Source organism: Pannonibacter carbonis, assembly GCF_003012935.1.
In the GTDB taxonomy this organism is placed as follows: domain Bacteria; phylum Pseudomonadota; class Alphaproteobacteria; order Rhizobiales; family Stappiaceae; genus Pannonibacter; species Pannonibacter carbonis.
In genome coordinates this window covers 1-97,542 of record NZ_PUDR01000015.1, presented here as the reverse complement: position 1 = coordinate 97,542, position 97,542 = coordinate 1, and the positions used below count along the sequence as shown (strand labels likewise).

At 63.5% G+C, this 97,542-nt stretch carries 95 protein-coding genes, 1 tRNA gene and 1 pseudogene; 52 read left to right on the top strand and 45 right to left on the bottom strand.

Annotation, left to right across the window (positions count from 1 at the left end; genetic code table 11):
- Window positions 1–137 precede the first annotated feature (137 nt).
- The 3 genes and pseudogenes from C8348_RS18625 to C8348_RS18620 form a co-directional block, all read right to left on the bottom strand.
- Window positions 138–506 carry a hypothetical protein gene (locus tag C8348_RS18625; protein ID WP_106754796.1) on the bottom strand — a complete coding sequence of 123 codons (369 nt, stop codon included), beginning with the start codon at window positions 504–506 and terminating at the stop codon, window positions 138–140.
- Window positions 507–518: 12 nt separating this feature from the next.
- Window positions 519–659: pseudogene (locus C8348_RS22620) on the bottom strand (DUF6538 domain-containing protein); the annotation flags it as partial.
- Between the two features lie 105 nt (window positions 660–764).
- Window positions 765–840, bottom strand: a tRNA-Ile gene (locus C8348_RS18620).
- 236 nt (window positions 841–1,076) lie between these two features.
- Here C8348_RS18620 and C8348_RS18615 point away from each other — a divergent pair.
- Together C8348_RS18615 and C8348_RS18610 are read left to right on the top strand one after the other, a co-directional pair.
- A complete protein-coding gene (locus C8348_RS18615; RefSeq protein WP_157950462.1) occupies window positions 1,077–2,168 on the top strand; it encodes an AI-2E family transporter in 1,092 nt (363 codons plus the stop codon).
- A 442-nt stretch (window positions 2,169–2,610) separates the two neighbouring features.
- Window positions 2,611–3,354, top strand: a complete 744-nt coding sequence (locus C8348_RS18610) for an SIMPL domain-containing protein (protein ID WP_106754794.1) — start codon at window positions 2,611–2,613, stop codon at window positions 3,352–3,354.
- A gap of 87 nt (window positions 3,355–3,441) precedes the next feature.
- On the opposite strand, the gene C8348_RS18605 is transcribed toward C8348_RS18610, so the two are convergent.
- Window positions 3,442–4,029: a GNAT family N-acetyltransferase gene (locus tag C8348_RS18605; protein WP_106754793.1), complete on the bottom strand. Its 588-nt coding sequence runs from the start codon at window positions 4,027–4,029 to the stop codon at window positions 3,442–3,444.
- A 334-nt stretch (window positions 4,030–4,363) separates the two neighbouring features.
- Here C8348_RS18605 and C8348_RS18600 point away from each other — a divergent pair, with 334 nt between their 5' ends.
- The gene (locus C8348_RS18600) at window positions 4,364–4,864 is read left to right on the top strand and encodes a cytochrome b (protein ID WP_198647132.1); all 501 of its coding nucleotides are present in this window, start codon (window positions 4,364–4,366) and stop codon (window positions 4,862–4,864) included.
- 49 nt (window positions 4,865–4,913) lie between these two features.
- Here the strand turns inward: C8348_RS18600 and C8348_RS18595 are convergent, their stop codons facing one another.
- From C8348_RS18595 to C8348_RS18585, 3 genes are all read right to left on the bottom strand, one after another.
- The gene (locus C8348_RS18595) at window positions 4,914–6,014 is read right to left on the bottom strand and encodes an NAD(P)/FAD-dependent oxidoreductase (RefSeq protein ID WP_106754792.1); all 1,101 of its coding nucleotides are present in this window, start codon (window positions 6,012–6,014) and stop codon (window positions 4,914–4,916) included.
- A gap of 24 nt (window positions 6,015–6,038) precedes the next feature.
- A complete protein-coding gene (locus C8348_RS18590; protein ID WP_106754791.1) occupies window positions 6,039–6,449 on the bottom strand; it encodes a ketosteroid isomerase-related protein in 411 nt (136 codons plus the stop codon).
- 144 nt (window positions 6,450–6,593) lie between these two features.
- Window positions 6,594–7,478: a LysR family transcriptional regulator ArgP gene (locus tag C8348_RS18585; RefSeq protein WP_106754790.1), complete on the bottom strand. Its 885-nt coding sequence runs from the start codon at window positions 7,476–7,478 to the stop codon at window positions 6,594–6,596.
- A 92-nt stretch (window positions 7,479–7,570) separates the two neighbouring features.
- Here C8348_RS18585 and C8348_RS18580 point away from each other — a divergent pair, with 92 nt between their 5' ends.
- From C8348_RS18580 to C8348_RS18570, 3 genes are all read left to right on the top strand, one after another.
- Window positions 7,571–8,170, top strand: coding sequence for a LysE/ArgO family amino acid transporter (locus C8348_RS18580; RefSeq protein WP_106754789.1), 600 nt, complete (start codon window positions 7,571–7,573; stop codon window positions 8,168–8,170).
- Between the two features lie 161 nt (window positions 8,171–8,331).
- Window positions 8,332–9,108, top strand: coding sequence for a coniferyl-alcohol dehydrogenase (locus tag C8348_RS18575; RefSeq protein WP_106754811.1), 777 nt, complete (start codon window positions 8,332–8,334; stop codon window positions 9,106–9,108).
- A gap of 130 nt (window positions 9,109–9,238) precedes the next feature.
- Complete coding sequence (locus C8348_RS18570; RefSeq protein ID WP_106754788.1) at window positions 9,239–10,390, top strand: amidohydrolase; 1,152 nt, start codon at window positions 9,239–9,241, stop codon at window positions 10,388–10,390.
- Between the two features lie 22 nt (window positions 10,391–10,412).
- Here the strand turns inward: C8348_RS18570 and C8348_RS18565 are convergent, their stop codons facing one another.
- From C8348_RS18565 to C8348_RS18545, 5 genes are all read right to left on the bottom strand, one after another.
- On the bottom strand, window positions 10,413–11,906 hold the full coding sequence (locus C8348_RS18565) for an MFS transporter (protein WP_198647131.1): 1,494 nt from the start codon (window positions 11,904–11,906) through the stop codon (window positions 10,413–10,415).
- A gap of 115 nt (window positions 11,907–12,021) precedes the next feature.
- The gene (locus tag C8348_RS18560) at window positions 12,022–13,479 is read right to left on the bottom strand and encodes a DUF930 domain-containing protein (RefSeq protein ID WP_106754787.1); all 1,458 of its coding nucleotides are present in this window, start codon (window positions 13,477–13,479) and stop codon (window positions 12,022–12,024) included.
- Between the two features lie 424 nt (window positions 13,480–13,903).
- Window positions 13,904–15,925 carry an RNA polymerase sigma factor RpoD gene (rpoD, locus tag C8348_RS18555; protein ID WP_106754786.1) on the bottom strand — a complete coding sequence of 674 codons (2,022 nt, stop codon included), beginning with the start codon at window positions 15,923–15,925 and terminating at the stop codon, window positions 13,904–13,906.
- 454 nt (window positions 15,926–16,379) lie between these two features.
- Window positions 16,380–18,383 carry a DNA primase gene (dnaG, locus tag C8348_RS18550; protein ID WP_106754785.1) on the bottom strand — a complete coding sequence of 668 codons (2,004 nt, stop codon included), beginning with the start codon at window positions 18,381–18,383 and terminating at the stop codon, window positions 16,380–16,382.
- A gap of 245 nt (window positions 18,384–18,628) precedes the next feature.
- On the bottom strand, window positions 18,629–19,102 hold the full coding sequence (locus tag C8348_RS18545; RefSeq protein ID WP_106754784.1) for a GatB/YqeY domain-containing protein: 474 nt from the start codon (window positions 19,100–19,102) through the stop codon (window positions 18,629–18,631).
- A gap of 259 nt (window positions 19,103–19,361) precedes the next feature.
- On the opposite strand from C8348_RS18545, the gene carA reads away from it, so the two are divergent.
- Entirely contained in the window at window positions 19,362–20,552 is a 1,191-nt protein-coding gene (carA, locus tag C8348_RS18540; protein ID WP_106754783.1) for a glutamine-hydrolyzing carbamoyl-phosphate synthase small subunit, read from the top strand.
- Between the two features lie 141 nt (window positions 20,553–20,693).
- Here carA and C8348_RS18535 read toward each other — a convergent pair whose 3' ends face one another.
- A complete protein-coding gene (locus C8348_RS18535) occupies window positions 20,694–21,137 on the bottom strand; it encodes a MerR family transcriptional regulator (protein WP_106754782.1) in 444 nt (147 codons plus the stop codon).
- Between the two features lie 692 nt (window positions 21,138–21,829).
- Window positions 21,830–22,891 carry an AraC family transcriptional regulator gene (locus C8348_RS18530; RefSeq protein ID WP_198647130.1) on the bottom strand — a complete coding sequence of 354 codons (1,062 nt, stop codon included), beginning with the start codon at window positions 22,889–22,891 and terminating at the stop codon, window positions 21,830–21,832.
- Window positions 22,892–23,181: 290 nt separating this feature from the next.
- Between C8348_RS18530 and C8348_RS18525 the strand changes: the two genes are divergently transcribed.
- The 4 genes from C8348_RS18525 (at window position 23,182) to C8348_RS18505 (ending at window position 28,334) form a co-directional block, all read left to right on the top strand.
- Window positions 23,182–23,484, top strand: a complete 303-nt coding sequence (locus C8348_RS18525; protein ID WP_244294055.1) for a helix-turn-helix domain-containing protein — start codon at window positions 23,182–23,184, stop codon at window positions 23,482–23,484.
- Window positions 23,485–23,611: 127 nt separating this feature from the next.
- Window positions 23,612–26,974, top strand: a complete 3,363-nt coding sequence (gene carB, locus C8348_RS18520; protein WP_106754780.1) for a carbamoyl-phosphate synthase large subunit — start codon at window positions 23,612–23,614, stop codon at window positions 26,972–26,974.
- Between the two features lie 116 nt (window positions 26,975–27,090).
- On the top strand, window positions 27,091–27,564 hold the full coding sequence (greA, locus tag C8348_RS18515; protein ID WP_106754779.1) for a transcription elongation factor GreA: 474 nt from the start codon (window positions 27,091–27,093) through the stop codon (window positions 27,562–27,564).
- A 407-nt stretch (window positions 27,565–27,971) separates the two neighbouring features.
- Window positions 27,972–28,334 carry a type II toxin-antitoxin system HicB family antitoxin gene (locus C8348_RS18505; protein ID WP_106754778.1) on the top strand — a complete coding sequence of 121 codons (363 nt, stop codon included), beginning with the start codon at window positions 27,972–27,974 and terminating at the stop codon, window positions 28,332–28,334.
- Here the strand turns inward: C8348_RS18505 and C8348_RS18500 are convergent.
- From C8348_RS18500 to C8348_RS18490, 3 genes are all read right to left on the bottom strand, one after another.
- A complete protein-coding gene (locus C8348_RS18500) occupies window positions 28,323–28,622 on the bottom strand; it encodes a type II toxin-antitoxin system RelE/ParE family toxin (RefSeq protein WP_106754777.1) in 300 nt (99 codons plus the stop codon). The genes C8348_RS18505 and C8348_RS18500 overlap by 12 nt on opposite strands.
- Window positions 28,612–28,872, bottom strand: a complete 261-nt coding sequence (locus tag C8348_RS18495) for a type II toxin-antitoxin system ParD family antitoxin (protein WP_106754776.1) — start codon at window positions 28,870–28,872, stop codon at window positions 28,612–28,614. The genes C8348_RS18500 and C8348_RS18495 overlap by 11 nt, the downstream gene beginning before the upstream one ends.
- A gap of 87 nt (window positions 28,873–28,959) precedes the next feature.
- Window positions 28,960–29,430 (bottom strand): Lrp/AsnC family transcriptional regulator, encoded by a 471-nt coding sequence (locus C8348_RS18490; protein ID WP_106754808.1) that lies wholly within the window; start codon window positions 29,428–29,430, stop codon window positions 28,960–28,962.
- Window positions 29,431–29,600: 170 nt separating this feature from the next.
- Here C8348_RS18490 and C8348_RS18485 point away from each other — a divergent pair, with 170 nt between their 5' ends.
- From C8348_RS18485 to C8348_RS18475, 3 genes are all read left to right on the top strand, one after another.
- A complete protein-coding gene (locus tag C8348_RS18485) occupies window positions 29,601–30,623 on the top strand; it encodes a mitochondrial fission ELM1 family protein (RefSeq protein ID WP_106754775.1) in 1,023 nt (340 codons plus the stop codon).
- A 34-nt stretch (window positions 30,624–30,657) separates the two neighbouring features.
- Window positions 30,658–31,614, top strand: coding sequence for a thioredoxin-disulfide reductase (gene trxB, locus C8348_RS18480; protein WP_106754774.1), 957 nt, complete (start codon window positions 30,658–30,660; stop codon window positions 31,612–31,614).
- Window positions 31,615–31,680: 66 nt separating this feature from the next.
- Window positions 31,681–32,577: a LysR family transcriptional regulator gene (locus C8348_RS18475; RefSeq protein ID WP_106754807.1), complete on the top strand. Its 897-nt coding sequence runs from the start codon at window positions 31,681–31,683 to the stop codon at window positions 32,575–32,577.
- 496 nt (window positions 32,578–33,073) lie between these two features.
- On the opposite strand, the gene msrP is transcribed toward C8348_RS18475, so the two are convergent.
- Window positions 33,074–34,039 carry a protein-methionine-sulfoxide reductase catalytic subunit MsrP gene (gene msrP, locus C8348_RS18470; protein WP_106754773.1) on the bottom strand — a complete coding sequence of 322 codons (966 nt, stop codon included), beginning with the start codon at window positions 34,037–34,039 and terminating at the stop codon, window positions 33,074–33,076.
- Window positions 34,040–34,234: 195 nt separating this feature from the next.
- The gene (locus tag C8348_RS18465) at window positions 34,235–36,310 is read right to left on the bottom strand and encodes an elongation factor G (protein WP_106754806.1); all 2,076 of its coding nucleotides are present in this window, start codon (window positions 36,308–36,310) and stop codon (window positions 34,235–34,237) included.
- A gap of 227 nt (window positions 36,311–36,537) precedes the next feature.
- Between C8348_RS18465 and C8348_RS18460 the strand changes: the two genes are divergently transcribed.
- On the top strand, window positions 36,538–36,879 hold the full coding sequence (locus tag C8348_RS18460; RefSeq protein WP_157950461.1) for a hypothetical protein: 342 nt from the start codon (window positions 36,538–36,540) through the stop codon (window positions 36,877–36,879).
- Window positions 36,880–37,216: 337 nt separating this feature from the next.
- On the opposite strand, the gene C8348_RS18455 is transcribed toward C8348_RS18460, so the two are convergent.
- From C8348_RS18455 to C8348_RS18445, 3 genes are all read right to left on the bottom strand, one after another.
- The gene (locus C8348_RS18455; RefSeq protein ID WP_106754771.1) at window positions 37,217–37,699 is read right to left on the bottom strand and encodes a DUF992 domain-containing protein; all 483 of its coding nucleotides are present in this window, start codon (window positions 37,697–37,699) and stop codon (window positions 37,217–37,219) included.
- Between the two features lie 177 nt (window positions 37,700–37,876).
- A complete protein-coding gene (locus C8348_RS18450) occupies window positions 37,877–39,076 on the bottom strand; it encodes a pyridoxal phosphate-dependent aminotransferase (protein ID WP_106754770.1) in 1,200 nt (399 codons plus the stop codon).
- 89 nt (window positions 39,077–39,165) lie between these two features.
- Window positions 39,166–40,227: a PAS domain-containing protein gene (locus tag C8348_RS18445; protein ID WP_106754769.1), complete on the bottom strand. Its 1,062-nt coding sequence runs from the start codon at window positions 40,225–40,227 to the stop codon at window positions 39,166–39,168.
- A 296-nt stretch (window positions 40,228–40,523) separates the two neighbouring features.
- On the opposite strand from C8348_RS18445, the gene C8348_RS18440 reads away from it, so the two are divergent.
- The 5 genes from C8348_RS18440 (at window position 40,524) to C8348_RS18430 (ending at window position 42,838) form a co-directional block, all read left to right on the top strand.
- Window positions 40,524–40,796, top strand: coding sequence for a hypothetical protein (locus tag C8348_RS18440; RefSeq protein ID WP_106754768.1), 273 nt, complete (start codon window positions 40,524–40,526; stop codon window positions 40,794–40,796).
- Window positions 40,797–40,799: 3 nt separating this feature from the next.
- Window positions 40,800–40,967 (top strand): hypothetical protein, encoded by a 168-nt coding sequence (locus C8348_RS22035; RefSeq protein ID WP_157950460.1) that lies wholly within the window; start codon window positions 40,800–40,802, stop codon window positions 40,965–40,967.
- A gap of 75 nt (window positions 40,968–41,042) precedes the next feature.
- Window positions 41,043–41,453: a DUF3775 domain-containing protein gene (locus C8348_RS18435; protein ID WP_106754767.1), complete on the top strand. Its 411-nt coding sequence runs from the start codon at window positions 41,043–41,045 to the stop codon at window positions 41,451–41,453.
- Window positions 41,454–41,721: 268 nt separating this feature from the next.
- Window positions 41,722–41,850, top strand: a complete 129-nt coding sequence (locus C8348_RS22555; protein ID WP_279629401.1) for a hypothetical protein — start codon at window positions 41,722–41,724, stop codon at window positions 41,848–41,850.
- A gap of 19 nt (window positions 41,851–41,869) precedes the next feature.
- A complete protein-coding gene (locus C8348_RS18430) occupies window positions 41,870–42,838 on the top strand; it encodes an acetyltransferase domain-containing protein (protein ID WP_106754766.1) in 969 nt (322 codons plus the stop codon).
- A 36-nt stretch (window positions 42,839–42,874) separates the two neighbouring features.
- On the opposite strand, the gene C8348_RS18425 is transcribed toward C8348_RS18430, so the two are convergent.
- Entirely contained in the window at window positions 42,875–43,813 is a 939-nt protein-coding gene (locus C8348_RS18425) for a phosphotransferase (protein WP_106754765.1), read from the bottom strand.
- A 230-nt stretch (window positions 43,814–44,043) separates the two neighbouring features.
- Between C8348_RS18425 and C8348_RS18420 the strand changes: the two genes are divergently transcribed.
- Window positions 44,044–44,349 carry an Rdx family protein gene (locus C8348_RS18420; protein WP_106754805.1) on the top strand — a complete coding sequence of 102 codons (306 nt, stop codon included), beginning with the start codon at window positions 44,044–44,046 and terminating at the stop codon, window positions 44,347–44,349.
- On the opposite strand, the gene C8348_RS18415 is transcribed toward C8348_RS18420, so the two are convergent.
- Entirely contained in the window at window positions 44,339–44,785 is a 447-nt protein-coding gene (locus C8348_RS18415) for a MarR family winged helix-turn-helix transcriptional regulator (RefSeq protein ID WP_106754764.1), read from the bottom strand. The genes C8348_RS18420 and C8348_RS18415 overlap by 11 nt on opposite strands.
- A 130-nt stretch (window positions 44,786–44,915) precedes the next feature.
- Here C8348_RS18415 and C8348_RS18410 point away from each other — a divergent pair, with 130 nt between their 5' ends.
- From C8348_RS18410 to uvrB, 3 genes are all read left to right on the top strand, one after another.
- Window positions 44,916–45,401 carry a DUF1579 domain-containing protein gene (locus tag C8348_RS18410; protein ID WP_106754763.1) on the top strand — a complete coding sequence of 162 codons (486 nt, stop codon included), beginning with the start codon at window positions 44,916–44,918 and terminating at the stop codon, window positions 45,399–45,401.
- A 36-nt stretch (window positions 45,402–45,437) separates the two neighbouring features.
- On the top strand, window positions 45,438–46,214 hold the full coding sequence (locus C8348_RS18405; RefSeq protein WP_106754762.1) for a VOC family protein: 777 nt from the start codon (window positions 45,438–45,440) through the stop codon (window positions 46,212–46,214).
- Window positions 46,215–46,384: 170 nt separating this feature from the next.
- Complete coding sequence (uvrB, locus tag C8348_RS18400; protein ID WP_106754761.1) at window positions 46,385–49,288, top strand: excinuclease ABC subunit UvrB; 2,904 nt, start codon at window positions 46,385–46,387, stop codon at window positions 49,286–49,288.
- A gap of 360 nt (window positions 49,289–49,648) precedes the next feature.
- Here uvrB and C8348_RS22550 read toward each other — a convergent pair whose 3' ends face one another.
- The 5 genes from C8348_RS22550 to C8348_RS18380 all read right to left on the bottom strand — a co-directional run bounded on the left by C8348_RS22550 (window position 49,649) and on the right by C8348_RS18380 (window position 53,018).
- A complete protein-coding gene (locus tag C8348_RS22550; RefSeq protein ID WP_279629400.1) occupies window positions 49,649–49,774 on the bottom strand; it encodes a hypothetical protein in 126 nt (41 codons plus the stop codon).
- A gap of 63 nt (window positions 49,775–49,837) precedes the next feature.
- On the bottom strand, window positions 49,838–50,242 hold the full coding sequence (locus C8348_RS18395) for a MarR family winged helix-turn-helix transcriptional regulator (protein WP_106754760.1): 405 nt from the start codon (window positions 50,240–50,242) through the stop codon (window positions 49,838–49,840).
- A gap of 147 nt (window positions 50,243–50,389) precedes the next feature.
- Window positions 50,390–50,773 carry a DMT family transporter gene (locus tag C8348_RS18390; RefSeq protein WP_106754759.1) on the bottom strand — a complete coding sequence of 128 codons (384 nt, stop codon included), beginning with the start codon at window positions 50,771–50,773 and terminating at the stop codon, window positions 50,390–50,392.
- A gap of 49 nt (window positions 50,774–50,822) precedes the next feature.
- Window positions 50,823–51,143 (bottom strand): DMT family transporter, encoded by a 321-nt coding sequence (locus C8348_RS18385; RefSeq protein WP_106754758.1) that lies wholly within the window; start codon window positions 51,141–51,143, stop codon window positions 50,823–50,825.
- A gap of 654 nt (window positions 51,144–51,797) precedes the next feature.
- Window positions 51,798–53,018 carry an MFS transporter gene (locus C8348_RS18380; protein ID WP_106754757.1) on the bottom strand — a complete coding sequence of 407 codons (1,221 nt, stop codon included), beginning with the start codon at window positions 53,016–53,018 and terminating at the stop codon, window positions 51,798–51,800.
- 369 nt (window positions 53,019–53,387) lie between these two features.
- Between C8348_RS18380 and nadA the strand changes: the two genes are divergently transcribed.
- The 3 genes from nadA (at window position 53,388) to nadC (ending at window position 57,127) form a co-directional block, all read left to right on the top strand.
- Window positions 53,388–54,473 (top strand): quinolinate synthase NadA, encoded by a 1,086-nt coding sequence (gene nadA / locus C8348_RS18375; RefSeq protein ID WP_106754756.1) that lies wholly within the window; start codon window positions 53,388–53,390, stop codon window positions 54,471–54,473.
- A 132-nt stretch (window positions 54,474–54,605) separates the two neighbouring features.
- On the top strand, window positions 54,606–56,258 hold the full coding sequence (locus C8348_RS18370) for an L-aspartate oxidase (protein ID WP_106754755.1): 1,653 nt from the start codon (window positions 54,606–54,608) through the stop codon (window positions 56,256–56,258).
- Window positions 56,255–57,127 carry a carboxylating nicotinate-nucleotide diphosphorylase gene (gene nadC / locus C8348_RS18365; RefSeq protein ID WP_106754754.1) on the top strand — a complete coding sequence of 291 codons (873 nt, stop codon included), beginning with the start codon at window positions 56,255–56,257 and terminating at the stop codon, window positions 57,125–57,127. The genes C8348_RS18370 and nadC overlap by 4 nt, the downstream gene beginning before the upstream one ends.
- 94 nt (window positions 57,128–57,221) lie before the next feature.
- Here nadC and C8348_RS18360 read toward each other — a convergent pair whose 3' ends face one another.
- The 4 genes from C8348_RS18360 to C8348_RS18345 form a co-directional block, all read right to left on the bottom strand.
- On the bottom strand, window positions 57,222–57,815 hold the full coding sequence (locus C8348_RS18360) for a HupE/UreJ family protein (protein WP_106754804.1): 594 nt from the start codon (window positions 57,813–57,815) through the stop codon (window positions 57,222–57,224).
- Between the two features lie 212 nt (window positions 57,816–58,027).
- Entirely contained in the window at window positions 58,028–59,476 is a 1,449-nt protein-coding gene (locus C8348_RS18355) for a DEAD/DEAH box helicase (RefSeq protein ID WP_106754753.1), read from the bottom strand.
- Between the two features lie 483 nt (window positions 59,477–59,959).
- Entirely contained in the window at window positions 59,960–60,310 is a 351-nt protein-coding gene (locus C8348_RS18350; protein WP_244294054.1) for a chorismate mutase, read from the bottom strand.
- A 97-nt stretch (window positions 60,311–60,407) separates the two neighbouring features.
- Window positions 60,408–61,532: a PA0069 family radical SAM protein gene (locus C8348_RS18345; protein ID WP_106754752.1), complete on the bottom strand. Its 1,125-nt coding sequence runs from the start codon at window positions 61,530–61,532 to the stop codon at window positions 60,408–60,410.
- 112 nt (window positions 61,533–61,644) lie between these two features.
- Here C8348_RS18345 and C8348_RS18340 point away from each other — a divergent pair, with 112 nt between their 5' ends.
- The gene (locus tag C8348_RS18340) at window positions 61,645–62,322 is read left to right on the top strand and encodes a glycosyltransferase (RefSeq protein WP_106754751.1); all 678 of its coding nucleotides are present in this window, start codon (window positions 61,645–61,647) and stop codon (window positions 62,320–62,322) included.
- A 9-nt stretch (window positions 62,323–62,331) separates the two neighbouring features.
- Here the strand turns inward: C8348_RS18340 and C8348_RS18335 are convergent, their stop codons facing one another.
- The gene (locus tag C8348_RS18335; protein WP_198647128.1) at window positions 62,332–63,342 is read right to left on the bottom strand and encodes an AraC family transcriptional regulator; all 1,011 of its coding nucleotides are present in this window, start codon (window positions 63,340–63,342) and stop codon (window positions 62,332–62,334) included.
- 306 nt (window positions 63,343–63,648) lie between these two features.
- Here C8348_RS18335 and C8348_RS18330 point away from each other — a divergent pair, with 306 nt between their 5' ends.
- From C8348_RS18330 to C8348_RS18305, 6 genes are all read left to right on the top strand, one after another.
- A complete protein-coding gene (locus tag C8348_RS18330) occupies window positions 63,649–64,149 on the top strand; it encodes a cupin domain-containing protein (protein ID WP_106754749.1) in 501 nt (166 codons plus the stop codon).
- 188 nt (window positions 64,150–64,337) lie between these two features.
- Entirely contained in the window at window positions 64,338–65,828 is a 1,491-nt protein-coding gene (locus tag C8348_RS18325) for a flavin-containing monooxygenase (protein ID WP_106754748.1), read from the top strand.
- Window positions 65,829–66,209: 381 nt separating this feature from the next.
- Window positions 66,210–66,923: a substrate-binding periplasmic protein gene (locus tag C8348_RS18320; RefSeq protein ID WP_106754747.1), complete on the top strand. Its 714-nt coding sequence runs from the start codon at window positions 66,210–66,212 to the stop codon at window positions 66,921–66,923.
- Window positions 66,924–67,036: 113 nt separating this feature from the next.
- Window positions 67,037–67,591, top strand: a complete 555-nt coding sequence (locus tag C8348_RS18315) for a chalcone isomerase family protein (RefSeq protein ID WP_106754746.1) — start codon at window positions 67,037–67,039, stop codon at window positions 67,589–67,591.
- The gene (locus C8348_RS18310) at window positions 67,588–68,907 is read left to right on the top strand and encodes an MFS transporter (protein WP_208983811.1); all 1,320 of its coding nucleotides are present in this window, start codon (window positions 67,588–67,590) and stop codon (window positions 68,905–68,907) included. Before C8348_RS18315 ends, C8348_RS18310 begins: the two co-directional genes overlap by 4 nt.
- 189 nt (window positions 68,908–69,096) lie before the next feature.
- Window positions 69,097–70,092 (top strand): DUF1402 family protein, encoded by a 996-nt coding sequence (locus C8348_RS18305; RefSeq protein WP_106754745.1) that lies wholly within the window; start codon window positions 69,097–69,099, stop codon window positions 70,090–70,092.
- Window positions 70,093–70,105: 13 nt separating this feature from the next.
- On the opposite strand, the gene C8348_RS18300 is transcribed toward C8348_RS18305, so the two are convergent.
- On the bottom strand, window positions 70,106–70,774 hold the full coding sequence (locus C8348_RS18300; RefSeq protein ID WP_106754744.1) for an MBL fold metallo-hydrolase: 669 nt from the start codon (window positions 70,772–70,774) through the stop codon (window positions 70,106–70,108).
- Window positions 70,775–71,406: 632 nt separating this feature from the next.
- On the opposite strand from C8348_RS18300, the gene C8348_RS22545 reads away from it, so the two are divergent.
- From C8348_RS22545 to C8348_RS18275, 5 genes are all read left to right on the top strand, one after another.
- Window positions 71,407–72,252 (top strand): cold-shock protein, encoded by an 846-nt coding sequence (locus tag C8348_RS22545; protein WP_106754743.1) that lies wholly within the window; start codon window positions 71,407–71,409, stop codon window positions 72,250–72,252.
- A gap of 107 nt (window positions 72,253–72,359) precedes the next feature.
- Window positions 72,360–72,848, top strand: coding sequence for a GNAT family N-acetyltransferase (locus C8348_RS18290; protein ID WP_106754742.1), 489 nt, complete (start codon window positions 72,360–72,362; stop codon window positions 72,846–72,848).
- Window positions 72,845–73,693 carry a 23S rRNA (adenine(2030)-N(6))-methyltransferase RlmJ gene (locus C8348_RS18285; protein WP_106754741.1) on the top strand — a complete coding sequence of 283 codons (849 nt, stop codon included), beginning with the start codon at window positions 72,845–72,847 and terminating at the stop codon, window positions 73,691–73,693. Before C8348_RS18290 ends, C8348_RS18285 begins: the two co-directional genes overlap by 4 nt.
- A gap of 153 nt (window positions 73,694–73,846) precedes the next feature.
- Window positions 73,847–74,296 (top strand): hypothetical protein, encoded by a 450-nt coding sequence (locus C8348_RS22315; RefSeq protein ID WP_208983810.1) that lies wholly within the window; start codon window positions 73,847–73,849, stop codon window positions 74,294–74,296.
- Window positions 74,297–74,334: 38 nt separating this feature from the next.
- Window positions 74,335–75,018 (top strand): ribonuclease T2 family protein, encoded by a 684-nt coding sequence (locus C8348_RS18275; protein ID WP_106754740.1) that lies wholly within the window; start codon window positions 74,335–74,337, stop codon window positions 75,016–75,018.
- Between the two features lie 106 nt (window positions 75,019–75,124).
- Here the strand turns inward: C8348_RS18275 and C8348_RS18270 are convergent, their stop codons facing one another.
- Complete coding sequence (locus C8348_RS18270; RefSeq protein WP_157950459.1) at window positions 75,125–75,337, bottom strand: hypothetical protein; 213 nt, start codon at window positions 75,335–75,337, stop codon at window positions 75,125–75,127.
- A 301-nt stretch (window positions 75,338–75,638) separates the two neighbouring features.
- Here C8348_RS18270 and C8348_RS18265 point away from each other — a divergent pair, with 301 nt between their 5' ends.
- Complete coding sequence (locus tag C8348_RS18265) at window positions 75,639–76,259, top strand: glutathione S-transferase family protein (RefSeq protein ID WP_106754738.1); 621 nt, start codon at window positions 75,639–75,641, stop codon at window positions 76,257–76,259.
- Window positions 76,260–76,301: 42 nt separating this feature from the next.
- Here the strand turns inward: C8348_RS18265 and C8348_RS18260 are convergent, their stop codons facing one another.
- From C8348_RS18260 to C8348_RS18250, 3 genes are all read right to left on the bottom strand, one after another.
- Complete coding sequence (locus tag C8348_RS18260) at window positions 76,302–79,505, bottom strand: efflux RND transporter permease subunit (protein ID WP_106754737.1); 3,204 nt, start codon at window positions 79,503–79,505, stop codon at window positions 76,302–76,304.
- Window positions 79,506–79,508: 3 nt separating this feature from the next.
- Window positions 79,509–80,996, bottom strand: a complete 1,488-nt coding sequence (locus tag C8348_RS18255) for an efflux RND transporter periplasmic adaptor subunit (protein ID WP_106754736.1) — start codon at window positions 80,994–80,996, stop codon at window positions 79,509–79,511.
- 165 nt (window positions 80,997–81,161) lie between these two features.
- The gene (locus C8348_RS18250; RefSeq protein WP_106754800.1) at window positions 81,162–81,836 is read right to left on the bottom strand and encodes an outer membrane protein; all 675 of its coding nucleotides are present in this window, start codon (window positions 81,834–81,836) and stop codon (window positions 81,162–81,164) included.
- Between the two features lie 357 nt (window positions 81,837–82,193).
- Between C8348_RS18250 and C8348_RS18245 the strand changes: the two genes are divergently transcribed.
- From C8348_RS18245 to C8348_RS18225, 5 genes are all read left to right on the top strand, one after another.
- On the top strand, window positions 82,194–82,961 hold the full coding sequence (locus tag C8348_RS18245) for an SDR family oxidoreductase (RefSeq protein WP_106754735.1): 768 nt from the start codon (window positions 82,194–82,196) through the stop codon (window positions 82,959–82,961).
- A gap of 119 nt (window positions 82,962–83,080) precedes the next feature.
- Complete coding sequence (uvrC, locus tag C8348_RS18240) at window positions 83,081–85,123, top strand: excinuclease ABC subunit UvrC (RefSeq protein ID WP_106754734.1); 2,043 nt, start codon at window positions 83,081–83,083, stop codon at window positions 85,121–85,123.
- A 70-nt stretch (window positions 85,124–85,193) separates the two neighbouring features.
- Window positions 85,194–86,306, top strand: coding sequence for an endonuclease/exonuclease/phosphatase family protein (locus C8348_RS18235; protein WP_106754733.1), 1,113 nt, complete (start codon window positions 85,194–85,196; stop codon window positions 86,304–86,306).
- Window positions 86,307–86,444: 138 nt separating this feature from the next.
- Window positions 86,445–87,044, top strand: coding sequence for a thymidine kinase (locus C8348_RS18230; RefSeq protein ID WP_106754732.1), 600 nt, complete (start codon window positions 86,445–86,447; stop codon window positions 87,042–87,044).
- Window positions 87,045–87,068: 24 nt separating this feature from the next.
- Complete coding sequence (locus tag C8348_RS18225) at window positions 87,069–87,356, top strand: HlyU family transcriptional regulator (protein ID WP_106754731.1); 288 nt, start codon at window positions 87,069–87,071, stop codon at window positions 87,354–87,356.
- Window positions 87,357–87,364: 8 nt separating this feature from the next.
- Here C8348_RS18225 and C8348_RS18220 read toward each other — a convergent pair whose 3' ends face one another.
- On the bottom strand, window positions 87,365–88,069 hold the full coding sequence (locus tag C8348_RS18220) for a GNAT family N-acetyltransferase (RefSeq protein ID WP_106754730.1): 705 nt from the start codon (window positions 88,067–88,069) through the stop codon (window positions 87,365–87,367).
- Between the two features lie 191 nt (window positions 88,070–88,260).
- On the opposite strand from C8348_RS18220, the gene pgsA reads away from it, so the two are divergent.
- The 7 genes from pgsA (at window position 88,261) to C8348_RS18185 (ending at window position 93,943) form a co-directional block, all read left to right on the top strand.
- Window positions 88,261–88,833, top strand: coding sequence for a CDP-diacylglycerol--glycerol-3-phosphate 3-phosphatidyltransferase (gene pgsA / locus C8348_RS18215; RefSeq protein WP_106754729.1), 573 nt, complete (start codon window positions 88,261–88,263; stop codon window positions 88,831–88,833).
- 31 nt (window positions 88,834–88,864) lie between these two features.
- A complete protein-coding gene (moaD, locus tag C8348_RS18210) occupies window positions 88,865–89,116 on the top strand; it encodes a molybdopterin converting factor subunit 1 (protein ID WP_106754728.1) in 252 nt (83 codons plus the stop codon).
- A gap of 1 nt (window position 89,117) precedes the next feature.
- Window positions 89,118–89,576, top strand: a complete 459-nt coding sequence (locus C8348_RS18205) for a molybdenum cofactor biosynthesis protein MoaE (RefSeq protein ID WP_106754727.1) — start codon at window positions 89,118–89,120, stop codon at window positions 89,574–89,576.
- Between the two features lie 125 nt (window positions 89,577–89,701).
- Window positions 89,702–90,961, top strand: coding sequence for a multidrug effflux MFS transporter (locus C8348_RS18200; protein ID WP_106754726.1), 1,260 nt, complete (start codon window positions 89,702–89,704; stop codon window positions 90,959–90,961).
- A gap of 254 nt (window positions 90,962–91,215) precedes the next feature.
- Window positions 91,216–91,830 (top strand): MarR family winged helix-turn-helix transcriptional regulator, encoded by a 615-nt coding sequence (locus tag C8348_RS18195; RefSeq protein ID WP_208983809.1) that lies wholly within the window; start codon window positions 91,216–91,218, stop codon window positions 91,828–91,830.
- 3 nt (window positions 91,831–91,833) lie between these two features.
- Window positions 91,834–92,529 (top strand): response regulator, encoded by a 696-nt coding sequence (locus tag C8348_RS18190; protein WP_106754725.1) that lies wholly within the window; start codon window positions 91,834–91,836, stop codon window positions 92,527–92,529.
- Between the two features lie 121 nt (window positions 92,530–92,650).
- Window positions 92,651–93,943: an ATP-binding protein gene (locus tag C8348_RS18185; protein ID WP_106754798.1), complete on the top strand. Its 1,293-nt coding sequence runs from the start codon at window positions 92,651–92,653 to the stop codon at window positions 93,941–93,943.
- A gap of 29 nt (window positions 93,944–93,972) precedes the next feature.
- Here C8348_RS18185 and C8348_RS18180 read toward each other — a convergent pair whose 3' ends face one another.
- The 5 genes from C8348_RS18180 to C8348_RS18160 all read right to left on the bottom strand — a co-directional run bounded on the left by C8348_RS18180 (window position 93,973) and on the right by C8348_RS18160 (window position 97,186).
- Window positions 93,973–94,335: a tRNA-binding protein gene (locus C8348_RS18180; protein WP_106754797.1), complete on the bottom strand. Its 363-nt coding sequence runs from the start codon at window positions 94,333–94,335 to the stop codon at window positions 93,973–93,975.
- Between the two features lie 75 nt (window positions 94,336–94,410).
- Window positions 94,411–95,142, bottom strand: a complete 732-nt coding sequence (locus tag C8348_RS18175; RefSeq protein WP_106754724.1) for a TetR family transcriptional regulator — start codon at window positions 95,140–95,142, stop codon at window positions 94,411–94,413.
- 188 nt (window positions 95,143–95,330) lie between these two features.
- Window positions 95,331–96,149, bottom strand: coding sequence for a pyrroline-5-carboxylate reductase (proC, locus tag C8348_RS18170; protein ID WP_106754723.1), 819 nt, complete (start codon window positions 96,147–96,149; stop codon window positions 95,331–95,333).
- On the bottom strand, window positions 96,146–96,646 hold the full coding sequence (locus C8348_RS18165; RefSeq protein WP_106754722.1) for a type III secretion system chaperone family protein: 501 nt from the start codon (window positions 96,644–96,646) through the stop codon (window positions 96,146–96,148). Before C8348_RS18165 ends, proC begins: the two co-directional genes overlap by 4 nt.
- A gap of 249 nt (window positions 96,647–96,895) precedes the next feature.
- Window positions 96,896–97,186: an accessory factor UbiK family protein gene (locus C8348_RS18160; protein ID WP_106754721.1), complete on the bottom strand. Its 291-nt coding sequence runs from the start codon at window positions 97,184–97,186 to the stop codon at window positions 96,896–96,898.
- Window positions 97,187–97,542: the final 356 nt, after the last annotated feature.

Sequence of the window (97,542 nt, the reverse complement as noted above, 5' to 3'; positions counted from 1 at the left end):
ACGGCCTCCAGCGCCACGCGGGCCTTGAACCCAGCATCATGGTTCCTGCGTTTCTTCATGTCCTGATCTCCTCGTTCTTGGAGACCAGCAGACGTCAGATCGTAGCTTCCGTCACTGTCCGATTTTCCGGGGGTAGCTTAGATAGATCCGAGCGCGCGAACCACAGATTCATACGTCTCACGCTCAGACTGCCATGCGATCGTGTCCTTAGCCAAAGCCTCCGACACACGATCAAGCCTTTGCCGGAGCGATGTTAACTGCGAATGCGTCTGAAGCGATTGCCTGTAGCGGTCGGGAACTGGATCTAACGGAAACTGCTCCCAATCAGCGCGCCGCTCCGGGTGTTTGTCGTACAAGTCCGAGCGTTTTGCCAGATCAAGAGTGCTCAGTTTCGGATGCAGCATCGCCGCCTCCTTCCTGATGTCACCGAGTTCCGTCGCAAGCGTTCTTAACGTCGAAGAAAGAATTTCTCGCGTCATGGTCGGCTCCTCGATCTTCTCGGTCATCACCCCCGCCAGAATCCTAGCACGACGACGTGCTTCCTCTGCGGCAATCGGGCCGAGACTGATTCTGATGGGAGACGACCCAAATTTTTGCCGAAACTTAACCGGGACCCGTTGCTGGAAGGTGAATCCCGAAGACCGTCGCCAAAGATACATAACGAACCCTTTCAGTGGGCCGCGATGTGTACGGTCGTGTGTACTCTGAGGTGTACACTGGAAAATGGGTACCTAAAAAATACTGAAATCCAGATTTCAGGATGGTGGTGGGCCCGGAGGGACTCGAACCCCCAACCAATCCGTTATGAGCGGACGGCTCTAACCATTGAGCTACAGGCCCTGCGCCGAAGGCGGAGCCTTCTGGTACACCAGGCTTGCCGTGTCGGGCAAGAGGTGAGCGGCGGGGTTGTGCGGGATGGTCCGGGCCGCAAAGCGGTGGCTGCCCTGCAGCCTTTGCGCTGCCGGGCGCTGTGGACTTGCCGTCCGTCCCGGCCTGACGGCTGCATGCCCCCCTTGCAAGCCGGTGCCCGTCGCGTGCAGGGTGGCGCAAGAACGAAGATGCAAGCGCGGGCCCTGATGCGAAACTCCCTGCTCAATATCACGCTCGCCCTTGTCCTGGTCTGCCTCGTCGGCTGGCTGCTGGTCGTCGGGCGGGCGCTGCTGCTGCCTTTCGTGACGGCGCTGATCGTCTGGTATCTGATCAATGCGCTGGCGAGCGGCCTGCGCGCCGTGCCGCTCGGCCACTTGCGGCTGCCAGCCCTGCCGGCGCTGCTGATCGCACTGGTGATCATCTTTGCCGCTGCCATGTTCGTGTTCGATCTGGTCGCCGCCAACCTGACGCAGCTGGCGCGCGATGCGCCGGGCTATCAGGCGCGGCTGGACCAGGTTTTTGCCAACCTGTCGGAGATGGCGGGCCTCCGCGAACCCTTGCAGACCCGCGACCTGTTCCCGCAGACCTCGCTGACCCAGCTGGTCACCCAGGCGGCCAGCTTCATCACAACAATGGCCGGTTCCGCCTCGCTGGTGTTCATCTATGTGCTGTTCCTCCTGATCGAGCAGTCGACTTTCAACAGCAAATACGCCGCCCTGTTCGAAACCCCGGAACGCGCCGAGGCGGCCTTTGCCATCCGCGCGGAGATCAACCGCCGGGTGCTGCATTACTTCGGCATCAAGACAGGCGTGAGCCTCGCCACCGGCCTGCTGACAACCGCGCTGCTGACGCTGCTTGGCCTTCCCTATGCGGCGCTGTTCGGCTTTATTGCCTTTCTGCTCAACTACATACCCACCTTCGGTTCGCTGATCAGCGTCATCTTCCCGAGCCTGCTGGCGCTGGTGTTCTTCGACACCTACGGCCCCTTCCTCGTCATCTCCATCGGTCTCGGCCTGATCCAGTTTCTGCTCGGCAATCTGGTTGAGCCGCGCCTGATGGGGGCGAGCCTCAACCTCTCCGGCCTCGTCATCCTGTTGTCGCTGGCCTTCTGGGGCGCGATCTGGGGCGTTACGGGCATGGTGCTCTGCGTGCCGCTGACGGTGGTGATCCTGATCATCTGCGCCCAGATCCCGCAGACGCGGCCGATTGCCGTGCTCCTGTCCGCCGATGGCAATGTCGGCCTGCCGTTGCAGCATGTCGAGGCCAACGGGGAGAAAGCGGCATCCGTGCGCGACTGAGGCAGTGCTGAGGTGAGCGGGGCCTGCATCCACCGGTCTCGATACGCCCACGGATGTCACCCCGGCCAAGCGAAGCGCCGAGCCGGGGTCTACTCGCTTGCAGAGCGATGCGATGCGTGCAGCAGCGCTGCGGCAGGCATCGCGCGACCTCTCCGCAGCCTGTGGTGCGACCCTGCCAGTCTCTGCTGCTCTGCGAACGAGTAGGCCCCGGGTCTGCGCTGCGCTCCGCCCGGGGTGACACGGAGCAAGGTGCATTCACCACGCGACGGCATATGCCGCATATGAGCAACACCTCTTCGTGTCACCTTGGGCTCGCGCTGCGCTCCGCCCGGGGGGACGCCGAGAAGGACGGGACGGACGGAAAGGCGCAAACGCGCCTTTGACTTGCCGCATTCCGGGGCGAGGGTTCTCATGCCCCTCGTGAGCATAAGGATTTTTTACGATGAATTTGCCTCTGACCCGTTCTGTCCGCCGTCCGCTCCGGGCCATGGTGATCGCCCTGCCGCTGGCGCTCAGCGCTGCCTTCGCTACCACGGCCGCCCAAGCCGACGACGCCAAGCGTGACCTTTTCATCACCGTGCAGGGCATCGGCAACATCGCCGTTGCCCCCGACCAGGCGATGATTTCCGGTGGCGTGATCAGCGAGGCTGCGACGGCTGCCGAGGCGCTGGCGGCCAATTCCAAGGCGCTGGCCGGCGTGGTGGAAAAGCTCAAGGCAGCCGGTGTCGCCGAAAAAGACATGCAGACCAACGGCTTCTCTGTTCAGCCGAAGTACACGGACTATGGCAGGACCGACAAGGCACCGGTGATCGACGGCTACCGGGTCAGCAACAGCATCAGCATCAAGGTGCGCGACATGGCCAAGCTGGGCGCATTGCTCGACGCCATGGTGGCCAGCGGCTCGAACGCGATCAACGGCGTCAGCTTCATCGTTTCGGATGCCGACAAGCGTTCGGATGATGCGCGCAAGGCGGCCGTTGCCGATGCCCGCCGCAAGGCCGAACTCTATGCCGCAGCCGCCGGTGTGAAGCTTGGCAAGGTGCTGTCGATGAGCGAGGGCGGCGCGGCCGTGCCGCAGCCGATGTACAGGATGGCCGCGATGTCCGCCGAAGCCATGCCGCCGATGCTGTCCGGCGAGGAAACGCTGAGCGCCAGCGTCACCATCGTCTACGAACTGGCTGACTGAGCCGGAATGTCCTCAGGGCGGGGATGCGCCTTGCCCTGAGGCCTCAGCCATGCAGGATCGGTGGCCTGCCGGATCGGGAGGAGAGGGTCAGAGATCCTTGATCCAGACCTGCATCGGCTTTTCGGTCTCTTCCGTCTCGCCAACGTCCTTCCAGGGGAAATAGACAACAGCCCCTTCGAGCGGGGTGTAGCCGCGCTTGCGCCAGAAATCGGTGAGCGGCACATAAGCCGCCGGCCGGGCCGGGTGATCATCCGGCCGCTGCACGGCGCAGAAGGTGGCGCGGTTGAAGCCCAGCGCCCGGGCATGCGCCTCGCGCGCATCATAGAACTGATGGCCCAGCCCCTGGCCCCGGTATTCGGGCACCAGCACCGATTCGGCGAGATAGAAGATCTGGTCGAGATCGAAGCCCCGCTCCTCGAAGGGCTCGCGGAACTGGATGACTTCCTTGGCCAGTGGCTCGCCTGTCGCGGCCCCCACCAGCCGGTCCCCGTCATAAGCTCCCACGATCACTGCCCCCGGCGTCTGCGCATAGCGGGCGAGATACCGCGTCTCGTAGTCCATGCTACCGTCGTAGAGATATGGCCACGCCCGGAACACTTCGATGCGCAGGCGCGCCAGATCCTCAAGGGCATCCTGCAGCGTCTGATGTGTGAGAAGCTTGATCTGAACCGGCATAGTCTCTCCCTGCTGTGTTTCTTTTTCCGTACGATGCCCGTGTTGCCACAAAAAAGACAAGAGGTGATTTGCTGCCCGCCGGGAATGCAGAGCAGCCATGCAGCCGCTGCAGGGCAGTCAACCGAAAACAGGTTCGCGACAACGAAGAAGCAAAGCCGGCTTTGGGCGAACAGGTTCTTGCGTTACATTTGGCGACAACTTGATCCTCGCCTTGGCCTTATCTTCCGTTAACATTGACTTCTGCATCGGCCGGCTGCTCTTCAAAGCAAGCATGATCCTGGCCGACAGCACCGTCTTGCCGGTTACAAGCCGGCCAACAGCCAGGAGTGAAACCGTGTCACGCCAAGCCACAGCAGGTTACAGCCCCACCCAGATCGGCCTGCATTGGGTCATCGCCGCGCTCGTCCTGTTCCAGATCATTTTCGGCGACGGTATCAAGGATCTCGGCCGCGCGCTCAAACGCGGCACCGAGCCGGACACAGCAACCGTCATTCTCGGCAACCTGCATATCTGGTTCGGCGCCGCAATCCTCGCGCTGACGCTGTGGCGGCTGGCCCTTCGGATCACACGCGGCGCGCCGGCACCCGCCGGTGGCAACACCATCACCCTCGGCCTGATGAAAGCGGCGCACGGGCTGTTCTATGCCCTGCTGCTGGCCATGCCGGTGACCGGCCTGGTGGCCTGGTATCTCGGCGTGCATGACGCCGGCGAGATCCACGAGGCGATGAAGCCGGTGTTCGTGCTGCTCATCGCGCTGCATGTGCTGGCTGTCGTCTGGCACCGTGCCGTGCTGAAGGACGACACGATGGCCCGGATGCTGCGTCCCGGCCGCTGATGAACACCTGCAAGATGGATCCGGATGGGCCAGCCATCCGGATCGGGTTTCAGTCTCGCGCTTCCAGCCAGATGCGTGCGGTCTTGACGTCACCGGAGAGAACGCCCGCCGCAATCTTCTGGCCGACGACAGCGCCGAACTTGTAGCCGTGGCCGGAACAGGCGGAGACGAAGACGGCCTTGCCGTCCTCCTCGACAAAGAAGTGCTCGTCTGATGTGAAGGTGTAGGCGCAGGTGACCACATCCGTCACCTTGTACTCCGCGATCCGGCCAAAGGGCGGGGCGAAATGATTGCGCAGCGTCTCGCCTTCGCCCGGCATCGGAACGCGGTTGGCGTTGGCATCGGCGTTCTTGTACTTGTGGATCCCTGCGCCGAATTTCAGCCCGGTGCCGGGCACCGGCGGCAGCACGTAGCCGTCAACCTTGCCCCCCACATCAAGGATCACCGGCGCAGCTTCCCAGGCAGCCTTCAGATCGGACGGCGGATCGAGATAGACCACGGCCGTGCGGTACGGCGTCAGGTGGCGGGCGAGATCTGGCGCCAGTTGCACCACCCAGGCCCCTGCCGTCACGACCACGCGGTCGGCGGTGAGCACCGTGCCATCTTCGAGCGAAACAGACCCGGCCGCCCGGTCAATCGCCGTGACCCTCGTGTTTTCGCGCAGGTCAATGCCCCGGGCGATGAACCAGTCCCTGAGTCCGGCTGCAATCTTCTGGCACAGCAGCACACCGCCTTCTGCATTGAAGGCAGCAAACCGCAGGGTCTTGCCATCGAGGAACGGGTAGCGGGCTTCGGCTTCCGCGCCGGTCATGTCGTCAAGCGCATAGCCGCCGTCGATCATGCCCTGGCGATAGCGCTCGCCCTCGTCGCCCGGTTCCTGCGACAAAAGCAGGAAGCCGGTGTCCACGAGGTGCTTGGCCCCAAGATCCGACCACATCTCGTCCCACGCCGCGTAGGCATCTGAAATCCGGCGCTGGTATCCGCCCTGACCGCCATAGGCGCGGCGGATGATGCGGTGCTGGTCGCCCGAGGCGGACAGCGGATTGGGAACCGGCCCCTGTTCCAGCAGCGTGACCTCTGCCCCGCGCTTGGCGAGCGCCCAGGCGGTGGAGAGCCCGGAAATGCCGGCGCCGACAACGATGACTTTCATGGCAATGGTCTCCCGGTGGCAGGATCAGGCGCTGACCTGAGCAATCCAGTCTTCCAGATTGTAATAGGTGGTGATGCGGGCAATCTGGCCATCGCGGATGTCGAAAAAGGTGCCGGCGGGCAGGCGGTAGGTCTGGCCCTTCGCCTCGGGCAGCCCCTCGTCCGAGGCGAGATACGTGCCATTGACGATGAATTCGGCCGCGCCCCGTGTTCCGTCCTCGCTGACAAAGACGACGATGTCAGTCAGCGTCTCCTTGTAGCAGCGGGTCATGTGGGCGTTGAACTCGGTGAACAGCGCCTTGCCAGTGCGCCGGCCACCCTGGTTGACGTCATGGGCGACATCATCGGTGACAAGCGCGACCATGGTGGTCGTGTCGCCGGCATTGAAGGCGGCATAGTAGCGGTTGAGGAGCGCAAGGGACTGGGCGTTTGGCATGGGGAATCCGGATGCTGCACAAGCGAAAGGATCCGCATTGAGCCCGCTCCCGGTCCCTATGGCAAGCCATGATCGCGGCCTTCAGTTCGCCAAATGCGAAGTACTGAGCATGCGGCTTGCACTCCCCTTGACCATCAGCCTTGCCTATCCGGCCAGCCTGTCGGACGCTGCCTGCCGAACGGCGCGGGTCAACGCGGCAAGCGAGGACGCTGTCGACCGGCTGACGTGCCAGTAGAGAGGGACAGACAGGCGGGTCCCTGGGCGGAGTTCAACCAGCCGGCCAGCGGCCAGATGCTCGCGCACCAGGAGGTCCGGGTTCATGCCCCAGCCAAGGCCGGCAAGGGCTGCCTCGACAAAGGCATTGGTCGAGGCGAACCAGTGGGTTGGCGGAGACAGGGCAACGCCGAAGGTGGTTTCGATCCACCGGGTCTGCAGCCTGTCCTTGGCGTTGTAGGTCATGGCCGGTGCGACGCCGAGACCGTCGGCCGTGACGCCCTCAGCGAACCAGCGGCGCATGAAATCCGGGCTGGCCGTGGCAACATAGGTGAGCGATCCGAGAAAGAAGCAGTCGCAGCCCTGGACCGGATTGGCGTCGGAACTCACGGCGGCCCGCACCTCGCCCCGGCGCAGCCAGTCGGCGCTGTGGTCCTGATCATCGATCTTCAGGTCAAACAGCAATCCATCTCGCGCGCCCTGCGCCATGGCCGGAATGAACCATGTGGCAAGGCTGTCGGCATTCACCGCAAGGCGAAGCGACGCCTGCCCGACACCTGCAAGCTGGAGATCGCGCGCAAGGGCGTCTTCCAGCAGAGCCACTTCCTCGGCATGGCGCAGCAGCCGCTCGCCGGCTTCCGTCGCGGTGGCCGGCTGGCCCCGCACCACAAGCACGGCACCGACGCGATCCTCCAGTGCCTTCAGCCGCTGGGAAATGGCAGAGGGCGTCACATTGAGATGACGTGAAGCCCGATCAAGGCTGCCGCTGCGCAGGATCGCCGCCAGGGCGGCCAGATGGGATGGATCAAAGTGCATTAGCGAGTCTAATCTCAGATGAGATTTATTAGCTAGTCTAATTCCGTGACCCACCTTAGGTGGTCCGGGCAATGCCTGCCCCGGAGCCCCGCATGTTGACTGCCGCCCTGTCCGGCCTGTTTCTCGGTCTGTCGCTCATCATCGCCATCGGCGCGCAGAACGCCTTCGTGCTGCGGCAGGGTCTGCGACGGGAGCATGTCTTTGTTGTGTGCCTGACCTGCGCGCTCAGTGACGCGTTGCTGATTTCACTCGGCGTATTCGCCCTAGGCACGGTGACGGACCTGATTCCCGGCATCGAACCGGCCTTGCGCTATGGCGGGGCGGCTTTTCTGCTGGCCTATGGGCTGCGCAGCGCCAGATCCGCGATGACCGGCAGCAGCGCCCTGACCTCGGGCGATGGCGCGCGCCAAGGGCTAGGCGCAACGCTGGCCACCGCCCTCGCCTTCACCTTCCTCAACCCGCATGTCTATCTCGACACGGTGCTGCTGATCGGCTCGATCGCCAGCCAGTATCCCGGCCGGGAAGCGGCCTTCGGCGCGGGAGCCGTGACCGGGTCGCTCCTGTTCTTCTTTTCGCTGGGCTATGGCGCCCGCCTGCTCGCTCCCGTCTTCGCCCGGCCCAATGCCTGGCGGGTGCTGGATGGGGTCATCGCGGTGGTGATGATCGGGCTGGCGATCAAGCTGATCCTCTGACGCTGCGTGGTTTCGCATCGCCGGGACAACGTGTGACTGGCCGTGCAGTTCAGCTTGGTTGGCCGCGCAATAAAGCCGAGCAAGGTTCAGCGCGTCTTTCAATGCCCCCCCACACCACGGCCATGCTTGCCATCCCGCAGACAGGCAGCAGGGCCAAGACCATGACCAGACGCACCATCGTTGTAACAGGAGCGGCATCCGGGATCGGGGCGGCCATCTGCGAGGCGCTGACACGCGAGGGCGCCCGGGTGATCGCCGTCGACCGGAACCCGGTCGCTTGTGCCGAGGAAAGCCTCCAGGCCGATCTGACCCGCCCGGACGAGGTCGCCGCGCTGATCAAGGCTCTGCCGGAAGGTCTGGACGGTCTTGCCAACAGCGCTGGCCTGCCGCCAACGGCCGCAGCAGAAGCCGTGCTGCGTGTCAATCTGATCGGCCTGAAGCAGCTGACGCTGGGACTGATCCCGAAGCTTGCCGAAGGCGCCTCGATCGTCAACCTCGCCTCGCTTGCCGGCGTTGGCTGGCCGGAGCACCTGCCACAGGTGAGGCGCACGCTGGCCCTGCAGCCGGAGGATGACATCGCAGGTTTCTGCGCTGCGGAAGGACTGAACCTGCCGGACGGGAGATCCTACTTTCTCAGCAAGGAAGCGTTGATCGTCTGGACCCTTCAGAACCGCTGGACCTGGCGGTCGCGCAACATCACCATGACCTGTGTGTCGCCAGGACCGGTCGAAACGCCGATCCTGAAGGATTTCGTGGCAACGCTGGGTGCGCGCGTCGAGGAAGACATGCGGGTCATGGACCGGCCCGGCCGGCCGGAGGATATCGCTCCCGTCGTCTGTTTCCTGTTGTCGAAGGCGGCCAAATGGCTGCGAGGCACAAACATCGAGACCGATGGCGGCATGAACCGGCATATCCTCAGCCAGCAGCACGGGCTCTGAACACCAGCAGCTGCCGTCGTCGTTCATGTTACCCGGGAGATTGACCGGATCACCAAACTTGTCGCTTGAGCAGGACGCGCCGTTCGGATCAGATCGGCATCAACACCGCCGATCCCGTGAAGAGGCCAGCATGTCCCTGTTCGTCTATGATTATCCGCGTCTCGTTGCCCTGCGTCACGATCTTCACCGTCATCCGGAGGTGTCCGGCGAGGGACGCGAAACGGCGAACCGGGTTGCGGCGTTCCTGCAGCTGAATGCCCGGCCGGACGCACTGGTGACCGGTCTCGGCGGGCATGGTCTGGCCGCAGTCTACGAAAGCGGACAGCCAGGACCAACGCTGCTGCTGCGGTCGGAACTGGATGCCCTGCCGATCGAGGAAAAGACCGGCCTGCCCTATGGCTCCTCCATTCCCGGCAAAGCGCATCTATGCGGCCATGACGGCCATACGACGATCCTGACAGCCGTCGCGATGGGGCTGGCGCGCAGCCGGCCGGCGCGCGGACGCGTGGTGCTGCTGTTCCAGCCTGCGGAAGAGGACGGCTCCGGCGCGGCCGCCGTGATAGCCGATCCGGCCTTTGCAGAACTGCGCCCCGATCTCGCCCTCTCGCTGCACAACATCCCCGGTCTTGCCATCGGCAAGGCTGAGTTGAAAGCCGGGCCGGTCAATTGCGCCTCCCGTGGTCTTCGCCTTCGGTTTGCCGGCAAGACGGCGCATGCCTCGCAGCCGGAAACCGGAACTTCGCCCATGCCGGCGCTGGCGGAGCTGATGCCGGCCCTGTCGCGCCTCTCCCGGGGGGCGCAGAGCGATCCCGACTTCCGGCTTGTCACGGTGACGCATGCCTGGCTGGGCGAGAAAGCCTTCGGCATTGCCCCCGGCGATGGCGAGATCTGGGCCACGCTGCGCACGCAGACGGATGCCGGCATGGCCGCGCTGTGCCATGACGCGGAACAATTGGCACAAGACGCCGCCAACCGCTTCGGGCTCGGCCTCAGCTTCAGCTATCACGACATCTTCCACCACTGCGAGAACGCACCCGACGCTGTCGCAGCGCTTGGCGCGGCGCTGGATGCCGAGGGGATCGCCTGGTCGGCAGGATCCCTGCCCTTGCGTCCCTCGGAAGACTTTGGCCGCTTCCGTGCCCTTTGCCCCTCCGCGATGGTGTTCCTGGGCGCGGGCGAGACGCGTCCGGCGCTGCACAATCCCGACTATGATTTCCCCGATGACCTGATCGAGCTTGGCGCAAGGCTGTTCCTGCGGGCCATCCGCCAGCAGCTCGGCTGAGCCGCCCCTGGCCTTGTTGAGATCAGGTCCTGTCCTCATCGGCGTCGAGCGTTTCGAGTGACACGCCGTTGGTCTCGATCCGGAAGGCAAAGGTGACCCAGGCGCCGAGCAGCGAGGCGGCGATCAGACCGAACAGCAGCGGGTCCTTTCCGACCGTTGCAAGCAGTGTCGGGAACAGGAACGCCGTCAGCACCGCGCCAATCTTGGCAACGGAGGCAGCAAAGCCGGCTCCAACCGCCCTGTATCGGGTCGGGAACACCTCGCCGGCGATAAGGTAAGTCTGCGCATTGGGCCCGAGATTGGTCATGAAATTGAAGATCATGAAGCCAGCGACAATCATCGGCACCTGCATCGACGGGCTGACATTGTCGCTGAGCGTCGCGATGAAGAGCCCGACCGCACAACCGAGGAACCCGACAACCTGCAACTTGATCCGGCCGAAGCGGTCGGCCAGCAGCACGGCAAACAGGATGCCGACGATCAGCAGCGCATCGATCAGTGCGGCACCTTCTGCTGCCAGCAAGTCATCCTGCAGCAGGTCCGCGAGATTGGCCGCATGACCGGGCGCATGCCCCAGCGCGGTTGCGAGGATCACGGGAGTGAAAATGCCGATGCCATAGGTGCCAAGATCCTGCAGGAACCAGGGCACCGAAGCCAGAATGGTGGCGCGCCGCGCCTTGCGATTTGAAAACAGCGCCCACAGGACCTTGCTGCCTTTCTTGGCGTCTTGTGCCAGCTCCGCTGCCTTGCCGAGCAGCGGTGTCGCCCTCGGATAGGCCGGATCGCGTTTCAGCAGACGGCGCAGCGCCTGCTCGGCCTCTTGCAGACGGTTCTTTTCCAGCAGCCAGTGCGGGCTCTCGGGAATGAAGAACCGCCCGATGACAACGACGGTCGCCGGCAGGATGACGAGGCCATACATCCAGCGCCAGGCATCAACCTGCGGGTGATAGGTCAGGACGAAATAGGCAAGGGCTGTGCCGCACAATGCGCCGACAGCCTGAAAGGCAAAGGCAGCCAGCACCATCCGCCCGCGTGCCTCCGACGAAATGCTCTCTGAAATGATGAGATGCGCTGTCGGATAATCACAGCCGAGCGCGATACCAAGGCCAAACAGGGCGATCAGCACGATGACGAAATTCGGCGCGCCGGCCAAAAGGGCCAGAAAGCCGATGAACAGCAGCATCTCGACGATGAACAGACGGCGGCGACCAAAGAGGTCCGACAACCCGCCCAGTAGGGTTGCCCCGATCAGGATGCCGAAAAGCGTGGCGGCGCTGACCAGGCCGTAGCCGGTGGCGTCAAGGCTGAACTCCCTGGCCATCAGTGGCAGGGCAACGCCGGTCATGAAGACGACCAGCCCCTCGAAGAACTTGCCGGCCGCCGCCAGCCCCCAGATCCGCCATTGCATCGCGGTCATGACCGCTGCCCTGACCGGCGTGCCATCAGCCCACACGGGCGCCTCATCGATATAGCCCTGCACGGAGCGGGGCTTGGCGGTGGCCTCAATGCTGCCCATGGGAGCCTCCTGATTCGGCCATCTGCGGCCTAACACGCTCGAAACATACCGCTTTCTTGTATCAGGAGAATGTTGCTACAAAACGCGCCGACCCAGGCCGGAACGCCGGATCCGCCTAGAAACTCGGGAAGCCGCGGGCGGCCCATTCGCCGGGTGGCACGGCGCCGCGCACCTCGAAGGCGAAGGACTTCACCTTGGTGATGTCCTCGTCCAGCTCGCAGCGGAAGGCGACGTTGTACCAGTAGCCGCCGGCGCGGAACCCGGCCCGGTCTGTCGCCAGCACATTCCCGGTCTTCAGGCGGAAAGTTGGCAGCACTTCCGGCCGGTAGGCCGGTGAGGCATCGGTCAGCTGGGCGCGAAGCTCCGTCATGCACAGGACGTCGGCCCGCATCTCGCGCGGCATGCCGCGCATGGCGGTCTTGGCGCGGGAATCCCCCGACAGGGTGTTCGAGAACAGCCGCCGGCTGGGCTTCAGATTGCCCAAGGTTGATGACCCGCTGCCAGGCCCGGAACCATCGCCGGTTCCGGTGCCCGTGCCCTTGCCGCGCCCTGGACGAATTGCGCCGGGCGGAGCTTCAGGTTCGACCTTTGCCAGCTGCTGCGGCTTGGGACGCGGCGGTGCCTTGGCCACCAGCGGGCCGGTGAGGACGGAGGCTGGCAGGTCGGCATTGGCATCCGTTTCCGCCGGAGCGGCCAGCTCAGGCTCACCGGGGGCCGGCGGGGCGACTTCCGGCGTGTCGCCCGCCGTGGCCACCAGCGCTGCGATGTCAGACGCCTGCGGCGCAGCGGCCGGCACCTCGGCCGGCGCTTCCGCCGCGACTGCAGCGGCCGGTTCGGCCGGCGGCACCGGATCGGCCACCTCAGGGACAGCCGCGCTGGCAGGCTCCGTCGCATCCGCGGTCTGTTCTTGCCCGGACGGCGCGTTGTCCTGCGTGCCGCCGTCGCCAGCACCGCCACCGGCCGGAGCCTCGGCCTCTGCGGGCGCGCTGGTGTCGGCGGTCACCTCCGCCTTCTCCGTGGCGCTGCCGTCCGCCGCCGCCTCAGGTCCGCTGTCCTCCTCGCCAAACTCGACGACGGGAACAAGCACGGGCAAGGGCTGCGGCGGCTGATCCTGTGCCGCAGCAGGCGGGGAAGCCGGGGCCGGCTCAGGTGCTTTTTCTGGCTCGGGTGCGGGTTCCGGTTCTGGCTCTGGCGCTGGTTCTGGTTCTGGTTCTGGTTCTGGTTCCGGCGGCGGGGGAGCAGGCTGGGGCTCAGGCGCCGCGGCCTCCGGTGTAGGCGGCGGTGGCGGAGTGGCTGGCTGCTCAGCTTCGAGCTTCAGGTCCAGCTCCGGCTTGGCGAGCAGCTCGGCCAGGTCCAGCTTCTGTTCCGGCTTTTCAGGCTCTGGCTTGGGTTCGGGCTTCGTTTCGGGCGCGGGCGGCTCGACGAGCGTCACCTCGACCACCGGCTCCCGGCTCGGCGGCAGCACATCGGGCGCACCGGCCAGGATGACACCGACGATCGCGACATGCAGCAGCACGGACAGCCCGATAGCTCCCCCAAACCGCGCAACACCAGTGACCCGCTCCTGTTCCATGCGCTGATGCATACTGACAAATGCGGCGAAATGGGAGCGGGAATGGTGATGGCCACGCGGGTGCGAGTTATCCACTGGGGGGGTATCGGCAGGGTTTGTGGCTGACCGCACATGCCTGCGCAACGGGGGGATGGAATGACGGCTGAAGGGACTTGGGGATGCCACCGTGCTCTCGTCGCTCCTGCGCAGGCAGGAGCCCAGTAACCACCAGACACTGTTTTGCTATGCAGCGCCTCGACTAGCCAATGCGCGCCCCGATTACTGGGCTCCTGCCTGCGCAGGAGCGACGAGGGGCCGGAGGCTGCATGGATCCCCGCACGAGGGGAGATGACCTTGGAGAGGGCTTGTTAAGTGCCGACGTCGATCAACAAAAAAGGCCGGTCGCGAGGACCGGCCTTCCAAGATATCGCGCTTGCGACCCGCCTCAGCTGTCCAGGAAGCTCCGCAGCTTGCGCGACCGGCTCGGGTGCTTGAGCTTGCGCAGGGCCTTGGCTTCGATCTGGCGGATACGTTCGCGGGTGACCGAGAACTGCTGACCGACTTCTTCCAGCGTGTGGTCGGTGTTCATGCCGATGCCGAAACGCATGCGCAGCACGCGCTCTTCACGCGGGGTGAGGGAGGCGAGGACGCGGGTGGTCGTCTCGCGCAGGTTCGACTGGATCGCCGCATCGATGGGCAGGACCGCGTTCTTGTCCTCGATGAAGTCGCCGAGGTGAGAATCTTCCTCGTCGCCGATCGGGGTTTCGAGCGAGATCGGCTCCTTGGCGATCTTCAGGACCTTGCGGACCTTTTCCAGCGGCATCTGCAGCTTTTCGGCCAGTTCTTCCGGGGTCGGCTCGCGGCCAATCTCGTGCAGCATCTGGCGCGAGGTGCGGACGATCTTGTTGATCGTCTCGATCATGTGCACCGGGATGCGGATGGTGCGGGCCTGGTCGGCGATCGAACGAGTGATCGCCTGCCGGATCCACCAGGTGGCGTAGGTCGAGAACTTGTAGCCGCGGCGGTACTCGAACTTGTCCACGGCCTTCATCAGGCCGATGTTGCCTTCCTGGATGAGATCGAGGAACTGCAGGCCGCGGTTCGTGTACTTCTTGGCGATGGAGATCACGAGGCGCAGGTTCGCTTCCACCATTTCCTTCTTGGCGATGCGCGCCTCGCGCTCGCCCTTCTGGACCATGGAGACGATCTTGCGGAACTCAATGATCTCGAGACCGGTCTCGGTTGCCAGCGTCTGGATCTCCTGCCGCAGCTCGCGGATGGTGTCCTTCTCCTTGCCGACAAAGTTCTTCCAGCCACGGGTCGCAAGGTTCGCTACCTTGCGCAGCCAGTTCGGGTCGAGTTCGGCGCCCTGATACTGCTTGAGGAAGTCGGTGCGATCGACGCCGTAGCTGTCGGCGAGGCGCAGCAGGCGGCCTTCGTAGCCCATCAGGCGCTTGTTGATGTCATAGAGCTGCTCGACCAGCGCATCGATGCGGTTCTGGTTCAGCGACAGGCTCTTGACGTCAGCAACCAGCTCTTCCTGGATTTTCTTGTAGCGGCGCTCCTGGCTCGGCGACAGGGTCTTGTTGGCCAGCTTGTTTTCCACCAGCTGGTCCTGCAGCCGGCGCAGTTTCTTGTAGCTGTCGGCAACCCGGTCGAAGGTTTCCAGAACCTGTGGCTTCAGCTCGGCTTCCATGGCGGACAGGGAAACGTTGGACTCGAACTCGTCCTCTTCCTCCTCGCCTTCCTCGGCCGGACGCTCGCCCTCCGCGCCGGAGCGCGGCGCTTCCTCGCCGGCCGGCGCGCGCTTCGGAGCGCCGTCGTCGTCGAGTTCAGCCTCTTCTTCCTCGCCTTCGCCGACCACAGGGCCACCGCGGCCATCGGGGCCGGCATAGGTTGCCTCAAGGTCGATGATGTCGCGCAGCAGAACCTTGCCTTCATTCAGTTCATCGCGCCAGATGATGATGGCCTGGAACGTCAGCGGGCTTTCGCACAGACCGGCGATCATCGCCTCGCGGCCGGCCTCGATGCGCTTGGCGATGGCGATTTCGCCTTCGCGCGACAAAAGCTCGACGGAGCCCATCTCGCGCAGATACATGCGCACCGGGTCATCGGTGCGGTCGGTCGGCTCGCGGGTGGAGCTTGCCTTCGCCAGCGCCGTCGGTGCGGCGGGAACCAGTTCGCCGCCTTCTTCGGCGTCGTCGACCTGGGCTTCCTCGACCTCGTCACTGTCGATCACGTTGATGCCCATGTCGGAGAGCATGGACATCGTGTCCTCGATCTGCTCCGAAGACACCTGCTCTGACGGCAACACTTCATTCAGTTCGTCGTAGGTGACATAGCCGCGTTTTTTCGCGACCTTGATCATGCGCTTGACGGCGGCATCGGAAAGGTCGAGCAGCGGGCCGTCTTGCCCCTCTGCTGCCGTTTCCTGTGCTTCTTCCGTCTGTGTTGCCTTAGCTACCATTGTCTGCTCCAGAACCGCCGCAGTGCCACGGCGTCGCGCCCGCATGTCCGAACTCGATCCGCCTCGCTGCCGCGAAATCCGCCAGGCGCGCTGCCGCTGGCGCAGCGCCCGGGGACCGGTTGATGATTCGGGTTGTAATGCCTGTCCCTTAAGTCCCACTTAACCGTAAGGTCTGGTTGCCGAATTCCGCTCCCTGGCGTCCGGCTGACCAAACCCGTTCCCGCAAGGCCGCCGGTCAGACGGCCCGCCGGGCCAAACATCGAGATATCGCAGCTACGTCTCGCTGAGCTGTCCGTGGTCGCATGCCATTCGGAGCCGGGTGAGCTGACTGATTCTCCCTATTTAGCTCGACGCATGTGATTCGCAAGTGTGATTCGCCGCCAGTCAATGCGATTTGCAATAAAACACCCTGTTTCGTAAACGCTGATCGCCCCTATTCAGGCATATGGCGCCCCTAATGCGAGCCGGCAACCGCCATCGCTGGCGCACTGCGCAGTTTCTTTGCCCGCTCAGCGAGTTCTGCCTCGTCGCGCGCACACTCCTCGCGCCGCCGTGCCAGATCCTGCGTCAGGCCCCGGATCCGGTTCCACGCGCCCTCATCCAGTTCGACTTCCGCATGGTCCAGTTCCAGCTTCAGTTCCCGCTCCAGCGCGATCAGTTCCAGACTGTCGAGAAAATGCAGGAACACCGCTTCGATAAAGTCATCCGGCGGATCCTTGCGCAGCAACGGGAACCGCTGGGCCAGTTCGGAGAAGCTGCCAAGACCAGTGCCGCCACCGCGCTCGCCGTCCGGGGCCCCGTCGCGCATCACCTCGCCCAGGATCTGGTAGAACGTGTCGTCCAGGCTCTCATAGAAATCAGCCACGGACAGCTTGTCGAAATCCGTGGCGACACGGCAGATCTCGTTACGGAAGCGGGCATGCAGCGCATCGGAGAAGCCGAGCCGGGCCACCCGTTCGATATGCCGGTCGAGAAGATGGGGATAGCGCACACACAAGCCACAGATCAGCCGTTCGGTGCCGAACATCGTGCCTTTCGGCGCAGCGATGACACGACCGCCCGGATCGGTGGAGATGAGGCCGTTCGATGTCCCCGCCCCGCTGCCTGCGTTGCCGAAACCGGCTCCGCCGCCCTGACCGCCATTTGCGCCGGCAAAGCGCTTGCGCCGCGCCTGCTCGAAAAACAGGTTCGACAGCTTCAGGCGCAGGTCGAGCTGGTACCGGCGACGGACGCGCTCGTCGCGGATGCCGCCGATCAGGTCCTCGAAGCGCTTCTCCAGCGCCGCCTTGCGCTCGGGCGTGTCGAGGTTCGCGGCGGAAACTTCCCGTTCCCAGATCGCCTCCGACAAAGGTTGCGCCTTGGCGACTTCCTCAAGAAAGCCATCCAGCCCCCGCGCCTTGACCAGATCGTCGGGATCCTGTCCGTCCGGCAGGAAGCAGAACTGGAAAGAGTAGCCGGACTTGAGCACCGGAAAGATGCGATCAATCGCACGGTGCGCGGCTGCGATCCCCGCAGCGTCGCCGTCAAAACAAACCACCGGCTCTGGCGCCAGTTTCCACAGCCGCATCACCTGCTCTTCGGTGAAGGCAGTGCCGAGGGTCGCAACCACATGGCGAATACCCGCCTGCCACAGGGCGATGGCATCGAGATAGCCTTCGACCACCACCGCCTGGCCGGACTTGTAGGCCGGCTCGCGCGCCCGGTGCACGTTGAACAGCATGTTTCCCTTGTGGAACAGCGGTGTCTCCGGGGAATTGAGATACTTCGGCTGCCCGTCCGGATCGAGCGTGCGGCCGCCAAAGGCCACCACCCGGCCCCGGTCGTCATGGATCGGGATCATCAGGCGGCCCCGGAACCGGTCATAAGACGGACGGCCATCTTCGGGCTTGATCGCCAGGCCAGCCTCGATCATCAGCGGCTCGTCGACGCCCTGCGCCGTGAGGAATTTCTTCAGGGCATCGCGGCTGTCGGGTGCAAATCCGAAGCGGAATTCCGACAAGGTGACGGGCGCCAGCTTGCGCTTTTGCACATAGGCGCGCGCAGCCTCACCGCGTGGACCGGCAAACTCCATCTGGAAGAAGCGCGCGGCCATCTCGCAGACTTCGGCAAGACCGGCCCGCTTCGTCTCCTGTCGTGCCGCATGCGGATCGGGAGCTGGCAACGCGACCCCGGCCTGATCGGCGAGACGCTCGACGGCTTCGGGAAAGCTCAGCCCCTCGGTATCCGTCAAGAAGCGGAAATGATCGCCCGAGGCTCCACAGCCAAAACACTTGTAGCGCCCGCGCCGGTCATCGACGTGAAAGCTGGGGCTCTTTTCCTGGTGGAAGGGACAGCAGGCCCAGAAATCTCCCTTGCCGGGCTGGGTCTTGCGCCGGTCCCAGGACACCCGCCGTCCGACAATGTCCGACAGGGACAGACGGGCCTTGATTTCATCGAGCAAGCGAGTGTCGAAGCGCATCGGTCTGCCTACCGCTCACGGCCATAGCGCCACTGCGGATGTTGTTTGTAAAAATCACAGATATGGCGGCCGCACGGCACCGGAAGCCGGCACAGCTCACAGTCCGCATCATGTGACAGTGTAACATAGGAAGTGGCAGGGTCTTACAGCAAGAGATCCCAGCCGTCCAATATGCCATGAACCTCCGATCCCCGAAGGCCGACCGCATGGCAGCCGGAACTCTCCGGCTCTGGATCAGGCGCGGATCACGTCTCCTGATCGGGCACAGGGCTGCGCAGCAGGTCTTTCACCAGGCATGAGGCCTGCACGAAATCCATCTGGCCGGGATAGCGCTCCTTCAGCGCCGCCATGCACCGCCCCATGTCGCGCAGGCCAGCCGCATCGATCGCCTCGATGGTCTCGGCGCAGATCCGCCGCATGTCATCGTCATCCATCTGCGGCGGCAGGAACTCGCGAATGATGTCGCTTTCGTCTTCCTCCTGCTGCGCAAGATCGATCTGGCCGGCCTCCTCGAAGGCCCGGCGAGACTCCTGGCGCTGCGCCAGCATGCGGCGCAGGAAGTCGTGAACCTCCTCGTCCGGCACCCCGTCGCGCCCCGTTTCACGCGCAGCAGCTTCCCGATCCTTGATCGCCGCAAGGATCAGGCGCAGCGTTGCTGCACGGCGCTTGTCGCCGTTTTCAAGCGCCTCCTTCAACGAGGCGCTGATGTGTTCCCGCATGACAAGTCCCCACCACGACCTGACCCCAAGCCGAAGCCAAAATAGCCAGATTGCCGCCATAAAGCAATGACGCCACTACCAAGCAGTTGATTTCACTGATTTTTATAAGCGGAAAGCACAGTTGACCGAGGCCGGTCCTTGGCCTACATTCCCGCTCTTGAAGCATGAGGGCTCCCGCTGGCCCCGGCTGCGCTCGCAAGGCGTGCTGACGGGCCTGCTGTGCCCGATGATGTCATCAACAACACCGAGAAAGCAAGACATGACGACCGCAGACGCGTGGGCCATTCCGCCTGCCACGGCGCTTCTGGTGCTGGCCGATGGGACAGTGATCGAAGGACAGGGCCTTGGCGCCACCGGCGAGGCCGTTGCCGAGGTGTGCTTCAACACAGCCATCACCGGCTACCAGGAAATCCTGACCGATCCATCCTACGCCGGGCAGATCGTGACTTTCACCTTCCCGCATGTCGGCAATGTCGGCGTCAACGAGGAAGACATCGAAACCATCAATATGGCCTCCGCCTCCGGCGTGCGTGGCGCCGTGCTGAAGGCGGACGTGACCAACCCGTCCAACTATCGCTCGGCCCGCCGCTTTGACGACTGGCTGAAGGCGCGCGGCATCATCGGCATCTCGGGTATCGACACCCGGGCGCTGACAGCCCGCATCCGCGATCTCGGCGTGCCGAACGCGGTGATTGCCCACCATCCGGAAGGCAAGTTCGACGTCGACGCGCTGAAGGCACAGGCCGCGGCCTGGCCCGGTCTCGAAGGCATGGATCTGGCCAAGGACGTGACCAGCGGCCAGAGCCAGTCCTGGACCCAGACCGCCTGGGTCTGGAACGAAGGCTACGGCGAACGGGGTTCGACCGAGGCCGAGTTCAAGGTTGTTGCCATCGATTATGGCGTCAAGCGCAACATCCTGCGCCTCTTGGCAGAAGCCGGCTGCGCGGTGACGCTGGTGCCCGCCAGCACGTCGGCAGACGACATCCTCGCCCTCAAGCCGGATGGTGTGTTCCTGTCAAACGGCCCCGGCGATCCGGCAGCAACCGGCGACTACGCGGTGCCCGCGATCCGCAAGCTGGTCGACAGCGGCCTGCCTGTCTTCGGCATTTGCCTCGGCCACCAGATGCTCGCCCTCGCCCTTGGCGGCAAGACGGTGAAGATGCACCAGGGCCACCACGGCGCCAACCACCCGGTGCATGATCACACCACAGGCAAGGTCGAGATCACCTCGATGAACCACGGCTTTGCTGTTGACCGCGACAGCCTGCCAGCCGACGTGGAAGAAACGCATGTCTCGCTGTTCGACGGGTCGAACTGCGGCATCCGGCTAAAGGACAAGCCGGTGTTCTCGGTGCAGTACCATCCGGAAGCCTCGCCCGGTCCGCGCGACAGCCATTACCTGTTCCAGCGCTTCACCGACCTGATGCGCGCCCGCAAGGCGGCGCATTGAGGCAGCGTCTTCAACTGACAAACGAAAGCCCGGCCAAGTGCCGGGCTTTTTGTTCGCATTCCCACCAGTACAGGTGATCTGCCGCCAACAAAAAAGCCCGGACCATAGGCCGGGCTTCCTTGTCATGTCGCGTTGCCGGCGTCAGGAGACGGGGATCAGCTTGTCGAGCGAGTTGAGCACGTGGTCAACTTCCGCGACCTGCTCCTGCAGCAGGGCATGCTGTTCTTTCAGCATCTCCTGCTGGGCACCACAGATGGTGCGCAGCTCTTCAAGTTGCTGCCGACGCGGCACAGTGCCCTCGACCAACTTGATGACCCGGCGGATCTCGGTCAGGGTCAGGCCGATCTTCTTGGCTTGCAGAATGACACGCATCCGGCCGACGTCACGGCGGGAATAGAAACGGCGTGCCCCCTTGCGGACGGGGTTGATCAACCCCTTTTCCTCATAGAAGCGCAGCGTGCGCAGGGTCACGGAAAACAGCTCCGACATCTCGGAGATGGCAAGAAGCTTGGTGTCGTTTTCATCGTCGATGACCGGCCCTGCGATATCAGGGACGACAACGATGTTTGTCGCTAAACTGTTCATGGTCGAGTCTTGCCCGGTGGTTGAAGCGAAGATGAACCACGAGCCATATGTGTATCCGCTGGGTCGGTCTCCCACCTATTCCGACCCGGCGGCACTAACACGCACATATGTTACCCCCACCCGACATTCGACTCGAGAACGCTAGATGCGTTTTCAGTCGCGTGGATGCGGGGGCTCGATTTGTTCAACAACCGTACTATTACACCAGTTTTTGTATTTTTCTTCTCACTTCGCGCCATTTTTTGCGCTTCACGCACAGATTTTCAAGTCGCGAAATGTTATTTCGTGTTGATGCGTCGCTTTAACCAACATCACCAACCGGCTTTCCGTTGCAGTTTTCGCTATTCCGCCAGAAGGAACAAGGGAATATATGATCCAATAGCTTTTATCGATAATTAAATAACTTTGAATACAGAACGCTTCACAGAACTTACGGAAGGTTTGTCGAAAGTAGGCCCTAAGAAAAAATGGTATACATATCTGTAGGACCACCTATGCATTTGCTGAACAGCTATCGGTGGAACTTCTGGAAAGGAAATGGAAACAATCAGAAACACAAGTGAGATCGTTTTCATCGCCAATCATTTGACAAAATATCCGGCAACATGTCGTTTTTGCGACAGCGCCGCAAGCCTAGGGGCGGATAACCGCATCGCTTTGCCCGAGGCCAAGTTGGACTGAGCCCGTAGTGCCTACCCTTTTTCCTGGCGCCACTGGCTGGGTGCTGCGCCGAACCACCGCTTCGCCGCCCTCGTAAAATTGCCGACCGCTGCAAATCCGAGCCGGAAGGCGATTTCGGAGATCGGCAGGCCGGTGTTGCGCAGGAGATCAGTCGCCGCCTCCTTGCGGACCAGATCATAAAGATCCTGGAAGGTCTCGCCTTGCTCCGACAGGCGGCGCTGCAGGACCCGCGGGCTCATGCCAAGCGTCCGCGCCACCGTATCCAGGGTAAGATCCGACTTGGCGAGGTTTGCTGCGATTTCCTCGCAAACCAGTCCGGCAACCCCGGTCACGGCTTGCCGGTCGGCAATCCGGCGCTGCGCCAGTTCGACGAGCGCTGCAAACAGGGCCGGTTCATGTTTTGGCAGGGCGCGTTCGGCCAGTTCCACCGGCAAGCTCACGCCGTTCTCGTCCGCGTCGAAAAGGATCGACGAGCCAAACACCTGACGATGAAGCTTCATATCCGCAGGACGCGGCCGAGCCAGTTGGAACTCGACCTGGCGCATGATCTCAGGACCAAGCACGTTGCCAAGAAGGATAGCCAGAGCTCCGGAAATCCGGTCGACCAATTGATCCTGCAGCACAATGCGTGGTGACATACGCCAGACGAGCTCCATCTTGCGCGGCCCGATCCGAGTCGCGCAATCCGTCAGATCGATCAGGGAGCGATGATGCTCCGCGATGACCTCAAGCGCGATGCGCGGCGTTGGCGCATAGCCGATAGCCAGCATCAGCGGATGGACAGGCCCGCTGTCGGTCAGCCCTCCAAATCGCAGGCCGATGTAGTCGTCATTGAGCAGCTTCGCGGATTGTTCAAGCAGATGCGCAAAGTCACCGAGCGCAAAAAAGCGGGAAAAGATCACCGCTGTCGGCGGCAGGGTGACCCCGGCTTTCCGGCTGACATCCTCAAGCGACAGGCTATGGCGGTGCAGGTGCAGCGCCAGCGCCTTCAGCACGCTGCCATAGATCTGCGCGCTGTCGCCGATCTGTTCGCCGCTTTTGCGGGCACGCTCGCCGTCTGCTCCGTCCGCCACCATCCAGTCCTGCAACTTGGTTGGAATGTTCCCGCAGCAACCGCCACACACTCCATGATGGCAGTTTCTATATCGGCTTTCGCGAAGCCGGGCGATGGTAAATGAACCTTTGAAACGGCAGCCTTTCGGGATCGTTAACGGATTTGCTCAAACTGTCTGCATACGCCGCCGCAACATCGCCCCGCCGCCGCCAATCCAATAGCTGGCAAATAATTGGGGGTTTGGTTCGTCATCTCAGCAATGCTAAGAAGAGCCAGCCAGTGCCAGGGGCACCCGCAGGACAGATGACGATGGCCGACCTCAAGAAGACACCTCGCCCACCCATGATGACACCGGACCAGTTCCGCGACTGGCGCCGGGCGCTGGGGTTGAAACAAAAGGAAGCGGCAGAACGGCTCGGCCTCAAGAAGCGCATGATCCAGTATTACGAGAAGGGCCATCGTGACGGCAGGCCGGTGGAAATCCCGAAATCAGTGCGCCTCGCCTGCTATGCCCTGTCCCAGGGTGTGGGAGACTTCGATGGCATCAGCACCCGCCAGGCCCTGCTGCCCGCGCCGCCGCTGGACGGTCAATTGCCTGCGGATCTGGATTGATGGCAATCCGGGGTTCCATCCCGGCGTTCTATTGCCTATAAGGCGCACTCAGCCACCAATGTAATCCTCTTGGACGAGCCCTCACGCCCGCGCTTCAAGGCGCGGCGGCGGGACGATGCGAGCCACGATGCCCAGACGCACAGACATTTCCTCCATCCTGATCATCGGCGCCGGCCCGATTGTCATCGGCCAGGCCTGCGAGTTCGACTACTCGGGCACACAGGCGTGCAAGGCCCTGCGTGAGGAAGGGTATCGAATCATCCTCGTGAACTCCAATCCGGCGACGATCATGACGGACCCGGATCTGGCAGATGCGACCTATATCGAGCCGATCACCCCGGAAGTCGTCGCACGCATCATCGAGAAGGAGCGGCCGGACGCGCTGCTGCCGACCATGGGCGGCCAGACCGCGCTGAATTGCGCGCTCGATCTGGAGCGCGACGGCGTGCTGGAGAAGTTTGGCGTCGAGATGATCGGTGCCCGCGCCGACGTGATCGAAAAGGCTGAAGACCGCGAGAAATTCCGTGCGGCGATGGATGCCATCGGTCTGGAAAACCCGCGCGCGTCGATCGCTTCGTCCCCTGCGATCCGCGATGCCAATGGCAAGATCACCGGCTATGACCGCAACGCCGGCTTCATGGAAGCCATGAAGGCCCTCGACGAGATCGGCCTGCCGGCCATCATCCGTCCGGCCTACACGCTTGGCGGCACCGGCGGCGGCGTGGCCTACAACCGCGAGGAATTCGAGACCATCGCGCGCTCCGGCATCGATGCCTCTCCTGTCGGCCAGATCCTGATCGACGAAAGCCTGCTTGGCTGGAAGGAGTATGAGATGGAAGTGGTCCGCGACAAGGCGGACAACTGCATCATCATCTGCTCCATCGAGAACATCGATCCGATGGGCGTGCATACGGGGGACTCCATCACGGTCGCGCCGGCGCTGACGCTGACCGATAAGGAATACCAGATCATGCGCGACGCCTCGATTGCGGTGCTGCGCGAGATCGGCGTCGAAACCGGTGGCTCGAACGTGCAATTTGCTGTCAGCCCCGAGACCGGCCGCCTGGTCGTCATCGAGATGAATCCGCGCGTGTCGCGTTCGTCTGCGCTCGCCTCCAAGGCAACCGGCTTCCCGATTGCCAAGATCGCCGCCAAGCTTGCGGTCGGCTATACGCTGGATGAACTGGAGAATGACATCACCGGCGGCGCGACGCCGGCGTCCTTCGAGCCGACCATTGACTATGTCGTCACCAAGATCCCGCGTTTCGCCTTCGAAAAGTTCCCGGGCTCCGAGCCGACGCTGACCACGGCGATGAAGTCGGTTGGTGAAGTGATGGCCATCGGCCGCACCTTCCAGGAAAGCCTTCAGAAAGCCCTGCGCGGCCTCGAGACCGGCCTGACCGGCCTTGATGAAGTCGAGATCCCCGGGCTCGGCCAGGGCGATGACCAGAACGCGATCCGCGCGGCCATCTCCACGCCGACCCCGACCCGGCTGCTGAACGTGGCGCAGGCGATGCGGATGGGTCTGTCGATCGAGCAGATCAACGCCATCTGCGGGATCGATCCCTGGTTCCTGGAGCAGATCGCCGGCATCATCGACACCGAAGCGAAGGTGCGCGCACACGGCCTGCCGCAGACCGCCGAAATGCTGCGCAGCCTGAAGGCGATGGGCTTCTCCGACGCCCGCCTCGGCTCGCTGGCCGGCCTTGATGCCGACGCGGTTGCCAAGCGCCGCGCCGAGCTGAATGTGCATCCGGTCTACAAGCGCATCGACACCTGCGCGGCCGAGTTCGCCTCGCCGACCGCCTACATGTACTCGACCTACGAGACCCCGTTCGCGGGCGCTCCGGTCAGTGAGGCCATGCCGTCGGATCGCAAGAAGGTCGTGATCCTGGGTGGTGGCCCGAACCGCATCGGCCAGGGAATCGAGTTCGACTATTGCTGCTGCCACGCCGCCTTTGCGCTGGAAGAGGCCGGCTATGAGTCGATCATGGTCAACTGCAACCCGGAGACCGTCTCGACCGACTACGACACGTCGGACCGGCTGTACTTCGAGCCGCTGACCCCGGAAGACGTGCTGGAAATCATGCGCGTCGAACAGTCCAACGGCACGCTGCATGGCGTGATCGTGCAGTTCGGTGGCCAGACGCCGCTGAAGCTGGCGCAGGCGCTGGTCAAGGCCGACGTGCCGATCCTCGGCACCTCGCCGGACATGATCGACCTGGCCGAAGACCGCGACCGCTTCCAGCGCCTCCTGACCAAGATCGGCCTGAAGCAGCCGCAGAACGGCATCGCCTACTCGGTCGAACAGGGCCGCCTGATCGCCGCGCAGCTTGGCCTGCCGCTCGTGGTGCGCCCGTCCTACGTGCTGGGTGGCCGCGCCATGCAGATCATCCGGGACGAGGAAGCGCTGAACTCCTATCTGCTCGGCACGCTGCCGGAGCTGGTGCCGGGCGAAATCCGCGCCAAGTATCCGAACGACAAGACCGGCCAGATCAACACGCTGCTGGGCACCAACCCGCTACTGTTCGACCGCTATCTGGATGGCGCCATCGAAGTTGACGTCGACGCCCTGTCCGACGGCAAGGATGTCTTTGTCTGCGGCATCATGGAACACATTGAGGAAGCCGGCATCCACTCCGGCGACAGCGCCTGCTCTCTGCCGCCCTACTCGCTCTCGGCCGAGCTGATCGACGAACTGAAGCGCCAGACCGTGGCCCTTGCCAAGGCGCTGGAAGTCGGCGGCCTGATGAACGTCCAGTACGCGATCCGCGACGGCGAGATCTTCGTGCTGGAGGTGAACCCGCGTGCGTCGCGCACCGTGCCATTCGTCGCCAAGACCATCGGCGTGCCGGTGGCCAAGATCGCCAGCCGCGTCATGGCAGGCGAGAGCCTTGCGTCCTTTGGTCTCACCGAGAAGGTTCTGGAGCACGTCGCTGTAAAGGAGGCCGTGTTCCCCTTCGCCCGTTTCCCGGGCGTCGACACGATCCTCGGCCCCGAAATGCGCTCGACGGGCGAAGTCATGGGCCTGAACGGTTCGTTTGCCTCGGCCTTCGCCAAGTCTCAGATCGGCGCAGGCACCGGCGTCCCCCTGGAAGGCACCGTGTTCGTGTCCATGCGTGACCAGGACAAGGCCGGGGTTCTGGATGCGGTTCGCCGTCTCGAAGGGCTTGGCTTCCGCATTATTGCGACCAGTGGCACCCAGCGCTACCTTGTCGAGCACGGAATTGCCTGCACAAAGGTCAACAAGGTGCTTGAAGGCCGCCCGCACATCGTTGATGCTGTGAAGAATGGAGAGGTCCAACTCGTCTTCAACACGACCGAAGGCGCGCAGGCCCTCTCCGACAGCCGTTCGATGCGTCGCGCTGCCCTGTTGCACAAGGTGCCCTACTACACGACCCTCGCCGGGGCTGTAGCGGCCGCCAAGGGTATCGAGGCGTATAAAACCGGCGGCCTTGAAGTTAGACCCCTGCAGTCCTACTTCGGCTAAGGCTCAATTCATCCGCACTTCAGCCGGACCTTGAAACGTCCGGCTGGATTGTGTTTTTATGTTCTTTAGGCCCGCGCCCTCCGGTGCGGGCCATGGTACGTGAAGGTCCAGGACCAATGGAAAAGATCCCGATGACGGCTGCGGGCTATGCCATGCTGCAGACGGAACTGAAGGAGCGCACGTCGGTCGAGCGGCCCCGGATCGTTGAGGCGATTTCCGAGGCCCGTGCGCACGGCGACCTGTCGGAAAATGCTGAATATCACGCGGCAAAAGAAGCCCAGAGCCACAACGAGGGCCGTATCGCGGAACTCGAGGACAAGCTTGGCCGCGCCGAGATCATTGATGTCTCCAAGCTCTCCGGGACCACGGTCAAGTTCGGCGCAACCGTGACGCTGATCGATGAGGACACCGAGGAAGCCAAGAAATACATGATCGTCGGCGACGTCGAGGCCGACGTGAAGCAGGGCCGGATCTCGATTTCCTCGCCCATCGCCCGCGCGCTGATCGGCAAGACCGTTGGCGACAGCGTCGAGGTTTCCGCACCTGGCGGCTCGCGCTCCTACGAGATCGAGGCCGTCAGCTTCCTCTGATCCCGTTTTGTTTGGCGAACATGCCTGATGAAAATGCCCGCAGCTTGTGCGGGCATTTTTGTTTACAGCAAACGGCTCACCCATAATTCGCAACTGAAATCAGTTGCAGAAAGCAACAATCAAGCTATCCTCTTCCAAATGTTGGAAGGGCATCGCATGACCCGACGCGACAAGCTGGTCGAACGACTAAGGCGACGTCCACGCGATTTCACCTGGGACGAACTGGTCCGGCTGCTTGAAAACCTCGGGTACCGGGAAGCTGCGACCGGCTAGACAGGCGGCTCACGCCGTCGGTTTGTCCACGAAACGGCACCCGCCATCTTGCTGCACAAGCCGCATCCAGATCCGGTTGTGAAGCTCTATGTGATCGACGCTGTCCTGAACGTTCTGAAGGAGGACGGTCTGATATGAGCCAATTGCTGGAGTACAAGGGCTACCTCGGCTCAATCGAGTTCAGCCCGGAAGATGAAGTCCTGCATGGACGGCTGGAGTTCATCCGCGATCTGGTGACCTACGAAGCCGACGACGCGCGCGGGCTGAAGATCGCATTCCAAGAGGCTGTTGATGACTATCTCGCGCTGTGCGCATCAGAGAATCGCAAGCCGGACGAACCGCTGAAGGGCAGCTTCAACATTCGTCCAGGGCGTGAGCTGCATCGTCAGGCAATGCTCTATGCCCGCCGACACGGCATCAATCTCAATTCTGTCGTTACTGAAGCCCTGCGAGCCTATCTGACCGGGACAAGAAGCCCTCACCGTCTATTCCCCTGATGGGTTCTGCTTCCAGTCCTCACGCCCGTGGCGCACACGAATGATCAGCATATCACTGCGGTCATCTACGACATAAATGACCAGATGAGAGTGGGCCGGAAAAACTCGGACAGGCGGATCTATCTCATGGCGTTCACGCGCTAGATACGGATTGGCTGCAATCAGTTCGAAGGCGCTTTCCAGCAGGCCATGATAGCGGGCAGCCTGCGCGTCGCCAAACTGCACAGTCCCCTCGATCAAAATCCCCGTGACATCGCCCGCTGCCTTGCGGGTGAGCTTATAGGCCATCCGAAGACGGGTCAGTCTGGAGGCGATGACGAACAGACTTCAGGATATCGGCCATGGATTGGTCACTGACGCCGCTTTCCAGACCTTCTGTAACCAGCATCTGCATATGAGCAATCTTGCCGCAACGCTCCTGGTCGCGCCGGATCAGATCACGCACGTAGTCACTCGCGTTGCTATAACGCCCCGAGACCGTCTGAGCCTCAACCCAATCCTTCATGGCATCCGGAAGCGATACATTCATCGTCGCCATGGCCAACCTCTTTCAATCACACCCGCAGACTTTGGCAGCGACTGGCAAAGATTGTCAATTTGCAGCGGCAGCGTTGTTTTGCGACACCTACCGCGCAATCGGCACCATCGGTTCGTCCTTGGTCCGGCGAATGGTAAGGGCGGTGCGCACGCTGTCCACATTGGGCGTTGCGGTCAGCTCGCGGATAATGAAGGTCTGGAAGGTCTGAAGGTCGGGGGCGACGCATTTCAACAGGAAATCCACCTCGCCCGACAGCATGTAGCACTCGCGCACAATCGGCCAGCCGTTGACGGTCTGTTCGAACGCAATCAGGTCGTTCTCCGTCTGGCTGTGCAGGCCGACCATGGCAAAGGCGGTCACCTCATAGCCCAGTTGCTTCTCGTCCAGCAGCGTCCGGTAGCCGCGAATGAGACCAGCTTCTTCCAGCGCCCGAACGCGGCGCAGGCAAGGAGGAGCGGAAATCCCGACACGGCGCGCCAGCTCCACGTTGGTCATGCGACCGTCCTGCTGCAGTTCTTTCAGGATGTGCCAATCAATGGCATCAAGCCGTGCTTTCAAGAAACTCTCCATAGCGATAAGAGCGGGCAGCGCTCCGGACCTGAACCGGTCGGCAAAGTGCCAACCTTGTCCAGCGGCTGAAGACCTTGCGACTCTCCGGCTTACCCGCGTACATGTGGCTGGAAGTAAAATTTTTTTTGCGGTTCTGCAAGACTATAACAAAAACCGAGATGAATAAGAAAGAACCTGAAACTGCCATTTCGTCGGCAGCGGCTCCCGTCTGGATCCTGACGGACGGCAAGGCCGGCGACGAGGCGCAGTGCATCGGCGTGGCCGAGGCCCTCGGGCTTGCCTATGAGCGCCGCATCGTACGGCCTCGCGCGCCTTTTTCCTGGGCCATGCCACACGGCCCGATTGATCCGCGCGAGAGCGAACTGAAACCCGGCAGCCCCCTTGCCCCGCCGTTTCCCCGCCTCGCCATCGCCTCGGGGCGACGCGCGGTGCCCTACCTCAAGCGGCTGAAGCGCATCAGCGAAGGCTACACCTTCACCGTTTTCCTCAAAGATCCACGCACCGGCTGCAACGCGGCGGATTTCATCTGGGTGAGCGAGCACGACAAGCTGCGCGGCCCCAATGTCATGGTCACGCTGACCGCCCCGCATCGCTTGAGCGCCGCCCGGCTTGCCCGTGCCAGCGCCACCCCCGATGCAAGGCTGGACGCTGTCGGTCACCCTCGCGTCGCCGTTCTCGTGGGCGGCAACAGCCGCCACCATCGCTTCACCGATGATGACATTCGCCGCTTCATCGCCGGGCTCGAGGCCTGGGCCAGGATCGGCGCGCGCCTGATGATAACGACATCCCGGCGTACACCGGCAGCGCTTGCGCGCGCCCTGACCGACATGGCCGAGACTGGCGGCCATTTCTTCTGGGACGGAACTGGAGACAACCCGCTTGCCGCGATGCTCGGCCGGGCGGAGGCGGTCGTGGTCAGCGCCGACAGCACCAACATGATCGGTGAGGCTGCGGCGACCGGCCGCGCCGTGCATGTGTTCCATCCCGGCGGTGGTCACGCCAAGATTGGAATGTTTTTGTCTGGACTGGCGGAAATGGGCATTGTTCACCCCTTCCCCGGGCCCTTGAAAACCACTACCTACGAGCCGCTGAACAGCACGCCAGAGATTGCCGCAGCCATTCGCACCGCCATGCGGCAGCGCGAGGCCACAGGCCAGACCAACAGCGACCACCAGCCATGACAGGCCCGGTGGCGATGACAGAAAGTGGATCGCCATGACCACCGAACACGTAAAGCTCCTCATCATCGGCTCCGGCCCGGCCGGCTATACCGCTGCGATCTACGCGGCTCGCGCGATGCTGGAGCCCGTGCTCGTGGCCGGCATCCAGCCTGGCGGCCAGTTGACCATCACGACCGATGTCGAGAACTACCCTGGCTTTGCCGAGCCGATCCAGGGCCCCTGGCTGATGGAGCAGATGCGGCTGCAGGCCGAGCACGTCGGCACCCGGCTCATTCATGACACCATCACCGAAGTCGATCTCTCCAAGCGTCCGTTCCGCGCCGTTGCCGACAGCGGCACGGTGTTCCTGGCCGATGTGCTGGTGATTGCCACCGGCGCGCAGGCGCGCTGGCTCGGCCTTCCGTCGGAACAGGAGTTCATGGGTGCCGGCGTTTCGGCCTGCGCGACCTGTGACGGGTTCTTCTACCGGGGCCGCGAGGTCGTCGTTGTCGGCGGCGGCAACAGCGCCGTCGAGGAGGCGCTCTACCTCGCTAACCTCGCCTCCAAGGTCACTGTGGTGCATCGCCGCGACAGCTTCCGCGCCGAACGCATCCTGCAGGAGCGCCTGTTCAAGCACCCGAAGATCGAGGTGGTCTGGGATCACGCCGTGGACGAGATCCTCGGCGGCGGCATGCCCAAGGGAGTAACCGGCGTCCGGCTGAAAAACACCAAGACCGACGAAACCCGTGAACTGGCCACAGACGGTGTCTTCGTCGCCATCGGCCACGCCCCGTCGGTTGACCTGTTCCGTGGCCAGCTGCAGCTCAAGCCGAACAACTACATCTTCACCGAGGCAGATTCGACCCGGACCTCGGTCCCCGGCGTCTTCGCAGCGGGCGATGTCACCGATGACATCTACCGACAGGCTGTGACAGCAGCCGGCATGGGCTGCATGGCGGCGCTTGAAGCAGAAAAATTTCTGGCCGAACATGGATCGGACACACAGGTCTGACACACAGGCCTGACAGATTCGCCCGGCCGCATCAGGCGTAAGCGGGCGCGAGCGGAGGCTCACATGATGGACTGGGATAAACTGCGCATCTTCCACGCTGCGGCGCAGGCGGGCAGTTTCACCCATGCGGGCGACAGCCTCAACATGAGCCAGTCCGCGGTCAGCCGCCAGGTCAGCGCTCTGGAGGCTGATCTCGGTGTGCCGCTGTTTCATCGCCACGCCCGCGGCCTGCTGCTGACCGAGCAAGGCGAATTGCTCTACCGCACCGCCCGGGATGTCCTGATGCAGCTGGAAGCCGTGCAGACGCGGCTCACCGACAGCCGCGAAAAGCCGACGGGCGTGCTAAGGGTGACAACCACAGTAGGCCTTGGCTCAACCTGGCTGACCCAGCGCATCCACGAGTTCATCGACCTTTATCCCGACATGGACCTGCGGCTGCTGGTGGATGACGCCGAACTCGACCTGTCGATGCGCGAGGCCGACATCGCCATCCGCCTGCGCCAGCCAACCCAGCCAGACCTGATACAGCGCAAGCTGTTCACCGTGCATTTCCACGTCTATGCCGCACCGTCCTACCTGAAGCGCTACGGCACGCCGAATTCGATTGCGGATCTGGACAACCACCGCCTGGTCACCTTCGGCGAGCATGCCCCGGCCTACCTGCGCGACATGAACTGGCTCGAGATTGCCGGCCGCGATGTGGACAACCCGCGCCGTGTGGTCCTGCGCGTCAACAACGTTGTCGCCATCAAGCGCGCTGTCCAGAAAGGCATCGGCGTCGCCATCCTGCCGGACTATCTGGTCGAAAACGATTCCTCGCTGGTGCAGATCCTGACCGAGGTCGAGGACATGATCCCGAGCTTTGACACCTATTTTGTCTACCCGTCCGAGCTGAAAAACACCGCCCGCATCACTGCCTTTCGCGATTTCCTTCTCGCCAAGGCCGAACGCTGGGCCTACTGAGCGCCGGTTTCCCTGTTCGCATCCGCAAATGCGTCAGCCGTGTGACGCTCCCCTGCAATTGCCATGCGCGAGCAATGCCTTCGCCTTGAGCAGTGCCGGCATGACAACCCATTTCAAGGCTCACGGCATATTCTGAAAAGCGCTTGTTTCAGAGGCACTTGCACAAGCGGGCGGCAAGTTTTGTGCGCTGCAACCAGATCCGCACGACAAATGCATGACGATTTTGCCAGCTACCCTGGAAACGCATAGCAGATCTGCGCATGTGCCACTTGTTTCGGCAGCTTGTGCACTGCATATAAGCATCACTGTTGGTTCTGCGGCGTCGCACTCTCCTCCCAGCGACGCCAATTCAGCCAGCTGTTCCCCTCTGGAAGGTGATCTTTCACCGCTGTGAGAGATCAAAAAAACAACTGCCGGGTCTTTTGACCCGGCTTTTTTTTGCCCTGAGTTCGGAAGGCGCTGCGCTGGCACCAGATGAGGCCAGCGCCGGAATGCCTCACATGTAAAGCTGCTCGTCCTCCAGCCCGGCATAAAGCCCGGCGACCTGCTCGCCATAGCCGTTGAACAGGAGCGTCGGACGGCGCTCGCCGGTGCCCAGCAGTTCCTCGCTGGCCTGGCTCCAGCGTGGATGCGGCACGTCCGGGTTCACATTGGCCCAGAAGCCATATTCGGAGGCTGCGATCTCCTCCCAGAACGACACGGGCCGCGTCTCGGTGAAGCTGATCCGCACCACCGACTTGATCGACTTGAAACCGTATTTCCACGGCAGCGCGAGGCGCAGTGGCGCGCCACTCTGCTTCGGCAGCGGCTTGCCATAGACGCCGGTGGCCATGAAGGCGAGCTCGTTGGTTGCCTCGGCCAGGGTCATTCCCTCCACATAGGGCCAGGGATACCAAGTCTGCTTCTGACCGGTGGCGACACTCGGGTTCTGGAAGGTTTCCATCCGCACGTATTTGGCCCCCGCCTGCGGGCTCGCCAGCTTGACCAGTTCCGCCAGAGCAAAGCCGGACCACGGCACCGCCATTGACCAGGCCTCGACACAGCGGTGGCGGTACAGCCTTTCTTCCAGCGGCATCTTCTTCAGCAGGTCGTCGATGCCGATTTCCTGCGGATTGTCGCAAAGCCCGTCAATCTTCAGCACCCAGGGGCGGATCGGCAGCTTCTGCGCCGCAGCAGAGATGCGCTTGTGCGAGCCGAACTCGTAGAAATTGTTGTAGGTCTCGACAAAGGCCGGGTTCGTCAGGTCCCGGTCGAGCGTATAGGCGGCATTGCGGCCAACCGGATACAGCCCGGCACTCGGGTCCTCTTCCGCGCGCAGGGGCGACGGCAGCAGGCTGCCCGCAATCCCTCCTGCGAGACCGAGGCCCAGCCCGGTCAAAGCCTGTCGCCGGCTGAAGAACAGGTGTTCAGGCGTTGTCAGATGCTCCGCCATCTCCCACGCTCGTTTGCCGATGATATTCATGCCAAGCTCCCTCAGATCGCTGGCCGGTGCGATCCCGGCCTGTCATCCCTCTAGAAGGACCGGGATTGAGCCCTCCTGACAAGTCACGCTGCAGTGAGCCAGGGAGGAGAACCGTCACCCTTGCGTGAAGCCTCACCAGCATCATTCAAAGGCCGGGCAGCCTGCCGCCCGGCCGCGAGTGTGTGCTGGCAGAGATCAGGCCGCGCGGGCGGACGCCCTCTGCACCACCTGGTCCGCCGCCTTGCCCACCAGTTCGGCGAGATGATCAAAGCGGTGGGTGAAGCTGCCGACGCCGGACGTTGCCGACCTGAGTTCGATGATCAGGTCGGTGATATCCGACTCAGGCATCAAGGCCCGCACCTCATCCCATCCAGGCCAGCCGGGGCGCGCATCAAAGCCCAGAAGCTGTCCCCGCCGTCCCGATATGATCGCATTGATCCGCGATGTCGCCTCGCTTGGACAGAACACCTTGACCTGATGCACCGGCTCCAGCAGCACGGGCGCGCATTGCGGCAGTCCCTCGCGCATGGCAAGGATCGCCGCCATCTTGAAGGCCTGATCCGAACTGTCGACAGAGTGATAGGAACCGTCCGTCAAGGTGACGGCAAGGTCGACGAGCGGAAAGCCGAGCGGACCGGTGCCGAGCGCTTCGGCAACGCCCTCCCCGACCGCTGGAATATACTGCTTTGGCACCACACCGCCCGTGATCCGATCGGCAAAGACAAAGCCCTCACCGCGTCCCTGCGGCCGGATCTCCAGCGCCACATCGCCAAACTGGCCGTGTCCGCCAGACTGCTTCTTGTGCCGTCCACGCACAGACGTGCTGGAACGGATGGTCTCGCGATAGGCCACTTTCGGTGCATGCACATCAATCGCAAGGCCGTATTTGCCACGCAGCCGCTCCTGCGCCACCCGCAGGTGCATTTCGCCCTGCCCCTGCAACAAGGTCTCGCCGGAATGCCCCGACTGCGACACCTTGAGCCCCGGGTCTTCCTCGACCAGCTTGGCCAAGGCTGACGACAGCTTGACCTCATCCTTGCGCTCGGCAGCCGACAGGGCAACGCTGAGCACCGGTTCAGGCACCCAGGACCGCGCCACCTGCGGCACGACACCTTGCAGCCCAAGCGTTTCACCTGTGATGACGCCTTCGAGCTTGCCCAGCGCCACTGTCTCGCCAGCTTCCGCCGGCCCCCGCTTGCTGGTCTGCTGGCCATAGAGCGTGGCAATGCCGCTGACCCGCACTTCAGAACCATCCGGACGAACGAGCGTGGCCGCCTCGCCTACCCGCCCTGCCAGCACGCGCACCAGCGACAGCTTGCCGCCATGCGAGGTATGCAGCGTCTTGAGCACCTGCACCGCCTCGCACTCCTTCGGCAGGTCCAGCCTGCGCTGCGTGAACAGGATCCCCGGTGCTTCGTGCCGCAGCGCCTTCATCAGCCGCTGGATACCGTTGCCATGGTCGGCAGAGCCGATGAACACAGGGCAGATCAGGCCTTGGCGCATCTCCTCGCCAAGATCGGTGAAGATCCGCTCGCGTCCGGGGGCGATGTCCTCCAGCAGCGCCTCCATCAGCACATCATCATGATCCGCCAGCCGCTCCAGCATGGAGAACCGCGCCTCGACCTCACGCTGATGCTCGTCGGTCGGCATCTCGATCACCAGGCTCTCGGCGTGTTCCCGGTAGACAAAGGCGCGCTCGAGCGCGAGATCGATGAAGCCCATGGCGATGCCGTTCTTCCAGATCGGGATCTGGCGCAGCACCAGCGGCACGCTTGACGCCGGCTGCAGGGCCGCCAGCACCTCGCGAACCCGTCGCTCCGTCCGATCGATCTTGTTGAGGAAGAGAACGCGCGGAATGCCGCGATCCTCCAGCGTCTTCAGGATCAGTTGCAGCGCCGGGATCTTCTTGTCATCGGCCTCGGCCACCACGACGGCGAGGTCGACACCGCCGAGCACGCCCTGGGCTTCGCTGAGAAACTCCACCGATCCGGGACAATCCAGAAACGTGTAGCGATCGCCGAGATATTCGGTCTCGGCCACATTCACCTCGACGCTCATGCTGTGCGCGCGGGCTTCCGGACTGCCGTCGCCGACGCTGGAGCCAGCCGTCACGCTGCCTTGCCGCGTCAATGCCCCGGTGCGGGCGAGAATGGCCTCCAGCAGGGTCGTCTTGCCACTGGCAAAGGGCCCAACCAGCGCGATGCACCGGGGCCCTGCGTGTCTGCCGTCTGTCGCTGCCTTCCCGCTTGTCTGCGTGTGATCTTGTGTCATGCCGCCGCCTCCCGTTGGCTGGGGTGCCAGCGCGGTTTGCGACAGGATGGACGCCGCAAGGCCGCGCCACCGCCCGCCTTGGGGCGGTCCGCCATGCTCGCGCCGTTTTGTAAGCCGACGCAAGGAAAACATGTGCGGCACTGCAACATCGAACCAGGCCTTGCCAGCGGCCGGACCATGACGCATTGCTGGACCCGCCCTGTCCGCGGCTCACCCACGAGAACACCATGCCAATGCGACTGCCCGGGATTGATCTGCCGCACACTCTCGCGGCGCTGTGCCTTGGCGCAATGGCACTCGCCGTCCAGACATCACCATTGACCGCCCAGACCTCGGCGCTCGGCGGCTTCCACGACAATGGCACAGCAGGCGGGCGCGCTGCCCGGGCCCAAAACCCGGCAAGGCTGCTGGACCGAGCCCGCGCCCGTCAGCTCGGCACGCTGGACAGCCAGACGCTGCAGCTTGAGCAGCAGCGCAAGGACCGCAATCACAAGCTGACCGAGCCATGCCCGTCGACCAGCAACCCGGCCTGCCGCGAGATCAACAAGGACAGCGACGAGCGGAAGTGAAGGGGGGCCGGGGGCGGTACGGAGGACGATTGAAAACCCCACGGCCATGATCAACTCGGGTTGCGAGGTTACCGGCCCAACCCGGTGAATCGGATTCCGCCGTGGTCCGGACGGGCTCGCGGTTTTTCTCCCTGCGAAGACGCTCTCACAGGAGTCATCCCCGCCTTGTGCGGGGATCCAGAAATCGGGCTCAGGCCCATCAAAGAACAGCCATCATGACAGCATGGATCCCCGCACAAGGCGGGGATGACCGCTTTGGGGCCGTTAACAAAAAAGAGGGCAGCCGAAGCCGCCCTCCTGTCGATTTGAACCGGGCTGGAACCAGCCGGATTGCGGATTACTCGACCGCTTCCAGCGACAGCTTGGCGACGCCAAGGGTGATGTTGGCGCCGGTGTTGCTTTCAAGGCTCAGCGGGTTGAGTGCGATGGAGCGATCCAGGCCACCGATCAGGGCATTGGCCTCAAGCCCGGCGCCCAGCGTTACGCCGGCCGTCACGCCAGCATAGGTGCCGGCCAGAGCACCTGGCTTCATGTCAGCACTCGGCGCCAGCACGCCCCAGACCAGATTGGCATTGGAGGTGGAGCCGATGTCAACGCCGTAATCCGTGATCTTGCCCTTGTAGGTCTCGACCGGTGCATCGATGGCCGGCTTGTAGGCGCAGGACAGCGAATGGCTGGAACCGACAATAAAGTTGCTTTCGCCCGTGACAACGCAGGTCAAGACGCCAATCTGCAAGCCCGGGGCCTGGTTCTGCGCCAGCGCCGGCGTTGCAATGGAAGCGACAGCCAGGGCGGCAGCAAAGAGCGTGGAACGAATCATCAGAAGTCTCCGTGGACGAGATCGAGAAGGCAAGGTGCCGCTGCGGTCATAGGGACCTGAACGAAAAACCCGGCCCGGCAGTGACGCCAAGCGCCGTGCCGAACCGGGTTCATTGTGACAATACAATGTGGCGCGGGCGCGACCGGACGACCCGCTCTGCGCCCTAACGCCTTAATTTTACTTAAGGTTTCCGCAGAAGCGCTGGATGCGCATGCAGGCCTCTTCAAGCGCCTCGGTCGACGTCGCATAGGAAATGCGGAAGTTCGGGCCAAGGCCGAAAGCCGAACCATGCACCACGGCGACGCCTTCGGTCTCCAGAAGCTCGGTGACGAAGTCCTCGTCCGTCTCGATGACCTTGCCGGACGGCGCGGTCTTGCCGATGGTGCCGGCGCAGGACGGGAACACGTAGAACGCGCCTTCCGGGACCGGGCAAACCAGACCCTTGGCCTGGTTCAGCATGGACACCACGAGGTCGCGGCGCGCCTTGAAGATCTCGTTGTTCTTCGGGATGAAGTCCTGCGGGCCGTTGAGTGCCTCGACCGCCGCATACTGCGCAATCGAGCTGGGGTTCGAAGTCGACTGCGACTGGATCGTCGCCATCGCCTTGATCAACGAAACAGGACCTGCCGCATAGCCGATGCGCCAGCCGGTCATGGCATAGGCCTTGGAGACGCCGTTGACGGTCAGCGTGCGGTCATAGAGCGTCGGCTCGACTTCCGCTGGCGTCGCAAACTTGAAGCCGTCGTAGGTCAGGTGCTCGTACATGTCGTCGCTCATCACCCAGACATGGGGATGCTTGACGAGCACATCGGTGAGCGCCTTCAGTTCGGCGTGGCTGTAGGCAGCGCCGGACGGGTTGGACGGCGAGTTGAAGATGAACCACTTGGTCTTCGGCGTGATCGCGGCTTCCAGCGCCTCTGCGGTGATCTTGAAGGTGGACTTGTCCGCCTCGACGATCACCGGCGTGCCGCCGGCCAGTTCCACCATGTCCGGGTAGCTGACCCAGTACGGCGTCGGGATGATGACTTCATCGCCCGGATTCACGGTCGCCATCAGGGCGTTGTAGAGCACCTGCTTGCCGCCGGTGCCAACGGTCACCTGGGCCGGCGTGTAGGTCAGGCCGTTCTCGCGCTTGAACTTTGCGACAATGGCGTCCTTCAGCTCGGGAATGCCGTCGACGGCGGTATATTTGGTCTTGCCCTCGGTGATGGCCTTGATCGCCGCTGCCTTGATGTTTTCCGGGGTGTCGAAGTCCGGTTCACCGGCACCGAGACCAATCACGTCCCGGCCAGCCGCTTTCAGCTCACGCGCCTTGTTGGTAACCGCGATGGTCGCGGACGGTTTCACGCGCGCAAGAGCGTCGGCAATAAAGCCCATAGTTTCCTCCGTGGGAGACTGCAAAAACAAGCGCGCGGACCCTAGTGCCAGAAGCTTGCCACCGCAAGGGTTCAAAGCGTGTTTTCGCGTCAGGCCTTGCCCTCAAGCATCAGGCGCGGCGGCGCATCATCGGCTTCGATGAGCATGGCGCGCAGGCGCTTGTTCTTGGAAACACCGTCCATCGAATTGATCACGACCGACTGCGGCGCGACGACGCCTTTGCGTGCGGCTTCGAGCAGCGCAGTGAAGGACTTGGGGTGCAGCAGCGTCTCGGTGATCGGCGTGTCGTCAATGATCTGCTGCGTCAGCGCATAGATCTTGCGCGCGACCTTGTTGGCGCTGAGGATCTTGCGGGTCTTGCTGTCGATCACCAGCACCGGCGCGGTCAACGCGTCAAACACCCGGCCGATATCAACCCGGCCGTTTTCCCCCGGTTCCGCCGAAAACAGCACGCCTCCCACCGTTTCGCTGACACGGAAGAACACCGCCGAATAGTTCAGCAGGATGCTGTCGCCGCTTGGCAACTGGAACCGGCCGCGACCCGATGCGCCGGCTCTCCGGGTCAGCGCCGTAAGCGTGAGCAGCGCCAGCGTCTTGCCGACGCGCTTGGGAATATGGGCAATGTTACGGCCAAGGCAGAGTGCAGGATCCGTGATGCCGAATGTCTGCATAAAGGCTGGACTGGCGTAACGAATATAGCCGTAATTATCGACGGTCAGCACGATCTTGGTCGAGTTCTCGACAAAGTGTTTCAGGATCGGCGCCAGGCCACGCACCACGGCGCCGCCCTCGTTCTCCGGAATTCCGCCCACTGGATGGCAGATGATAAAAGGCTGGCCACCTTCGGTATCATAGCGCAGCCCGTACAGCGTCACACCGCTCAGCCCGGTGTCCGCGTCTCCGCCGATCTCGGTCGGCCCCGCCTTGCCCTTGCGCAGCACAGTCTGGATAAACCCGAGCAGGTTTTTCTGCGTCTGCGGCGGCAGCATGCGCATGGCGTCGGAAAAGCTGGCCTCAAGCAACCGGCCGCCTTGCCCCTCGAAGGTTTGCGAACTGCTTTCCTGCCAGACAAGCCGCATGGCGGAGAGATCTGCAATCAAATACAGCAGGCCCGACAGACGAAGCACCGGGCCAGCGACGGTATCGCTCACCGGAGTCCCTGGCTGTTCCCTTGCGTCCCCTGGTCGATCTGCGACAGCGAGGGCGTTTGCCTGCACATTCTTCTCCTGCATCCGTTCTTCCGGACCTGACCGACCAACCACCAGAGTATTGCAGCGCACTCTCGCAGCATTTCCCCAAAAAGAAGTGAATCAGAAAATGACAAGGCTAACGACCTTGCCCTGAAATGGCCGCAAAATCTGTCGCACTGCGTCATGATCCAAGCGGGAACGCGTCGCAATCACCGATCATTGTCCCTTCATCGGAATTCCGAAGGAAAGGACACATCGTGACCGGATCTTTCTTCCATCAGCATGACCCGCGAGCCGACCACAACCGCCTACCCGGCATCCTGCCTGTGACCGCGATTGCCTGCATTGCGGCTGCCGGGCTCTATGCGGTCTTCGGCGAAGCGGCCACGGTGGATGGTGCGATCCTGCTGCTGCTCGGTGTATTTCTTGCCATGAGCGCCGTCACCCTGGCCCTGTGGCATCGCCTGGAACGCAGCCTATCCGCCTCGCCGGCCTATGCGCGCCACCTGGCCACCTCCTGGAGACACTGACACATGCCCCGCCAGTCCCGTGACCCAGAGGAAGCGAGCCTGCGTCCCCTCGGCATTGCCATCGCTCTTGGCCTGATCCTCGCCGTGATCATCTCCCTGACCGGACCGGACAGTGCTGCATCCGCCCGCCCAGACCGCCAATTGCCACCGCCGCAAGCTGGCAGCCACTAGCCCTTCCGGCCTTGGCCAGTTGTCAAGACTTGCAAGCCGGTGGATAGTGTGGGGACATGATCGCGGAGGCTAGCCATGGCCATCGAACTCACCTTGTCCCCCGACACCATTCGCATGCTGGCGCAGAAGGCACGGGCTGCATCGACCGCCCTGGATGATGCCTACGAGAACCGTGGTGAGGCGGAGGTCGAATTCGACCCGGATCTGCTCACAGACAGCCACCATCACAACGGCCTGGCGGAGGAAGAGAGCGAAGATCTCAGCGAGGAGGAACTCCGCGAGTTAATCGATGACCTCAACATTGACGAGGCCGCCGAACTCGTCGCCCTCGTCTGGCTGGGCCGGGGGGACTTTGATGCCTCCGACTATGCACAGGCCGTTGACGAAGCACGCGACCGCGCCTTCTCCGCCACCTCCACCTATCTGCTGCGCATGCCGATGCTTGCCGACCATCTGGAAGGCGGGCTGGAAGCCCTGGGCTTGTGACCTGAGGCCTGCACAGCTTCCGAGGTAAGCTATTGAATGTGAAACACTTTTCCTGACTCCTCGTCCGGAACCTCGGGTGCGGCCACCGCCACGTGTTTCAGCGCATCGGGGACAGCTCCGCCCGCCACCGGCGCAGCAAGCGCCAACCGGGCACTCGCCCCCTTAACCTTTCATTAACCATATCTGTCGTTCCCTGTGGCTCCTTTGTCCGGTCATCTGCCGGGCGCGTTTGCGAACCTGTATCTCCGAAGCCGCAGAAAGGTCAGCGATGAGCCTCCAGGACCGTTTCGACATGGACAGCACGGCCGCGACCAGCCCCTCCCCCTGGCCCCTGGTGGCCGCGACCATTGTGCTCGGCGGCTTTGCCAGCCTGCTGCTGTCTGCTTTCCTTGGCTGATGCGCGGCAAGAGCCGCTGATGACCCCGGCTCGCCTTCCGGTCCTTGACGTCCTGCGCGGTCTGGCGCTGTTTGCAATGGGCGTCTATCACCTGTCCTGGGACCTGTTCTGGTTTGGCGTTGTCGACTGGCCCGTCGATACGGCCCCGGGCTGGCGCGCCTTTGCCGCCGCCATTGCCGGCAGCTTCCTGTTTCTGGCCGGCGTCAGCCTCACGCTGGCGCATGGGACCGGCATTCGCTGGCGCGCCTTCCTGCGCCGCGAGGCCATGATCCTCGCGGCAGCGGCCCTTGTAAGCCTTGGCACCTGGTTTGCCCTGGGCGAGGGGCTGGTCCGCTTCGGCATCCTGCATGCCATTGCCGCCGCGAGCCTGATCGCCCTGCCCTTTGCCCGCCTGCCGGCGCTGGCCGGCGCCCCTCTCGCCCTTGTTGCCGGCGGGTTGATCCTCGCCCTGCCCTATGTGCCGGGCGTTCCAGCCCTGGATGGTCCCTGGTGGCTGTGGACCGGCCTTGGCGATCCGGGCGTCTCCAGCGTCGACTATGTTCCGCTTGCGCCCTGGGCCGGCTTGACCCTGATCGGTATTGCCGCCGGCCATCTCCTGCGCCAGCCAAAGGCAACCCTGCGTGCGGCCGCGTGGCAACCGAGCGGCCCCGGCAGCAGGCTCGCCAGTTTCGCGGGCCGCCATTCCCTGGCTGTCTACCTTCTGCATCAACCGGTGCTGTTCGGCGCGCTTTGGCTTCTGGCTGCCGTGCATCTCATCCCAGACCGGGCCTCGACTGACTTTGTCGACAACTGCAGCTTCACCTGTGCTCTGGGCGGTGTGGACGAGGCCGCCTGCCGCAAGATCTGCGCCTGCACGCTAACGTCCCTGATATCTGACGATCTTTGGGACAATCTGCTGCGCGATCCCGAAAACATGTCGCTTCGCGACGACATGAACAACCGGCACCAGGTCTGCGTGCTCGCCTTCGACCCGACCGGCGCCCGCTAGACAATTGGGCAGCCGCTGTGCATTCGGGCTAAGGGCCTATGCCCCGGACCGATCAAGCGCAGTTCGCGCCCGTGCCAGCCGCGCTTCGGCATAGGCCGTGAAGTCCGTTGCCGGATTGCCGGCTTCCGCCTGATCCAGCGCCCACAGTGCCGACACGACGTCACATACCGGTCGCATCTCCCCTACCCGCAGGGCCAGTTTTGCTGCCGCCGGAAAATCCCCGGCGCAATAGCCGGTCAACAGTGCCATGCGCGCAGCCGCGCCATATCCCGCCTCAAGTCCGGCATAGGCGAGGTCCCAGGCCGGGTCGGCCAGCGCTGCATACTCGAAGTCGATCAGCCACAACCGCCCGCCGGACAGCAGCACATTCTGCGGCACCGGATCGCAGTGACTGGGTACCGGATGGACAGGGTCCGCGCCCAGTTCCCGCGCGGCAGCCATCGCCGCTTCCACCACCTGCGTTTGCAGGGCAGACAACCGTGCGGCCGGCACCCTTGCCCGCAGCCCGGCAATCAGTTCCTCGGGGTGCAAGGGGCTGGCAACAAGCCCCTCCGCCTGGTGCAGTTTGCGCAAGGCAACGCCAAGCAGGACTGCCTCACCCGGGTCGGCCCTGTCACCGCTTGCAAGCGGACGCGCCTCCGGCAGCGCCTGCAACAGCATCACGCCGCGTTCCGGGTCGGCCAGCACGACACTTGGCCCAAGCCCCAGATCCGCCGCCCGCCTGGCAAAAGCTGCCTCGGCACGCCGGTCAACCCGCCCACGCAAGCTGGCCCGTTCAAGCCGCAGGACAAATTCCCCCCGGCTGCCATCGATGCGGAAGACCTCGTTGCTGAGCCCGTCCTGCCGTGAAATCGCAGACAGGTCGCCGATGGCCGCCGCAAGTCCGGGAACATCGGCCAGCACGGCATCAAGCCGGCCGCAGGCAGCCGCCTCGATCGACACTCTGCGGCTCTTGTCGGGGCTGTCCTGGCTCATCGCATCACCGGCTCGGGATATCCTGCCGTCACAGGTAGCCCGGCTGCAACCACAGCTCAACAACCACCCTTGCGAGGCAGGAAAGATCCATGCAGTGATCGCAAGTCATCCCAGCCCGCCGGCACCTCTTGCTTCCGGCCAGCCAGCCCGCATGTCCCGCGCCAAAGGCCATCCGAATGTCGAAGCTCACAGATCCAGACCCGAAGGCCGAACCCGCCGCCCAGGCCCCGATGCCAGCCAAGCCGTCGATCAGCATCACCTATTGCCGCCAGTGCGGCTGGATGTTGCGGGCTGCCTGGATGGCGCAGGAACTGCTCTCGACCTTCTCCGAAGACATTGGCGCGGTGACGCTCATACCGGGAACGGGCGGTGTTTTTCTCATCACCTGTGATGGCACCCAGATCTGGGAGCGCAAGGCGGATGGCGGCTTCCCGGAAGCCAAGATCCTGAAGCAGAAGGTGCGCGATCTGGTCTGGCCCGAGCGCGATCTCGGGCATTCGGACGGGCATTCCAAGGGCGACGCGCCTAGCCGCTGATCTCGGCAAGCCCGTTGCGCAGCAGCTGCGGATCTGTAGCCATTCCGGCCTCCAGCGCACCGTGCACGTCGTCCCACACCGGCACAGCCGCCTCTAGAACAGCGGTTCCGGCTTCTGTCAAAGCCAGGCGCTTGCCGCGCTTGTCTTTTGGATCCGGCCGCACCTCAACCCAGCCGCTGCGCGTCAGCGGCTTAAGCGCCGCTGTCAGCGTAGTCCGGTCCATGCCAAGCAACCGCGCGACCTGCCCCAGCGACGGCGGCTCGGGCCGGTTCAGCGACATCATCAACGAGAACTGCTGATTGGTCAGGCCGAGAGGCTTCAGCGCCATATCGAACCGCCGCGCCAGAACGCGTGCGGCACGCTGGGCAAAGAGGCAAAGGCAGGTGTCCTTGACCTGCAGTGTCTTGGAATAGGGGATCACAGGCGTGTTTGACATGGGCTAATTATGTTGATATCAACTCATCTCGTCAATTGAGACTATTGCCGGGATACGGCGGACCTCCCGGGCCCGCAAGACTTATCCCCCGTCAACGCAACGGTTCAACCCACAGCACCAGGGGACGTTCATGCAACCCTCCCAAGCGACGGAACATCACAAGGTCCTGCAACGGCTGGCCGGCAGCTGGCGCATGATCTCGAGCACGGGTCATCCGGACTACGACCCCAACGATCCGGCAAAGCTCTGGACCGAGACGGGCCGGATGCTTGGGGAGCTCTGGGTGGTGATCGAAAGCCAGGGCCCGATGCCGGACGGAACGCCGGCCCGGATGATCATGACCATCGGCTACGACCCGGCGCTCGGCTGCTACACCGGCACATGGATCGGATCGATGATGGACCGTCTGTGGATCTACCGCGGCTGGCTGGAAGACGGCGGCGAGACGCTGGTGCTGGAAGCCCAGGGACCGGATTTCAACGCCCCCGACAAAATCGTCAATTATCGCGATGTCATCCGCTTCAGGTCTGATGGCAGCCGCAGCTTCACGGGCAGCGTCGAGCAGGCGGACGGGAGCTTTCATGAATTCATGACCCATGTGGTCACTCCGGCCTGACGCCGGGGAGCAACGTTTCAAAAAGGGAGGATTGCAATGATCGGCAAGTTCATCTGGTACGAACTGATGACGACGGACACCAAGGCAGCGGCGGCGTTCTACGCCGAGGTTGCCGGATGGACGGCATCGGACGCCGGGATGCCCGGCTTCGACTACACGCTGATGACCATTCCCGGTCAGCCCATGCCCAGCGCCGGCATCATGGCCCTGCCTGAAGAACTGACCGGCATGGGCGTTCCTCCGCACTGGCTGGGGTATGTCGGGGTCGCCGACGTCGACGCCAAGGCCGCAGAGTTCGCGGCCCATGGCGGCAAGATCATGAAGCCTGCGGAAGACATCCCGCAGATCGGACGCTTCGCCGTGGTTGCTGACCCGCATGGCGCGGTGATCTGCCTGTTCAAGCCGGACATGCCCGACGGTCCGCTGCCGCCGGAACCGGCCATGGGCCATCCGGGCACCTTCGGCTGGAACGAGCTTTACGCCGGAGACGGCCCGGAGGCGGTCGAGTTCTACGGCAAGGTGTTCGGCTGGCAGAAGGATATGGCCGTCGACATGGGGCCGATGGGCATCTACCAGTGCTTCGCGCTGGACGGCATTGGCCTTGGCGGCATCATGACCAGGCTGCCCGACATGCCGGAGCCTTTCTGGAACTACTACATCAATGTCGATGGCCTCGACGCGGCTGTCGGCCGTGCCACGGCAGCTGGCGCAAGGATCGTCCACGGGCCGCAGCAAGTGCCCGGCGGCTCGTGGATCGTCAACGCCCTCGACCCGCAAGGCGCGATGTTCTCGCTGGTGTCGATGAAGCGCTGAGTTCGGCGTAGATGCCTGCACTGGCCAACGCCCCGCCGCAGGCGATGGTCCAGTCACGACAAACCTCCTGACATCATCCTGTCAGGAGGTTTGTCCTGTCCACACCGCGTCCGGAACAAAGCCGAAACGCGCCCTTTCCTCCTGACCGGACTCGGCCCATATTGCGGGGCATGAGCAAGAAGCCGATTTCCCCGACCGAACCCTCGTCCGAAACCGCCGATGGCTTTGGCGAAGCCCCGCAGGCCGCGTTTGCCGGCGCGCCGCTTTCGGGCTCGATTTCAGACTGGGCGCAGGAAATCGCCGACGCATCCGAAAAGCTGCCTGATCCGGCCAAGACCGAGACACCGGCAACGCCCGCGCGCAAGCCAGCAAAGCCGAAGGCCAAGTCCGACACCGGGTCGCGCTCCTCGCGCGGCACGTCCATCGGCAAGGCGGAGAGCGCGCGCGAGCGCGCGGCGGGCGGGCTCAACCCGGTGGCCGGGCTCGACATCTCGCTGGAAGAGGCGGAGAAGCTCGAGCAGCATCTGAAGGAGAACCGCAAGAAAAAGGGCCGCAACGCCCTTCCGGAACTCTCCGGCGATGGTGGCGCAACCGCCACTGTCGCGGCGCTTTCTGCCCTGATCGAGAGCGGCAACCCGCTGCACAAGAACGGCGAGCTGTGGGTGCCGCACCGGCCGGAACGCCCGACCAAGTCCGAAGGCGGCGTGCCCATTGTACTGAAGTCGGCTTATGAGCCGAAGGGCGACCAGCCAACCGCCATTGCCGAGCTGGTGTCAGGCCTGGAAAGCGGCGAGCAGACGCAGGTGCTTTTGGGCGTTACCGGCTCGGGCAAGACCTACACGATGGCGCAGGTCATCTCCCGCACCCAGCGCCCCGCCCTGATCCTCGCCCCGAACAAGACCCTGGCGGCGCAGCTTTACGGCGAGTTCAAGAGCTTCTTCCCCGACAACGCGGTGGAGTATTTCGTCTCCTATTACGACTACTACCAGCCGGAAGCCTATGTGCCCCGGACGGACACCTACATCGAGAAGGAATCCTCGATCAACGAGCAGATCGACCGGATGCGCCACTCGGCCACCCGTGCGCTGCTGGAGCGGGACGATGTCATCATCGTCGCCTCGGTGTCCTGCATTTACGGTATCGGTTCGGTCGAGACCTACACCGCCATGACCTTCGCACTGGAGGTGGGCGAGCGCATCGACCAGCGCCAGCTGCTCGCCGACCTGGTGGCCTTGCAATACAAGCGCAACGACGCCGCCTTCCAGCGCGGCGCCTTCCGCGTCCGCGGCGACACGATCGAACTGTTCCCCGCCCACTACGAGGACCGCGCCTGGCGCATCTCTCTGTTCGGCGACGAGGTGGAATCGATCACCGAGTTCGATCCCCTGACAGGCCAGAAATCCGGCGAGCTGAGGAGCGTCAAGATCTACGCCAACTCGCACTATGTGACGCCGAAGCCGACGCTGCAGCAGGCGGCCAAGTCGATCAAGGCGGAACTGAAACAGCGGCTGGAGGAGCTGAACGCCCATGGCCGCCTGCTGGAAGCACAGCGGCTGGAGCAGCGCACCCTGTTCGACCTGGAAATGCTGGAGGCCACCGGCTCCTGCGCCGGCATCGAGAACTACTCGCGCTATCTGACCGGCCGCGCGCCGGGCGAGCCGCCCCCGACCCTGTTCGAATACCTGCCCGACAACGCCCTCGTCTTCGCCGACGAGAGCCACGTCACCATTCCGCAGATCGGCGCCATGTACCGGGGTGACTTTCGCCGCAAGGCGACGCTGGCCGAATATGGCTTCCGCCTGCCGTCCTGCATGGACAACCGTCCCTTACGCTTCGAGGAATGGAACGCCATGCGGCCGCAGACGGTGGCCGTGTCGGCAACACCGGGCAGCTGGGAGATGGACCAGTCCGGCGGCGTCTTCGCCGAGCAGGTCATCCGCCCGACCGGCCTGATCGACCCGCCCGTGCTCATCCGCCCGGCGACCTCGCAGGTCGATGACCTGCTGGGCGAGGTGCGCGAGACGGCGGCCAAGGGCTACCGCACGCTGGTCACCACCCTGACCAAGCGCATGGCCGAGGACCTGACCGAATACCTGCATGAAAACGGCATCCGCGTGCGCTACATGCATTCGGACATCGACACGCTGGAGCGCATCGAGATCATCCGTGACCTGCGTCTTGGTGCCTTCGACGTGCTCGTCGGCATCAACCTCCTGCGCGAAGGCCTCGACATTCCCGAATGCGCGCTGGTCGCCATTCTGGACGCGGACAAGGAAGGCTTCCTGCGTTCGGAAACCTCGCTGATCCAGACCATCGGCCGCGCCGCACGCAACGTCGACGGCAAGGTAATTCTCTACGCCGACCGCATGACCGGCTCGATGGACCGCGCCATCGCCGAGACCAACCGCCGCCGGGAAAAGCAGATCGCCTACAACACCGAACACGGCATCACGCCGGAAAGCGTCAAGCGCTCCATCGGCGACATTCTCGAAAGCGTCTACGAACAGGACCACGTCACGGTCGACGCGGGCTTTGCCGAGACCGGCAATCTGGTCGGCCACAATTTCAAGGCCCATCTGGAGAGCCTGGAAAAGCAGATGCGCACCGCAGCCGCCGATCTCGACTTCGAGACCGCCGCCCGGCTGCGCGACGAGATCCGCCGGCTGCAGGCCACCGAGCTGGCCCTGTCCGACGACCCGATGGCACGCCAGTCCGACGTGGAGGAGCGCGGCGGCGCGTATCAGGGCGAGCGGCTGTTCGGCGCCGGCGGGGCCAAGGAAGGCGCCAGCGGCAAGAAGAAGGAAACCGCCGCCGACCGGGCGCGAGCCGCCAAGGGGTCTGCCCTGCCCGCCCCCAGCTCAAAAGTGCGCAAGAACAGTCTCGACGAAATGACCGTCGGCCGGACGGAAGTTCCCCTGCACAGCGGCACCCTGCCGAAAAAGCCCGTCATCCAGGCAGAAGACGCTCCGCACCACACCCCACGCGGCAAGATCGGCGTCGGCTCCTATGAGGACCCGTCCGAAGACGCAAGGCGCAAGGGTCGGTCGAAGAAGACGGGACGGCCGGGGCGGTGAGTCGTGACGGTGCCCAAGGCAAAGCCGTAGCTGTGGAGGCGAAACGGCATGGATCACCGGATCAAGTCCGGTGATGACGGCAGTGAGTAGGGCAAGGCCTCGCGTCCTCCCTCGTCCAGAAGGGCGATTCACCCGCTGACGTCGGCAGGAGTGAAGCCATCCATGTGACAGTCATTTCCGACGTTGCTGTCTCTCCGACAGTGCATCGCCGCATTCGTCATGCCATGGCTCCACCATGGCATCCATGCCGTAACGGTGCCTCAGGCAAAGCCGCAGCTGTGGAGGCAAAACGGCGTGGATCACCGGATCAGGTCCGGTGATGACGGCAGTGGGGGGAAGGCACAAGGCCCCCCCTCCCCGTCACTCCGGAAACCAGAGCTTCGCGGCTACCGCGCCGCGCTCGATGACGACGTGGTCGTTGGCGAAGAAGCGGGTGGAGTGGCTCCATTCGCCGTCCGATTGATCCGCTGAACTGCGGCGTCCCAAGGCGGGGATCTGCACTGCCGCTCACCCACGCAACGAACCCGTGGCACCCAGCCGGTCCGCGCCTCACGGCAGCGGCTGTAGCAGGCCGGTGAAAGCGCCCGGGCGCTCGGCCAATTGGGCTTGAAGCGTTGTCTGATAGGTGACTTCGGACTGGGCCAGAAGGGTTCGGCCGGCATCGGTCAGCACGGTATAGACACCGCGCTTGTCATCCGCGCAGACGTCGCGGACGGTCAGCTTGGTACGCTCGAGCCTTTCGACCATGCGCGAGACCGAGCTCTGATTGAGCTTGAGATGGCTTGCGAGGTCCTGCATGCGCAGCTCGCTGTTCTTTGCCTCGGCCAGAGCCTGCAATGCGCGGAAATCCGACAGGCCAAGGCCATGCCGCGCTTGCAGAGCTTTAGCCAGCTCGGCCTCGACCGCAGCCACGTCCTGAATCAGTTGAAACCAGGCTTGATTGAGATGCGACATCAGACGGCCTTGGTACCCGGATGGCAGATATGCTGAGCTTGTATGCTCATGCAATTGGTTCGGCAACCTCCTGCCTTCGGGTCGGCCCGCACGCGGCAATGGCCGGCTCTGCTGCGGGCAAGTCCGCTGCTGAGCCGGCCAGATGTGTCAACCGGGCTGTGCTGTTGCGTCCGTCTGCGGCCGGTCCGCCAGTTTCAGCCAGATGACGCCAGCGATGATGACCGCAAGCCAGAACAGCTGAACGCCGCTCACCGCCTGCTGCAACAGCAGCGCGCCAAACACGACCGCGCCGACGGCACCGATCCCGGCCCAGACCGCATAGCCGACGCTCACCGGAATGGTGCGCAGCGCCGCGCTGAGGAAATACAGCGTCAGCAGGAAGAAGACGGCGGCGGCGGCGGACCACAGCGGCACGGTGAAGGCCTCACTGGCGCCCACGGACAGCGCGTAGCCGATCTCGAACAGGCCGGCGAGCAGCAGCTGCGCCCAGGCGCCGGTGCGCCGGGTGGCGGGTGACTGAACTGATGTCATGACGAAAAAATCCTCAGGAGGAGAAAGGGGAACAGACTGGCCGGGACGCTCACGCCACGCCGCTCAGGCGAAGGCCGACAACACCGCCGATGATCAGCGTGATGCCGGCGATCTTCTGCAGTGTCAGGCGCTGACCGAGGAACACCGCGCCGATCAACGCGATGCCGACACCGGCGATCGAGGTCCACAGCGCGTAGCCGACACCGACATCAAATGTCAGCAGGGCCAGGCTCAGGAACACCGTAGCCACTGCGCCACTGGCCAGCGTGGCGGCCGTCCAGCCGAACCGGGTGAAGCCGCGCGACTGTCCTGCCGAAAAGGCGACCGCGATCTCGAAGATCACCGCCGCGCCGAGATAAAGCCAATGCATGTCATGTCTCCTTGGTGTGCCCCCGACCAGTAGTCCTGCCCTCCCCCGTTTGCGGGTCGGTCGGGACGACAAACGCTACCGTCCTGCGGGATGGGTCTGACGTGGGAGCCTGCAAAATATTTGCATGCGCATACATATTAGGGATCAAAACCCGAGTCAATTTATTTGTTTGCGCATGCATTTTTTTAATTCTGGGATCCACGTTGGGTTCCGCACGCATAGGGAAGGTGATGGTTTCTGGGAGGGGCCTTTCCCGCGTTCGTCATGCCATGGCTCGACCATGGCATCCACGCCGTGACGGTGCCCAAGGCATGGCCGTAGCTGTGGAGGCGAAACGGCATGGATCACCGGATCAAGTCCGGTGATGACGGCGGTGGGTGGGGCAAGGCCTCGCGTCCTCTTTTGCCCAGGATGACGATTCACCCGCTGACGTTGGCAGGGGGGACGTCATCCGCGCGACGGACATTTCTGACGTTGCGATCCATCAGGCAGTGCATCGCCAACCTTCGTCCTGCCATGGCTCGACCATGGCATCCATGCCGTGACAGCGCCCCAGGCAAGGCCGTAGCTGTGGAGGCGAAACGGCGTGGATCACCGGATCAAGTCCGGTGATGACGGCAGCGGGGGAGGCAAGGCACACGGTCGGGCCCCGCCCTACTCCGCCGCCTGCAGCCGGGCGACCGGCTGTTCCTTGATCGGCCAATGAATGACGGCGGCGAAGAGGCCGAGGGCGATGCCCATCCACCAGATGGCGTCATAGGAGCCGGTCTGGTCATAGAGCCGGCCGCCGAGCCAGACGCCGAGGAACGAGCCGATCTGGTGCGACAGGAAAACAAAGCCGAACAGGGTCGCCATGTAGCGCGGCCCGAACATCACCGCGACCAGTCCTGACGTCGGCGGCACCGTCGACAGCCAGAGCAGCCCCATCACGCCGGCAAAGATCATCGCCGACAACGGCGAGGCCGGCACCATCAGGAACACCGCAATGGCAATCGCCCGGCCGAGATAGATCAGCGACAGGAAATGCGGCTTGGACCAGCGTCCACCGATGTAGCCCGAGGCGAGCGAGCCGGCGATGTTGCACAGGCCGATCAGCCCGATGGCATAGGCGCCCCAGCGCGCATCCAGCCCGAGATCGGCCAGATAGGGCGGCAGATGCACGGTGATGAAGGCGACATGGAAGCCGCAGACGAAGAAGCCCAGCGTCAGCAGGATATAGCCGCGCGTGTTGAAGGCCTCCGCGATGGCGGCGCCCAGCTTCTGGTCCGCAGTGGTGCCGGCATAAGCGCTTGCATCTGCCTTGCCGCGCAACGGGATCGCCAGCAGCGGCACCAGCGCCATCAACCCGGCAAAGACCAGCAGCGTCGAATGCCAGCCCACGGTCTCGATGAGGCCTAGGCCGAGCGGCGCAAACAGGAACTGACCGAGCGAGCCGGACGCGGTGCCGACGCCAAAGGCGAGCGAGCGCTGCGCCGGCGACACCGAGCGGGCAAAGGCGGCGAGGATCAGCGAGAAACTGGAAAAGGCGATGCCAAGCCCGATCAGCACCCCGCCCGTGACATGCAGCATCACCGGGGCCTCGGCTTCCGCCATCAGCACCAGCCCGAGCGCATAGAGCACCGCGCCCGTGACAAGCGTCTTCCAGGTGCCGAACCGGTCGGCCATCATGCCGGCAATCGGCTGGCCTGCGCCCCACAGCAGGTTCTGAATCGCAATCGCCAGCGCGAAGATCTCGCGGCTCCAGTCCCGCGCTTCGGTCATGGGCTGGAAGAACAGCCCCATCGCCGAACGGGGCCCAAAGGACAACAGCGCGATGGCGCAGCCGCAAACGATGATCAGCGGGATGTTCGGCCGGGCGGCGGTCGCGGTCGTCATTCTGTCGGTCTCTCCAGGGATGCCAGGGCGCTTGGCCGCCGAACTATGGCTGCAGCGGGCAGCCGGTCAAAATGAAAGTTTGTGAAGCTCCGATGAGCAACGTTGATGGGCCGGCTACCTGCGGCAGGCATTGCTTTGCCGGCGCAGCACTGCAACGTTATCTTTCGTTTCAACCCATTGAAAAGACGTGACCTTTCAAATTATGACAAACTGGCACGAGAAACAGTGGATTTGCCCGTAGAAATACCCTATATAAACTCACGTTGAGCAAAAGCAGATGAAGGGACCGATAAGTCCCGTTTTCTTTTGCCTCCTTTATGCTCAAAATGAGCATAAAAAGCTTGCCGGTCCAGCAGGGAGTTAGGTCCGATGGCTACCACGTTGATTTCGACCAGTTCCGCCTGCCAGGTGAAGCCCGCCGCCGACCTTGCGATCGACCGTCATGGTTCGGTCTCCCGTCCCGAGCTTGCCTATACCGAAGAAGTCGCCCGCGCGACGGCGCCGATCTATGAGAAGGTCAAGCACATCATCCCGGCCATCGAATGGCCGGCGCTGGCCCCGACGATCCACGCGATCAACGTGCTCAAAAAGCAGCGCAACGCGGTCATCCTTGCCCACAACTACATGACGCCGGACATCTTCCACGGCGTTGCCGACGTCGTCGGCGACAGCCTGCAGCTGGCGATCGAGGCAACCCGCACGGATGCGGACGTGATCGTGCAGTGCGGCGTGCATTTCATGGCCGAGACGTCGAAGATCCTGAACCCGACCAAGACCGTGCTGATCCCCGACATGCGTGCGGGCTGCTCGCTGGCGGAATCGGTGACGGCGGCGGATGTGCGCGCCCTGCGCGAGCGCAACCCCGGCATTCCGATCATCACCTATGTCAACACGTCCGCCGCCGTGAAGGCCGAGTGCGACATCTGCTGCACCTCGTCCAACGCGGTTCAGGTCGTGGAAAGCCTCGGCGTGCCCAAGGTGTTCCTGATCCCGGACAAGTATCTTGCCGCCAATGTCGGCCGCCAGACCGACGTCGAGGTCCTGACCTGGGATGGTGCCTGTGAGGTCCACGAGCGCTTCACGGCGCAGGAGCTGCGCGACTACCGCAAGATCGACCCGGGCGTGAAGATCATTGCCCATCCGGAATGCCCGCCGGAAGTGGTGGACGAAGCCGATTTCGCCGGTTCGACCAAACACATGATCGACTGGGTCAAGGCCAACAAGCCGGCCAAGGTGATGATGATCACCGAGTGCTCCATGGCGGACAACGTGGCCAGCGAGACGCCGGACGTGGATTTCATCCGCCCCTGCAACCTGTGCCCGCACATGAAGCGCATCACGCTGGCCAAGATCCTCGACGCCCTCGTCGAGATGAAGGAAGAGGTGACGGTCGACCCGGCGGTTGCCGCCCGCGCCCGTCTGGCCGTCGAGCGCATGATTAATCTGAAGATGTGACAGTCCCGACGGGCGAGGCCGCAAGCCTCGCCCGTTCTGCTTTCCCCTCCCGGCTGACCTGGCGCGCGCATTGCCCCGCCCAGCCTGAGCGGCTAGGCTTTGCCTCCGCAGTCCAGAAACGAAAGCCCTCCCATGGCAGTACGCAGCGACCAGTTTGTCCCGGCCCAATCGGCCCGAGGCGTCGATGATGTTGTGATTCTTGGCGGCGGCCTCGCCGGCCTGTTCTGCGCGCTGAAACTGGCGCCGCGGCCGGTCACCATCATCTCTAACGCCCCGATCGGCGAAGGCGCGTCCTCCGCCTGGGCCCAGGGTGGCATCGCCGCGGCCGTCTCCGAAGGCGATACCACAGACGCCCACATGGCCGACACCATCGCGGTGGGCGGTGGCATCTGCCAGGACAAGATCGTTGCCATGATGACGGCGGAAGCGCCGCGCCGGGTGCGCGATCTCCTGAGCTATGGCGTGCCCTTCGACAAGGATCTGGAGGGACACCTCGCCGTCTCCCGCGAGGCAGCCCATTCCGCCAGCCGCGTCGTGCGCGTGCGCGGTGACATGGCCGGACGCGCCATCATGGATGCCCTGGTCGCCGCCGTGCGCCAGACCCCGTCCATCCGGGTCATCGAGGGTTTTCTGGGCGAGAGCCTGATCACCGAGGGCAAGTTCGTCACCGGCGTCATGGCGCGCCGGCGAGGCGGACTGGAGCGGCTCGCCTTCCAGGCGGCGGCTGTCGTGCTTGCCTCCGGTGGCATCGGCCATCTCTATGCGGTCACCACCAACCCGGGTGAAGCGAACGGCCATGGCATCGGCATGGCCGCCCGCGCCGGTGCCGTGATTGCCGACGCCGAGTTCGTGCAGTTCCATCCGACCGCGCTGGATGTGGGCCGTGATCCGGCACCGCTTGCGACGGAAGCCCTGCGCGGCGAAGGCGCGACCCTAATCAACTCTGCCGGCGTCCGTTTCATGGAAGCGGTGCATCCGCTGATGGAACTCGCGCCGCGTGACATTGTCGCCCGTGCCATTTTCCGCGAGCGTGCTGCCGGCCGCGGCGCGTTTCTGGATTGCCGCACGGCCATCGGCACCAAGTTTGCCGAGCACTTCCCGACCGTCCATGCGGCCTGCATTGCCGCCGGGATCGACCCGGCCACCGATCCGATCCCGATCGCGCCGGCCGAGCACTATCACATGGGCGGCGTGCTGACAGACGCCAACGGCCGCACCTCGCTGGACGGCCTTTGGGCTGCCGGTGAAGTCGCCTGCACCGGTGCGCATGGCGCGAACCGGCTGGCTTCGAACTCCTTGCTGGAAGCCGTCGTCTTCGCCGCACGCATTGCCGAGGACATCCAGGGCCTGATGCCGACCCCGCGCACCGCCTATTGGGAAGCACTGGATGACGAACCGGGCCTGCCCAGCCAGCGCAACCAGGAGGAACGCGCCGCGATCTCCATCCTGCGTCAGACCATGAGCGATCTGGTTGGCGTCGAGCGCGACGCCGACGGCCTCACCAAGGCACTTGCCCGCATTGCCGCCGCCGAGACGCGCGTGCAGCGCACCTCGATCCGCAACATGATGATCGCCGGCAAGATCGTGGCCGCCGCTGCCCTTCAGCGCAAGGAAAGCCGCGGCGCGCACTATCGCACAGACGCGAAGGAGACCGATCCCGCCCAGGCCCAGCGCAGCTATCTGACGCTTGATCAGGTCAATGCTGCCGCCGAGAAGGCCACGGCAGCGCATCCGAGTGCATTGCAGGGCGTCACCAGCGCCGCAACGGCGGGAGAAACCCAATGACCGCCCCCCTGCCCGAGCTGCCGCAGCTGATGATCGATGACGCGGTTCACGCCGCCCTGCTGGAAGACTGGGGCCGCGCCGGCGACATCACGAGCCAGGCAACCATCGGTGCCGGCGTCACCGCGCGAGCCGTGATTGCCGCGCGCAAGCCCGGCGCACTGGCCGGGATCCGGCTTGCCGAAACCGCCTTCCGTCTTACATCACCCGATCTGAAGGTGGAGGTGCTGAAGACAGACGGCGCGCGCCTCTCTGCGAAAGATATTGTCGCGCGGATTGAGGGACCGGCGCGGGCGCTGCTGTCCGCCGAACGTGTCGCGCTGAACTATCTGGGCCATCTGTCCGGCATCGCCAGCGCGACCGCGCGCTTTGCCGAGGCGATTGCCCACACAAAGGCGAAGATCGTCTGCACCCGCAAGACGACACCGGGCCTGCGCGCCTTCGAGAAATATGCCGTGCGCTGCGGCGGCGGCATGAACCACCGTTTCGGCCTCGATGATGCAATCCTGATCAAGGACAATCACATCGCCGTTGCGGGCGGGGTCACGGCCGCCATCAACGCGGCCAAGGCCTTTGCCGGGCATCTGGTGAAGATCGAGGTGGAGGTCGACACGCTTGATCAGCTGCGCGAGGCCATTCCCGCCGCCCCTGATGTGATCATGCTCGACAACATGAGCCCGGACCGCCTCGCGGAGGCCGTTGCCATCGTCCGGGCGGCTGTTGGCGACCGCATCCGGCTGGAAGCCTCCGGCGGCATCGAGCTGGACACCGTCCGCGCGGTGGCGGAAACGGGCGTTGACCTCATTTCCTCAGGCTGGATCACCCACTCCGCCCCGGTCCTCGACCTCGGCCTCGACATCGAAATCGGCTGACGCCGCCAAACGCGGTGACACGTCCCTGCGCTCACAAGAGCAGGCCGTTCCTGCGGGCAGCTAGCGACCGCCAGCCGCCCGCAGCACCGCATTCTTACCCGGCCAGAATGCCGATACCGGCCAGGGCGACAACCGCGCCGAGGGTTCTCGACACAAGAGCGCCGGTGCGGCTTTCGGTTCCCAGTACGGCCCCGATGGCCCAGCCAAGCGCCAGGCCACTGGCATGCAGCAGCGCGGTGGCGAGCACAAAGCCGAGCGCATAGCCGAGTTCCCCGGCCGATCCGATCTCCCCGCCATGGGCATGACCGTGGAAGAAGGCGAAAACCGCAACAATGGCGGCGCTGGGAACGACCGGCAGACGCACGGCCATCGCCACGATCAGACCGAGAGCCACGACCGAGGCGGCGATCACCGGCTCAACGAAAGGCAGCGGCATGCCAATCACGGCGGCGGCAAAGCCCAGCACCATGGTGCCTACAAAAGCGGCAGGAATGATCCAGATCGCCCGGCCGCCACTGCTGAAGGCCCAGAGGCCAACCGCAACCATCACCAGCACATGATCGAGCCCGAAGACCGGATGGGTGAAGCCGGCGGCAAACGAGCCATGCGCCAGCGGATCAAGGTGAGCGTGAGCTGGAAGGCTCAAGGCAAGCAGGGCAAAGGCGGACATCGCAAGGCGCGGAAACATCATTCAATCCCTCATCTGACGGCAGCGGCGGCAAAGCGCGCATGTCGGGATTGTTTCCGCTTCGGCCATCAAGGCCAAGCCCAAAGCGTTCGCAGGTTTCGACCCTGAGCGCATAAAATGCAGGCGACAGGTCGATCTATCCAACTACCGAGGCCATCAGGACAGCTAACCGCCGGGGATGCTTGCGCGGCCCCGGCGGATAGAAAGATCGATCAGCCGTTGCGGCGACCGGATCCATCGCGATGCGAACGCGACTGAACCTCGGCAGCCATCTGGGCCGGACCACCCGACTGCGGCTTGCGGCCCGGCTGGCCGGCGCGGGCCGGACGCTTGTCGCCATGGGCAGGCTGACCGCCACGGGCATGCGGCTGCGGGCGACCCTGGCCACCTTCGCTGCGACCGCCTTCAAAGCGGCCTTCACCACTGCGGCCACCGGGCTTGCCCTGGCCATTGCGACCCTGGCTCTGGCCCTGACGCGGACCGGCGCTCTGGCGGCCACGCGCCGGGCGAGGCGCGGCATAGCGGCCTTCCGGCGGTGTTTCACCGCTGGCGACCGGGATCTTCTGGCCGGTCAGCTTTTCGATGTCGCGCAGCAGCGAGATTTCGTCCGGAGCGCAGAAGGCGATGGCATCCCCATCGGCGCCAGCACGTGCCGTCCGGCCGATGCGGTGTACGTAGCTTTCCGGCACATCCGGCAGGTCGAGATTGTAGACGTGGCTGACACCGGGAATGTCGATGCCGCGCGCGGCAACATCGGTCGCAACCAGGATACGGGTCTGGCCGGTCTTCAGTTCCTTGATCGCCCGATCGCGCTGATTCTGGCTCTTGTTGCCATGAATGGCATTGGCCTTGAGACCGGCAGCTTCGATACGGCGCACGACCTTGTCAGCGCCGTGCTTGGTGCGGGAAAACACCAGCGACAGATCCTGCGGACGCTCGCTCAGGCAAGCAATCAGCTTGTCGATCTTCTCGCCCTGCGACACGAAGTGAACGCACTGGGTCACCTTGTCAGCCGTACGGCCGGCAGGGGCAACTTCGACGCGGATCGGATCATTGAGATAGGAGCGCGACAGTTCCTCGATCTGCTTCGGCATGGTTGCCGAAAACAGCAGCGTCTGGCGCTTCTTCGGGATCAGCGTGGCGATCCGGCGCAGCGCATGGATGAAGCCAAGGTCAAGCATCTGGTCGGCTTCGTCGAGCACGAGATACTCGACCCCATCCAGACGCAGGGCATTGCGCTCGATCAGGTCGATCAGGCGGCCCGGTGTGGCGACGAGAACGTCGCAGCCGCGCGCCATGCGCTTGATCTGCGGCCCCATCGAGACGCCACCCATGATGGTGGTGACCTGCAGCGAGGAGCCCTTGACGAAGGTGATGAGGTTCTGTGCGATCTGGTTCACCAGCTCGCGGGTCGGCGCCAGGATCAGCGCGCGGGTGCCGCGCGGGGCAGCCGGAATGGGACGCGCCAGCAGCCGCTCGATCAGCGGCAGGCCGAAGGCAGCGGTCTTGCCGGTGCCGGTCTGGGCAAGACCCATCAGGTCATTGCCGGCCAGCACGTGCGGGATAGCCGCCTGCTGGATCGGGGTCGGGGTGGTGTAGCCGGCAGCGGCAACGGACTTCAGAAGAGCGGACGAAAGCCCGAGGGTAGCAAATTCAGTCAAGAAATGTCCTTCACATGCGCCGCAGCAACAGGGCCGCGCACGACGGGAGCCGGCGGCGAGACAATCTCGCACCAGCCCGAATGCGGTAGCGGTTCAAGGTCTAGGGGCGGACCTCATTGTCCGCCGGTCCTCAGAACCGTCAGAACCCCGCGTGACATGGGAACTTTTGAAGAAGCGCCGGGACAGGACGTCCGTCGGCGAGCGGTGGTCCTCATTGCGTTCCGTCTCCGTCGCCGGCGCGGGGATCGCCGGTCCCTCATGGTGAGGGGCAAGGGCGACCAGGCCGGTTTCAGCCCTGACGCGGCGAGAGGGCCGCGATGCCCCGACAAAACCCGGGGCGGGCGCATGGAGATCGGCTCGGGTCGCTCACGCGGCGACCGGACCACATCCAGCCCTGTGTATCTGCCTTGTGCGCTGCAATGTCAAGCTCAGCTAGCGCGGGCTGTCCGGGCGATCAGGACGTTTCAGAAGCCGGCAACGTATTTAGTCGAGGGAAACAGCCGTCAGCGCCAGCCCGGTCCGTGCGGAAATGGTGCGTTGTTCATAGGCGACATTCCAGTCGATCAGCACCTGCCAGACCGCCTCGGCCTGGTCCGGCTCAAGCCCGAGGATTTCCGCCCGTGCCCGCAACTCGGCCAGCATCGTTTCGATTCGGTGCTGGTCATAGGCCTCATCCGGGTGCTGCTTGATCTCGGCCATCCGGCGCACATAGGTTTGCCGCTCGGCAAACAGCACCAGCAGAGCCCGGTCGAGCCGGTCGATCTCGTGCCGGATATGCGCCTTCTCCGTACAATCCGCTGCCACGCGCAGCCGCCTGTCCGCTTCGTCCGTCACACCATCGCCTCGCCGTTCATTGCGGTCCCGGCTGCGGTAAAGGCATGGGGTGTGCCGGTCAAGCGCCGCATCGTCGCAATGCGGCGCAGCGATAACATCAGAACAGCGACAGCTGCACGCCACCGGTCTGGGGCGCCGAGAACAGCTCGGTCGTCAGCTTGCGCCGGCGCTGGTTGAGACCGAAACGGCGGGCCGCAAGCGAAAAGCGCTGGCCGATCTGCTGCGCGTAAGGTCCCTGCCCCTTCATCCGCTGGCCCCATTCGGCGTCGTAATCCTTGCCGCCACGCATCGACCGCAGGATGTTCATGACATGCCGGTAGCGGTCGGGCCGGTTGCGCAGCAGCCAGTCACGGAACAGTTCCGACACTTCCAGCGGCAGGCGCAGCAGCACATAGCCGGCCTCGCTTGCCCCGTGTTCGGCGGCCGTTCCGAGGATCGTTTCGATCTCGCTGTCGGTCAGCGCCGGAATGATCGGCGCCATCATCACCGAGACCGGGATGCCGGCTTCGGACAGGCCCTTGATGGCGGCAAGGCGCCGGTGCGGCGCGCTGGCGCGCGGCTCCAGTGTCCGGGCAATCTCCTTGTCGAGCGAGGTGATCGACAACGCCACCTTGGCCAGCCCCTTTTCCGCCATCCGCGAGAGGATATCGACATCGCGCAGCACCAGGGCCGACTTGGTCACGATGCCGACCGGATGATTGGTCTTCTCCAGCACCTCGAGGATCTCGCGCATCAACCGGTAACGCCGCTCGATCGGCTGGTAGGGGTCTGTATTGGTGCCAATGGCGATGGTGCGCGGCTGATATCCCGGACGCCCCAGCTCCCGCTCCAGAAGTTCCGCCGCATTCGGTTTCGCAAACAGCTTTGTCTCGAAATCAAGGCCCGGCGACAGCCCGACATAGGCATGCGTTGGCCGCGCAAAGCAATAGACACAGCCATGCTCGCAGCCACGATAGGGATTGATCGAGCGGTCGAAAGAAATATCGGGCGAGGAATTGCGCGTGATGATCGTCCGCGCCTTCTCCTCCTGCACCGTGGTCTTCAGCAGCGGCAGCTCGTCGAGCGTTTCCCAGCCGTCGTCAAAGACCTCGCGCTGGTCCTTCTCGAAGCGGCCGGAGCGGTTCAACCCAGCCCCGCGACCCCGGCGCAGGTCTTCCGCAACACGCGCGCCAGCAAGCGCCGTTTCGCTGTTCACCTGATCAATCAGCGTGATCGCTGCCATGGGTCCGTCCACTCGACTCGAAATGAGAACATTACGGGAACATTATCCGAAATCGCAGACGCGGCAAGGGCCTCCCTCGCCTTGCCCCGGGAAAGACGCTAGAACGGGGCTCATGATCAGCGTTGTCATTTCCACCCTCGACAGCGAGGAAGCCCTCGCCCACTGCCTGACCGCCCTTGTCCCGGCCGCCGCCGAGGGCATCGTGCGTGAAGTCGTCGTGATGGATGGCGGCTCGCGCGACGCAACCCGCACGGTTGCCGACGCCGCAGGCTGCGAGATGCATGTGGTCAAGGGCAGCGAGGGCGCCCGGTTTGCCGCGGGCTCAAAGGTGGCGCTGAAATCGCCTTGGCTGATGTTCCTGCCGGCCGGTTCGATGCTGGAACCGGGCTGGCACGTGGATGCTTCAAACTTTGTCGAGCGCGCCGAACGCAGTGGCCAGGCGGAACGTTGCGCCGCCGCCTTCCGCCTCAAGCGCGATGCATTTGGCTGGGGTGCCCGCACCGGGGAAGCCTTGTCCAACCTGTCGACACAACTGCTTGGCATGGCGTCGAGCGAACAGGGCCTTCTGATCTCGCGGCGGCTCTATACATCGGTCGGCGGACATCGCGATCTGGGAACGCTGTCCGATTTTGATCTGATCAACCGGATCGGTCGCAGCCGCCTCGTTCTGTTGCGCAGTGCTGCTGTCGCGCCGCAGGACGCGCCGCGTCCGGCTCGCCAGAAACTGGCACGCTTTGCAGTTTCCGCGCTGCGCCTGCCGCCGCGCCTGCTGGCGGGCCTCAAAGGCTAGACCAACGGCTCACGCCTTGCCCGAACGCCCCTTGCGCAGTGTTTCCGCGGGCGTCTCGCCAAAAAGCTCCCGATACGCTCCCGCCGCGCGCCCCGCATGCACCAACCCGCAGGTCTGCATCAAGGCAGTTACATTGGCTTTGCCCCCGGCCGCCAGAAGATGCTGGCGCAGCAGGCTGAGGCGGCGTTCCTGCACCGCCTGTGAAATCGTCTGGCCGCGCTCGGCCTGGAAAGCCAGCTGCAGCGATCGCAGGCTGTAGCCGCAGGCCCGGGCGAGTTCAGCAAAATCAATCGGCTCGGCGAGGTGTGCGTCGACAAAGTCCAGCGCGCGCGACACCTTCCGCCGCGCTCCCCCCGTCTCCTGCGGCGCGGCCAGCAAAAGGTCTCGGGCGCTGCCGGCATGGGTCCACAGCAGCGCATGCGCAACAGACCACCCAAGGCTGTTGAGCGCCTCGTCCCGACCCGGTTCACCGGGCACGCCCGCATCGGCCATCCGGGCCAGTGCCAGGATCTGCGCGCCGAGCGTCCGGCCCGGTTCGCTGTCCAGACGCAGCTGCGGCTCAAAGACGATCTCGCCGGTCTCCCGGCCGCTCAGGGCCGCAAGCAGATCCTCGACGGCCCGCCGCTCCAGTTTCAGGATCACCTGACCGCAGTTTGCCTGCCAGCGCATCAGGCTCGGCCGCGTGGGCGACAGGACGGACGCAGCCCGGCCGGGCGCGGTGGTCACCATCTTGCTGCCGATCCGGATCTGCGTGCCGCCGCTCAGCGGCACCTGAACCAGGAAAAACCGCTCCAGGCAGCCCGGATCAATCTCCACATCGCCGCCATAGGCGACATAATTGATCGACCCGCCTGAAAACAGCCGGCTGTTGTGACAGGCAAAGAAATCGCGGCCATGGTCATGCGGCGACAGGCGGTGCGAACAGAAGATCCGCCCGACCTCCTCCGCGGCCTGGTCCACGTCCCGCGTCGCCACCCGGGCATGGCCCGACAGAGGCATCTGCGTGGCTTGCATCTGCATGGCTTGCACCAGCTTGCTCCCCCGGCCCGTCCCCTCGGCTTTTTTGCTCATTGTCGGACCAGTTATCCGTAACGCTACCATCGGCAAGCCGGCGAAGCAAAGCCGCAAGCTGCCGATTTTCGTTCAGCGCATGCAGGCTTTCGCGCAGCGGATAGACCGGGGATTGGAGAAGAGGTCTCGTAGGGTCAGGACGGAGACAGGCGCACGGCCCCTGCACGCCAGGCCCTTGCTCCCCAGGCAAAGGCCACAAAGCGCCGCCCGTCCGATGGGAACAGCATGCCCGAACGGGCCTGAAGGAGAACCAGCATGAAAACCGCCATAGCAAACATGGTGCAGGTGAACACCGACCCCGGTATCACCTCCGCCGGCACCGGCCAGCACGACGTCGAATGGAGCATTCTCGGCCATACCTACTGGATGAAGACCGAGGGCGAGACCTGCTTCTCCTTCGAAACGCTTGATCCCCCGGGCACTTTTGTTCCCCCGCATATCCATCCGACGCAGGACGAGTTCATCTATGTCCTCGAAGGCCGCTTCGATCTCTATCTGGGCGGCGAGCATCACGTGGCGCAGAAAGGTGACCTGGTGCGCATGCCAATGGGCATTGCACATGGCTACTACAACCTGACCGACAAGCCGAACCGCGCCCTGTTCTGGGTCTCGCCGGCCCGGCGTCTGCGCGAACTTTTCGACAATCTCCATAACCTCGGCGACCCGATGGAAGTCGTGCGCCAGTCGGCGCTGCGCGAGGTCAATTTCCTGCGCCCGGACGAGATGACCTTCGACCCGCTGGCGCTGAAGATCTGACGCGGCGAGACCACAGCGCACAAGACGAGAACCGGCAGCGCGGGCGGGCCCGCCTGCCGGACAGGTTCGGCGCGGGCAGAATTCCGACCGGTCAACCCTCTGGGCGCCCCATCCGCCTCCCTGTCTGACCGGCAGCCTCCCCTGCCCGCGCCGTCCGTCCTTCTTGCGCGGCAATGGAGACAACGATCATGACACATCACAAGACAGTCTGCGTCATCGGCGCGGGCGTGAGCGGGCTTGCCGCCGCCCATGCCTTCAAGGAGCAGGGCCACACAGTCACCGTTCTGGAGCGCAGCCATGAGCTGGGCGGCGTCTGGGCACCGCACCGGTCCTATCCTGGCATCCGCACCCAGAGCCCGAAGGACCTCTACCGCTACACCGATGCCGCCATGCCGGAAAGCTATCCGGAATGGCCCTCCGGGGCTCAGGTGCACGGTTATCTCGACGACTACGCCCGCCAGAAAGGCCTGGTGTCGCTGATCCGCTTCAACACCGCCGTCACCGGGCTTTCCCGGCGCGAGGGCGGCGGCTGGTGGGTCGAGACAACGCAGGACAATACTCCAAGCCGCACGGGCTATGATTTTGTCGTCGTCGCCAGCGGCGTCTTCAGCGACCGCAACGAGTTGACCCATCCCGGCATGGACACTTTCCGCGAAGCCGGCGGCCAGATCCTGCATTCCAGCGAATACACGGATCCGGCGCAGGTGAAGGGCCGCAAGGTCGTCATCCTCGGCTTCTCCAAGTCCGCCACCGATGTCGCCGTCAACGCGGTCCAGCAGGGCGCTGCATCCGTGACCATCGTCTATCTCGAGCCGGTCTGGCGGGTGCCCTATCACTTCGGCGGTCTGATCAATTTCAAGCGCATTCTTTACTGTCGTGCCTCGGAGGCGATGTTCCCCGGTTGGGAAATGTCCTGGGGCGAGAAACTGCGCCATGCGCTCACCAAGCCCCTCGTCTGGGCCAACTGGCGAGCGCTGGAAAGCCTGCTGACGATGCAGTTCGGGCTGAAAAAGCTTGGCATGCGGCCAAACCAGCCAATCGAAAACGGCATCTCCTGCGGTCTGTCTCTCGCCACTGAAGGCTTTTATCCGATGCTGAAGGACGGCCGGATCAAGGCGATCCAGGGTACGATCTCAGGATATGAACCGGGCAAGGTCCTGCTGTCGACCGGCGACAAACTGGACGCGGACGTCGCCATTCTTGCCGTCGGCTGGAAGATGGGCGTGCCGTTCCTGCCGGAGGACGTGAAGCAGAAGCTGATGGAACCGGATGGCCAGTACCGGCTTTACCGGCTGGCGGTGAACCCGGATGTGCCGGACCTCGGGTTCGTCGGCTTCAACTCATCCTTCGCGACAGTTCTGACCAGTGATGTGGCCGCCCGCTGGCTGGTTCGCTACGCCGACGGCAAGCTCGCAAATCAGCCGGACAAGGCGGCCATGCACAGCTGGATCGACCGGCATCTTGCCTGGCGCCGGAATGTGCGCCCCGCCGCCAAGGTCTATGGCGGGCTCTGTTCGGCGCCGTATCACTTCCGTTATCTTGACGATCTCATCGCCGACATGGGCGCTGCCCGCCGTAAGCGTGGCAATCCGCTGGCAGAAACCTTCCTGCCACCGGACGCCGACGCCTATCGCAGCTATCTGGCCAGCGTGCCGTCTTACCAACTTGCCAGAACCTGACAAAAAGCGCCTGCTCCAGATAGCTGGAAATGAACTCGAGCCCCCGATCAACCAAACTGATCAACCAGACTGATCGGGGGCAGAGTGCGTTTGCGGCTTTCCAGGACAAAAGGCATCTTCACCAGGATCCTCTTGAGAGACAAGCGAACACCAAACAAACAACATCTCTTCAGCAACCTGGCACTTAGCCAGACAACAACTCCGGTTGAACCTTCCCGCCTTCCCGAAACTCAAGGAGATTTGATCGCTTTTATTTTCTACTCCTTAACAGGAAAGCCGTAGTCTTGCTGCACCGCGGACCGCCTGCGTCCAGTGCAATCCGACATGTCATTGCAGCACCGCGGCCGATCGAGACACCGATCTGACCTAGGGGACGAATATATGCCGACGACTTTCTTCAAGACCGGACTGGCTGCGGCGCTTCTCATGACTGTGGCTTCGCCTGTTCTCGCCGACGCATTCAAGCTGACCACGCTGGAATGGCCGCCCTACGTGATGTCCGATGCCAGCGGCACCAGCACTGATGCCGTCAAGGCAGCGTTTGCCAAGGCCGGGCATACCGCAGAAGTTGCGGTTTTCCCATGGAACCGCGCCGTCAAGATGGCGGCGGAAGATCCGGCCTGGATTGGCGTGTATCCCGAATACTATGCAGCAGACTCCGACGCGGAAAAGGGCGGCTCGCGCTGCCTGTTCTCCAGGTCCTTCGGCGTCAGCCCGGTTGGCTTCGTCCAACTGGCGGACAAGCCGATCACCTGGAAAACCCTCGACGATCTGAAAGCTCACAAGATCGGCGTGGTCCGCGGCTACAACAACGAAGAACAGTTCGACGCCATGGTCGCCAAAGGCGAGATCAAGGTCGATGAAGCTGAAAGCGACAGCCAGAACATCCTGAAGGCTGCCGGTGGCCGCACGGCCGCAGCCGTGGTCGACAAGCTGGTCTTCGAGCATCTTGCCAAGACCGACCCGCAGGTTGCCGCCGTTGCCGGTAAGCTGACCTTCAACGAAGTTCTGCTGAAGGAGCACGGCCTGCACGTCTGCTTCAAGAACTCCGACGCGGGCCGCGCGGCCCGCGACGCATTCAACAGCGGGCTCTGATCGCCTTCCGGAGTGACAGCACCGCTGTCACTCCGCAGCACCTGCGATCCGATACCCAGAATCCCTCGTAGATCTCCTGATACGGTATCCCGTCGGAGCCTTCAGGAGATCTCATGACATTCGTCTCCCGCCTCTTGCCGCGCCAAATGGCCATGGCCTTTCTCGCCTGCGCGACCCTTATCCTGACGCCGCTGGCCGCAAAGGCCGATCTCGGGCCCGCCAGTCGGCTGGTGCCCTCTGCAGAACTTGTCGGCAAGGGACGGCTCACCTTCTTCGGCTTTCGTATCTTTGATGCCGAGCTTTATGCGCCGGATGGGGTCTATGCCACCGGCAAGCCCTTCGCGCTCAAGCTGACCTACCTTCGCCGGTTTAGCGGAGAAGCCATCGCCGACCGGTCCATCGACGAGATCCGACGCCAGGGATATGGCAATGAGGCCAAGCTGTCGGCCTGGTCGGATGCAATGCGCGACATCTTTCCCGATGTTACCCCCGGCCAATCCATCACGGGTGTTCGCGACGCCTCGGGCCGAACGGTGTTCTATAGCGGCAATCGGCGTCTGGGCACGATTGCGGACCCTGAGTTCACGCGCCGGTTCTTTGCCATCTGGCTTGGCAACAACACCCAGGACCCGGACCTGCGCGCGCGCCTGACAGGCATCGTTCGGTGATCCCGGATCGCACCTCCGGCACGACAATCCCGGCCTTGGCCATGGCGCGGTATGGGGCGATGGCTCTGCCCCTCGCCTTCGCCGGCCTGCCGGTCTATCTGCATGCCCCGGACTTCTACGCGACCGATCTCGGCGTCAGCCTCACCGGCCTTGGCATCGTGCTGCTGGTGCTGCGCCTGATCGATGCCTTGCAGGATCCGCTGATCGGCAGCTATTCCGACCGCTGGTCGGACTATCGCTCCGCTATCCTCAGCTTCGGTGCCGTCTTGCTGGGCGGTGGCTTCTGGATGGTGTTTTCCCCTGCTGGATCCTTGCCGCTGTTGTGGTTCGCAGCCGCAGTGCTTCTGTGCACCACCGGCTTTTCGATTGTCTCGATCAACCTTCAGGCGCTCGGAGGACTGTGGCACGCCCAAGACGCCGACCGCACCCGGATCGCCGGCTGGCGCGAGGGGCTCGGGTTGCTGGGCCTGCTGCTCGCTGCCATGGCGCCGACACTGCTCGCCGGTGGCGAGGATCGCGCAACAGCCTTTGGCCGACTTGCACTTCTCTATCTGCCACTGCTTGCCGTCGGGCTCTGGCTGTTGCTCGGCTGGTTGCGCCAGGCACAACTGGACCGTCCGGTCGCTGACAAGCCTGCCATCGCCTGGCGCGCCGTGTTGGCAGACCCCTGGCGGCACCAGTTCTTCGGTCTCTATCTCCTCAACACCATCGCCGGCAGCATCCCGGCAGTGCTGGTGATGTTCTTCATCCGCGACCGGATTGGCGCAGAAGATATGACCGGCTTGTTCCTGCTGGCCTATTTCCTGTCCGGCGCCGTCTCCATGGCGATCTGGCCAAGGATATCCAACCGGTTCGGCAAGGTGCGGACCTGGGCGGCCTCAATGGCGCTCGCCATCCTCACATTCGTCTGGGCCGCCCTCCTCGGCCCCGGTGACATTGCCGCCTATGCGGCAGTCTGCGTCCTCTCTGGCCTGGCACTTGGTGCCGACCTCGCCCTGCCTGCAGCCATCCTCGCCGATCACATCGCCCGGCGCCGGATGCAGGACGCTGCGTCCCGGCTCTATTCCATCATGACATTTGTCTCAAAGGCGGCCCTTGCCCTGGCGACGGGACTTACCCTGCCGGCGCTTGGCCTGCTCGGCTACACGCCTGGCAGTCAGCTGACCGGAAACACTGCCGGCCTGCTCAGCCTTGCCTATGCAGTCGTGCCGTGCCTCCTGAAGGCAGCTACCCTCACCTGGCTTCTCGCCGTGCTTCCCAGGATCGAGACCGAACACGCCCCGGACGGGAACAGCCTTGCAGCGGAAAATATCTGAAGGGAAGCTTTTTGGCGTCTTGCATATGAAGACCGGGCAATGGTGTTGTCTCGCCATCCGGCGTGTGATTCGTTTTGGCGGGATTTGTCGCCCGATGACCGGGATTTGTCCGTAAAAATCCGCGTTTTCGTCTTGCGCTGGAAGTGATGGCCCGTGTAATTGCTCGCGGTGGGGGCCTGGAGTCAGGCGATGAAATTGACAGGACGAAAGCGCCCGGCACGGCGCCTCTCTCTGGCCATTCTGGGTCTTGCGGCAGCGCTTGGCCTCGGCTTGCCTTGCCTTGCCCCCAGCCCGGTGAGCGCGCAAGGGGTGCGCGCGGTTCCCGACGGCAACCGCAACGCCCAGCAGCCGTCGATCCCCTTTGCCTCGGCCCGGCGAACCGCGGCCCTCAAGTCAACCTATGATGCGAAATTCGAGCGCGTTCTCGCCGTCCTGCGGCGCGACACCGCCCTGATCGCCGATATCAAACGGGTGTCCGCACGCTATGATATCGATCCTGTTCACATGATCGGGGCCATTGTCGGCGAGCACACCTACAATTACGACTCCCTCGACAGCGCCCAGAGCTACTACGTCAAGGCCCTCGCCTATGCCGGCGTGACCCTGCGCTTCCAGCATGCCGGCGTCGATGTAGGCGATTTCGTCATGCGGCCGGAGTTTGCCCGCTGCAACACCGAAGACCGGCAGGACAACAGCAACGCCCTGTGGACCTGCTACGAGGCTGTTTGGGAAGGCACCTTTCGCGGACAGTCTGTCGGCGGCGTCCGCTATCCGCGCAAGAACCTGAACGAAACCTTCTTCCAGCCACTTTTCGCTGGACAGAGCTTCGGCCTAGGCCAGTTGAACCCCTTGACTGTCCTCAAGATGACGGACCGCGTCGCCCGGGTCAGCCGGTTCTCGAAGCTCACCGCCCGCGATGCCAACGAGATCTATCAGGCAACAATGGATCCGAATATCTCGCTGCACTACATGGCCGCGATCATTCAGGACGCCATCGAAGCCTACAGGAAGGCTGGCGGCGTCGATATTTCCGGCAATCCGGGCATTACTGCAACGCTCTACAATCTCGGCAATCCATGGGGCCGGGCCGCAGAGTTCCGGCGCTCAGGCAATGCCTGGCCCCAGGAGAACTACTATGGCTGGCTGGTCAATGACCGTCTCAAGGACTTGAAAAGCCTGCTGTAATTTCCGTTCCCGCTCAGCGCAGGAACGGATTGGTCAGACGCTCCTGTCCGATCGTCGAGGCAGGCCCATGCCCCGGCAGGAATGTGACATCATCCCCGAGCGGCAGCAGTTTGTCGCGGATCGAGGCAATGAGGGTTGCATGGTCACCGCCAGGGAGATCCGTCCGCCCGACGGATCCAGCAAACAGCACGTCGCCTGAGATGGCAAAGCGCAGTTCCGCATCGAAGAACACGACATGTCCGGGCGCATGACCCGGGCAATGCAGCACGGCAAAGTCCCGATCCGCAATCCGGACGGTCTCTCCTTCGACCAGCCAGCGGTCCGGCGTGACGCTCTTCAGCCCCGCAACCCCGAATTTGACGGCCTGTTCCTCGACACGTGCCAGCAGCGGGCGATCCGCCTCATGTGGCCCCTCGACCGGAACATTGAGCGCCAGGGCGAGTTCGGCGGCTCCGCCCACGTGATCCAGATGCCCATGGGTGAGCAGGATCCGCTCAACCTGGACCTTGTAGGCCGCCACCGTCTCCAGAATGATCTCGACATCGCCGCCCGGATCAACCACGACACCATGACCCGTCGCCGGGTTCCAGATCAGCGAGCAGTTCTGCTGAAAGCTGGTGACCGGAATGATCGCGACCTGGATCGGCGGAAGGCCGCTTTCGGCATCTTCAGGACTGGACATGGCTTTGCTCCGGCGAAGGGTTGATCCGGCCTGACTACCCGCCAGACCATCGCCAATCAAGCTTTGGCTTGTTGGATGTGGCAAACACTGCAGATCCCGCCAGGGCACCTTGATCACTTTGCGGTGCACCGCAGCAGAGCCGCCGCATTGCACAACCACAGTTCCGGTCGGCCATCGCAACAAGGCCAGAAATATTGCGCTGAAGCTGCAACCAATAGTAGAAATCAATGCGAAACAATTGCGCTCCACCCAACAGTTGCATCGCATACAGAATGGCTTTCAGTCAGCATCCCAGACCCGCAGGCCACAGGGGACGCCCCCTCCGCCATCTGCTGCATCGCTGTCCGGCAACAAGTCGGTATTTCCGTTGCGACAGCCCATCGAAAACTAGCCAACGTCTCAAGATTTGAAGACAAAAGAGTGAGAAGGATTCGCTTGCCCGAAGGCCTTGAGCGAAGGTAAGATATCAGTTGCAGAGGTCTGGGTCGGGTTGCAGCTATGATGTTCCACCCGAACACCATGCCGATTGCAGGTGCTGTCCTGTGGCCGGCACAAAGCCCGCATCAGTGATGCGGATATCGAGGAATGGGTCGGTGCCGTCAAAGGCGGCACGAAATGAAGGTGATTCAGCAATGCACGATGGCGATTCGGACCGGCGAGCGCGCGGACGGCGCGGCGGCAAGCGCGAGTTCGGCGGTCCGCAGGACTTCGGCAGCGATTTCGGCGGCGGCGGCAGCAGTGATTTCGGCGGCGGCGGTGGTTACAATAGCGGTGGCGGCGGCGGCTACAACAGCGGCGGCGGTTACAACAATGGCGGCGGCTACGGCGGCGGCCGTGAAGGCGGCGGCGGCTACGGCGGTGGCGGCGGCACCTATGGTGCGGGTCGCGACGGCGGCGGTTATGGCGGCGGCAGCCGTGATGGCGGCGGCGGCGGTTACGGCGGTGGTCGCAGCGGTGGCGGCGGTTACGGCGGCGGCGGCGGTCGTGACGGCGGCGGCGGTGGCTACGGCGGTGGTCGCAGCGGCGGCGGCGGTGGATACGGCGGCGGTGGCGGTGGCTACGGCGGCGGTGGACGCAGCGGTGGCGGTGGCTACGGCGGCGGTGGCGGCGGCGGTGGTCGCTTCGGCGGCGGCGGTGAAGGCGATGGTGACGGCTTCCGTCCGCGTCGCCCGCGTCCCGAGTTCGACGCTCCGGTCGAGCGCGGTCCGCGTCAGCCGGGAACTGTGAAGTTCTTCAAGGCCGACAAGGGCTTTGGCTTCATTACCCCGGACAACGGCGAAGCCGATGTGTTCGTTCACATCTCCGCCGTTGAGCGTTCGGGCTTCCAGGCACTCGACAGCGGCCAGCGCGTCTCGTTCGAGACCGAGCCGGACCGTCGTGGCAAGGGACCGAAGGCTGTCGACCTGCAGTTGCTCGAAGGCGATGCTGGCGGTGACGCCGGTCATGCCGACAACGACAGCGACGGTTACGACGACTGATCGTCACCCCGACGAGAATGAAATTCGGCGGCCCCTTTCGGGGCCGTCGTCTTTTTCAGCCCCGCATCACTTTGCGCCCCTGCTCAAGCCCCGGTGATATCGTTGCCATGATCCGTCCCGTGCGATCCGAAGATCTTCCGGTCCTGCTCGCTATCAACAATGCCTGTACACCTGGCGTCGGCGAACTGGACATGCCACGGCTTCAGCACCTGGTTGAGCAAGCCGCTCATGTGCTGGTGGCCGAGATCGAATCCGCCCCGGCCGGCTTTCTCTTGTGCCTGCATGAAGGGGCCGCGTATGACAGTGCGAACTATCGCTGGCTGAGCAATCGCTTTTCCCGCATGGCCTATGTGGATCGGATAGCGGTGGCCGATAGGCATCGCGGGCTTGGTCTTGGAGACCGCCTGTACAAGGCGCTTAAGGATGCCGAGGCTGGATCTGGCCGACCGATCACCTGTGAGGTCAACGAAAGGCCGGCCAACCCGGGCTCGCTTCGGTTTCACACCCGGCTGGGATTCCGGCCCGTCGGCCACCTCGACCATGGCGACAAGGCCGTGGTGTTTCTCGCACGTCCGGCAGAGGAAGCCACCGCATGAACTACCGCCACGCCTATCACGCCGGCAACATCGGCGACGTCCTGAAACACGCCGTGCTCGCCAGTTGCCTGGTCTACATGCAGCGCAAGGCGGCGCCCTTCCGGATACTCGATACACATGCCGGCATCGGCAACTATCCTCTGTCGCTTGAAGAAATGCAGAAAACCGGCGAATGGGAACGCGGCATCGGCCGGGTGCTGGCAGAAGCTTGCCCGGAGCCGGTCGCCAGGGTCCTTTCCCCGTGGCTGGATGCAGTCAAGGCCGCCAATCCGTCCGGCACCCTCGACGTCTATCCCGGATCACCCGCTCTTACCCGAGCTTTGCTGCGCCCGCAGGACCGGATGACCCTGACCGAACTGCATCCGGCAGACTATGAAACGTTGTCACAGCGCTTCGCAGGCGATCATCAGGTCAAGGTTATTCACCTCGACGGCTGGCTGGCCCTCGGCAGCTTCGTTCCGCCCAAGGAAAAGCGGGGCCTGGTGCTGATCGATCCCGCCTTCGAGGTCACCGACGAGTTCGAGCGCATGGCCGATGGCCTCATCAAGGCCTGGAAGCGCTGGCCGGGCGGGATGTATCTCCTTTGGTATCCCATGAAGGACTGGCGCGCGGTCAAGCAGTTCCATACCGCACTGGAAGATGCGGGGCTGCGCGATATCCTGGCCCTGGAACTCAGCATCGGCCGCAGCGATCCGGACAGTCCCATGCGGGGCTCCGGCATGACGCTGGTCAATCCGCCCTTCACTCTTGCCGAAGACATGCGCATCGCCTTGCCTTGGTTGCGGGACATTCTCGCCGAAGGCCCCGGCGCTGCCGCGCATGTCCATCAGGTCGTGCCCGAGTAGATCTCGCGAGTAGAGGACAGGTCAGCCCTCCACCGGCGCTCACCCTTCCGGTCTGGCAGGCCCTCGACCCGACACGGCTTTCACCTTGACGCTGACAGAGCGCTGCGCCAAGGTCGGCGCGTGGCGCGAGACTTGCCGTCGGGGATTTCACACATGTTCAACACACTTCGGATGTCCCACCTGTGCATTGTGGCCACTCTTCTGGCCATCGCTTCGGCACTGGCCTTGCCCGTCCAGGCACAGGAGCAAGTCTATTTCTCGAGCACGGCCGAGCCGCGCCTGCCCGCCTGTGACAGTCCGGCCGTCCAGAGCGCTGTTGCGGGGCGCGTGGCCTCGGCGGACGCGCTTTACTACGCTGGGCGCACCATTACGGTCATCGACCGGATTGCCGAGGTTGCCTACAAGGCCAATGGCATCAGCCCGCTGGCCCGCCGCTTCTGCACCGGCATCGCGACATTGTCCGATGGCAGCCGGCACACTGTCCACTACGCCCTTGTTGAGCACGGCAGCTTCGTTGGCATGTCCTGGGGTGTCGATGCCTGCCTGAACGGCCTAGACCGTTGGCATGTGCGCGATGCCTCCTGCCGCACGGTTCGCCCGTGATTGCGGCACGCAAGATGTCACTCTGACGGGAGCGAGCAATGTTTCGATCTGGAGCCCGGCGTCTTGCTGCCGCGCTTGCCGGGCTTGCCGCGTTTGCCGGCATTGTTGCCCTGGGTACGACTTTTACCGCGGCCAACGAAGACCGGGCGGGTGATTTCGACTTCTATGTCCTCGCTCTGTCCTGGTCGCCGACCTATTGTTCGGAAGCCGGATCGCGAGCCGACCCGCAGCAATGCCGGGCCTCGCGGCCGTTCCGGTTCATCGTGCACGGCCTGTGGCCGCAGAAGGAGAGGGCCTGGCCGGACTTCTGCCCGCTCCCGCGCGACATTCAGCCCAGTTCCGAGGTCATGACCGGCATGTTCGACATCATGCCAAGCCGCAGTCTACTGCAACATCAGTGGCGCAAGCATGGCAGTTGCAGCGGGCTCAGTCCTACAGACTATTTCGACCTGACACGCGCAGCCTATGAGAAGATCAAGATCCCGGCTGCGTTCCAGAACCTGCGCAACGGCGGTCGTATTGGGCCGGATGCCGTGGAAATGGCCTTCCGCTTGTCAAACCCGGGCCTGCGCGACACCGCCGTCGCAGTGACCTGTACCAACGGCAAGCTGCAAGAAGTCAGGGTATGTTTCGACAAGGACCTGAATTTCCGGTCCTGTCCTGGGGTTGACCGTGCGGGCTGCCGCGCGCGTGTTGTCGACGTTCCCCCACCCAGGCAATAGGGAGACGCCTGACGCAGGCAGGGCGGGACCAGAGCGACGAAGAGCTGTATCTTTTTTCCAGGTCGTTCTGAACGAAAAAATCGCCATCAGCTTTACTGGAATTGCCTTATCGGGGCAGTTCGAGCCTCAGCTTGTCGTCAATGTACTGGCGGCGCATCCGTTCGATACGCAGGGTCATCACCTGTACGGGACCGCTGTCAAAGGCAAACATCACGTCCTTGGCCGCTTCGTGCACCGCCATGCGATAGTCATGCAAGGGCTTTTCCGCGAATGCCGGGCGCATGTGCTCGAAGGAGGGGCCGGATAAAACATAGAACATGCAGGCAAGAAGCCCCGTCTCCATGAGACAACGGGCAATCCAGTATCTGCTCCAGAGCTGTGCAACCGCCAAAACCAAGGCTCCATCCATTCGCGCCTCGGACAAGCTAGCCGCATTCCTTTAAAAAACCTTAAGACAATCCGGTAGAGTTTAGCTCAAAGATCCCAGCGATTTCAGTGTATTTGGCTCTTGATGACCGGGTCGCGCCATGCACAGTTGGGGTTCCGCCTTCCGGTTGATCGCCTTTCCCAAGCCGAGGTGAAGGGCCTTCGGACCATAGCCCCTGTGGAGTAGCCTGCCCATGCTGATCCTTCGCTCGTCCCCCGCCTCCCCCTTCGGCCGCAAGGTCAAGATCGCTGCCAGTGTCCTTGGCCTGAGCGACCGCATCTCCATCGACATGGCGGACACGACCAATCCGGAAGACACCATCCGGGTGCAGAACCCGCTGGGCAAGATCCCTGCGCTGATCCTGGAAGACGGCACCGTGCTCTATGACAGCCGTGTCATTGTCGAATATCTGGACTTTGTCGCCGGCGGTGGCCGGATCATTCCCGCCGACATTTCCCGGTTCGAAATCCTGCGCCTGCAGGCGATGGCCGACGGCATGAATGATGCCAGCATCCTGCAGGTCTATGAAAAGCGCGTCAGGCCGGAAGAGCGGCGCCATCCCGACTGGGTCGCCTATCAGGCCGACAAGGTCGCACGGGCCTTGTCCGCGCTGGAGGCCGCCCCGCCACGCATGGTTTCAGGCCTGGATGTCAATATCGGCGAGATCGCGCTGGCCTGCGCCCTTGGCTACCTAGACCTGCGCTTCAAGGGCACCTGGCGCAGCACCAGCCCGCATCTGGAAGCATGGCTGGACAGCTTCGAGGCGCATGTGCCGATGTTCGCCAAGACCCGCATAGAACCAGTGGAGTGGTAAGTCCGATGGCGCGGGCGGGCCAGACGGCCCGCCTTGCGCGTTTTACCCCTGCCGCGGCCCGGCAGGGGTTCGCCGACCGCCGAGCGCCCGGTCACCAAGCAACTGCAAGGCCCGGCGGCCCGACCGCAAGGCCATGCCCGCGTCGTGCTGGATCGCCAGCAGAGACGGGGTCAGCAGCAGCACGAGCAGCAGACCAAAGCCGAGGCCATACGCCAGCGTGATCACGGTCGGCAGCAGGAACTGCGCTGCCCGGCTCGCCTCGAACAGCAGCGGCGCAAGGCCAAAGACGGTCGTCGCCGTCGTCAGGATCACCGCGCGCAGGCGATCGCAAACCCCGTCAATGATCGCCTGACGGAACGGCTTCATCGCACGATGCTCATCGATCGTGGTCACCAGCACGATGGAATCGTTGATGATGATGCCCGCCATGCCGATGAAGCCGATGATGGAGAACATCGACAGTGGCAGGCCATGCAGATAGTGCCCCCAGATCATGCCGATAGCCCCAAACGGAATCACCAGCATGATGATCAGGGGGCGGGTCCAGGATTCGAAGATCCACGCCAGCGTCAGATAGATCCCCGCCAGACACAGGGACAGGCCAAGCAAGGCATCGCGCAGGAAATCACTCTCCTGCTCCGCCAGTCCGCCCAACTCGGTTTCGATGCCATAGGCGCTGGTAATCTCGGGCAGGATCCGCCCCTTCAGCGTATCCATCACCTCGACCGCCGCCGATGCATCATCTTCGGAGATATCGCCCGTCACCCGCAAGGTCCGCAATCCAGCCTCGCGCCGCACGGACGAGAAGCCATAGTCCGCCGTAACGGTAACGACTTCGTTCAGGGCCACATATGTTCCAGCAGGCGACCTGACCCGGGTTTCATAGAGGAATGCGGCATTGGTCTCCTCGTCCGGCATGTTCACCTTGATCGTCACCGTACGCCGGTCGAGCGGAAACTCGACCACCTCGATGCCCTCCAGGCGGTCGCGCAGTTCCTTGGCGATCTGCTCGGACCGGAAGCCGAGCGCCTCGCCTTTGGGCGTCAGGCGCACGGTGAGTTCGGTCTTGTCAAAGGCCATGGTGTCTTCAAGCGCCCCGACACCTGGCAGGGCCGAAAGCTGCCGTTTCAGGTCTTCGGCGGCCGTTTTGAGCGTATCAGCCGACCCACCACGCAGCCGCACGTCAATTGCCTGACCGCCCGGGCCGGAGCGTCCACCGCGCAGCGACATCGTCTCCAGCAACGGGGTCGCTTTCACTTCCTTCTCCCAATCGGAGAGGAACCGGTTTGCTGAATAGGGCCGCAGATCCGGGTCAATCAGTTCGATGTCGATGCTGCCAAGCTGATCCGGATCTTTCGTCTCCCCGGCCCTGAAGCCCCAGCCGGAACTGCCACCGACCTGGGTGAGGGAAAACAGAACCGGCGCCGCGCCATATTCCGCGCGATAGCGTTCGTTCACGGTTGCCAGCGCCCGTTCCATCTCCCTCAGCATCGCCTTTGTGTCATCGCGGGCGGCTCCCGGCATCATCGCCACGTTTGCGGACACCACTGCCCGCTCCGGCGAATTGAAGAACCGCCAGGGCACGGTGCCGTCGACATAAAGACTGAAGGTCAGCAGCAGGACCATGATACCGCCGCCGAGTACCGGGTAGCGCAGCTTCAGCACCAGCGCGGCGAACGGCCGGAACGCCCGGTCGACGAACCATTCAAAGCCCCGGTTGAACACCCGGTTCGGCCAGTCGAACCAGGACTGCTTCTGGTTCGCTGCGGCAATCGCATGTTTCATATGGGCCGGAAGGATCAGGAACGACTCAATAAGGCTGGCGGCTAGTACAATGCCGACTGTGACCGGAATGTCCTGGATCAGTGATCCGAACCGGCCGCCGACGATGGCAAGGCCGGAAAAGGCGATCATGGTCGTCAGCGACGCCGCAATCACCGGTGCCGTCATCCGCCGGGCGGCAAGGGATGCGGCATCCGTCGGTGAGTACCCCCGCTTGGCCAGTTGATCCGCATGCTCGCCGACGACGATGGCATCATCAACCACAATGCCAAGACAGATGATGAGCGCAAACAGCGACATCATGTTCAGCGTCATGCCAAAGGCATACATCATCCCAAGCGTGGCTGCCATAGCGACAGGAATGCCCGCCGCGACCCAGAAGGCTGTGCGGGCAGAGAGGAACAGAAACAGGAACAGAAGAACCAGCAGGAGACCGACAATGCCGTTCTCGACCAGAATGTTAAGCCGGTCGACAATCTCCTGTGTCCGCGTTTCCGTCAGGACGATCTGGACGCCGGCGGGAAGCGTCTGCCGCAGATCGGCGACTGTCTTCTCGACCTGAGACTGAATCTTGATCGTATCGCCCTGCGCGTTGCGGTCGATACGCAGCAAGACAGCCGGCTGTCCTTCATGGAAATAGGCGATGCCCCGTTCCGCGCCCTCGGTCGCAATGTTGGCAACCGCCCGCAGCACCAGCGCTTCGCCGCCGGCGGGTGCCCGGATCCGGATATCGCCCAGATCCGTCTCGCTGCGCCGGTCAGCCCCGGTGCGCAGCCGGGCAGCCCCGTTGGCGATGTTTCCGGCAGGCGCTGCTTCTGCTTCAGCGCCGATCGCGGTGGCTACATCCTGCAGTGTCAGATCGTGCCGGATCAGATCCACCTCGCGCAAGCTGACCCGGATGATCGGATCTGCGACGCCGCGCACAGTGACCTTTGTAACGCCGACGCGGAACAGCCGGCTCTGCAGGTCATCGGCGAGACGTCCGATCTGCTCGACACCAACCGGCCCGTAGATGACCACATTGGTCACCCGGTCCCGGAACCCGCCCCGCGCCACTTCGGGCTGTTCGGCGCCAGCCGGCAGGTTGGCCCGGGTCTGGTCGACAGCAGACTTCACCTCCTCGGAGGCGCGCGCCATGTCCCAGTTGGCCTCAAAAGTGAGGGTAAAGGTCGCAACGCCCTGCCGGGCGACTGTCTGGGCCTCCTCGACGCCTTCCACCGCCAGCAACGGCGGCGCCAGCACCTCGACGACACCCCGGTCCATGTCCTCGGGCCCTGCCCCGGCCCAGCGCACGGTGACCGTCATGGTCTCGTTGACCACGTCCGGGAAATACTGCGTCCGGATCTGCAGGGCGGCAAAGATGCCGCCAAGCACCATCACCATCAGCAAGAGGTTCGCGGCTGTCCGGTGCCGGACCATGTAATCGAGAAAGGAACTGAACCTTGCGCCGCCGGGTGTCCGCATGGCCTAGCCCCTCCGGCCGGCGCGAGCCTCGATGCGCTCGACCAGCGCCTTCGAGACTTCCGGCTGTTGCAGGGCTTCGATCAGGCGTGCCTTGCGGTCCTGCGGCATCTGGCTCGCCTCAAGCTGCGCCAGAAGGGCCGCGCGCCGCTCCGGATCGAGTGTCACCACATCGGACGGCGACGCTAGCGGGGCAGTAGAAACGATAGCGGGTGGAGTTCCAGTCGTGGGGGCCGGACGTTCCTGGATCCGGATCCCGGCGCCAAGCTGCGGCAGCCGCTCGCGTACATAGTCGCGACCGAACGGAACGTCAGCGACAATCAGTTCATCCCCCCGCCGCCGCAGGATGCGGGCCTGAAGCTCCTCCAGCCGGTCATTTTCGCCGACAACAAGGATCCGACCATCCTCCGTCGCAGCGCTGACCGGCAGAAGGGCCACGCCGGACAACGCCGGCTCTTCGACCTCGACGGTCACGAAGTCGCCCGGCCGAAACACCGTATCGGCGGTGACATCAAGGCTGGCAAACAGCGTTCGCCCGGCCTCGCCCTCTCCGACCACGGCAGCGACCCGTTCCAGCAAGCCGCTGGCTTCGATCTTGCGTTCACCTAGTGAGAGAACCACGCGAACGGGTTGCGGCAACAGCCGCCCGTCATCCCCCAGCAGGCGCGAGAACTGTTCAGTCGATACAGAGAACCGCACTTCGAGCGCAGTCGGATCAATCAGGTTCGCCAGTGCTTCATTCGGCGACACGCGCCGGCCAAGGGTCACGCCGACGGTATCGAGAATCCCGTCAAAGGGCGCCGTCACCGTGGTCTCCGACAGGACGCGCTCGGCGTCCTGAACCGCGACCTCGCCGCGCTTGACGGCAAAATCCGTCCGCTCGATCCGCTTGCGGGCCGAAACGACCGACTGCAGGCGATTGTTGAGGGACTGGTCGATCGAGGCCACAGCGAGTTGCTCTTGCTCGACCAGTGCCATTGTCGAATACCCTTTTTCCATCAACTGCTTCTGGCGATCGAGCGCCTGCTTGCGCAATTCGACCTGCTGCCGGGTGGCCTCAAGCTCCCGTTCTGCGGCACCGATCGCTTCTTCAGCTTCTGCCTTGTCGGACTGGGCATCGGCCAGGTTGGCCTGGGCATCCAGCAACCGCGACGTCGCTTCCGCCGGGTCGATCCGCAGGAGCATGTCCCCGGCCTTCACCCGCGCGCCGTCACGAAAAGCATCGGACATCTCGACCAGACGGCCATCCGAGGAGGCGCGCAGTTGAAGCGTCTTCCAGCTGCGGATCTGGCCATAGGCCGTGATCTGCGGTGCAACGGTGACGGCCTCGAGTGTCGCGGTGTTGGCCATGAAGCTGCGCTCTGAGGGCGGCTGCAACCGTGCCTCGCGCGGTGTCGTCATGGCGCTGTAGAACCGGTAGCTGCCAAAGCCGATGGCGCCCAGCATCACGGCAAACAGAAACAGCCCCATGATGCTACGCAGAACAAACCGCATGCCGCCTCTCCCTCATGGCTGCCTTCAGATCCGTGGTCGACATCATATACAGCGAACATTGCCCAAACGAGGGCGGAAAGCCTTTGAGCCGGGACAACTTATTGCGAAAACAAAAAGGCCCGGTGACAAGCACCGGGCCTTGCGCTGCTGAAAGGGCAGCTTGTCTTAGAACTTGTAGCTCACGCCGGCGCGAATGGTCGACGTCTGGGTCTCGGTACGGTAACGAACCGGACCGAGGTTGAAGCTGTCACGGCCATAGTCGGCGTAGATGTACTCGAGGCGAGCGGTGACATTGTTGGTCACAGCGCCTTCAACACCGGCACCGACGGTCCAGCCCAGCTGGGTGGCGTCATGCTTGCCGGTCGGAGCACGGACGGTCAGGTCGGCGATGGCGAGACCACCGGTACCGTAGATCATGAAGCGATCAAAGGTCACGCCAAGACGGCCGCGCAGGCTGCCGTTCCAGTTGGAGCTGGCGCGAACGTTGATGCCGTTGGATACGCGGCTCTTGGTGTAGTCTGTGTACTGCAGGTCAGCTTCGACACCGGCGATGAAGTTCGGGAAGATCTCATGGTTATAGCCACCATGGATGCCGAGTCCCACGCCATGGGTATCGGCATTGAACTTGCCCGTCGGGGTCGACTGGGTACGGAACTGGGCCCAGCCCCACCCGAGGTTGCCACCGAAGTAGAACCCGGACCAGTTGAAACGGGAATTGTCGACCGGCGCACTGTAGTCAGTTGCCGGATAGGACGACTGCGGAAGGTCGGCCGCAAACGCCTGGCCGGAAACGGCGGCGAGAACGGCGAGGGAGACGCCGGCTGCTGCAAGACGCTTCATGATCATGCTCCACACATTACTGTTACGAACAAACAATGGTCACCTGAAGAAGGGACCGCGCCGAAACATGTGTATGGCGGCAATCCCCAACCTCACCCGCATTCAGGTATGGGCTCGATTTGTGTCCGAAAAATTAGCGGATTGAGGAGAAACCGTGGCGCAAGCAGGGTAACTTTCAGCATGGTTAGGGCATGGTTAATGCCCGGGAGCCCGAGGATCGGCGCCGTCTCGATGGTCACCGGAACATGGCCCGGTGACCTTGAAGACCGGATCCAACTTCTGATCCGGCAACCGACTGCACAGCGTATGGGCATATATATACAAGCCAAAGCGCTGGACCTGCGAGAAAGAAGCCTCATGACCTCATCAGCCGGAACCGCCCTGATCACCGGGGCGTCGAGCCGCATTGGCACTGCGATTGCTCAAGATCTTGCCGCCCACGGCTGGGCTCTTGTCCTGCACGCCCATACCGGTCTTGCCCGGATCGAGGAACTGGCACAGGCAATTCGCTCCGGCGGCGGCACTTGCGCGACCATTGCCGCCGACCTGACCCGGTCAAATGGCGCTGAGGGTCTGATGCGAGAGGTCGCCAGCCTGCCTTTTGGCCCGGTGACCTGCCTCGTCAACAACGCCTCCATCTTCCAGCCGGACGAAATCGGTGCGCTGGACGAGATACTGTTTGACCAGCATTTTGCGATCCATGTGAAGGCACCGCTGTTTCTGACTGACGCGTTCGCCCGGCAGTTGCCGGAGGGCGCGGACGGTCTTGTCGTCAACCTCATCGACCAGCGCGTCTGGAAGCCGACACCAAAGTTCATGTCCTATGCGCTGTCGAAAAGCGCCCTGTGGGAACAGACCCGGATGGCTGCACAGGCCCTTGCGCCGCGCATCCGCGTCAATGCCATCGGGCCGGGACCAAGCTTCCGCAACGAACGGCAAAGCGAGGACGATTTCCGGCGGCAGCAGGACGCCGTTCCGCTCCGCCGTGGCCCGGCTCCCGAGGACTTCGGCGCGACCGTGCGCTATTTCTGGTCGGCACGATCCGTCACCGGCCAGATGCTCGCGCTGGATGGCGGGCAGCACCTCGCCTGGGAAACAGCCGACGTTGTGGGCGTGGGCGAATAGGCCGACCGGGACCCAGAACCGCCAGCGTCTTCGGCTTTCGCCCGATCCGGTATAGTCTCGCGCTTCTGCCCTCAAGATTCGCGGCGGCCACTGGCCGGCCGGCGCAAGCGATTGAAGTGATGTCCAGCAGCCGTTCCCGATCCGACACGCCTGAAGAGGCCGAGGAAATCGTTGAAGCCGTCCAGCCCGCCGTCACCTTCCTGCCGGCGGACACGGAGAGCGCGACCGGCCTCGTCGGTGTCGAGGTCATTGCCGATGTGGTGAAACGTCTGCCGATGGGGCCGGGCGTCTATCGCATGCTCGATGTGAATGGCGACGTTCTTTACGTCGGCAAGGCGCGCAGCCTGAAGAAACGCGTGACCAACTACACACGGCTGCAAGGGCAATCGAACCGGATCATGCGGATGATCATGGCAACGGCCGCCATGGAGTTCGTGCTGACACGCACGGAAACCGAGGCGCTGCTGCTCGAAGCCAACCTGATCAAGCGACTGCGCCCGCGCTTCAACGTGCTGTTGCGCGACGACAAGTCGTTCCCCTACATCCTGATCACGGGCGATCATGCTTCCCCGGCCATCGTCAAGCATCGCGGCGCCCGGCGGCGCAAGGGCGATTACTTCGGCCCCTTTGCCTCGGCAACGGCGGTTGGCCGGACGATCAACGCGCTGCAGAAGGCGTTCCTGATCCGTAACTGCACCGACAGCTATTACGAGAACCGTTCCCGTCCCTGCCTGCTGTATCAAATCAAGCGCTGTGCAGGTCCCTGCACCGGCGAGATTTCATCGCAAGGCTATGCCGATCTCGTCGGCGAAGCGAAGGCGTTCCTGTCCGGTAAGAGCCAGCTGGTGAAGCAGCAACTGGCGGCCCATATGGAAGCCGCCTCACAGCAGCTCGATTTTGAGCACGCGGCCGTCTACCGCGACCGCCTCGCCGCGCTGTCGCATATCCAGTCCCACCAGGGCATCAATCCGCAGACCGTCGACGAGGCGGACGTGGTCGCGATCCATCAGGAGGGCGGCCAGACCTGCGTTCAGGTGTTCTTCTTCCGCACTGGCCAGAACTGGGGCAACCGGGCTTACTTCCCCAAGGCTGACAAGTCGCTGGAAGAGGCCGCCGTTCTGGAGAGCTTCCTTGCCCAGTTCTACGACGACAAGCCGGCGCCCCGTCTGATCCTGCTGTCGCACGAGATTGAGGAACAGGAGCTGCTGGCGGCCGCGCTGAGCGAAAAGGCCGAGCACAAGGTCGAGATCGCCGTGCCCAAGCGCGGCGAGAAAAAGGATCTGGTCGACCATGCGATGACCAACGCCCGCGAGGCGCTCGGACGGAGGCTGGCGGAAACGTCGAGCCAGACCCGCCTGCTGGAAGGCGTCGCCGGGGTGTTCAGCCTCTCCGCCACGCCGCGCCGCATCGAGGTCTATGACAACTCGCACATCATGGGCACCAATGCGGTCGGCTGCATGATCGTCGCGGGACCGGAAGGCTTCGCCAAGGGCCAGTATCGCAAGTTCAACATCAAGTCCGAGACCATCACCCCGGGTGACGACTTCGGCATGATGCGCGAAATGCTGACCCGGCGCTTCAGCCGGCTGCTCAAGGATCACGCCAGAACGCCGGTCGAGAGCGAACAGACCGCGGGCGAGCCACCTGCCGTTCTTGAGGCTGCGATCGGTGGCGACACCGAGGAAAACGACGGGCTTCCCCAGGCGGACATGCCGGCCTGGCCGGATCTGGTGTTCATCGACGGTGGCCTCGGTCAGCTCAATGCGGTGCGCGAGATCCTGACCGGCCTCGGCATCACGGATGTGCCCCTCATCGGCATTGCCAAGGGACCGGACCGCGATGCCGGCCGGGAGAAATTCTTCATGGAAGGTCGGCCGTCCTTCATGCTGCCGGAACGCGATCCGGTGCTCTATTTCGTCCAGCGTCTGCGGGACGAGGCGCACCGCTTCGCCATCGGCACGCACCGGGCCAAGCGGTCGAAGGAGATCGCGAAAAACCCGCTGGACGACATCGCCGGCATCGGCCCGACGCGCAAGCGCGCCCTGCTGCGCCACTTCGGCACGGCCAAGGCTGTCTCAAAGGCAGGCATCGAAGACCTGATGGCGGTCTCGGGCATTTCCGAAACCGTGGCCCGTCTCGTCTACGATCATTTCCACGACTGACCTTACATGTTAAACGGACCTGGGGAGCGCGCTGCAGCGCAGCATGAAACAGGCCGGAGACTGATCACCCATGAACACAGCACCGGTTCGCCCGTCCCGCCTGCGCCGCGCCGTCAAAGCGATGTTCCGGCTAGCGGCCTGGAGTGGTTTGCTGCTCGCCCTTGCAATGGCATTCCTCTCGGTTCTGCCCTTTGTCGCACCTGATTTCTGGTTCGCCGACAATATGAGCTTCTTCCTGCCGCAGCTTCTCACGGGCGGGACGCTGGCCATCTGCGGTGCTTTTGTCTGCCGTCTGATTGCGCGCCGCCGGCTGAAGGGAAGTGTCTTTGCAGCCTTTGCGCTGATCGTGGTCCTTGGTCTGGTTGCGGGCACGGCACTGACCAGCCTGCGCACCGCAAGCGTTCTGGCGCTTGGGCGGAGCGGGCCGGCCATTGCAAACGGTGAGCACGGCACACCGTTCCGCGTCGTCTCGATCAACCTGGAAATGCGCTACCTCGGCGACACAGATTTCATGGATTACCTGGAGAATCTGAACGCCGACGTGCTGGTGTTCCAGGAAACCAACTGGCGCCAGCAATTGCGTTACAGGGAGAAGGTCAGGAAAGAGACTGGCCCGTTGCCGGGCACTGGCCCGTATCCAGCCACCTTTCATGTCGGTGACCTCGGTAGCGTGGTCGTCTTCTCCCACCATCCAGTCCTCTCAAGCGAGAACATCCGGGTCGACGGCGTCTGCGGCGATGGCCAATGGGGCCAGCGCGAGATCCTGCGCATGAGGCTGGACGTCGCCGGTAAGCCCGTCACCTTCATCGCTCTGCACCCTGAAAGCCCGCGCACCCCCTGCCGCTTCGAGGCACGTCAGGTCTATTACGCGGCACTTGGGCTGGAACTGGCACGGCTCCGCCGCGAAAGCACTGACCCGGTCATCCTCGCCGGAGACTGGAACATGTCACCCTGGTCGGCGCATTTCAGCCAGTTGCTGCAGGCAGGCGATCTGAAGACCCTTTTCCCGTCCTCCATCCCGGTGATCACCCGCTTCTTCTTCGACTACCGCCTGAGCTGGTTCCTGGGGGCCGCAGTGGACCACATTGCAGTCTCTCCAAGCATTGAAATCAGTGCCGTGGCCGTCGGCCCTGATGTCGGCTCCGATCACGTGCCGCTGATCGCCGATCTTGTTCTGCCCTGAAACAGGTGCCTCGCGATCCACAGCAAAGTCAGGCAAGGGCACAAGACGCGTTGAGCCGACCGGCCCGAGCGGCAAGAGTGACATCCGACAGGTATGCGATTCTTCGCCGCCTCTGGAAAAACCTTTGCCGGAAAGCCAATGGCCAAGCTCTATTTCAACTATTCGTCGATGAACGCCGGCAAGTCGACGGTGCTGCTGCAAGCCTCCTACAACTACGTCGAACGCGGCATGAACACGCTGCTGATGACAGCGGCGGTCGATGATCGTGCTGGCGTTGGCCGTATTTCATCGCGCATTGGCCTCACAGCTGAAGCGGATATCTTCCAGCTGGAGGATGACCTCTACGAGCATATCCGCAAGGCACATGAAGCCCGGCCGGTCGATGCCGTCTTCGTCGATGAAGCGCAATTCCTGAGCGAGGCCCAGGTCTGGCAACTCGCCCATGCCTCGGATCGGCTCGGCATGCCGGTGATGTGTTTCGGTCTCAGGACCGATTTCCAGGGGCAGCTGTTTCCCGGCAGCAAGGCGCTGCTCGCCCTTGCCGACAGCCTGAAGGAAATCAAGACGATCTGCTGGTGCGGCCGCAAGGCGACCATGGTCGCCCGGCTTGACGGCGCGGGCCGGATCGTCGAGGAAGGAGAGCAGGTGGTCATCGGCGGCGAGGATGCCTATGTCTCGCTGTGCCGCCGCCACTGGGTGGACAAGGATCTGGGACAGGGACCGGGGGAACCGGCCTGACCCGTCAGCAAGGATTAAGGGACCATGCTCGGCAAACTGTTCGGATCGCTGTTCAAGTCGGGCGAGCCCAAGGCTCCGGAAAGCCCGGTGGCGCAGGAAGACTACAAGGGCTTCCTGATCCTCGCCGAGCCGCGCCAGGTCGGCGGCCAGTGGCAGATCGCCGGCCGCATCCTGCAGGAAAAGGACGGCGAGGCGCGCGAACATGTCTTCATCCGCGCCGATCAGTTGCCGACCCGCGACGAGGCAGCGGAATACATGCTGCGCAAGGCGCGCAGTATGATCGACCAGCAGGGCGACGGCATCTTCCGCTGAACCGGGCCTCAACCGGCGCGGCACGCTTCCAGCCTGCGCACCTGCCGGCCTTCAGCGTCAAAGTTCGACGGATCGAGCCAGGCCTCAAATGCCGATTTCAGCTTCAGCCACTCTGTCTCAAGGATCGAGAACCAGGCCGTGTCCCGGTTCCGCCCCTTGTAGACCACTGCCTGCCGGAATGTGCCCTCATAGGTGAACCCCAGACGTGTCGCAGCGCCGCGCGAAGCTGCATTCTGGTCGTCGCATTTCCATTCATAGCGCCGGTTGCCAAGGTCCTCGAAGGCATGGCGCATCATCAGATACATCGCCTCGCTGGCATGCGGCTTGCGCTGCAGCGCCGGGCTGTAACTGATGTGGCCGACTTCGATGCTGCCATTGGCCGGATCGATCCGCAGAAAACTGGCAACCCCGACCGCCTTGCCGCTCGACCTGTCGAGGATTGCATAGAACATTGGATCCTGCTTCGCCGCCATCGGACCATAAAAGGCCTCGAAGGCGACAGGATCGGCAAAGGGACCATAGGCAAGATAGGTCCAGTTCCGGCCATCCGCATCCGCCTGATAAGCCTCGAAAAGGTCCGCCCCGTGCCGGGACAGATCCAGCCGCTCCAGCCGGCAAAAGCGGCCCTCCAGCACCCGCCCGTCAGGAGCAAGGGCGCCGGCCCAGTTGGCAACGGGATTGCCGATGGGCAGGCCGAGATCGGACAATGGCATGACACACTCCTGTGATTTCCTTTGAGTTACATAGCGCCCGAACCGGCCCTGCAAAAGAACCGCGCCCTCTCAAAGCAGGGAACCAGTTTCCACCAGGCGCGTCGATGCCGGACCTGGGCGCGTTGACACCCGCGCCCTGCACATGCTTGTGTCGCCCGGATCACCCTGCCCTCACAGTGACTGAGCCCTTCATGGCCCGAAACGTTGTCCTCAGCCTGCCGAACATCCTGACCTACGCGCGGATTCTGGCGATCCCTGCCGTGGTTGCCTGCTTCTATTTCGACGGCAACACCCCGCGCTGGGTCGCCCTTGCCATCTTCATCGCAGCTGCCGTGACCGACTTCTTCGATGGCTATCTCGCCCGCGCCTGGCAGCAGCAGTCGGCCCTTGGCCGTATGCTCGATCCGATTGCGGACAAGCTTCTCGTTGCCGTCTGCCTAATCCTGCTGGTCGACAAGGGCGACATCGGCGGTTGGTCGCTGATTGCTGCCATCATCATCCTGTGCCGCGAAATCCTCGTCTCCGGCCTCCGGGAGTTCCTGGCAGAACTGCGCGTCAGCGTTCCGGTGACCAAGCTTGCCAAGTGGAAAACGACCTTCCAGCTGGTGGCAGTCGCCCTGCTGGTCGCCGGTCCCGCGGGTGAGACGATTCTGCCCGGCACGATGCTCGCCGGCTTGATCGCCCTGTGGATTGCGGCCATGCTGACGCTCTACACCGGTTACGACTATTTCCGCGCCGGCATCGGCCATCTCATTGACGAGTAGCCAACCGGCACCCGGACAAGGACGCCAAACCATGCTGATCCGCTATTTTGCCTGGGTGCGCGAGCGCGTCGGCCTCGATCAGGAGACGGTGGACCTGCCGCCGTCAGTTGAAACAGTCGCCGACGTGATCGCCTGGCTGCAGACCGTCGATGATGCGCATGGCCATGCCTTTGCCGATGCCGACGCCATACGGGCTGCGCTCGACCAGGTGCATGTCGAGACGGATGCCGCCATTGCCGGCGCCCGCGAGATCGCCTTTTTTCCTCCGATGACAGGGGGCTGACGTGAGCCCGCGCCTGGTCGTCCGCGTGCAGCCCGAGGATTTTGACCCGGCCCGGGAAGCGGCCCTGTTGACCGATGGCCGCACCGATGTCGGCGCGCTCGTGACCTTCACTGGCCTTTGCCGCGATGAGAGCGGCCGTCTTGCCGCACTGGAACTCGAGCATTTTCCGGGCATGGCCGAAGCACAGCTGACGCGGATCGCCGAAGAGGCGCTCGTGCGCTGGCCACTCACTGGCCTGGTTGTCCTGCATCGGCATGGCCGGATTGCGCCCGGCGAAAACATCGTTTTCGTCGCTGCAGCCTCTTCGCATCGGCAAGCAGCTTTCGAGGCCGCGGACTTTCTGATGGATTTCCTCAAGTCCCGCGCGCCCTTCTGGAAAAAGGAGATCCCGGTCAGCGGCGTAGGCGGCGACTGGGTTGACGCACGCGACAGCGACGAGGCGCGACTGGCGCGTTGGTAACCCCCTCTCGTCAGTCCCAGCCTTGTCGATGCCATAAAGCTAACCGACTGGTCTATTCTGTCCATCTGCCGCCGCCTGGCGGCGATCTGTCCTTTCCCCGCCCGCAAGGGCCCCCGAGGTATCCCATGACTGACCCGATCCGGCCCGCAGGCCCGGATGACCGGCCGCATCCGGGCCTGTCCTTCCTTGAATTCGTCATCATGATTGCCGCCTTGATGGCGCTGAATGCGCTGGCCATGGACATCATGCTGCCTGCTCTGCCGGACATCGGCAATGCTCTGAACATCGAGCATGAGAATGACCGGCAGCAGATCCTGATCGCCTATCTTGTCGGCTTCGGTGGCGCGCAATTGCTGTTCGGGCCGCTAACCGACCGGTTTGGCCGCCGCAGCATCATTCTGGGCAGTCTCGGCCTTTATGCCGCCGCCAGCTTTCTTGCCCTCGTGAGCCAGTCGCTGGATGGTCTGCTTGTCGCGCGGCTGCTGCAGGGCGTCGGGTGCGCCGGGACCCGCGTCGTGGCCGTCTCCGTCGTCCGCGATTGCTATTCCGGACGCCGGATGAGCCAGGTGATGTCGCTGGTCATGATGATCTTCATGGCCGTTCCCATCGTTGCCCCCTCGATTGGCCAGGCGATCCTTCTGGTCGCCGACTGGCACTGGATCTTCAGCACGCTCCTGATTGCAGGAGTGGTGATGCTGCTCTGGTCGGCCTTTCGTTTGCCGGAGACACTCCCGACCAGTCAGCGCCAGCCGCTCAAGCTGCGCCCGGTGCTGCGGTCCTACGGCCGGGTGGTCAGCAACCGTCTCAGCATTGGCTATACCCTGGCGACAACGGCCATCTTCGGCGCGCTGTTTTCCTTCATTTCGATGGCGCAGCAGATCTATGTCGACATCTTCGGGCTGGGCGTCTGGTTCCCGGTGGTGTTTGCCGGCGTGGCAATAACCATGGCCTGTGCCTCCTTCATGAACTCGCGCCTGGTGACGATCATCGGCATGCGGCGACTGTCGCATGCTGCCGTCCTCACCTTTATCGCTTTCGGCCTGCTGCAATGCCTGATGCAGGCCATCGGCTTGCAGGATCTGACGCTGTTCACCGTCTGCATGGCGATCAATATGGCATGCTTCGGCTTCATGGGCGGCAATTTCAACTCCATGTCGATGGAGCCACTGGGAGACATTGCCGGTACAGCCTCATCGGTCATCGGTTTCACCACGACCCTCGGCGGCGCAATCCTTGGCTTCATTGTTGGACAGCAGTTCGACGGCACGCTGTGGCCGATCGCCATCGCCTGTGCCGGCTACGGCGTGCTCGGGCTGGTCTGCGTGCTGATCGCGGAACGCGGAAAACTGTTCCAGACCCAGCATGCGCCGAAACCGGGAAGCTGACGCCCCGCGTTTTTCGCAGCCGTAGTCCAGATCTCCCGGGACGTGACCAGCCCCGGGGCGCCAGTCGACCTAACCAGCCGCGGCTTTGCGCCTTGACGTAACAATCGGTATCCTGATGTGACGAGACGCCGACAGGCATTTCTCGTAGGAACCCTGTCGAACCCGCTGGCACAGCACAAGCAATTGGCATTGCAGACAGTTGAACCTTTCGTCCGGCGTCGAAACTGGCAATACTCGGTTCAGACAAAATCGACATGGCTGACGTGGATTTCATGACCCTGACCAGTTTCACCAGCCCCGCGCTGGCCAAGGCCGAGACAACACGGCTCGCAAACATCCGCGACGTTCAGCACGCTGCCGACGGCATTCCCCCGTATGACCTGATCGAGCTGCTGTTTTTTGCCTATCGCGACTTCACGGCGGACCCGGACACCGTCCTTGCCGATTTTGACTTCGGCCGGGCGCATCACCGGGTGCTGCATTTTGTCGACCGCAATCCGGGCATCCGTGTCACCGACCTGCTTGCGATCCTGCGCATCACCAAGCAAAGCCTCGGGCGTGTGCTGAAACAACTGGTGGATGAGGGGTTCATCGACCAGCGACCAGGCCCGCTCGACCGGCGGCAACGGCTGTTGCACACCACTGAAAAGGGACAGGCACTTGCCGGAAAGCTTGCCGCAATGCAGGCCCGGCGCATCGACGCGGCCATTGAAGCCCTGCCTGACACGGGCGCTGAGGTCGTTCGACGCTTCCTGTTCCAGATGATCGATCCGGACCTGCGACCGGAAGTCGGCCGCATGCTCGGACCTGCCGCCCTGTGCCGGGTGCAGGACGCCGCAAGGCAGGTTGAAGACAGCAGCGAGACCTAGATCATGCCCAAAGCACCCGACGACAATGCGCCGCATCTCCTGCTCGTCGACGACGATAGCCGGATCCGCGAGCTGCTGGGCCGGGTTCTGCGTGAGGACGGCTACCGGGTCACGACGGCTGCCAATGCAGCGGAAGCACGACGCTGCATGACTGGCCTCGATTTCGATCTGCTGATCCTCGACATCATGATGCCGGGCGAGAGCGGGCTGGACCTCGCCGCGTCCCTGCGACATGACAATCCGGTTCCGATCATCATGCTGACAGCCCGCTCAGAGGCGGAAGACCGGATTGCCGGGCTGGAGGCCGGTGCGGACGATTATCTGCCCAAGCCATTCGAACCGCGGGAACTGATGCTGCGCATAGCCGCCATCCTGCGCCGAGGCGGGCCACGGCGCAGCGAACGGGCGGCGGAGATCCGCTTCGGGCCCTTTACCTATTTGACCGAACGCGGCGAATTGCGGCGCGGCGACGATTTGATGCGGCTGACGGACCGGGAGAAGCAGATCCTCAACATATTCGCCGATCAACCGGGCGCCACCGTCCCCCGTCACAAGATCGTCGGCGATGACAGCGGCCTGGGCGAACGGACTGTGGACGTGCAGATCAACCGCCTGCGGCGCAAGATCGAGGATGATCCGGCCAACCCGGTTTATCTGCAAACCGTGCGCGGGATCGGTTACCGCCTTGCCTGTGACTGACCCCGACAAAGCCGGCCCCGGCGAACCAACTGATACGGCGAAGAAGACCGGTCTGTTCCAGTCCAGCCTCCTGCTCGCCGGCGCGCCTTACCGCCTGCTGGCAGGCGGCCTGTACCGCTACATGCCGAAAGGGCTTTATACCCGGGCGCTGCTGATCATCGTCGTGCCGATGGTCGTCCTGCAATCAGTCCTCGCCTTCGTCTTCATGGAGCGCCATTACCAGCTTGTCACAAACAGGCTATCTGAAGCGGTGGTGCGCGAGATCGCTGCGGTAGTCTATGTCCTTGAAAACTATCCACAAGATGCGGACTTTCGGCTGATCGAGGAGATGGGGAGCCGGGCACTGGACATGACGGTGACCGTCCTGCCGCCAGAACCGCTGCCCCCACCACGCCCCAAGCCCTATTTCGACCTTGTCGACCACAATCTCAGCCGCGAAATCTCGGAGCGGATCGGCAAGCCGTTCTGGATCGACACAATCGGCCGGTCCCGCTTTGTCGAACTGCGCATTCAGCTCAAGGACAAGGTGTTGCGCGTAGTGACAAGGCGGAGCCAGACCTATGCCTCGAACTCGCATATCTTTCTGGTCTGGATGATCTGCACGTCGCTCGTGCTCATCGTTATCGCCATGATTTTCCTGCGCAATCAGATCCGGCCGATCGAGCGCCTCGCCAATGCTGCGGAAAGTTTCGGCAAGGGTCGGCCAATCGAGGACTTCCGCCCCAGCGGCGCCCGCGAAGTCCGGCGCGCCGCCCAGGCCTTCATCGAGATGCGGCGGCGCATCGAGCGTCAGCTGGAGCAGCGCACCACCATGCTGGCTGGCGTCAGCCATGACCTGCGCACCATTCTGACCCGCTTCCGCCTGCAGCTGGCGCTGTTCGGCGATACGCCGGAGACGGCGGGAATGAAGCGTGACGTCAATGAAATGAAGCACATGCTGGAGGACTACCTCGCCTTTGCCCGGGGCGACGGCGGCGAGACCGTCGAGCAAACAGACATGTCCCTGATGCTGGAAGAGCTTGAAGAAGAAGCTGAAATCATCGGGGCAGCAGCGCGTTCCACCTTCACCGGGGACCCGGAGGTGCTGCTCCGGCGCAATGCGGTGAAGCGCTCGCTGATGAATCTCGTGACCAACGCCGCAAGGCACAGCACCAGCGTCACGATCGCCGGGCGTCATGCCGATGGCTGGTTGACCGTGACCATCGACGACGACGGGCCGGGCATTCCCGTCCACGAACGCGAAAACGTGTTCCGGCCCTTCTACCGGCTCGACGAAGCTCGCAACCAGGACGAAGGCGGCAGTGGTCTGGGGCTCGCCATCGCGCGGGACATTGCCCGCAGCCATGGCGGTGACATCCAGCTGGAAGACAGCCCGCTCGGCGGCCTGCGAGCCCGGTTCCGGATCCCGGGCTGACATATCAAAATATTGAAATTATTATCAATTCAATAAAGACGGCCACCCAGCGGCACGTCCTTGTCAGGGACGATCAGCACCACCTCGCCAGCTTCGTCCGGCACGCCAAGTGTCAGGACCTCGGACATCACCGGACCAATCTGGCGCGGCGGGAAATTGACCACGGCAAGCACCCGGCGCCCGATCAGTGTTTCTGGCGTGTAGTGCTTTGTGATCTGGGCCGAGGACCGTTTCACGCCGATGTCCGGCCCGAAATCGATCCGGAGCTTGAAGGCCGGTTTGCGGGCTTCGGGGAAGGTTTCAGCCTCGACGATCTGGCCAACGCGAATGTCGACCTTGAGGAAATCATCGAATGTGATCGGGCTCGACGGCCCTTTGGATGATGCGGACATGGCAGGAACCAGCAAGAACAGGCAGGACACTCAGCCTGCCTGCGCTGGTCCGCCAAGACAAGCAAAATCGGGTACTTAGGTCAGAGGTGTCACCGGCTGCGCCGCGTCAGGATCAGGCTCGCCATCGGCCTCCTCCTGACGTTTCGCCCGCCGCCTTGCGCGCTTTTCGGCGAGACGGCACAGGCCGTCGACGAAGGGTTTCGCCATACGCTCGACCCCGTCGAGGCGCTGCATCCAGCCCTCACCCCGGTCGAGTTCGCGGTCGAGTGCGGCCATGGTGCGGGGCAGACCGGGGTCTTCCTCGTCGAGGAACACATCGACCACGCGCGCAAAGGAAATCGCAAGTCCTTGCAAGAGGATAGCCCCCTTGATGCCCGGCACCTCGATGCCGGCCGCACTCAGCATCCAACCGTGGGAACGCAGGGCAATGCGGTTCAGGGCGAGGGCCAGCGCAGGATCGCGGCGCATGGAGTTCTTGAGATTTTTCAGGGCCTTACGATAGGGCGACAGCATGTCGAGCCACGACATCAGGACGTCGAACAGGCGATCGCGGGCCGGCTGGTCGCTCATGTCCTCGTCCAGATCATCCAGCACCTTACCGTCGATGCGGGCGGCAAAGGCCTGCAGGATCTCGAGCTTCGAGCCGACAGCGCTGCGCAGTTCGCTGAGGCGCATGCCAGCTTCCCGCGCAACGTCAGGGAGGCTTATGTCCTTGAAATCATGGGATTCCAGCAGCCGGAACAGCGTGTCCACAGCCTGCTCGCGCAGATCCGGGGCGGTGGGCTTGGCAGATTTTGCAGCAGACATCAGCGTGTCTCCTTGCTGGGCACAACAGGAACGGTCGCCTTGGTAATGTAGGAGCCGGGCGTGAAAAGGCAAAGCCCGGCGCCTCTCCCGCCCTCTGGCGCCCTCTGGCGCAGGGCATGAAAAAGGGCAGCGCGCGGGCTGCCCTTTTTGCGACAATTTCGGGTCAAAGCCGGACAAAACGGGAGAATTCAGCCAGCAAGCTCGCGTGCCCGGCGGGCGGCAGCCTGAACCGCGGCATCCATCAACGGCTGCAGCCCCTCCGACCCCATCAGAACCGACAGGGCAGCTGCAGTCGTGCCATTGGGAGAGGTGACGTTCTGCCGCAGCGTCGAAGGCGCATCCTCGGACTGGAACATCAGTTCCCCTGCCCCGGTGACGGTCGCCTCGGCGAGCCGGGCGGCAAGCTCCGCCGGCAGCCCGGCCTTGCGGCCAGCCTCGGCAAGGCACTCGGCCAGCAGGAAGACATAGGCCGGCCCGGATCCGGAAACGGCGGTGACGAGATCGATCTGGTCTTCCGAGGTGAGCCACTCGACGGTCCCGACGGCGGACAGGAGCGAACCAACCATCTCGCGATCAGCGGCTGTGACCGACGGTGTCGGATAGAGCGCGGTGATGCCGCGCCCGACCATCGCCGGAGTGTTGGGCATGGCGCGCACGACCGGGACGGGTCCGAAGGCTGCCTCAAAGGTGCTGACCGGTGTTCCGGCCGCAACCGAGAGGACGAGGGTGTCGGGAGCAACCGCCGGACGAAGAGACGGCAGGACCGAGCCCATGATCTGCGGTTTGACCGCGATGAGGACCAGGGCCGCCTGAACGCCCTCAGGCGCGGCCGGAGCATGGGCGATGCCATGTTCGCCCAAAAAGGCCTTGAGGCTGTCGGACGGGTTCGGGTCAATGACCAGGAGGCTTGCAGCGTCGATGCCGCGTGCCATCCAGCCCGCGAGCATCGCGCCACCCATCTTGCCCGCCCCGACGATCAGGAACGGGCGCTCTTTTGAAAATCTCATGCTTCTCCTGCGGTCTCAAACAGGGCTGTGTTGACAGCTTCAGTGGCGCTCTTGCCGGCCCAGACGACGAACTGGAAGGCCTGATAGTAGCGCTCGCAGCATTCCAGCGCATTGGCCAGCATGCCTTCAATCTGGGCGCTGGAGGCTTCCGCCCCGCCGGCCAGCAACAGGGACTGGCGGAACATGATCATGTTCTCGCGGCTCCACAAATCGAAGTGTCCCATCCACATCTGCTCGTTGATGAGAGCCAGCAGCCGGACAATCTCGGTCTTGCGCGGCTCGGTCACCTTGAGGTCGAAGGCGCAGGCGAGGTGCAGCGATTCCAGCTCTTCCATCCACGAGAAGGAGACGTGGTAATCACTCCAGCTGCCGCCGATGGAGATAGAAATCTCGTCTTCACCAGACCGCTCGAAAGCCCAGTCATTCAGGGCTGCGACTTGTTCGATCATGTCGACGGGATTGCCGGGACGCTCGAATTCGAACTCGATGAGGCTCATGTCGATCCTCTCCGTTGCGGGCCGCCGAAGCCGGGGCAGGACGCCACCGGTCCAGCAGGACAGTCCCATGTTCAGCAGGGCACCAGAGCGGCATCTTTGGCCCTTGTCCGGCGCGTGGACGATTCCCTGTTTAGAATCAGAATATAAGGTTCCTTCGCAATTGCAGTACAAAAGCGCCGGTCATTCTTGATCAATTCTTGTGGACGAGCGGACATTTTGAGCAAGTCCGCACGCCCTGCCCTCCCGGGATCAGTCTTCGGTCTTGGTCTTGCGCGCGCTCTTGGCCTGAGCTTCGGCAAGCCTGGCCTCAAGATCGGCGATCCGCGCTTCCAGTGCGTCGATCCGGTCCAGCGCCCGCACGGCCATGTCGCGGGCGACGTCAAAGTCCTCGCGCTTGACGATGTCCATGTCCGAGAGGAAGCGTTCGGCCTGCGCGCGGAAGGCTGTTTCCACCTCGCGGCGTGCGCCCTGCGCGACACCGGCGGCGTCCGTCATCAGCTTTGCGAATTCGTCGAGAAACCTGTTCGGGCCCTGGTTCATGACACGCTCCTGGTCAGCTGGAGCCGCAAGGGAGGCGCGGCCCGCTTGCACACACCTATTGACCTTTTGCGCCAACTTCAAGGTGAGCGCACCGCAACGTGGCACACTGCTGCTGTGCGAGCGGTGACGGAGGGGCGTCGGGAGGTCGGTCGTGGGGCCGATCGTTGGGCCTGTCGAGGGGATGGGGAACGGCATGGATGCCATGGTCGAGCCATGGCATGACGAAGGATGGGGTTGGGATGGGGCTGCTTTGCGATGGCTTTGATGCCGGGTTTGGCGGTACAGTCCGTGTCAGGACCTTGCCGAACTGGTCAATGGCGGCCAAGGTCCTGAGGCGTCGTTACATACAGGCGGAC

Coding starts and splice junctions, on each gene's coding strand:
- moaD (WP_106754728.1), top strand. CDS start 88,865: ATGCTGATCCGCTATTTTGCCTGGGTGCGCGAGCGCGTCGGCCTCGAT.
- greA (WP_106754779.1), top strand. CDS start 27,091: ATGGAAAAGATCCCGATGACGGCTGCGGGCTATGCCATGCTGCAGACG.
- dnaG (WP_106754785.1), bottom strand. CDS start 18,383: ATGCGCTTCGACACTCGCTTGCTCGATGAAATCAAGGCCCGTCTGTCC.
- C8348_RS18430 (WP_106754766.1), top strand. CDS start 41,870: ATGACCCCGGCTCGCCTTCCGGTCCTTGACGTCCTGCGCGGTCTGGCG.
- C8348_RS18390 (WP_106754759.1), bottom strand. CDS start 50,773: ATGACATCAGTTCAGTCACCCGCCACCCGGCGCACCGGCGCCTGGGCG.
- trxB (WP_106754774.1), top strand. CDS start 30,658: ATGACCACCGAACACGTAAAGCTCCTCATCATCGGCTCCGGCCCGGCC.
- C8348_RS18415 (WP_106754764.1), bottom strand. CDS start 44,785: ATGTCAAACACGCCTGTGATCCCCTATTCCAAGACACTGCAGGTCAAG.
- C8348_RS18565 (WP_198647131.1), bottom strand. CDS start 11,906: ATGGGCAGCATTGAGGCCACCGCCAAGCCCCGCTCCGTGCAGGGCTAT.
- C8348_RS18410 (WP_106754763.1), top strand. CDS start 44,916: ATGCAACCCTCCCAAGCGACGGAACATCACAAGGTCCTGCAACGGCTG.
- C8348_RS18570 (WP_106754788.1), top strand. CDS start 9,239: ATGTCCCTGTTCGTCTATGATTATCCGCGTCTCGTTGCCCTGCGTCAC.
- proC (WP_106754723.1), bottom strand. CDS start 96,149: ATGAGATTTTCAAAAGAGCGCCCGTTCCTGATCGTCGGGGCGGGCAAG.
- C8348_RS18190 (WP_106754725.1), top strand. CDS start 91,834: ATGCCCAAAGCACCCGACGACAATGCGCCGCATCTCCTGCTCGTCGAC.
- C8348_RS18425 (WP_106754765.1), bottom strand. CDS start 43,813: ATGAGCCAGGACAGCCCCGACAAGAGCCGCAGAGTGTCGATCGAGGCG.
- C8348_RS18495 (WP_106754776.1), bottom strand. CDS start 28,872: ATGGCGACGATGAATGTATCGCTTCCGGATGCCATGAAGGATTGGGTT.
- C8348_RS18360 (WP_106754804.1), bottom strand. CDS start 57,815: ATGTTTCCGCGCCTTGCGATGTCCGCCTTTGCCCTGCTTGCCTTGAGC.
- C8348_RS18165 (WP_106754722.1), bottom strand. CDS start 96,646: ATGAGCCTCATCGAGTTCGAATTCGAGCGTCCCGGCAATCCCGTCGAC.
- uvrB (WP_106754761.1), top strand. CDS start 46,385: ATGAGCAAGAAGCCGATTTCCCCGACCGAACCCTCGTCCGAAACCGCC.
- uvrC (WP_106754734.1), top strand. CDS start 83,081: ATGTCCAGCAGCCGTTCCCGATCCGACACGCCTGAAGAGGCCGAGGAA.
- C8348_RS18370 (WP_106754755.1), top strand. CDS start 54,606: ATGGCAGTACGCAGCGACCAGTTTGTCCCGGCCCAATCGGCCCGAGGC.
- carA (WP_106754783.1), top strand. CDS start 19,362: ATGACGACCGCAGACGCGTGGGCCATTCCGCCTGCCACGGCGCTTCTG.
- C8348_RS18625 (WP_106754796.1), bottom strand. CDS start 506: ATGACCGAGAAGATCGAGGAGCCGACCATGACGCGAGAAATTCTTTCT.
- C8348_RS18175 (WP_106754724.1), bottom strand. CDS start 95,142: ATGTCTGCTGCAAAATCTGCCAAGCCCACCGCCCCGGATCTGCGCGAG.
- C8348_RS18305 (WP_106754745.1), top strand. CDS start 69,097: ATGAAATTGACAGGACGAAAGCGCCCGGCACGGCGCCTCTCTCTGGCC.
- C8348_RS18260 (WP_106754737.1), bottom strand. CDS start 79,505: ATGCGGACACCCGGCGGCGCAAGGTTCAGTTCCTTTCTCGATTACATG.
- C8348_RS18535 (WP_106754782.1), bottom strand. CDS start 21,137: ATGAACAGTTTAGCGACAAACATCGTTGTCGTCCCTGATATCGCAGGG.
- C8348_RS18590 (WP_106754791.1), bottom strand. CDS start 6,449: ATGCCAAACGCCCAGTCCCTTGCGCTCCTCAACCGCTACTATGCCGCC.
- msrP (WP_106754773.1), bottom strand. CDS start 34,039: ATGAATATCATCGGCAAACGAGCGTGGGAGATGGCGGAGCATCTGACA.
- C8348_RS18585 (WP_106754790.1), bottom strand. CDS start 7,478: ATGCACTTTGATCCATCCCATCTGGCCGCCCTGGCGGCGATCCTGCGC.
- C8348_RS18180 (WP_106754797.1), bottom strand. CDS start 94,335: ATGTCCGCATCATCCAAAGGGCCGTCGAGCCCGATCACATTCGATGAT.
- rpoD (WP_106754786.1), bottom strand. CDS start 15,925: ATGGTAGCTAAGGCAACACAGACGGAAGAAGCACAGGAAACGGCAGCA.
- C8348_RS18395 (WP_106754760.1), bottom strand. CDS start 50,242: ATGTCGCATCTCAATCAAGCCTGGTTTCAACTGATTCAGGACGTGGCT.
- nadA (WP_106754756.1), top strand. CDS start 53,388: ATGGCTACCACGTTGATTTCGACCAGTTCCGCCTGCCAGGTGAAGCCC.
- C8348_RS18615 (WP_157950462.1), top strand. CDS start 1,077: ATGCGAAACTCCCTGCTCAATATCACGCTCGCCCTTGTCCTGGTCTGC.
- nadC (WP_106754754.1), top strand. CDS start 56,255: ATGACCGCCCCCCTGCCCGAGCTGCCGCAGCTGATGATCGATGACGCG.
- C8348_RS22555 (WP_279629401.1), top strand. CDS start 41,722: ATGAGCCTCCAGGACCGTTTCGACATGGACAGCACGGCCGCGACCAGC.
- C8348_RS18335 (WP_198647128.1), bottom strand. CDS start 63,342: ATGCAGATGCAAGCCACGCAGATGCCTCTGTCGGGCCATGCCCGGGTG.
- C8348_RS18245 (WP_106754735.1), top strand. CDS start 82,194: ATGACCTCATCAGCCGGAACCGCCCTGATCACCGGGGCGTCGAGCCGC.
- C8348_RS18255 (WP_106754736.1), bottom strand. CDS start 80,996: ATGCGGTTTGTTCTGCGTAGCATCATGGGGCTGTTTCTGTTTGCCGTG.
- C8348_RS18220 (WP_106754730.1), bottom strand. CDS start 88,069: ATGCCATTGTCCGATCTCGGCCTGCCCATCGGCAATCCCGTTGCCAAC.
- C8348_RS18275 (WP_106754740.1), top strand. CDS start 74,335: ATGTTTCGATCTGGAGCCCGGCGTCTTGCTGCCGCGCTTGCCGGGCTT.
- C8348_RS18475 (WP_106754807.1), top strand. CDS start 31,681: ATGGACTGGGATAAACTGCGCATCTTCCACGCTGCGGCGCAGGCGGGC.
- C8348_RS18160 (WP_106754721.1), bottom strand. CDS start 97,186: ATGAACCAGGGCCCGAACAGGTTTCTCGACGAATTCGCAAAGCTGATG.
- C8348_RS18420 (WP_106754805.1), top strand. CDS start 44,044: ATGCCAGCCAAGCCGTCGATCAGCATCACCTATTGCCGCCAGTGCGGC.
- C8348_RS18270 (WP_157950459.1), bottom strand. CDS start 75,337: ATGTTCTATGTTTTATCCGGCCCCTCCTTCGAGCACATGCGCCCGGCA.
- C8348_RS18605 (WP_106754793.1), bottom strand. CDS start 4,029: ATGCCGGTTCAGATCAAGCTTCTCACACATCAGACGCTGCAGGATGCC.
- C8348_RS22315 (WP_208983810.1), top strand. CDS start 73,847: ATGTTCAACACACTTCGGATGTCCCACCTGTGCATTGTGGCCACTCTT.
- C8348_RS18315 (WP_106754746.1), top strand. CDS start 67,037: ATGACATTCGTCTCCCGCCTCTTGCCGCGCCAAATGGCCATGGCCTTT.
- pgsA (WP_106754729.1), top strand. CDS start 88,261: ATGGCCCGAAACGTTGTCCTCAGCCTGCCGAACATCCTGACCTACGCG.
- C8348_RS18225 (WP_106754731.1), top strand. CDS start 87,069: ATGCTCGGCAAACTGTTCGGATCGCTGTTCAAGTCGGGCGAGCCCAAG.
- C8348_RS18435 (WP_106754767.1), top strand. CDS start 41,043: ATGGCCATCGAACTCACCTTGTCCCCCGACACCATTCGCATGCTGGCG.
- C8348_RS18300 (WP_106754744.1), bottom strand. CDS start 70,774: ATGTCCAGTCCTGAAGATGCCGAAAGCGGCCTTCCGCCGATCCAGGTC.
- C8348_RS18405 (WP_106754762.1), top strand. CDS start 45,438: ATGATCGGCAAGTTCATCTGGTACGAACTGATGACGACGGACACCAAG.
- C8348_RS22035 (WP_157950460.1), top strand. CDS start 40,800: ATGCCCCGCCAGTCCCGTGACCCAGAGGAAGCGAGCCTGCGTCCCCTC.
- C8348_RS18285 (WP_106754741.1), top strand. CDS start 72,845: ATGAACTACCGCCACGCCTATCACGCCGGCAACATCGGCGACGTCCTG.
- C8348_RS18500 (WP_106754777.1), bottom strand. CDS start 28,622: ATGGCCTATAAGCTCACCCGCAAGGCAGCGGGCGATGTCACGGGGATT.
- C8348_RS18450 (WP_106754770.1), bottom strand. CDS start 39,076: ATGGGCTTTATTGCCGACGCTCTTGCGCGCGTGAAACCGTCCGCGACC.
- C8348_RS18460 (WP_157950461.1), top strand. CDS start 36,538: ATGCCAATGCGACTGCCCGGGATTGATCTGCCGCACACTCTCGCGGCG.
- C8348_RS18595 (WP_106754792.1), bottom strand. CDS start 6,014: ATGAAAGTCATCGTTGTCGGCGCCGGCATTTCCGGGCTCTCCACCGCC.
- C8348_RS18290 (WP_106754742.1), top strand. CDS start 72,360: ATGATCCGTCCCGTGCGATCCGAAGATCTTCCGGTCCTGCTCGCTATC.
- C8348_RS18330 (WP_106754749.1), top strand. CDS start 63,649: ATGAAAACCGCCATAGCAAACATGGTGCAGGTGAACACCGACCCCGGT.
- C8348_RS18610 (WP_106754794.1), top strand. CDS start 2,611: ATGAATTTGCCTCTGACCCGTTCTGTCCGCCGTCCGCTCCGGGCCATG.
- C8348_RS18580 (WP_106754789.1), top strand. CDS start 7,571: ATGTTGACTGCCGCCCTGTCCGGCCTGTTTCTCGGTCTGTCGCTCATC.
- C8348_RS18320 (WP_106754747.1), top strand. CDS start 66,210: ATGCCGACGACTTTCTTCAAGACCGGACTGGCTGCGGCGCTTCTCATG.
- C8348_RS18385 (WP_106754758.1), bottom strand. CDS start 51,143: ATGCATTGGCTTTATCTCGGCGCGGCGGTGATCTTCGAGATCGCGGTC.
- C8348_RS18525 (WP_244294055.1), top strand. CDS start 23,182: ATGGCCGACCTCAAGAAGACACCTCGCCCACCCATGATGACACCGGAC.
- C8348_RS18575 (WP_106754811.1), top strand. CDS start 8,332: ATGACCAGACGCACCATCGTTGTAACAGGAGCGGCATCCGGGATCGGG.
- C8348_RS18230 (WP_106754732.1), top strand. CDS start 86,445: ATGGCCAAGCTCTATTTCAACTATTCGTCGATGAACGCCGGCAAGTCG.
- carB (WP_106754780.1), top strand. CDS start 23,612: ATGCCCAGACGCACAGACATTTCCTCCATCCTGATCATCGGCGCCGGC.
- C8348_RS18345 (WP_106754752.1), bottom strand. CDS start 61,532: ATGGCAGCGATCACGCTGATTGATCAGGTGAACAGCGAAACGGCGCTT.
- C8348_RS18485 (WP_106754775.1), top strand. CDS start 29,601: ATGAATAAGAAAGAACCTGAAACTGCCATTTCGTCGGCAGCGGCTCCC.
- C8348_RS18250 (WP_106754800.1), bottom strand. CDS start 81,836: ATGAAGCGTCTTGCAGCAGCCGGCGTCTCCCTCGCCGTTCTCGCCGCC.
- C8348_RS18380 (WP_106754757.1), bottom strand. CDS start 53,018: ATGACGACCGCGACCGCCGCCCGGCCGAACATCCCGCTGATCATCGTT.
- C8348_RS18455 (WP_106754771.1), bottom strand. CDS start 37,699: ATGATTCGTTCCACGCTCTTTGCTGCCGCCCTGGCTGTCGCTTCCATT.
- C8348_RS18325 (WP_106754748.1), top strand. CDS start 64,338: ATGACACATCACAAGACAGTCTGCGTCATCGGCGCGGGCGTGAGCGGG.
- C8348_RS18195 (WP_208983809.1), top strand. CDS start 91,216: ATGGCTGACGTGGATTTCATGACCCTGACCAGTTTCACCAGCCCCGCG.
- C8348_RS22545 (WP_106754743.1), top strand. CDS start 71,407: ATGCACGATGGCGATTCGGACCGGCGAGCGCGCGGACGGCGCGGCGGC.
- C8348_RS18265 (WP_106754738.1), top strand. CDS start 75,639: ATGCTGATCCTTCGCTCGTCCCCCGCCTCCCCCTTCGGCCGCAAGGTC.
- C8348_RS18505 (WP_106754778.1), top strand. CDS start 27,972: ATGAGCCAATTGCTGGAGTACAAGGGCTACCTCGGCTCAATCGAGTTC.
- C8348_RS18560 (WP_106754787.1), bottom strand. CDS start 13,479: ATGGAACAGGAGCGGGTCACTGGTGTTGCGCGGTTTGGGGGAGCTATC.
- C8348_RS18545 (WP_106754784.1), bottom strand. CDS start 19,102: ATGCGGGAACACATCAGCGCCTCGTTGAAGGAGGCGCTTGAAAACGGC.
- C8348_RS18200 (WP_106754726.1), top strand. CDS start 89,702: ATGACTGACCCGATCCGGCCCGCAGGCCCGGATGACCGGCCGCATCCG.
- C8348_RS18235 (WP_106754733.1), top strand. CDS start 85,194: ATGAACACAGCACCGGTTCGCCCGTCCCGCCTGCGCCGCGCCGTCAAA.
- C8348_RS18185 (WP_106754798.1), top strand. CDS start 92,651: ATGCCGAAAGGGCTTTATACCCGGGCGCTGCTGATCATCGTCGTGCCG.
- C8348_RS18465 (WP_106754806.1), bottom strand. CDS start 36,310: ATGACACAAGATCACACGCAGACAAGCGGGAAGGCAGCGACAGACGGC.
- C8348_RS18340 (WP_106754751.1), top strand. CDS start 61,645: ATGATCAGCGTTGTCATTTCCACCCTCGACAGCGAGGAAGCCCTCGCC.